This is a genomic window from Streptomyces sp. NPDC093018 (genome assembly GCF_040684035.1).
GTDB classification, from domain to species: Bacteria; Actinomycetota; Actinomycetes; order Streptomycetales; family Streptomycetaceae; genus Streptomyces; species Streptomyces murinus.
Window position 1 is genome coordinate 57,672 of record NZ_JBFBFF010000015.1, and the last position, 114,542, is coordinate 172,213.

Here is a 114,542-nt window from a genome sequence, read left to right on the forward strand (position 1 = left end):
GGCTGTGTCCTGGTCGAGGACGTCACGGTGCCGGTGTCGCTGCCGCCGTTCGACAACAGCTCGATGGACGGGTACGCGGTACGGGTCGCCGATGTCGCGGGCGCCAGCGAGGAGTTCCCGGCCGCCCTGGAGGTCGTCGGGGACGTCGCGGCCGGCGCGGACGACCCGGTGCGCGTCGGACCGGGCCAGGCCGCCCGCATCATGACCGGCGCCCCGCTGCCGCCCGGCGCCGAGGCCGTCGTCCCCGTCGAATGGACCGACGGGGGGCTCGGCGAGGGCCCGGCCGGCGGCATGCGGGCCCGCAGCCTGGCCCCCGAGGACGCCGAGGGCCAGGTGCGGGTGCACCGGCCCGTCGAGGCACGCGCGCATGTACGGGCCGAGGGCAGCGATGTGAAGGCGGGCGACCGCGCCCTCCAGGCCGGTGCGATCCTCGGGCCGCCGCAGATCGCGCTGCTCGCCGCGATCGGCCGGGGCACGGTGAAGGTGCGCCCGCGCCCGCGCGTGGTCGTCGTCTCCACCGGCAGCGAACTCGTCCAGCCCGGCGAGCAGCTGGGCCACGGCCGGATCTACGACTCCAACAGCTTCGCCCTCACCGCCGCCGCGCGGGACGCGGGCGCCATCGCCTACCGGGTGGGCGCCGTCGCCGACGACGCCGACACCCTGCGCTCGACCATCGAGGACCAGCTGATTCGCGCCGACCTGCTGGTCACCACGGGCGGGGTGAGCGTCGGGGCGTACGACGTGGTCAAGGAGGCGCTGGCGGACATCGGCGACGAGGACGTGCCGGGCAGCGGCATCGAGTTCCGCAAGCTGGCCATGCAGCCCGGCAAGCCCCAGGGCTTCGGCTCCATCGGCCCCGACCACACGCCGCTGCTCGCGCTGCCGGGCAACCCCGTGTCGTCGTACGTCTCCTTCGAGCTGTTCGTGCGCCCCGCGATCCGCGCTCTCATGGGCCTCACCGATCTGCACCGGCCGGTGGTGCGGGCCACGCTCACCGCCGACAAGGCGCTGCGCTCCCCGAAGGGCCGCCGGCAGTTCCTGCGGGGCCGGTACGCCGACGGGGAGGTCACCCCGGTCGGCGGCGCGGGCTCGCACCTGGTGGCGGCGCTGGCGCACGCGGACGCGCTGATCGTCGTACCCGAGGACATGGAGTCCGTCGAGCCCGGCACTGAGGTGGAGGTCGTACCGCTCGGCTGAGGCACGTCCGGGGCGGCTGCGCGAGGCTACTTGGCGGTACCGTGTCGCGCACAGCAGGCCCGCGCACCGCACGGCGCGGGCCCGGACCGGGAGCGCCGCACAGCATGACCGAACCGTCCCGGGGGCAGACCCCCGGATCCCCCGCCCAGGACCACCTCACGCACCTCGACGCGGCCGGCGCGGCCCGCATGGTCGACGTCTCCGGCAAGGACGTCACCGCGCGCACCGCACGCGCCGGCGGCCGCGTCCTGGTCTCGCCCCGCGTGATCGAACTGCTGCGCGGCGAGGGGGTGCCCAAGGGAGACGCGCTGGCCACCGCGCGGATCGCGGGCATCATGGGCGCCAAGCGCACCCCGGATCTGATCCCGCTCTGCCACCCGTTGTCGGTGTCGGGTGTGAAACTGGATCTGTCGGTCGCGGACGACGCCGTCGAGATCCTGGCCACCGTGAAGACCACGGACCGCACGGGCGTCGAGATGGAGGCCCTCACCGCGGTGACGGTCGCCGCGCTCACCGTGATCGACATGGTCAAGGCGGTCGACAAGGGAGCGGTCATCACGGACGTACGCGTGCTGGAGAAGACGGGCGGCAAGTCGGGCGACTGGAGCCGGGCATGAGCTACCGCGCCCTGGTGATCACCGCCTCCAACCGGGCCGCCGCAGGGGTCTACGAGGACCGGGGCGGCCCGCTGATCGCCGACGGCCTCACGCGTCTCGGCTTCGCCGTGGACGGCCCCCGGGTGGTGCCCGACGGGGAGCCGGTGGAGGCCGCCCTGCGCGAGGGCGTCGCCGCCGGGTACGACGCGATCGTCACCACCGGCGGCACCGGCCTCACCCCGACCGACCGCACCCCCGAGGCGACCCGCGCCGTCATCGACCACGAGGTGCCGGGCATCGCCGAGGCCGTCCGGGCGTTCGGGATGGCGAAGGTGCCGACCGCCGCGCTGTCCCGGGGGGTGGCCGGGGTCGCCGGCCGGACCCTGATCGTCAACCTGCCGGGGTCCACGGGCGGGGTGAAGGACGGACTGGCCGTCCTCGCGCCCCTGCTGGCCCACGCCGTCGACCAGCTCCGCGGCGGCGACCACGCCAGACCCAGCTCGGGGGGTGCGAACTGAACGGGTCGACCTGGCCGGTCGTGCTGGTGGACGGCGATGTCGTCCTGCGGCCGATAAAGCTGCGCGACCAGCGCGAGTGGCGCGAGGTGAACCGCCGCAACCGGGACTGGCTGCGCCCGTGGGAGGCCACGATCCCGCCGCCCACCCCGAGCGGCCCGGTCGCGCACCGGCCGACGTACCGGCAGATGGTCCGGCATCTGCGCCGCGAGGCGCACGCGGGCCGGATGCTGCCGTTCGTCATCGAGTACCAGGGGCGCCTGGTCGGGCAGTTGACGGTCGCCGGGATCACCTGGGGATCGATGTGCTCCGGGCACATCGGCTACTGGGTGGACGAGTCGGTGGCCGGGCGCGGGGTGATGCCGACGGCCGTCGCGCTGGTGGTGGACCACTGCTTCCGTACCGTCGGACTGCACCGCATCGAGGTGTGCATCCGCCCGGAGAACCGGCCCAGCCGCCGGGTGGTGGAGAAGCTCGGATTCCGTGAGGAGGGGCCCCGGCCGCGGTATCTGCACATCGACGGCGCCTGGCGCGACCATCTGGTCTTCGCGCTGACCGCCGAGGAGGTGCCGGACGGGCTGCTCGGACGGTGGCGGCGGGCGCGGTCGGCGGCGCAAGGACCGAGAAATTGAATATACGTTCGAAATTCTGATCCTAAGGGTCGCAAAAAATGCTGGAAATATCAGCCAGATCGTGCGACACACCGGCTCAATTGGCGGATCCCTTCGGTCAAACCCCTCTACCGTGTGAGGCGTGAGCAGCAGCGGCCTCATCTACGCAGTCATCGTCGGGGCCTGGGCCGCCTACTTGGTGCCGATGTGGCTCCGTAGGCAGGACGAGCTGAATGAAGCCCGTCCGACGGAACGCTTCAGCACCGCCATCCGGCTGCTTTCCGGACGGGCGGGGATGGAGCGCCGATACGCCAAGGACCTGCGGGCGCGCTCCACCGACGAGGGGGAGCAGGGCGCCGTCGATCCGGACGCCGTCACCGATTCGGTGGACGTCCGGGCCTTCGCCGTGCCCCCGACCCGCCGTCAGGTCCCGGTGGAGGGCGAGCCCGAGGCGTCCCGGAGCCCGGAACCCGACCGGGGCCACGCCCCCGCGGTCCCGGCACAGCAGCACGCACCGGCACCCCGACGCGCCCCCTCGGCACCTTCGGCACAGGCGGCCGCAGCGCGCGCCCGGCGCACGAAGGTGCTCGCGCGCCGTCGGCGCACCACCGTGCTGCTCTTCCTCGCCTTCACCGTCGGCGCGATCGTCGCCGCCGTCGGCGGCCTCGCCTTCCTGTGGGCGCCCGCCGCGCCCGCCGTGCTCCTCAGCGCGTACATCGGCTATCTGCGCACCCAGGAACGCCGCCGCTTCGCCTACCAGATGGACCGCCGCCGCGCCGAGGCCGCCGCCCAGCGACTGCGTGAGCGCCAGCCGCGCCGGCGCGCGACCCCGGAGGCCGCCCGCGCCGCCGACGAACCGGAGGAGGCCACAGGGACCGACACGGACCCCGGCCTCTCCACGCTCGCCGCCGACCGGCGCGCCCTGGTCGAGCAGACCGACCACGCCGAGTGGGTCGACCAGCAGCGCGAACGGCAGCGGCGGCCCGGACACGGCGACAGCTGGGACCCGGTGCCGGTGCCCCTGCCCACGTACGTGACCGCGCCGGTCGCGCCGCGCGCCACCTCCGGCGTCGACCTGGGCGCCCCGGACACCTGGAGCTCGGCACGGTCCAGCTCGGTCGCCCCGGAGGAGACGGGCCAGGCGCCCGCGGCCGAGGAGAGCGAGCAGTCGTCCGCCGCGGCGGACCGGCCGGCCGACGGCCGCGGCGACGCGCGCCGTGCCGCCTCCGCCCGCCGCTCCCGTGAGCGCGGCCGCACGCCGCTCTTCGACCAGTACGAGGACGGCGACCGTCCGCGCGCCGCCAACGAGTGACGGCCGTCCCCTCCGGAAGCCGCCCCTGACCAGTTCGGGAACGGATTTCCAAGCACCCCGATCAGGGTGCTAGAGTTTCACTCGTTGCAAGGGCCTGTGGCGCAGTCCGGTAGCGCACCTCGTTCGCATCGAGGGGGCCAGGGGTTCGAATCCCCTCAGGTCCACGCAGCTCAAAGCCCCGGTCGGGAAACCGACCGGGGCTTTGACATTTGTATTGCCGTTGCGCCGACCGCGCTGCCCCGGCGGGGCCTGCCCGGTGGCCGTGGCGGGGGCCTTCGCGTCCGTCGCTCCGGCCCCGCCGCGTCCAGGGCCCCGGCTACAGGTCCTTCGCGAAGCAGCGGCTCTCCTCGTGGAAGCGGTAGTAACCGAACTTCGGGCAGGGCGCGTAGCCGCTGGAGGTGTACAGGGCGATGGCCTCCGGCTGCTTGGTGCCCGTCTCCAGGACCATCCGCAGGCGTCCGGCTGCGCGGGCGTCCTCCTCCAGGGCGGTCAGGATCCGGCGGGCCAGACCCCGGCCGCGCACCTCCTCGATCACATACATGCGCTTCAGCTCGGCGTCACCGTCCGAGTAGCCCTCGTCGTTGCGCTCCTGGCTGCGCCAGCCGCCGGTGGCCACCGGGCGGTCGGACTCGTCGTACGCGATCAGGTACACGCCCCGGGGCGGGAGGAAGTCCTGCGGGGTGAGGAAGGTTTCATCGCCGTCGTCGCCGTAACGGAGGGCGTATTCGGCCTGCACCGCGTCGTTGAGCTTCATGGCGTCGGGGTGGTCGAAACCTACGCGGCGAATGTTCATCTGGGCATCGCGCTTCCGTGCGGGAGGGACCCCTCGCTCGTGAGGGCTTCGTCCAGTGTGCCGGTATCGTGCTGTGGTGCTGACTGTGACCTCGGTGAACGTGAATGGGCTGCGGGCCGCCGCCAAGAAGGGCTTCGTGCCGTGGCTGGCCGGGACGGAGGCGGACGTCGTCTGCCTCCAGGAGGTGCGCGCCGAACCGCACCAGCTGCCCGCGGAGGTGCGCGAACCCGAGGGCTGGCATGTGGTGCACGCCCCGGCGGCCGCCAAGGGGCGCGCGGGCGTCTCCCTGTACACCCGGCGCGAGCCCGACCGGGTGCGGATCGGCTTCGGGTCCGACGAGTTCGACGGCAGCGGGCGCTATGTCGAGGCCGAGCTGCCCGGTGTGACCGTCGCCTCCCTCTACCTCCCCTCCGGCGAGGTCGGCACCGAGCGGCAGGACGAGAAGATCCGCTTCATGGCGGAGTTTCTCGACCATCTCGCGGAACTGCGTGAACGCGCCGCCGCCGAGGGGCGCGAGGTGGTCGTCTGCGGCGACTGGAACATCGCCCACCGCGAGACCGACCTCAAGAACTGGCGCGGCAACACCAAGAACTCCGGCTTCCTCCCCGAGGAGCGTTCCTGGCTCGGCCGGGTCCTCGCCCCCGAGGAGGGCGGCTACGTCGATGTCGTACGGGCCCTGCATCCGGACGTCGACGGCCCGTACACCTGGTGGTCGTACCGGGGGCGGGCGTTCGACAACGACTCCGGATGGCGCATCGACTACCAGATGGCCACGCCGGGCCTCGCCGCGCGGGCCCTCAAGGCGCGGGTCGAGCGGGCGGCCTCGCACGCCGAGCGCTGGTCCGACCACGCGCCGGTGACCGTGACCTACGGCGCTTAGTCCCCTTCACCCGATTACTCCCCTTACTCCCCCTGCTCCTCTTACTGCCCCTACTCCTCTTTTACTCCCCCTACTCCTCTTTTTTGTTCAGCTGCCGGTCCATGGCCAGGGACAGCTCCGCCTCCACCACGCTGCGCGCCAGGGGGCGCAGCCGGTGCAGGTCCTCTTCCGGGGCGTGGCGCAGGATCAGGTCGGAGAAGAGGGTGGCCAGGGCCTCGGCGTGTTCGCGGACGCGGGCGCCGGCCGTCAGGACCTCCCCGAGCGGGATGCCCTCGCGGACCAGGGCCGAGGAGACGTCCAGCAGGCGCCGGCTGATGTGCACGATCTTGTCGCCGTCGGTGCCCAGATAGCCCAGCTCCATGGCCGCGGCCAGGTTCTCCGGGGTGACCTCGCCCTCGAAGCGGGCGGCCAGCTCCTCCGGGGTGAGGCGGATCGGCTCCTCCTCGGTGGGGGTGCCGACGCCGAGCAGGTCGGCGACGTCCCGGCCCTGGTCCAGGGCCTCGGCCAGCTCCGCGATGCCGGTCAGGGTGTGGCCGCGCTCCAGCAGGGCGCCGATGGTGCGCAGCCGGGCCAGGTGGTGGTCGTCGTACCAGGCGATACGGCCCTCGCGGCGGGGCGGCGGCAGCAGCTTGCGTTCGCGGTAGAAGCGCAGGGTGCGCACGGTGATGCCGGCCCGTCGCGCCAGCTCCTCCGTGCGGTACTCGCGCGGGCCCCGACGGGCTGCCTCCGGGTGTTCGGTGTCTGCTGCCACGCCCGAAGCCTATGGTGTACCGCCGGTAACTTTCCTTCCCGCGCCCCCTACCGCTCGGTACGGAGCTGCTCTACAGTCCCATCGTGCCAGTGTTCACTGGCAGCATTGACGGGCGGCATTTCAAGGCGAGGCGTGGAGGCTCCTGGATGGCCGAGCACGAGCATGTGAGGGTGGCGGTGATCGGGTCCGGCTTCGGCGGGCTGGGCGCCGCCGTGCGGCTGCGCCGCGAGGGGATCACCGACTTCGTCGTACTGGAACGGGCCGAGGACGTCGGCGGCACCTGGCGGGACAACAGCTACCCCGGGTGCGCCTGCGACGTGCCCTCCCATCTGTACTCCTTCTCCTTCGCGCCCAACCCCGAGTGGCCGCGCACCTTCTCCGGGCAGCGCCACATCCGCGCCTACCTGGAGCACGTCACCGATGTCTTCGGACTGCGCCCGCAGATCCGCTTCGGCGCCGAGGTCAAGCTGCTCAGCTGGGACCGGGAGAATCTGCGCTGGCACATCGAGACCACGCGCGGAGCGCTGACCGCCGATGTCGTCGTCTCCGCCACCGGACCGCTGTCCGACCCCAAGGTGCCCGACATCCCGGGCCTGGACTCCTTCCCCGGCAAGGTGTTCCACTCCGCCCGCTGGGACCACGACTACGATCTGCGCGGCAAGCGCGTGGCCATGGTCGGCACCGGCGCCTCCGCCATCCAGATCGTGCCCGCCATCCAGTCGCAGGTCGGCCGGCTCACCCTCTTCCAGCGCACCCCGCCCTGGGTGATGCCCCGGGTGGACCGCGCGATCAGCCCCGCCGAGCGCTGGCTGCACCGCGCCCTGCCGCTGACCACCCAGCTGCGCCGCGGCCTGCTGTGGGGCATCCGGGAGCTCCAGGTGCAGGCGTTCACCAAGCGCCCCGACGAACTCGGCCTGGTCGAGCAGCTCGCCAAGCGCAATATCGCCCGCGCGGTCAAGGACCCGGCCCTGCGCGCCCGGCTCACCCCCGACTACCGCATCGGCTGCAAGCGCATCCTGCTGTCCAACACCTACTACCCGGCGCTGGCCCGGCCCAATGTGGACGTCGTCGCGAGCGGGCTCAGCGAGGTGCGGGGCTCGACCCTGGTCGCCGCCGACGGCACCGAGGCCGAGGTCGACGCGATCGTCTTCGGCACGGGCTTCCACGTCACGGACATGCCGATCGCCGAGCGCGTGGTCGGCGCGGAGGGCATCACGCTCGCCGAGTCGTGGAAGGGCGGCATGCAGGCGCTGCGCGGCGCCACCGCCGCCGGGTTCCCCAACTTCATGACGGTCATCGGGCCCAACACCGGCCTCGGCAACTCCTCCATGATCCTCATGATCGAGTCCCAGCTGAACTACATGGCCGACTATCTGCGCCAGCTCGACGTCCTCGGCGGCCGCACCGCCCTCGACGCCCGGCCGGGCGCCGTCGCGGCCTGGAACCACAAGGTCCAGGAGCGCATGAAGCGGACCGTGTGGAACACCGGCGGCTGCACCAGCTGGTACCTCGACGCCAGCGGGCGCAACACCACCGTGTGGCCCGGCACGACGACCGAGTTCCGGCGCGCCACCCGGCAGGTGGACCTCGGGGAGTACGAGGTGATCCGCGGCGCCGGGACCCGGGGAGCCCCCGAGGGTGCGCAGGCCGCCAAGTCCCCTGAGAACGCGGAGGCTTCCCGCACCGACGAGGTCGCCGCATGAGCCGCCCCCGTGTCACCCACATGACCTCCGGCGCCTACGCCCCGCCCGCCCCGGCCCGGGAACTCACCGTCCCCTCCACCGACGGCGCGCGGCTGTACGTCGAGGTGCACGGGCCAACGGACGCGCCCGCCGTCGTCCTCTCCCACGGCTGGACCTGCTCGACCGCCTTCTGGGCGGCGCAGATCCGGGAACTGGCCGGGGACCACCGGGTGATCGTGTACGACCAGCGGGGGCACGGGCGCAGCCCCGCGAGCCCCGTGTGCACCACCCGCGCGCTCGCGGACGACCTGGAGGCGGTGCTCGCCGCGACGCTCGTGGACGGCGAACAGGCCCTGATCGCCGGGCACTCCATGGGCGGCATGACGATCATGGCGGCCGCCGAACGGCCCCGCTTCCGCGCCCACGCGGCCGCCGTCCTGCTGGCCAGCACCGGCAGTTCACGCCTGGTCGCCGAGGCCCGGGTGCTGCCGCTGCGCGAGGGGCCGCTGCGCACCCGGCTCAGCGCCGGCGTCCTCGGCTCGCGCGCCCCGCTCGGACCGGTCACCCCGCTCGCCAAGCGGATCCTCAAGTACGGCACGATGGGCGCCCGTTCGACACCGGAGATGGTGGAGGCGTGCGCGCGGATCGTGCACGGCTGCCCGACCGGCGCCCGGCACGCCTGGTCCCAGGTGCTCGCCTCGCTCGATCTCGACCACGGGGTACGGCGGCTGGACATGCCCACCGCGGTCCTGCACGGCACGGCCGACCGCCTCGTGCCCCCGGTGCACGCACACGCCCTGGTCGCCGAACTGCCGCGGTGCGCCGGACTCACCGAGCTGCCCGGCGCCGGCCATATGACCCCGGTCGAGGAGCCCGAGCGGGTCACGGGCCGGATCCGGGACCTCGTCAGCACGTATGTCACGGGGGCCGGCGAAGTCGCTCCCCAGCCGATCAAGGAGGGCGCATGAGCAGGGTCGATCTGGAGGGACAGGTCGCGGTCGTCACCGGAGCGGCGCGCGGCGTCGGCGAGTTGCTCGCCCGCAAGCTCTCCGCGCGCGGTGCGAAGGTGGCGCTGGTCGGGCTGGAGGAGGAGGCCCTGAAGGAGGTCTCCGGGCGGCTGCACAGCGAGAGCGCCCACTGGTACGCCGATGTCACCGACCACGAGGTGATGGCCCGGGTGGCGCGGGAGGTGAAGGAGCGGTTCGGGAAGGTCGACATCGTGGTCGCCAACGCCGGTGTGGCGACGGGCGGTCCGTTCATCGACTCCGACCCGGACGCCTGGCGGCGGGTGATCGAGGTCAACCTCATCGGCTCGGCGGTGACCGCCCGCGCGTTTTTGCCGGTGCTGGTCGAGAGCCGGGGCTATCTGCTCCAGATCGCCTCCCTCGCGGCGATCACCCCGGCGCCGATGATGACCGCGTACTGCGCCTCCAAGTCCGGGGTGGAGGCGTACGCGCACAGCCTGCGGGCCGAGGTCGGTTACCAGGGGGTGCGGGTCGGCGTCGGGTATCTGTCGTGGACCGACACCGACATGGTGCGCGGGGCCGATCAGGACGACGTCATGCGGGAGTTGCGGCAGCGGCTGCCGTGGCCGTCGAACAAGACGTATCCGCTGGGGCCCGCGGTGGACCGGATCGTCGCGGGCATCGAGCGGCGGTCCTCGCATGTGTACGCGCAGTGGTGGCTGCGGGGCATGCAGAGCGTGCGCGGGTATCTCCCGGGGCTCATCGGGTCGGTGGGGCAGCGGGAGATGAAGCGGTTCGGGCCGCGCCTCGAAGGGATGCGGTCCGGGCTGGTCGGCGCGGGCGGCGCGGCCGACGAGGCGGCGCGGGTCACGGAACGTAACTGATCCACATGCGGGGCGTGGTGGGCCGTGTGAATCTGGTCGTGGCCCCGCTGAGGGGCCGACCTCCCCACTCTCACTCACCACAGGAGTGAACCCATATGGGTACGAAGGACCAGCAGCACCAGGACCAGGGCCAGTGGCAGCAGAAGGGCAAGGGCAAGATGGACCAGGCGCGTGAGCGCGCCGGTCAGCCCGGCCGGCCGGGCCAGCCCCAGCGCGGCCAGAGTGGTCAGCAGGGCTCGCAGGGGCAGCAGCCCAGCCGTGGTCGTCAGGACATCGACGACACGGAGATGCAGGACCGGATGGACCACGACTACGACGCGTAGCCGCGGCGCTCGGCTTCGGCCGGGTATGCGGGGTGCCCTTCGCTTCGGAGGGCACCCCGCGTTCGGGTTTTGGGGTGGCTCCGTCGGGTGTTCGGGTGCGGGCGGGTCGTGGCTTGTCGCGCAGTTCCCCGCGCCCCTGGGTCGGGAAACGCGCCCCCGTCAGGAAGCCGGTCTCGGCGGCAGCTCCGGGCGGGAGCGGTTCGGGACGTCCGAGTAGTCCGGGGGGATCGCGGCCGGGTCGGATTCGAGGAGTTTCAGGGCGAGTTGGATCGCGTCGTCCATCTGGGCGTGCCGGCCCTCGGCCCAGTCCAGGGGGGTGCGGAGGATCTCCAGGTCGGGGGTGACGCCGCGGTTCTCGATGGACCAGCCGTAGGCGTCGAACCAGGCGGCGTTCATGGGCACGGTGATGACGGTGCCGTCGCCGAGCCGGTGGCGGCCGGTCATGCCGACGACCCCGCCCCAGGTGCGCTGCCCCACCACCGGTCCCAGCCCGAGGAGTTTGAACGCGGCCGTGATCATGTCGCCGTCGGAGGAGGTCGCCTCGTCGGCCAGCGCCACCACCGGGCCCCGGGGCGCGTTCGAGGTGTACGACACCGGCTGGGCGTCGCGCGTCAGGTCCCAGCCCAGGATGGTCCGGGTCAGCTTCTCGATGACCAGCTCGCTGATGTGGCCGCCCGCGTTGCCGCGCACATCCACGATCAGCGCGGGCCGGGACACCTCCAGGCGCAGATCGCGGTTGAACTGGGCCCAGCCCGAGCCGCCCATGTCGGGGATGTGCAGATAGCCGCACTTGCCGCCGCTCAACTCCCGTACCACGTCCCGGCGTTTGGCCACCCAGTGCTGGTAGCGCAGCGGCCGGTCGTCGATCAGCGGGACGACGGCGACCCGGCGGGGCGGTCCCGTGCCCTCGGCGGGGGTGAAGGTCAGCTCCACCGTCGTACCGCCCGCGCCGGCCAGCAGTGGGAAGGGGCCCGTGACGGGGTCGACCGGGCGGCCGTCGACATGGGTGAGGACCGCGCCCTCGCGGATGCCGGTACCGGCCAGGGGCGAGCGGGCCTTGGAGTCCGAGGAGTCGCCGGGCAGGATCCGCCGCAGGGTCCAGCCGCCTTCCCGGTGCACCAGATCGGCGCCGAGCAGGCCCTGCCAGCGCTGGTAGTGGGGCGGGCCCTCGTTGCGGCGGGCGGCGGTGACGTAGGCGTGGGAGGTGCCGAGTTCGCCGAGGACCTCGCGCAGCAGATCCGCGAACTCGTCGGGGGAGGCGACCCGTTCGACGAGCGGGCGGTACTGGTCGAGCACCGCGTCCCAGTCGATGCCGCTCATGCCCGGGTCCCAGAAGTAGGCGCGGATGAGCCGGCCCGCCTCGTCGTACGCCTGGCGCCACTCGGCGGGCGGGTCCACCTCGTGCAGGATGCGCCGCAGGTCGATCCAGACGGTGCTGTCGGCGTCCCCGACCTCGGTGGAGGGCACCGCGCGCAGCTCGCCCTCGTCCACCACGACCAGGCGGGTGCCGTCGCCGCTCATCGCGAACCAGTCGAGATGGCCGACGAGTTCGGACTTTTTCGCCTTGGTGATGTTGAAGTACTCCAGCGTGGGGCGGCCGCTGGTGTCGGCCGGGTTGGCGAAGGTCTCGCCGAGCGCGCCGGAGATCGGCCAGCGCAGCCAGACCAGCCCGCCGCCCGCGACCGGGCACAGCGAGGAGTACTTGGAGGCGATCACCGGGAACGGGGTGACCCGGCTGGCCAGGCCCTCCACCTCGACCAGCACCGTGCCCGCCTCCCCGGTCTCCTCGTCCTCCAGCGGGTCGAGCCCGCCCGCCGCCGGGCGCCCCTCGGGGTTCAGGGCGAACGGCGAGGGGGTCGCCGAGGACAGCGGGACCAGATACGGGCGGCTGCCGAGCGGGAAGGACAGGTCGCCGGTGTGGACGTCGTACACCGGGTCGAAGCCGCGCCAGGACAGGAAGGCGAGGTAGCGGCCGTCACGGGTGAAGACGGGGGTCTCGTCCTCGAAGCGGCCGTCGGTGACGTCCACGATCAGCCGGTCCTTGATGCGGGCCAGCTTGATCTGGCGCAGGGAGCGGCCGATGCCGGGGTGGGACCAGGTGAGCCAGCTGCCGTCGGGGGAGAAGGCGAGGTCGCGCACGGGGCCGTTGACGGAGCGGATCAGCTCGGTGACGGCGCCCTCCTTGGACTCCGCGCCGACCCCGGTGCCGGGCGACTCGGGGACTCCGGCGCCGGGCTCCTCGGGCACGTCGATCAGCAGCAGCCGGCCGTCGTGGGAGGCGACGGCCAGGCGCTCGCCGTCCGGGTCGGAGATCATCTCCAGGACCCGGCCGAGGGCGCCCTGTGCGAGCCTGCGGGGCGGGCGGTCGCCGGTGGCGCGGGGCAGCTGGGCGATCTCCACCGCGTCCTCGCCCTCGGCGTCGGTCACATAGGCCACCTGCCCCATGGAGCCCAGCATCTCCGGCAGCCGGACCCGGACGCCGGGGGTGTCCGCGATGGTGCGGGCGGGGCCGTCGCGGTGGGTGAGCCAGTACAGGCTCCCGCGCACCACGACCGCGCCGGCCCGGCCGGTCTCGTCCACGGAGATGCCGTCGACGTTCTGCGCGGCCGGCACCTGGTAGCGGCGGCGGCCCGCGGCGGGCCCGGCGAGGCGGACGTCGAGCTTGCGTGGGGTGCCCCGCGGCGAGAAGTCGTCCACGATCCACAGGTCGCCCGCGCACTGGTAGACCACCCGGGTGCCGTCGCTGGACGCGTGCCGGGCGTAGAAGGCGTCGTGGTCGGTGTGGCGGCGCAGATCGGTGCCGTCGTAGGCGCAGGAGTAGAGGTTGCCGACGCCCTCGTGGTCGGAGAGGAAGGCGATCCGCCCGGCGACGTACATGGGGTTGGCCAGATGCCCGTCGATGTCGGGCAGCAGGCGCTCGCCGTGCAGCCACAGCCGGCCCGTGGCGCCGCCCCGGTAGCGCTTCCAGGAGGCGGGTTCGTGCGGCGGGGTGCCGGTGAGCAGCAGTGTCCTGCGCTCGCCGTCGAGGTCGGCGACCTGGAGCTCGGTGACCGGGCCCCAGGGCAGCCGGCCGCCCGGGTCGCCGTCGGGGGTCACCTTGTAGGCCCAGGTGAAGTAGGAGAACGGCTGCCCGTGCGAGGCCACCGCCAGGATGTCGTCGTCCGGGGACCAGCCGCACACCTGGGTGTCGGTGCTGCCCCAGTACGTCAGCTGGCGCGCGGGTCCGCCGGTGACGTCCACCAGATGGATCTCGGGGACCAGGCTGCGCCAGCTCGTGTACGCGATCCGGCTCCCGTCGGGGGAGAAGCGCGGGTGCCCGGTCTTGGTGCGGTCAGCCGTCAGCCGCCAGGCGCGGCCGGGGGCGTCGAGGGGGGCCAGCCACAGGTCGTCCTCGGACACGAAGCACAGCAGATCGCCGCTGAGGTGGGGGAAGCGCAGATAGCTCACCCTCCCCATGCTTTTCCGCCCGCTGGGGGCGGGCAACTTATGTGCCGTTCTTATCCCTTCCTCACGTTCGTGATGGAGCCCACGTACGAAACGGTTTCGTTTCGTACGTGGGGAGGGGTATCTTCATGGACGTACGAAGTAGTCCCGGTGCGGAAGGGTGAGCGACATGACCGAGGCCGTCGCGGCTGCACGTCGCAGTCGTATCACCCCCGAGCGCGAGGCCGAGCTGTACGAGGCCGTGCTCGACCTGCTCCGGGAGGTCGGCTACGACGCCCTGACCATGGACGCCGTCGCCGCCCGCACCCGGTCCAGCAAGGCCACGCTCTACCGCCAGTGGGGCGGCAAGGCCGAACTGGTGGTCAAGGCGCTGCGGCACAACAAGCGCGGCCACATCGGAGACATCGACACCGGTTCCCTCCGGGGCGACCTGCACGCCCTCGTGGCGATGGAGGACGACTGCACCATGGAGCAGAACTCCGCCCTGATGCGGGGGATCGCCATGGCGATGCACCACAACGAGGATCTCCGCGAGGCCTTCCGTGCGCAGATCGTCGACGCGGAGATCGTCAACGGCCGGCAGATGCTCCAGCGGGCCGTCGACCGGGGCGAGGTCCGCCCGGACTGCCCGGCGATCGACTTCATGGTGCACATGATGGTCGGCGGCTTCGCCACCAGGACCCTCCTGGAGGACCAGCCGCCCACCCAGGACTTCCTCACCTCGTACATCGACGCCGTGGTCCTCCCCGCCCTCGGCGCCTGACCCTCCTCGCACACCTCCCCATCAAGCCCATCATCTGACGTCACCGCTCACGTCGTCGGGCTGATCACCCCTGCCCTGATGAACCCCACGACCTGACCGGGAGTACGCCTCCGTGGCCACATTCCTGTACCGAATCGGCCGGCTCGCCTTCCGGCGACGGCACTTCGTCGCCCTGATATGGGTCGCGCTGCTCACCCTCGCCGGGGTGGGCGCCGCCTCCGCGCCGCCCGCCGGCAACTCCTCCTTCTCGATCCCCGGCACCGAGGCCCAGAAGGCCTTCGACCTGCTGGAACAGCGCTTCCCCGGGATGAGCGCCGACGGCGCCACCGCACGGGTCGTCTTCAAGGCGCCGGCCGGCGAGAAGATGACCGACAAGCTCAACAAGGCCGCCGTCGACAAGACGGTGCGCGAGCTGGGCCACGGCTCCGAGGTCGCCTCGGTCGCCGACCCGTACACCGGGCACACCGTCAGCCGGGACGGCTCCATCGCCTACGCCTCGGTGAAGTACAAGGTCTCTGGCATGGAGCTGAAGGACTCTTCGCGCGACGCGCTGAAGGACGCCGCACAGCAGGCGCGGGACTCCGGGCTGACCGTCGAGATCGGCGGCGACGCGCTCACCGCGATGCCCGAGGAGGGCGCCGGTGAACTGATCGGCATCGGCATCGCCGCCGTCGTCCTCGTCATCACCTTCGGCTCGCTGCTCGCGGCCGGGCTGCCGCTGCTGACCGCGCTCATCGGCGTGGGCATCGGCGTCTCCTCCATCACCGCGCTGGCCTCCGCCCTCGACCTGGGCTCCACCACCTCCACCCTGGCGATGATGATCGGCCTCGCGGTCGGCATCGACTACGCCCTGTTCATCGTCTCCCGCTACCGCGCCGAACTCGCCGAGGGCCGCGAGCGCGAGGAGGCGGCGGGCCGCGCCGTCGGCACGGCGGGCTCCGCGGTGGTCTTCGCCGGTCTGACCGTCGTCATCGCGCTGGTCGGCCTGTCCGTCGTCAACATCCCGATGCTGACCAAGATGGGCATCGCGGCGGCGGGCACGGTCGCCATCGCCGTACTGATCGCGCTCACGATGATCCCCGCGCTGCTCGGCTACGCCGGCCGCAAGGTCAAGCCGGCCGGTGAGAAGAGCAAGCTGCTCGGCGGCGGGCGCCAGGCGAAGAAGCCGGGCCGCCCCAACATGGGCACCCGCTGGGCGAGTTTCGTCGTACGACGCCCCGTCGCGGTCCTCCTCCTCGGCGTGATCGGCCTCGGCGCCGCGGCCGTACCGGTCTCCTCCCTGGAACTGGGCCTGCCCGACGACGGCTCCCAGCCCACCTCCACCACCCAGCGCCGCGCCTACGACCTGCTGTCCGAGGGCTTCGGCGCGGGCTTCAACGGCCCCCTGATGGTCGTCGTCGACGCCAAGGGCAGCGCCCACCCCAAGACGGCCTTCAGCGAGGTCGGCAAGGAGATCAAGGGCCTCAAGGACGTCGTCGCGGTCACCCCGGCCACGCCCAACAAGGCGGGCGACACGGCGATCATCACGGTCGTCCCCAAGTCCAAGCCGTCCTCCAAGTCCACCGAGGACCTGGTGCACGCGATCCGCGACAAGGGCGCGGACATCACCGCGAAGACGGACGCCAAGCTCCTGGTGACCGGCTCGACGGCGATGAACATCGACGTCTCCCAGCGCCTGAACGACGCGCTGCTGCCCTACCTCGCGCTGGTGGTCGGCCTCGCCTTCCTCCTCCTGATCGTGGTCTTCCGCTCGGTCCTCGTCCCGCTGAAGGCGGCCCTCGGCTTCCTGCTCAGCGTGCTCGCGGCGCTCGGCGCGGTCGTCGCGGTCTTCCAGTGGGGCTGGCTGTCCGGCCTGATGAACGTCCAGCAGACCGGCCCGGTCATGTCGATGATGCCGATCTTCATGGTGGGCGTGGTGTTCGGGCTCGCGATGGACTACGAGGTCTTCCTCGTCACCCGGATGCGGGAGGCGTACGTCCACGGCGAGAAGCCGACCCAGGCCGTGGTGACCGGCTTCCGGCACGGCGCCCGCGTCGTGACCGCCGCCGCCGTCATCATGATCGCCGTCTTCTCCGGCTTCATCGGCTCCAGCGAGTCCATGGTCAAGATGATCGGCTTCGGCCTCGCCATCGCCGTCTTCTTCGACGCGTTCGTCGTCCGCATGGCGATCGTCCCGGCCGTCCTCGCCCTGCTGGGCAAGCGCGCCTGGTGGCTGCCGAAGTGGCTGGACCGGATCCTGCCCAACGTGGACGTCGAGGGCGAGGGCCTGCGCACCCTGGCCGCGGACGGCAAGGAGGACGAGCGGGAGCTGGTACGCGCCTGACGTACGGCTGCCGCCTGTGAACGGCCGGTGAGGGTGCCCGTGGGGACGGGGCTGCACCCTCACCGGCTTTTTCTTGTCCGGGGTCTGTCCCGTGCTGTCCTGGCTGTCGCGTGCGTTGTACGGGTACGGCGACGACGGGAGGTGGCACGTGAACGACGGTGTGGACGAGGCCGGTTGGGACGTCGAGCCCGGTGACGAGATCGAACCGGTGGTGCAGGCGGTGGGGCGGCTGCTGAGGGTGTGCCGGGAGGCGGCGGGGCTGCGCCCCGGTGAGCTGGCGGAAGTGCTCGGGTACGGCGAGGACCTGATCCGGAAGATCGAGCGGGGCCAGCGCATTCCACGCCCGGAGTTCCTGGACAAGGCCGACCATGTCCTGCACGCGAACGGCCATCTGCGGGCCTTCATGGAGGACATGAGACGGGCCCGGTACCCGAAGAAGGTACGCCGGCTGAAGGAGCTGGAGGACCGGGCCGTGGAGATGCTGCTGTACAGCAACCACAACATCCATGGGTTGTTGCAGACGGCCGAGTACATGACCGCGCTCTACGAGGTACGGCAGCCTCCGCTCGCGCGGGACGTCATCGAGCGGGAGGTCGCCGGGCGCACGGGACGCCAGTCGGTCTTCGGCCGGGAACCGGTTCCGTCGCTCAGCTTCATCCAGGAACAGGTCACGCTGGAGCGCCCGATCGGTGGGAAAATGGTGCTGCGTCATCAGCTTGAACACCTGCTGGAGATCAGCCAGTTGCGCAACGTCTCGATCCAGGTCATGCCTACCGAACGGGAGGACCACGCCGGGATGCACGGCCTGCTGGAGGTGCTGAAATTCGCCGACGGCACCGCGATCGGCCGTTCCGACGGAGCCTTCAACGGACGACCGGTCGAAAGTCCCCGAGACCTCCGGATCCTTGAGCTGCGCTATGGGATGATCCGCACGCAGGCGCTCCCGCCAAGGGAGTCACGGGCCTTCATCGAGCACGCGCTGGGGAGACTATGAGCACGCCGGAACTCCACTGGTTCAAGAGCAGCTACAGCAGCAGCAACGAGCCCGGCGACTGCGTCGAGGTGGCCACCACCCGCGCCACTATCCACATCCGCGACTCCAAGAGCCCGCACACCGCGCAGCTGACTGTGGCCTCTTCTGCCTGGACGAGTTTCCTCGCTCTGGTCGGCGAGCATCTTTAGGGCTATGAGCACTCCGGAACTCCACTGGTTCAAGAGCAGCTACAGCGACGGCAACGACCCCGGCGACTGCGTCGAGGTGGCCGCCACCCCCGCCACGGTCCACGTCCGTGACTCGAAGACCCCCCACACCGCGCACCTGACCGTCGCCCCCTCCGCCTGGGTGGATTTCGTCGCCCAGGTCGGTGGGCATCGCTAGGACCATGAGCACCGCGGAGCTGCACTGGTTCAAGAGCAGCTACAGCAGCAGCGGCGAACCCGGCGACTGCGTCGAGGTAGCTGTCACCCCCGCCATGGTGCACGTCCGCGACTCGAAGACTTCGGGCGTTGCACGGCTGACGGTCACCCCGGCCGCCTGGTCGGGTTTCCTGAAGTGCGCTGTCGCGACATCGTGACCTCGTGAGCGAGGGCGACCGCGAGATCGACGACCTCCAGGTGGAAGTGGCCGCTCTTCTGCTGGACTTCGTCTACGCGCCGCTGCTGGAGGACCAGCATGTACGCGGGGTGCTGCCCGCGCCATTGGGTGCCCCCGCGGTGCGGGTCGTCATCGGTGACAAGGGGGAGTGCGCGCCGGGCCGGCTCACCGCGTACGAGATCCCGCTTCGAGCCGGCGAGGAATGGCGGACAACCGACGCCGTGGACGACCCGCACTGCTGGTATCGGGTGGATGTCACCGACTGGTGAGCCACAGGCCCCGCCGAAGCGAAATCGGTCGCTCCGCACCCCGGTCGGCGCTAGCGTGCCCCGTATGACGACAGCCGCCACCGACGCCGACGGATCGGGAGCGCACCCGCGTTTCGCGCGAGCGCTGAAGGAGCTGGGCCTGGAGGAGGTGCTCGGGCGGGCCCGGAGGTTTCCCGAGGGGACCCGGACCGCCGTGGAGGCCGCCGCGGCCGTGGGGTGTGAACTCAGCCAGATCTGCAAGTCGTTGGTGTTCGCCGCCGACGGGGTGCCGGTGCTCGTGCTCATGGACGGGGCGTCCCGGGTGGACGTGGAGCGGGTCCGGGAAGAGCTCGGGGTCAAGAAGGTGGGGCGGGCCGACGCGCAGGCGGTGCGGGAGGTCACCGGCTACGCCATCGGGGGCGTGCCGCCCTTCGGGCACCGCAACAGCACCCGGGTGCTCGCCGACCGCTCACTGCTCGCGCACGACGTGGTGTGGGCCGCCGCGGGGACGCCGTACGCCGTCTTCCCGATCGAACCGAAGGAACTCGTCACCCACGCACAGGCCACCCTCGTGGATGTGCGCGAGCGGCCCGCCGACGGGGTGTGATCGCGCCGCGAGCGAGTCGTTTCCGTCAGCGCCGGCTGCAGCGGTCCCCTCAGGAGTGCTTCCCTGCCACCCTGGTGCGATGGCAAGCGAACTCCCGCCGGGGCGCCCTCCCCGAGTCCTCAACCCGCTGTGGATCATCGCGCTGTTCCTGGGGCTCTCGGAGACCACGGTGGGTATCGCCGCCGCTCAGTCGAGCGGCTGGGTGCAAGGGCTGCTCGCGGTGTTCGCGGTCTCGTTCCCCCTCCTGGTGTCCACCGTGTTCTTCCTGATCCTGTGGCAGCGGCCGGAGGTGCTCTACGCACCCGGGGACTTCCCCGAGCACGTCCCGATCAGCACCTACGTGGACGGCATGCGCCGGCGGGCCGCGCAGGATCCCGACATCATCCAGGCGGTCGTCAACGACACGCTGCGGGTGGTGCTGCCCGCGGCCCTGGAGAGTCCCTCGGACGCCTCCGACGTGCTGGAGGAGGCGATGGCCACGGCCGAACAGGCCCTCGCCGAGCGCGTTCTGACCGTCGACATCAGCCCCATCACGAAGGCCCCCGGAGACGCGTACCGCTGCACGGTCTTCAGCACGCAGACGGTGAGCGGCTTCCTCGACACCCTGTGGGCGGACGCCCTCGATGGCTTCGTCCGGCCGTTCAGATACGGCCGGGACTGGGTGCTGGTCGACCGGCAGAGCAAGCGGCAGCTCAGGGACCTGGGCTCCGACTGGGCCCGGAAGAACGGCATGGAGAGCGACGAGAGGCTCCTCAGCGGCGTGGGCATCACCCCCGCGTCCCACCTGGTCGCCGTGCGCCTGGACACCCCCCGACACCCCTTCCCGCACCCCACCGAACCCCGCGCGACCGCGCACAACTAGGCCTTGTTGATCCGCCAGGCGATCATGCCCGCCGCACCGGGCGTCCCCCGCACATCGACCTTGAGCGCGCCTTCGGCCGTCAAACGCTCGAAGACCACGGACCCGTCGCAGGGAACCGCCTTCTTCCCGCCCGCGCCGGCCGGCGCCACGACGAGCTCAGCGGCCCCCTTCCCGGCGCACACCACGGTCAGCTTGTAGGCCGCGCCGGGTGTGCACCCCGTCCGAGACGCGCTCGACGCCCGACTCGACCATGGAACCGCCGCCGTCACTCGCCGCGTCGAGCGCGGACTGCGCCTGCGCCGTGAGCTTGCTGTCGGCCTGGGCGCCGCCGCCACTGTGGTGGGTAGCCACAGGCGCGGGGTCGGTCTTCGCCGAGCAGGCGGTGAGCAGGAGCACCGGTATCACGGCGCCGACCAAGAGCCGCACCGGTCCGTGCCGTCGCATTCGTTCTCCGGTTCCCGCGGCGCCTCCCGTGGTACGGGAAGCTGGAGACGACACACTATGACTTCAGGGAGCGCCGTATGAGCGACAAGCCGATCGTCAGCGTCCTGGGCACCGGCATCATGGGCGCCGCCATGGCGCGCAATCTGTGCCGGGCGGGGCTGGAGGTGCGCGCCTGGAACCGTACCCGGGACAAGGCCGAGCCGCTGGCCGCCGACGGAGCCCGGATCGCCGACACCCCCGCCGAGGCCGTCGAGGGCGCCGATGTCGTCCTGACGATGCTCTACGACGGCAACACCGTCCTGGAGGTCATGCGCGAGGCCGCCCCCGCGCTGCGCCGCGGGGCCGTCTGGGCGCAGTCCACCACGGCCGGGTCCGAGCTGATCGGCGACCTGGCGGCCTTCGGCGACGAGCACGGCCTGCTCTTCTACGACGCCCCCGTGCTCGGCACCAAGGAGCCCGCCGAGGCCGGGAAGCTCACCGTGCTCGCCGCCGGGCCCGCGGAGGGGCGCGCGGCGGTCACGCCGGTGTTCGACGCGGTCGGCGCCAAGACCCTGTGGACCGGCGAGGACGGGGCCGAGGGCAGTGCCAGCCGGCTGAAGCTGGTCGCCAACAGCTGGGTGCTCGCCGTCACCGCGGCCACCGGCGAGACACTGGCCCTCGCCAAGGGCCTCGACGTCGACCCGCAGAAGTTCTTCGAGCTGATCGGCGGCGGCCCGCTCGACATGGGGTACCTGCGGGCCAAGTCCCAGGTGCTGCTGGAGGACAAGCTGACCCCGGCGTCGTTCGCGGTGACCACCGCCGAGAAGGACGCCCGGCTCATCGTGGCAGCGGGCAAGGGCAGCGGCGTACGCCTCGACGTGGCCGAGGCCACCGCCGAACGGTTCGCCCGCGCGGCCGCCCAGGGGCACGGCCAGGAGGACATGGCCGCCGCGTACTTCGCCAGCTTCGAGGAGTGAGGACGGGAACTGAGCCCGGCCGCCGAGATGACGTGCGCGGCGGCCGGGAGCACCCTGGAGACAGCCGGAAGGTGCGTTGCCCGGAGGTGGCCGACATGACGCAGACCATGCAGCAGACGCAGACCATGATGCACACCGCCGTCGGGTGGCATGTCGAGCTGGAGTTCGAGGAGGACGGTCAGCACACGCGCGCGGCGGCCCTGGTGCGGTTGCCCGACGGCAGCGAGGTGAGGGGGCACGGACACGCCAGCCGCCATCACATCGACAACGACCAGCCCAGGGTCGGCGAGGAGATCGCCGGGGCCCGCGCCCTCAACCAGATCGCCATGGAGCTGCTGAACAAGGCGCACATGGAGATCGACGCGGACTCGGGGCGTACCTCGCACCCGATCCACGTCTGAGCCCGCAGCCCGCAGCCCGCAGCCCCGAGCCCGCGACCCGAGCCCCGGGCCCGCGACCCGAGCCCCGAGCCCGGCCGGTTCACGCCCCCAGCGCCCCCAGCGCCACCTTCAGCGCCCGTACCAGCGCCTGCGCCCTCGGGTCCGCCGTCACGCTCTTGCGGAAGCCGTTGGTGACATAGCCGAACGCGACGCCCGACTCCGGGTCGGCGAAGGCGAGCGCGCCGCCGCGGCCCGGGTGCCCGAAGGAGCCGGGGGACAGGAGCGGGGACGCGCTGCCGTGCAGCATGTGGCCGAGGCCGAAGCGGGTGGCGACCACGAGCACCCGGTCGGGTCCCGCCGACTGCTCCGCACGGGCCAGCTCCACCGTCCCGGGCGTGAACAGCCGTACCCCGCCGTCCACTTCGCCGATCAGCGACGCGTAGACGCGGGCCAGTCCGTCGGCCGTCGCGATGCCGTTGGAGGCGGGCAGGGCGGCGGCGCGGTACGCGGGGTCGTTCTCGTCCGGGAGCGGGGTGATCGCGGCGAAGGCGCGCCGGGTGAGCGAGTCCGGGTCGGCGTAGGCCGCGGACACCGAGCGCTTGGGCCGCAGCTTCAGCGCGCCTGCCGACTGCGGCGCCTCGATGTCCCCGACCCGCCCGGCGCGCCCCTGCTCGGCCTCGGGCAGCCCGAGCCACAGGTCCGCGCCGACCGGCCCGGCGATCTCGTCGGCCAGCCACTCGCCCACCGGACGCCCGGTGACCCGCCGGACCAGCTCCCCGGTGAGCCAGCTGTACGTCTGCGCGTGGTACCCGTGGTCCGTGCCCGGCTCCCACACCGGGGCCTGGGCCGCGACGGCCGCCGCGCCGAGGTCCGGGTCGGCCGCCTCGGCCGGGGTCAGCGGGCGGTCCAGCACGGGCACACCCGCGCGGTGCGCGAGCAGATGGCGTACGAGGGTCCGCTCCTTGCCCGCCGCCTTGTACTCGGGCCAGTACGTGCCGACCGGCGCGTCCAGGTCCAGCTCCCCGCGCTGGTGCAGCAGCAGGAGCCCGGCGGCGACGACGCCCTTGGTGGCGGAGCGCACGATCTGGGCGGTGCCGGGCTCCCAGGGAGCCGTACCGTCCACGTCCTTGGTGCCCGCCCACAGGTCGACCACCTGCCGCCCGTCGCGGTACACGGCGACCGCCGCGCCGCGCTCCCCGAGCAGGGCGAAGTTCGCTGCGAACGCCTCCCTGACCGGCTCGAAGCCCTCGGCCACCGTGCCGTTCACGATCACGTCCCCGCCCTCCATGTCCCGCATTCCCTTCCGCTCGCCTGCGACAGTGGGTGCAACAGCGGGTGCGGGCCTGCGATTCCTCGGCGAGATCAGGCGTCCGTTTTCGTTGTCTTTGTCACCCGGGGCTCTGTCACCCGGGGCCCTGTCACGCGCGGGTCGAAGCCGAACGGCAGCTCCAGGCGGTGCGCCCGCATCAGCTCCTCGTCGGACAGCAGGTCCGCCGTCGGTCCGTCGGCCGCGATCACTCCGTCGCTGAGGATCAGCGAGCGCGGGCACAGCTCCAGCGCGTACGGCAGGTCGTGCGTGACCATCAGGACCGTGACGTCCAGCGAGCGCAGGATGTCGGCCAGCTCGCGGCGGGAGGCCGGGTCGAGGTTGGAGGAGGGTTCGTCCAGGACGAGGATCTCCGGCTCCATCGCCAGCACGGTCGCCACCGCGACGCGCCGCCGCTGCCCGAAGGAGAGATGGTGCGGGGGCCGGTCCGCGAAGTCCCCCATGCCGACCCGGTCCAGGGCGCCCCGTACGCGCTCCGCCAGGGCGGCCCCCTTGATCCCGGCCGCCGCCGGGCCGAACGCCACGTCCTCGCGCACCGTCGGCATGAACAACTGGTCGTCCGGGTCCTGGAAGACGATGCCGACCTTCTGCCGGATCGACGCCATGTGCCGTTTGCCGACGGGCAGTCCGGCCACCGTGACCGCTCCGGCGCCGCCGCCGAGGATGCCGTTGAGGTGCAGCACCAGGGTGGTCTTCCCGGCGCCGTTGGGGCCGAGCAGCGCGACCCGCTCGCCGCGTCCGATGGTGAAGTCGACGCCGAACAGGGCTTGATGGCCGTCGGGGTAGGCGAAGGCGAGACCGGAGACCTCCAGCGAGGCGGTGGCCGTACCGGTCGTACGGGCCGTACCGGTCGTACTGGTCGTACTCACAGGGTCCATCCCAACAGGCAGACGACGAGGGCCGAGCAGGGGAACGCGAGGGCGTGGCGCCACTGCGCGGGGGACGCGGTGGCCTCCTCGATGACCGGCATCGAACCGGCGTACCCCCGGCTCACCATGGCCAGATGCACGCGCTCCCCGCGCTCGTAGGAGCGGATGAACAGCGCCCCGGCGGACTTGGCGAGCACTCCCCAGTGCCGTACGCCCCGTGCCTCGAAGCCCCGGGAGGCGCGGGCGATCCGCATCCGGCGCATCTCGTCGGTGATCACATCGCCGTACCGGATCATGAAGGAGGCGATCTGCACCAGCAACGGCGGCAGCTTCAGCCGCTCAAGTCCCAGCAGGAGTTGGCGCAGTTCGGTGGTGGCCGCGAGGAGTACGGAGGCGGCGACGCCGAGGGTGCCCTTGGCGAGCACGTTCCAGGCGCCCCACAGCCCGTTGACGCTCAGCGAAAGGCCGAGCACCTGCACCCGCTCGCCCTCCGCGACGAACGGCATCAGCACCGCGAACGCCACGAAGGGCACCTCGATCAGCAGCCGCCGCAGCAGGAACCCGGCGGGCACCCGGGCGCCGCGCGCCACGGCCGCGAGCAGTACGGCGTACACCCCGAACGCCCACATCGCCTCGCGCGGGGTCGAGACCACGACCAGCACGAAGAGGAAGGCGGCCGCGAGCTTGGTGTGCGGCGGGAGCGCGTGCACGGGTGAGTCCGCGTGCCGGTAGAGGCGATGGGCGTGGCCCGCACCCATGTCAGAGACCGTGGCTCACGGGCGAGACATCGGTGCCGCGGCGCCTGCGCACCGCCCAGAACACCGCGCTGCCCGCGACCACCGTGACCCCGACCCCGATCACGCCCGCGAGCCCGCCGGACAGCCGCGCGTCGGAGACGTCCTTGACGCCGTAGTCGGCGAGCGGGGAACCGGCCGAGGCGTGCTCCTTGGCCCGGGTGTCGATCCCCTTGTCGTGCGCGACCTTCTCCAGGCCGTCGGGGCTCGCGGAGGCGTAGAAGCTGACGAATCCCGCGAGCACGAGGGAGGCGACGAGACCGGTCACCCACACCTTGCGCCGCGAGGCGGGCACCGCCGCGGGGGAGACGGGTGCGGCGGGCGCGTCGACCAGCTCGCCGTCCACCCGCAGCCGGAGCCGCTGCCGCAGCCCGCGCGCGCCGTGCACCAGGTCCGGGCGTACGGCGATCACGGCGCCGACCGTCAGCGCGGTGATGACCGCCTCGCCGATGCCGATCAGCACATGGACGCCGATCATGGCGGTGGCGACCTTGCCGATCGAGACGTCGGTGGTGCCGCCGATCGCGTAGATCAGGGTGAAGGCGCAGGCCGCGGCCGGCACGGAGACGAGCGCGGCGACGAAGGAGGCCACGGTCACCGAGCGGCGCCCCCGGGGCAGCACGGCGAGCAGGCCGCGGAAGACGGCGTACGACACCACGGTGGTGACCAGCGCCATGTCCGTGATGTTGACGCCGAGCGCGGTCAGGCCGCCGTCCGCGAACAGCACGCCCTGCATCAGCAGCACCACGGACACACAGAGCACACCGGTGTACGGGCCGACGAGTATCGCGGCCAGCGCCCCGCCCAGCAGATGGCCGCTGGTGCCGGCCGCGACGGGGAAGTTCAGCATCTGCACGGCGAATATGAAGGCGGCCACGAGACCTGCCAGCGGTGCGGTCTTCTCGTCCAGTTCCCGTCGGGCACCGCGCAGGCTCACCGCGAGGGCGCCGGCGGCGATCACCCCGGTGACGGCGGAGGTGGGGGCGTCGATGAATCCGTCAGGTACATGCACCGTTTGATTTTAGACGCTTGTTGCGAACCCTTTGCAAGTACTGGGTACTCGCCTCCTGCTCCGGGGGCGACTCGGGCGAAATGTGCGACATTGGAGAGGAAACGGTTGAAAGCGGATGAAGTGGCTTTCGTAGGGGTCACTCAGGGTGAAAGGGCGTTCCCATGTCTGTGATCGAGCAGTACGCGCGCGCCCATGTCGTCACGGACGCAGAGGACCCGGGAGCCGTCCCGGTACGACTGCGGTACGACCCCGAGGACGATCCGCGCTCGGTCCGGATCGATCTCCCCGGCGCCCATGAGTGGACCTTCTCCCGCTCCCTGCTGGAGCGCGGGCTGCGGGCACCGGCCGAGAGCGGCTCCGTACGGGTGTGGCCGTGCGGCCGGGTCCAGGCGGTCGTGGAGTTCCACTCCGACCACGGGGTCGATGTGCTCCAGTTCGACTCCAAGGCGCTGATCCGCTTCCTGCGCCGGACCTACACGGCCGTGCCCGTGCACAACTGACCGGTCCGGCCGGCTGCGCCGTCAGCCGCCCGCCGTCAGCCGCCCTTCTTGAGCAGGTCCGCCACGATCGGGCCCGCCGTGTCACCGCCGTGCCCACCGGCCTGCACCACGCCCGCGGCCACCAGGTCGCCCCGGTAGGCGGTGAACCAGCCGTTCGGCTTCTTCTGCCCGTCGACCTCGGCCGAGCCGGTCTTCGCGCCGTAGTCCGGGCCGAGGCCGGCCATCGCCTTGGCGGCGGTGCCGTAGTCGGCCGTGAACTTCATGACCTCCTTGAGCTGGGACCGCGTCTTCGCGGACATGGTGCGCGCGGCCGTCGCCAGGGTGCGGTGGTCCACATCGGGGGAGACCAGGTACGGCTGGCGGAAGCGGCCCGACTGCACGGTGGCCGCGACGGAGGCCATGTTCAGCGGGTTCATGCGCACCCCGCCCTGCCCGATCAGCGAGGCGCCCATCTGCGCGCCGCTCTGCACCGGGACGGAGCCGTCGAAGGTGGGCACGCCGATGGCCCAGTTGTCCATGCCGAGGCCGTAGACCTGCTGGGCCTCCTCGGTCAGATCGCTGTCGGAGAGCTTGGGCGCGAAGTTGATGAAGGCGTTGTTGCAGGAGGCACCGAAGGCGGTCTTGAAGGTGCCCTTCTTGATCTCGGAGTCGTCGTCGTTGTGGAACGTCCAGCCCGCGAGCTTGTACGTCTTGGGGCAGGGGTGCGAGGCGTCCGGGGTGATGAGCTTCTTCTCGAACAGCATGGTCGAGGTCACGATCTTCATCGTGGAGCCCGGCGCCAGCGAGCCCTGGAAGCCGACGTTGAAGCCGTGCTCGCTGTTGGCGACCGCGAGGATCTCGCCGGTGGAGGGCCGCAGGACGACCACGGAGGCGTGCTTCCGCTTGCCGACCTGCGCCTCGGCCTCCGCCTGGAGGGCCGGGCTCAGGGTCGTCTTCACGGTGCCCGGAGTGCCCTGGCTCAGCGTCACCAGCGTCTTGTCGGACAGCTTCGCCTTCTGCGACGCCTTGCCGCGCACCACACGCAGCTCCACGCCCGCCGTGCCGCCCGCCTTCTTGCCGTACTTCTCGCGCAGCCCGTCCAGCACGGTGCCGAGCGACGGGTACTTGGTGGCCGTCAGCTCGCCGCCGTCGCGGTCCAGTGCCTTGACGGGCGGGGTGCCGGCGTGACCGGTGACCAGCGTGTCGCCGTCCCGCAGATCCGGCTGGACGACCGCGGAGTGCCAGCCCACCAGCGGCTTGCCGTCGCTCGCCCGCCGTACCACGGTGAGCGAACTGCCGTACGCCAGCGGCCTGGAGACGCCCTTGTACGCCAGCGTCGCCTTGACGGAGAAGGGCACCTCGGCGCCCTTGGCGGTGCCCGGGGTGAGTGTGACGCCCGTGAGGTGGGCGTCCTTGCCGTAGCCGGTGAGCAGGGCGGTGGCGGCCGGGGCGTTGTCGGTGGCGGCCGCCGCGTCGGCGATCCGGCCCTGCTGCCAGGAGGTGAGGAAGGCGGTGGCGGCGGTGTGCACCTCGGCCGCGCTGAGGGGGCCGGTCTTGACCTGCTTGTGGTGCGCGGTGGCGCTCGTCTCACCGGCCGCCGAACCACCGTCGTACAGCGCGTAGGCGGTGAGTCCGGCGCCGCAGGCGACCAGGGCGATGACTCCGCCTATCACGCCGGGCGGCGCGGTGCGCCGTTCGGCGGCCCGTCTTCTCTTCCCCACAGCCTCTGTTCCTCCGCGCTTCCCAGGGTCCCCCGCCCCTCGACTCCCCAACGACGGCACTCACCCTAAAGTCCCGACCGGGGTGGGTGACGTCCCCGGTCATTCCGTAGCACGGTTGCGACAATCGGACCGGAAACTCAGCCCAGGAGAGTGCGGAACTGCTCGATGTTTCGGCGGCGCATGGTGAGAAAGGCGAGCCAGGAACCGTCGGCGTAGTGCACCCGGAAACGCGCCATCAGCTGGAGCCGGGGCCGCCGTTCGACCCGCGCCACCCACGCCCTGGGCACCTCCCACACCGGCGTGCCGTCCAACGGCTTCACCAGCCCCACCCGCTGGTCGGTGACGCGCAGCAGCAGCGCCCCGGACGTCCGCGGACACTGCGACGCGATGCCGCCCGCCATCCCGCCCTGCGCGCCGACCTGGCTCATCAGATCGTTCGCGAGCACACCACCGAGGTTCACACTGACGCCCTTGGCGCCGGCCGCGGGCACGACGGAGGCGTACGCCAGGAGCTGCTCCCCGGCCGCCAGCTGATTACGCACGGCACGCTCACGCAGTTCGGACATGCCCATGATCATAAATGGCCGCCCGCGAGTGCGTGCACCGCTCGGGAGCCGCATCAGGGGTTGTAGAGGCCGCCGTCCTCGCCCGGGTCGCCCGGGTGGTTGTGGCCCTGGGGCCGGCCCTGGTTGCGGGTGCCGGGCCGGTTGGTCTCCACGAAGCGGCAGGCGGCGAAGTGCACATCGCCCATGCCCCGGGTCAGGATGTCGCTGAGCCGCACATCTCCGTCGAACACGATGGAATGGCCCGCCAGTTGTGGATCGGTCAGCGAGACGACGCGAATGACGGCGGCGTTCTGCGTCCCGGGACGGAGCTCCACGTCGTAGCCGCCGGCCACCGGGGTGGCGATCGCGGGATCGCCCTGGATGGTGAGCCCGCTGGGATAGGAGATCGTGTAGTTCTGGAGGCTCCGCCCGCCCACCACGGTGCGCGAGGCGCCCCGGTGCCGGCCCTGCTCCACGTTGCCGCGCCGCTCCCGGCCGGCCTCCACGTCCCCGCCCAGATCGTCGGGGAGCACCATGCCGTGCTGGGTGTAGAAGTGCACCCGGGTGCCCGCGGGCACCCGGAAGTAGTCGTTCTGGGCGTGCCAGGCGCCGTGACCGCTGAGCACGAGCCCGTCCGCGCGTGCCGGTGCGGCGTCGTCGGCCGTCCAGTCGTCGTCCGGGTCCTGGTGGGCGATCAAGGGCCGGTTCTGCTCGACCGCGCGCTGCACGTACGGCGCGTCTTTCCCCGCGGCGCCCAGCATCCGTACGACCGCCGCGTTCCCGTGGGAGCGCTGGAGGGCGAGCAGCGGCGTGTCGGCGCCCGCCGGTCTGCGGGCCGCGGCGCGGGACGTCCCGGTACCGGTCTGTCTGGCGTGGTCCTGAGCGTGCATCATCCCTCCTCCGGTGCGAGGCATGGCCACTCCTTGGTACCGGCTCCCCGCACGGCGACACCAGGCACCGGCGGGCACCGTCGCTGCCTGAAAGCGCACGACACGGTGCCTCCCCGCGGATCCGTCGGGGCTACACCCAGGTATCCAGCCACATCCTCGCCCGCCAGCTGTCGATCGGGATCGCCGTGCCGGTGAACAGGGGCCAGAAGTAGATGAAGTTCCAGGCGATCAGCAGGACCAGGACGCCCGCCGAGGTGGCGCCGATCACGCGGCGGGTGTCGCTGGAGCCCGGTGGGCCGATGATCGCGCCGATCATCATGGCCACGGCCAGGCACAGGAACGGCACGAAGACGACCGCGTAGAAGAAGAAGATCGTCCGCTCCTGGTACAGGAACCAGGGCAGATAGCCGGCCGCGATCGCGCAGGCGATGGCGCCGGCCCGCCAGTCGCGGCGGAACGCCCAGCGCCACAGGATGTACACGATCGCGAAGCAGGCCGCCCACCACAGCAGCGGGGTGCCGAGGGCCAGCACCTCGCGGGCGCACTTCTGGCCCGCGTCCGCCGGGCAGCCGTCGGTGCCGGGGGAGGGGGACTCGTAGAAGTACGAGACCGGGCGGCCCAGCACCAGCCAGCTCCACGGGTTGGACTGGTAGGTGTGCGGGGAGTCCAGGTGCAGATGGAACTCGTACACCTCGTGCTCGTAGTGCCACAGGCTGCGCAGCCAGTCCGGCAGGAAGGACCAGGCGCCGCCCCGGCCGTCGGTGATCGCCCAGTTGCGGAAGTAACCGCCGCTGCCGTCCGTGGGCGAGAGGATCCAGCCCAGCCAGGACAGCAGGTAGACGGCGACGGCCACCGGGACCGTCGCCAGGAAGGTGATGCCGAGGTCGTGCTTCAGGACCGCGAGGCGCGGGTAGCGGGCGCCGGCCACCCTGCGCGCGCCGACGTCCCACAGCACCGCCATCACACAGAACGCGATCAGGATGTACAGGCCGTTCCACTTGGTGCCGATGGCCAGGCCCAGCATCAGCCCGGCCGCCCAGCGCCAGGGGCGCCACCCGAGCCGGACGGAGTCCGCGACCTGCGCGTTCGGGCGGACCAGGCCGTCAGGGCCGACGGGCAGGGCTGCGGCCAGTCTCGCCCGTGACCGGTCCCGGTCGATGAGCAGGCAGCCGAACGCGGCCACCACGAAGAACATCAGCACACCGTCGAGCAGCGAGGTGCGGCTCATCACGAAGTGCAGCCCGTCCACCGCGAGCAGGGCGCCCGCCAGACAGCCCAGGAACGTCGAGCGGAACATCCGGCGCCCGATCCGGCAGATCATCAGCACGCTCAGCGTGCCGAGCAGCGCGGTCATGAACCGCCAGCCGAACGGGTTGAACCCGAACATCAGCTCGCCGAGCCCGATCACGTACTTCCCGACCGGCGGATGCACCACGTACGCCGCGTCCGCCGGGATCGCGAGATGCCCGTGCGTCTGGAGGACCAGGTCGTTGGCGTTCTTGTCCCAGTTGACCTCGAAGCCGCGGTGGACCAGCGCCCACGCGTCCTTGGCGTAGTACGTCTCGTCGAATATCACCGCCCGCGGGCTGCCCAGGTTCCAGAACCGCAGCAGGCCCGCGACCAGCGTCACCAGCAGCGGCCCCACCCAGCCCGACCAGCGGTTGATCCGGTCGGCCAGCACGGGCGGGGCGCCGAGCGCCCGCCACAGCCGGGGACCGGGCTGCGGGTACGGCGGCACCAGCCGGTCCCGGACGTCGCCCTCGGGCGTGTCCTTCGCCGGCGCGTACCCGAACCGGCGCAGCCGCTGCTGCCACGGCGGCCGCCGGTCGTGCGGCGCCTGGCCCTGCCTCAGATCCATGGAGGACGCGGTACTGGTCACCGCGCCATCGTAGGGAACGGTGCTGTGCGAGTCCCGTGCATGCGCGGCGCGGGCCGCGAAGCGGTCGTTTTCCTCCGGCTCGCGGACCCCTGCGAGGATGGGGGTGTGACTGGAACCCTTGTCCTCGCAGGTACCCCCATCGGCGACATCGCGGACGCGCCGCCCCGGCTGGTGAAGGAGCTGGAGACCGCGGACGTCATCGCCGCCGAGGACACCCGGCGGCTGCGCCGGCTCACCCAGGCGCTCGGCGTCACACCGGGCGGCCGGGTGCTGTCGTACTTCGAGGGCAACGAGTCGGCGCGCACCCCCGAACTGGTCGAGGAGCTGGTCGGCGGGGCGCGGGTGCTGCTCGTCACGGACGCCGGCATGCCGTCGGTGTCCGACCCGGGGTACCGGCTGGTCGCGGCGGCCGTCGAGAAGGACATCCGGGTCACCGCCGTACCGGGGCCGTCCGCCGTGCTCACCGCGCTCGCCCTGTCCGGGCTGCCCGTGGACCGGTTCTGCTTCGAGGGCTTCCTGCCGCGCAAGGCGGGCGAACGGCTCTCCCGGCTGCGCGAGGTCGAGGGCGAGCGCCGCACGCTGGTCTATTTCGAGGCCCCGCACCGCCTCGACGACACCCTCGCCGCGATGGCCGAGGTCTTCGGCGCCGAGCGGCGGGCCGCGGTCTGCCGGGAGCTGACGAAGACGTACGAGGAGGTGCGCCGGGGTCCGCTGGCCGAGCTGGCGAGCTGGGCCGCGGAGGGGGTGCGCGGCGAGATCACGGTCGTGGTCGAGGGCGCGCCCGAGACCGGCCCGGAGGAGCTGGACGCGGCGGAACTGGTGCGCCGGGTGCGGGTGCGCGAGGAGGCCGGGGAACGGCGCAAGGAGGCGATCGCGGCGGTGGCGGTGGCGGCGGGGTTGCCGAAGAGGGTCGTGTTCGACGCCGTTGTGGCCGCGAAGCGCTCCGCTGGGTGAGGGCGGAGTTCCGACAGGGCCGTGGGGGTGCGATGCGGTGCGGGGTGCGGGTGCGTCGTGGCCGGTCGCGCAGTTCCCCGCGCCCCTTGCGCGGCGTCCGTCACACCCCCTCTGAGCAGGGATCTTCTCGGATGAGCGCGTCGGCCAATGGGCGGCAAAAGGCTGTCGCCGTTGGCAAAGCGCACAGGCGGTCCGAGGGGGCTTTTCGGCAAGGAAGACTCAAATCGGCTCCAACACTCGACAGCCCTGCTGCATTCGCGTCGGCGAAGGCGTCCACTGGTCGAAGGGACCCCGATCAGGGGTGCTCGTCCAGCGGAAACGAGGAGCTGGCATGAGTGAGATCGCAGGGCAGACCGGCCTCCGCGGTACGGCCACAGCCGTTGTTCACGAGTCGTATTCATTCGCCTGCATGCGCTGCGGGCACGGCTGGGAGCAGTCGTACGAGATAGAGCACCACACGGACGCCGACGGGCAGCAGTACGTGCGGTACGTGGCCGACGGGCACGTCGTGCCGTCGCCGCTGCGCAGCCCCAGCTGCCAGAACTGCGATGGCCACGTGCTGCGGATCATGCGCGCCGGACAGGTGTCGTCGGTACGGGGCACGGGCGCCGGGCGTGGCGCGCCGCTCGCCGGGCCGGTGGAGGTGCCGCAGGTGCCGGTCGCCGGTGAGGGCGCGGGGCCCGCGGCCGGGACGCCGCACCACTGGCATCTGTCGGACCTGCTGCACCCCTTCCAGCGCAAGGCGGGCTGAGCCCCCCCGGGCCTCGGGCGCCGGGCCCACCGGCCCCGGGTGACGGAGCCCGGGGCCGTGTCCCTTTCGTAGGATCGGGACATGCCTTCGAACGCCGGCCAGAACGGCTCCCCGGGCGACAAGAACGCGGCACCGCCGCCGCCCGCACCCCTGCGGGTGCCCGTCGCCGACTCCCACACCCACCTCGACATGCAGTCCGGCACCGTCGAGGAGGGCCTGGCGAAGGCCGCTTCGGTCGGGGTCACCACGGTCGTCCAGGTCGGCTGCGACATCGAGGGCTCCCGGTGGGCGGCGGAGACGGCGCGGACGTACGAGAACGTGCACGCCGCCGTCGCCCTGCACCCCAATGAGGCCCCGCGCATCGTCCACGGCGATCCCGACGGCTGGTCCCGCAAGGGGGCCAGGGAGCCGGGCGGGCAGGCCGGGCTGGACGAGGCGCTCGCCGAGATCGACCGGCTCGCCGCGCTGCCCCACGTCAGGGGCGTCGGCGAGACCGGCCTCGACTACTTCCGCACGGGCCCCGAGGGCAAGGAGGCCCAGGAGCGGTCCTTCCGCGCGCACATCGAGATCGCCAAGCGGCGCGGCAAGGCGCTCGTCATCCACGACCGCGAGGCGCACGCCGATGTGCTGCGCGTGCTCAAGGAGGAGGGCGCCCCCGAGCGCACCGTCTTCCACTGCTACTCCGGCGACGCCGAGATGGCGGAGATCTGCGCCCGCGAGGGCTACTTCATGTCCTTCGCGGGCAACGTCACCTTCAAGAACGCCCAGAATCTGCGCGACGCCCTCGCCGTCGCCCCGCTGGAACTGGTCCTCGTGGAGACCGACGCGCCCTTCCTCACCCCGGCGCCGTACCGCGGACGGCCCAACGCGCCGTACCTCGTTCCGGTCACCGTGCGCGCCATGGCCGCCGTACGCGGCATCGACGAAGACGCGCTGGCGACGGCCCTGAACACCAACACGGCCCGCGCCTTCGACTACCCGGCGTAGCCCCTCTTTCGTCGCGTTCCGTAGTCGCGTCGCTTTGGAGAGTGACCGAGGCTCCGCTAGGTTCTGCCCCCGATCCGGACCTTTCGGCCCCTGTGGAGCGTGTCGGCGTGAGCGGTAAACGGCGGTTGGAGACCTGCGCGTCGTCGGAGCGGCGCGGTGGCCGGCGTGCGCGCCGGCGCGGGGCGCGGGCGGCCGAACGGCCGGACTCCGTGGTGCGCCGGCTGCTGCCGCAGGCGCTGGTGGTGGCCTTCCTGGCCGGCGGCACCACCGCCTTCGTCGCGCAGGACCGGGCGATCCGGCTCGATGTCGACGGCCGGCCGCGGGCGCTGCACACCTTCGCCGACGACGTGCACGCGCTGCTCGCCGAGGAGGGCGTCCAGGTGGGCGAGCACGACCTGGTCGCGCCCGGCCCCGACACCCCGCTCGCGGGCGGCGACGCGATCGCGGTGCGCCACGGCCGTCCCGTGCGGCTCACCCTGGACGGCCGGCCGCACCAGGTGTGGACGACGGCGCGGACCGTGGACGGGGCGCTGCGGGAGCTGGGGGTGCGCGCGGAGGGCGCGTATCTGTCGGCCTCGCGCTCCCAGAGCATCGGCCGCGCCGGGCTCGCGCTCGATGTGCGCACCGAGCGGGCGGTCACGGTCATGGCCGACGGGCGGGCCCGCACCATCCGCACCAACGCGGCGACGGCCGGGGAGGCCGTCGAGGAGGCCGGGATCACCCTGGGCGCCGACGACACGCTCTCCGTCCCGGCCGACAGCTTCCCGCGCGACGGGCAGACCATCACCGTGCTGCGGGTGACCGGGGGGCGGGAGGTCCGCGAGGAGGAGATCCCGTTCCACACCGAGCGGACGTACGACCCCACGCTGCTCAAGGGCACCGAGGTCGTCGCCAGCCCCGGGCGCCCCGGGCTGCGGCGGATCACCTATCTGCTGCGCACGGTCAACGGGGTGCGCCAGGAGCCGCGCCGGGAGGGCACGGAAGTGGTGCGCAGGCCGCGGCGGCAGGTGGTGAAGGTCGGCACGAAGGCGGCGCCGCGCTCGGCCGCCGGGGTCGACGCGCTGAACTGGCACGGGCTCGCGGTGTGCGAGTCCGGCGGCGATCCGCACGCGGTGGACGCCTCGGGGACGTACGGGGGTCTGTATCAGTTCGACGCGCACACCTGGCACACGCTCGGGGGCACGGGGCTGCCCCAGGACGCCTCGGAGTCGGAGCAGACGTACCGGGCGAAGAAGCTGTACGCGCGGCGGGGCGAGAGCCCCTGGCCGCACTGCGGGGAGCGGCTGCACGGGTAGGTCCGGGGGCGCTTGTCAGGGGCGCCCACCGGCGCCCCGTACCCTTGTCCCGTGAGTAGCCCCGCCCCCGACGCCCTCCTCGGCCCCGCCGACATCCGCGAGCTCGCGACCGCGCTCGGTGTCCGCCCCACCAAGCAGCGCGGCCAGAACTTCGTGATCGACGCGAACACGGTCCGCCGTATCGTCCGCACCGCCGAGGTCCGCCCCGACGACACCGTCGTGGAGGTCGGTCCCGGGCTCGGCTCGCTCACCCTCGCGCTGCTGGAGGTCGCCGACCGCGTCACCGCCGTGGAGATCGACGACGTTCTCGCCGCCGCCCTCCCCGCGACCGTCGCCGCCCGGATGCCCGCCCGCGCCGACCGCTTCGCGCTGGTCCACTCCGACGCGATGGACGTCACCGAGCTGCCGGGCCCCGCCCCGACCGCGCTGGTCGCGAACCTGCCGTACAACGTCGCCGTCCCCGTGCTGCTGCACATGCTCGCCACCTTCCCGAGCATCGAGCGCACCCTGGTGATGGTGCAGGCCGAGGTCGCCGACCGCCTCGCCGCCGCACCCGGCTCGAAGGTGTACGGCGTCCCGTCCGTGAAGGCCAACTGGTACGCCGAGGTCAAGCGGGCCGGCGCCATCGGCCGCAATGTCTTCTGGCCCGCGCCGAACGTCGACAGCGGGCTCGTCTCCCTGGTGCGGCGCACCGAGCCGATCGCGACGACGGCCACGAAGCGGCAGGTCTTCGCGGTGGTGGACGCGGCCTTCGCGCAGCGCCGCAAGACCCTGCGGGCCGCGCTCGCCGGGTGGGCCGGTTCCGCGGCCGCCGCCGAGGCCGCCCTGGTCGCCGCCGGGATCTCCCCGCAGGCCCGCGGCGAGTCGCTGACGGTCGAGGAGTTCGCCCGCATCGCCGAGCACGCCCAGACCGGCGTCTGACGCCGGCCGCCCGCACAGCCCAAGGAGCGCAGTGAGCGTCACGGTCCGCGTCCCCGCCAAGGTCAACGTCCAGCTCGCGGTGGGCGCCGCCCGCCCCGACGGGTTCCACGACCTCGCCAATGTCTTCCTCGCCGTCGGCCTGTACGACGAGGTCACGGTCACCCCCGCCGACGAACTGCGCGTCACCTGCGCGGGCCCGGACGCCGCCCAGGTCCCCCTGGACCGCACCAACCTCGCCGCCCGCGCCGCCCTCGCGCTCGCCGCGCGCCGCGGCATCGAGCCGAACGTGCACCTCCACATCGACAAGGACATCCCCGTCGCCGGCGGCATGGCGGGCGGCAGCGCGGACGGCGCGGGCGCGCTGCTCGCCTGCGACCGGCTGTGGGGCACGGGCGCGTCACGGGCCGAACTCCTCGCGATCTGCGCCGAGTTGGGCAGCGATGTGCCGTTCAGCCTGGTCGGCGGTGCCGCGCTGGGCGTCGGCCGCGGGGAGCGGCTGACCAGCCTCGATGTCGGCGGTACGTTCCACTGGGTGTTCGCGATGGCCGAGCGCGGGCTGTCCACGCCGGCGGTCTTCCGCGAGTTCGACCGACTGGCCGAGGGCCGGGAGATCCCGGAGCCGGTGGCCTCGCAGGACTTGCTGGACGCCCTGGCCAAGGGCGACGCCGACGCGCTGGCGGCCGCCGTCACCAACGACCTCCAGCCGCCCGCCCTGTCCCTGTTCCCGCAGCTTGCGGCCACCCTGGCGGCGGGCCGCGCCGCGGGCGCCCTCGCCTCCCTGGTCTCCGGCTCGGGCCCGACGACGGCCTTCCTCACCCGGGACGCCGAGACGGCCCAGAAGGTCGCCGAAGCACTCTCCGCCTCCGGCACCTGCCGCACGGTACGGACGGCGGCGGGACCGGTGGCGGGGGCGACGGTTCTCTGAGCGGGGTCAGTACCGGTCGAAGGTGGTCAGGTCGATGTCGATGCCGTAGGGGACGGTGATCTTGACGTGGTCGTGGTAGATGCCGGTCAGGGCGTACGTGCCGGTGGCCTTGCCGAGTTCGTAGACCTGGACGACGGGGTGGTCGTCCTCGCCTGCCATGTCGACCAGCCAGAAGTTGGGGATACCTGCCGCGGCGTACTTGCGCGGCTTGGTGTCGCGGTCGCGGGACTCGGAGTCGGGTGAGACGACTTCGATGACGAGCAGGACGTCGGCCGCCTCGTAACGTGTCTGGTCATGGCTGGTAAGCGCGTCGGCGCGGGCCACGAAGACGTCCGGTTCCGGAGCGTTGCGCCGATCCAGTACCACTGTCATCTCAGCCGCCACCCTGAAATCGGGCGGCAGTGTGCTGCGCAGTCCGTTCGCCAGCAAATGGATCATGGCGAAGTGGAAATGGCGCTGCGGGCTCACGAAAACCAGGCTCCCGTCGATCAACTCGGTGTGCGGCGGGAGATCCGGCAGTGTGAACAGGTCATCCACGGTGTAGCCGTCGTGCGGCGGCACCGGCCAGTGGATCCGGTGCTCTGCGGACTCGGCGGTCATGGTTCCTCCCATGGACGGGATCCTGCTGCCTGCCCTCTACGGTAGCGGCCCGTTCCCGATCACGTCATCACAAAGAGTGACCATCCCCTCGCGCGTCACCCCCCACCCCCGAGGCCCTACGCTAGAAGGCTGACCCACGCGGCGGAGCCGCATGTCGATACCGCCCCGCGAGCAGGAGTGAAATGGCCGTCAACCTGGTCAATGTCGAGAACGTCAGCAAGGTGTACGGCACCCGTGCCCTGCTGGACGGCGTCTCGCTCGGTGTGTCGGAAGGGGACAGGATCGGGGTCGTCGGCCGCAACGGTGACGGGAAGACCACCCTGATCCGGATGCTGGCCAAGCTGGAGGACGCCGACACCGGCCGCGTCACCCACTCCGGCGGGCTGCGCCTCGGCGTGCTCACCCAGCACGACTCGCTCGACCCCGCCGCCACCGTCCGCCATGAGGTGATCGGCGACATGGCGGACCACGAGTGGGCGGGCAACGCCAAGGTCAGGGACGTACTGACCGGCCTGTTCGGCGGCCTGGACCTGCCGGGCTTCCCCAAGGGGCTCGACACGGTCATCGGCCCGCTGTCCGGTGGCGAGCGGCGCCGGATCGCGCTGGCCAAGCTGCTGATCGAGGAGCAGGACCTGCTCGTCCTGGACGAGCCCACCAACCACCTCGACGTCGAGGGCATCTCCTGGCTCGCCCGGCACCTCCAGAACCGCCGTTCGGCGCTCGTCTGCGTGACCCACGACCGCTGGTTCCTCGACCAGGTCTGCACCCGCATGTGGGACGTGCAGCGCGGTGATGTGTACGAGTACGAGGGCGGCTACTCCGACTACGTCTTCTCGCGTGCCGAACGCGAGCGCATCGCCGCCACCGAAGAGGCCAAGCGGCAGAACCTGATCCGCAAGGAGCTGGCCTGGCTGCGCCGCGGCGCGCCCGCCCGTACCTCCAAGCCCCGCTTCCGGGTGGAGGCCGCCAACGAGCTGATCGCGGACGTGCCGCCGCCCCGCGACAGCAGCGAGCTGATGAAGTTCGCCTCCTCCCGGCTCGGCAAGACCGTCTTCGACCTGGAGGACGTCACCGTCCAGGCCGGCCCGAAGGTGCTGCTCAAGCACGTCACCTGGCAGCTCGGCCCCGGCGACCGGATCGGCCTGGTCGGTGTGAACGGCGCGGGCAAGACCTCGCTGCTGCGCGCCATGGCCGAGGCCGCCCGCACCGAGGGCGAGACGCAGCCGGCCGGCGGCCGGGTCGCCGTCGGCCGGACGGTCAAGCTCGCCTACCTCTCCCAGGAGGTCGCCGAACTCGACCCCGCCTGCCGGGTCCTGGAGGCCGTGCAGCAGGTGCGCGAGCGCGTCGACCTCGGCAAGGGGCGCGAGATGACCGCGGGCCAGCTCTGCGAGACCTTCGGGTTCACCAAGGAGAAGCAGTGGACGCCGGTCGGCGACCTCTCCGGCGGTGAGCGCCGCCGTCTTCAGCTGCTGCGGCTGCTGATGGACGAGCCCAACGTCCTCTTCCTGGACGAGCCCACCAACGACCTCGACATCGAGACCCTCACCCAGCTGGAGGACGTCCTCGACGGCTGGCCCGGCTCGATGATCGTCATCTCCCACGACCGGTTCTTCGTGGAGCGCACCACGGACCGGGTGTTCGCCCTGCTCGGCGACGGCGCGCTGCGGATGCTGCCGCGCGGCATCGACGAGTACCTGGAGCGGCGCCTGCGCATGGAGGAGGCCGTCGCCGAGCGCAACGCCGCCGCGGCCCCCAAGCCGGCCACGCAGGAGAAGAGCGCCGCCGACCAGCGCGCCGCCAAGAAGGAACTCCAGAAGATCGAGCGGCAGTTGGACAAGGTCTCCGAGAAGGAGACCAAGCTGCACGCCCAGATCGCGGACAACGCGACGGACTTCGCGAAGGTGGCCGAACTGGACGCCCAGCTGCGGGAGCTGGCCGGCGAGCGCGAGGAGCTGGAGCTGCGCTGGCTGGAACTGGCGGAGGACGCGTAGCACTTCGCCGCCGCGAATCAGCCAGTGCGGCGAACGGCCCCTTCCCGGCGCACGACGGGTCGCGCGTGCGCCGCGTGAAGGGGGCGTGAAGGCGCGTAACGGAGGCATCACGGGCCGGTTCTCCCTTGGGAACAGGGCGGATCCGGCCCGCTGTGCTGTCCGTACCGGGTGATAGAAAGAGCCGTCTGAAAACTGTCTCCACAACGACCTTGGGTCCGTCAAGAACCTCAGGGCGTGGCTAAAAATCAGTGAACGAGGGGGAAGAGCGCTGATGACTCAGCCGCCCGACCAGTCGCCCAGCGGCGACTTCGGAGCACCGCAGGACCCGAGAGATCCCAGAGACCCCCGGGACCCGAGAGACTCGGGGAATCCGGGAAGTCCGGGAAGTCCGGGAAGTCCGGGAAGTCCGGGGAATCCGGGGAATCAGCCGCCGGTCCCGGCCCAGCCGCCGACGGCTCCCGCCGCCCCGGCCCAGCCGCCCGCCGCGCCCGCGACCCCGGTCGCCCCGCCGCCGACGGTCCTCTCCAAGCCGTCCGCGACCCCGGTCCCGCCCGCGCCCCAGGCCCAGCCCGGCCCGCCGCCGCAGCCGGGGCAGCCGCCCCAGCCCCCGCAGCAGCCGGCACCCGGCTACGGCTACCCGCAGCAGCCCGGCCCCTACGGTGCCCCCACGGCACCCGGAACCCCTGGCGCCCCCGGCCCCTACGGCACCCCTACGGCCCCCGGTCCTTACGGAGCCCCCGCGGCCCCCGGGGCCCCCGCCCCCTACGGCGCCCCCGGAGCCCCCGCCCCCTACGGCTACCCGCAGCAGTCCCAGCAGCCGGGCCCCTACGGGCAGCAGCCCCAGCCCGGTTACGGCTTCCCGCCGCAGCCGCCGTACCCCGGTGCCCCCGGCACCGCCCCCGGCGGACCCTTCCCGCCCCAGGGCGGCGGCAGCAAGAAGAAGACGGCGCTGATCGTGGGCGCCGCGGCGGCCGCGCTGCTCGTCATAGCCGGCACCGTCTACGCCGTCACCAGCGGCGGCGACGGCAAGAAGAAGCCCGTGGCCGAGCAGAGCGGCAGCGGCGCGCCGACCTCGTCCGGCGCCCCCTCGGCCTCCTCGTCCGCCACCGGCGGCGACGACCCCGAGGACCTCAACAAGGGCCGCGCGTCCGGCGAGGCGAAGGTGCTCTGGTACAAGTCGGCACCGGACGCCCCCGGCTCGGGCGCCGACGCCCCCGGCATGTGGGTCGCCGGGAACACCGTGGTGAAGGCGGCGTACAAGCAGGTCTTCGCCTACGACACCGGCAACGGCTCCTCCCCCTGGGGACCCGTCGCCTTCCCGCAGAAGATCTGCGCGGTCACCCCGCAGAAGTCGGACGACGGCAAGGTCGTCGTGGCGTACATGAACGGCGCGGGCGACAACGCCAAGTGCAACCAGCTCACCCAGCTCGACCTCGCCACCGGCAAGAAGGGCTGGAGTGCCCAGGTCGCCGACGGCGGGCTGTTCGACAGCGCGCTCAACGTCGAACTGAGCGTGGCGGGCAGCACGTTGATGGTGGGCCGCTCCGAGTCGGGCACCGCCTACGACATCGACAGCGGCAAGAAGCTGTACGACAAGAAGCGCTACGGCAACGCCTGCTTCCCCGCCGGGTACGCGGGCGGCGCCGGCCGGCTCGTCCAGGTGGCGTCCTGCGCGGCCTCGACCAGCACCGAGCACGACGAGCTCCAGGAACTCGACCCGGCCACCGGCAAGGTGAAGTGGACCCAGCCCCTCAAGAAGGGCTGGCAGGTCAGCCGGGTGTACTCGATGAACCCGCTGGTGGTCTATCTGACCAACGAGGACAAGAAGACGTGGAACATCTCCACCTTCACCTCGGACGGCAAGTTCCGCTCGCAGGTCAAGGTGGACGAGAAGTTCTCCCCGAGCTGCGGCTGGGCGATCCTGGAGCGCGACCTCCAGGGCTGCCAGGGCGTCGCGGCCGACGCCGACACGCTCTACCTGCCCACGTCCGCGACCTCCAGCGCCAACGAGATCGTCGCGATCAGCCTCTCCACCGGCACCGCGAAGTGGCGGGTCAAGTCCCCGGCGGACGAGCCGATGGCACCGATGAAGACCGAGGGCGGCAAGCTCATCGCGTATGTGCAGCCGTCGTACGACGCGGGCGGCCAGGTGGTCTCGATCCCGACCGCCGGCTCCACCCACACCCCGGTGAAGCTGCTCCAGAACCCGCAGGGCACCGCGCAGATCGAGGACACCTTCTACAACGGCGTCATCGACTGGGCCGACGGGCGCTTCATCATCTCGGCCGGCCGGCTGAACGGCAGCGACCAGTCGAAGGAGAAGCTGATCATGGCCTTCGGCAACTGAGCCCGGCCCGCTTCCCGCCTTCTCCCGTTCCGTCCGCCGTCCGGCCTTCCGAGTGTCACCGAGGTACCCGAGCCATGACCCAGCCGCCCCCGCCCCCGCCGAACCAGCCCCCGCAGCAGGGGGGTTTCGGCCCGCCGACCCCGCCGCAGCCGGCCCCGCCCACCGGGCCGCACTCGCTGGACAAGCAGCCCCCCGCGGGCCCGCCGGCCCCGCAGAGCGCCCCGACCCCGCCGCCCCCGCAGGGCGCCCCGGGCCAGCAGCCCCCGCCCCCGCCCCAGCAGACCCCGCCGCCCGGCCCCCCGCAGCAGCCGGCGCCCGGCTACGGCTACCCCCAGCAGCCGGGCCCCGGTTACGGCTACCCGCAGCCGACGCCCCCGGCCCCGCCGGCCGGCTACGGCTATCCCGCCGCGCCCCCGAACCCGTACGGCCAGCAACCCCCCGCCCCCTACGGGGCGCCGCAGCAGAACCCGTACGCCATGCCCACCCAGCCCATGCAGCAGTCCGGGCAGCCGGGCTACGGCTATCCGGGCCAGCCCCCGACCATGCCGATGCAGCAGCAGGGCGGCGGCGCCGGTGGCGGGCGGAACAACACCGCGCTGTACATCGTCATCGCGGCGGTCGTCGTGATCGCGCTGATCGTCGTCGGCGGCATCTGGTACGCGGGCTCCGGTGACGGCGGCACCAAGCAGGACACCGCGTCCTCCGGCGGCGGCAACGGCGGCGGCCAGGACAAGGGTTCCGGCGGTTCGACCGGCGGCAAGGAGAAGGTGCCGGCGAACCCGGCGGCCAAGGTCCTCTTCCAGGTCCCCTCGCCCTCCGTCAAGGACACGGTGAGCACCTCCGGCTCCTGGCTGACCGACAAGGTGTACGCCAAGACCGGCGTGGACGAGATCGTCGGCTACGACCCGGTCAAGGGCACCCAGCTGTGGACGGTCAAGCTGCCCGGCCCGGTCTGCGCGGCCAGCCGGCACATCACCGCCGACGACAAGACCGCGATCACGTACCAGCCGACGAACAAGAAGTACCAGGGCTGCTCCGACATCGCGGCGATCGACCTCGACGCGGGCAAGAAGCTGTGGACGAAGACCGTCAACGTCGGTGACTACCCGGTCAATTACCAGAACGTGACCGTCTCCCAGTACACCGTCGCGCTCGGCGACAGCAACGGCGGCGCGGCCTTCGACATCGACTCCGGCAAGCCGCTGTGGCAGCCGAAGCCGGGCGAGGACTGCTACGACTCGGGCTACGGCGGCGGCGCCAAGCTGGTCGCGGTGCGCAGCTGCGGCGACTCGGACAACACCCAGCTGTCCATCCAGACCATCGACCCGACATCGGGCAAGGTCCTCTCCGAGTACAAGATGGACCCGGGCATCGAGTACGCCTCGGTCGTCTCCACCGATCCGCTGGTGGTGGCCGCCGACGTCGGCGACAGCGCGGGCGACGGCAGCGGCATCTCGGACTACTTCTCCATCGACAACAAGACCGGCAAGCTGCTCGCCCGGATCTCCGCGCCCGGCAAGACCTACGGCGGCCGCTGCGACGGCATCACCCGGATCGAGGACTGCCACGAGGTCGTCGTCGGCGGCGGCAAGCTGTTCGTGCCGACCGAGGAGCACGACGGCAGCGGCACCTCCTACAGCACCACCAACGAGGTCGTCGCCTTCGACCTGGCCACCGGCAAGCCCACCGGCCAGCGCGCCGAGGCCGGGGACGGCTATCTGCTGTCGCCGCTGCGCATGGACGGCGACAACCTGATCGCCTACAAGAAGCCGCCGTACGACAAGGGCGGCCAGATCGTCAGCATCGACGGCTCCACCTTCAAGGAGACCAAGCTCCTGGAGAACCCCTCCACGGAGAGCGTCCGGCGCGCCGAGGGCAGCATGCTGCCGGACTACGCGGAGATCCTCTTCGCGAACGGCCGGCTGTACATGTCCGACGTCTTCGTCGACAAGGCGGACCCGAACGACGACAAGTCGTATCTGGTGCTGGCCTTCGGCACGGACGGCTGACCGCCGCCACACAATCACCCGAACGGGTGACTTGGTCAGCAGTGCCCCGGATGTCATCGGTCCGGGGCACTTCTGCTGTCCAGGGGCAGCGCGGCGTCGAACAAGCGTGTAGCTTCCGGGGGCATGCAAAGGGGCGGGGTGCCGGGGGGCCCTCTGTCCTTCGGGCCGGTGGGCGTCCATAGTGGGGCATCCAGGGGCGGGACTGGGGGGTTTCTCAATGGGAGTACGGCTCATGGTCGTGGACGACCATCGCCTGCTCGCGGAGGCACTGGCATCGGCGCTGAAACTGCGCGGGCACCGGGTGCTCGCCTCGGCCGCGCCCGCCGCGGGCGCCGCCGATCTGGTGATCGCGCGGGCGCCCGAGGTGTGCCTGCTGGGTACGGCCGCCCCGGCCGAGCCGGGCGCCTTCGACCCGGTGGCCAAGATCAAGCGGGAGCGGCCGCAGGTGGCGGTCGTGGTGCTGGGCCCGGTGCCCTCCCCGCGGGGGATCGCCGCGGCGTTCGCCGCCGGGGCGTCGGGGTACGTACGGCACGACGAGCGCATCGAGGGCGTGGAGCGAGCGATCCTGAAGGCGCGGGCGGGCGAGTCGGCGGTGGCCCCCGGCCTTCTCCAGGAGGCGTTCGAGGAGCTGCTGAACCCCGCCGCCCAGCCCGATGACGAGGCCCAGCGCCTGCTGGGCGTCCTGACCCCGCGCGAGGTCGAGGTCCTCGTCCGCGTCGCCGACGGCGAGGACACCCGGGTCATCGCCTCCGGCATGCACATAGCCCCGAGCACGGCCCGCACCCATGTGCAGCGGGTGCTGATGAAGCTGGGCGTGGGGTCACGTCTGGAGGCTGCGGCGCTGGCCGCGCGCACGGGCCTGCTGGACCGCGCGGCGGGGCCGGGAGCCTAGCTCCCGGCCCCGCCGCAGTTCCCCGCCAGGGGCGCGGGGAACTGCGCGATCAGCCACGACGCGGCCGCGGCCGGCAGACGGCCCGCACCCCCGACGGCGTCACTCCTCCCGCTGCTCCGGCGGAGCCGTCGGGCGCAACTTCAGCCAGACCAGGAAGAAGACGCCCAGCAGCAGCATCCCGATCCCGGTCCACAGGTTGATGTTGACCCCCTGCGCCTTGTCGATCGCGGACTGCGAGTCCGTGATGCCGGTGATGGTGACGATCACGCCGTAGACCACGAAGAGTCCGCCGATGATGCGCCGCAGATCGAAGATGCGGGACGCCGTCGCCGACTTGGTCTCCAGCTCGGTGACCTCGCGCGCGATCTCGCCCTCGGTGTAATGGTGTTCGGAGTTCTCGGACATGTTCCCTCGATCCTCCCGCGTCAGAACGAGAACGGGATGTAGCAGAGAGCGGCCAGCACGACCGCACCCCAGCCCAGCAGCGCCGGCTTGCGGTACCACGCGTCGTCACCGGGGGCCGGCGGCTCGGACATCCCCGGCGACCGGGTGCCGTAGACCAGGCCCTGGAGCTCCCGCGCGGGCTTCGGCTCGGTGAACAGCGTCACCAGGACCATCACGACCGCGCCGGCGAGGAACCCGGCGATCGCCGAGACGAAGTTGGCGCCCTGGTCGGAGGGGATGGAGATGATGCCCCTCTTGTAGAGCACGAAGTAGTTGACCATCGCGGTGACGGTGCCCGCGAGCAGGCCCCAGAAGCCGGACTTGACCGACGCCCGCTTCCAGAACATGCCGATGATGAAGACGACGAACATCGGCACGTTGAAGAAGGAGAACAGCGTCTGGAGGTAGGACATGATGTTCGAGAACGACGACGCGAGGAACGCCGTGCCGACGGAGGCGCAGACGCCGATCACGGTGATCCAGCGGCCGAACCGGACGTAGTACGCGTCCTCCCGCCCGCGCACCACGTACTTCGCCCAGATGTCCGTGGTGAACACGGTGTTGAAGGACGACACGTTGGCCGCCATGCCGGCCATGAACGCGGCGAGCAGACCGGTGACCGCGATGCCGAGCACACCGTTGGGCAGCAGCTCCTGCATCAGGTAGGGGATGGCGTCGTTGTACTGGAGGCCGGAGCCGCTGGTGCCGATGTTCGGCACGAGCGCGGCCGCGACCAGGCCCGGGATCATCACCAGGAAGACGATGAAGATCTTCGGGTACGCGGCGATCAGCGGTGTGCGCTGCCCCGCCGAGAGGTTCTTCGCGGACAGGGCGCGCTGGACCTCGGCGAAGTTGGTGGTCCAGTAGCCGAAGGAGAGCACGAAACCGAGGCCGAGCACGATCGTCAGCCAGTTCGCGCCGAGCGGGTTGGTGCTGCCGATCCCGGTGCCGCCCCACGCGGTGGTGAAGTTGTGCCCGTGGGTCTCGGCGAGCTTGTGGGTCAGTCCGCCCCAGCCGCCGACCTTGCGCAGCCCGAGGATGGTGATCGGGATGAGCGCGGCCAGGATCACGAAGAACTGGAGCACCTCGTTGTAGATCGCCGAGGACAGGCCGCCCAGGGTGATGTACGCGAGGACGAAGGCGCCGGCGACCACGATGGCCACCCACTGGGGCCAGCCCAGCAGGGCCTCGACCACGATCGCGAGGGCGTACAGGTTGACGCCGGCGATCAGGATCGCGGCGAAGGCGAACAGGATCGAACTGAGCAGATGGGCTGCCTTGTCGAAGCGCAGCAGCAGGAACTCGGGGACCGAGCGGACCTTGCTGCCGTAGTAGAAGGGCATCATCACCAGGCCGAGGAAGACCATGGCGGGGATGGCGCCGATCCAGTACCAGTGCACGGTGTAGGCGCCGTACTGGGCGCTGTTGGCGGCCATGCCGAGAATCTCGGTGGCCGCCAGGTTCGCCGAGATGAAGGCGAGGCCGGTGATCCAGGCGGGCAGCGAGCGTCCGGACAGGAAGAAGTCGAGGCTGGTCTTGACCGAGCGGCGAGCGGCGAAACCGATCCCGAGCACGACGACGAAGTAGATCGCCAGGATCGTGTAGTCCAGCCAGTTGGTCGGGAGCCGTAGCCCCGCCGCCGCCAGATACGTGTGCGCGTATGTGGGGGTTTGCATAAGAACTCGCTTCGTTGCGCGAACTGATCAGAGCGGAACCTACGCCTGTGCTTTTAGAAAATGAACACTTCTAATGGTGATCTTTGTTCGATTGTGATGATCTGATTCTGTGTCGGGTTGTGGTCTGTTATGTTTGATTCTGTTGAGAGGAGTCCGGCGTGAAGAAGACCCCGACCCTGCTGGCCGACGGTCGCGAGCTGATCTACTACGACCTGCGGGACGACACCGTGCGCGACGCCGTCGACCGCCGCCCGCTGGACCGTACGGCCACCACCTCCGAGATCCGCCGCGATCCGCTGCTCGGGGACCGGGTCGCCGTCGCCTCCCACCGGCAGGGCCGCACCTACCACCCGCCGGCCGACCAGTGCCCGCTGTGCCCGACCGAGGGCGAGCGGCTCAGCGAGATCCCGGACTCCTCGTACGACGTCGTCGTCTTCGAGAACCGCTTCCCCTCGCTCGCCGGTGACTCCGGCCGCTGCGAGGTCGTCTGCTTCACCTCCGACCACGACGCCTCCTTCGCCGATCTGACCCCCGAGCAGGGGCGCCTGGTGCTGGACGCGTGGACCGACCGCACGGCGGAGCTGTCGCAGCTGCCCTGTGTCGAGCAGGTGTTCTGCTTCGAGAACCGCGGCGCCGAGATCGGTGTGACCCTCGGTCACCCGCACGGACAGATCTACGCCTACCCCTTCACCACCCCGCGCACCGCGCTGATGCTCCGCTCGCTCGCCGACCACAAGGCGGCCCACGCGGGGGAGAACCTCTTCGACGCCGTCCTGGAGCGTGAACTCGCCGCCGAGCGGGTCGTCCTGGCGGGTGAACACTGGGTGGCCTTCGTGCCGTACGCGGCGCACTGGCCGTACGAGGTCCACCTGTACCCCAGGCGCCGCGTCCCCGATCTGCTCGCTCTGGACGAGGCGGCGCGCACAGAGTTCCCCCAGGTGTATCTGGAACTCTTGAGGCGCTTCGACCGGATCTTCGGGACCGGCGAGCCGCCGACGCCGTACATCTCCGCCTGGCACCAGGCGCCGTTCGGGGCGCTCACCGGCTTCGACGGGGTGACACGGGAGGACTTCGCGCTCCATCTGGAGCTTTTCACCATCCGCCGTACTTCCGGCAAGCTGAAGTTTCTCGCGGGTTCCGAGTCCGGCATGAGCGTGTTCATCAACGACGTGCCGCCGGAACGGGCGGCCGAGCGACTGCGAGAGGTAGCGACTTCATGAAGTACCTGGTGACGGGTGGCGCGGGATACGTCGGCAGCGTGGTGGCCCAGCATCTGCTGGAGGCCGGACACGAGGTCACCGTCCTCGACAACCTCTCCACCGGCTTCCGCGCGGGCGTCCCGGCCGGCGCCGCCTTCATCGAGGGCGACATCCGCGATGCCGCCAAGTGGCTCGACGCCTCGTACCACGGCGTGCTGCACTTCGCCGCGTTCTCCCAGGTCGGCGAGTCCGTGGTGAAGCCCGAGAAGTACTGGGACAACAACGTCGCAGGCACCCTCGCACTGCTCGGCGCGATGCGCGAGGCGGGTGTGCGCACCCTCGTCTTCTCCTCCACGGCCGCCACCTACGGCGAGCCCGAGCAGGTCCCGATCACCGAGAGCGCCCCGACCCGCCCGACCAACCCCTACGGGGCGTCCAAGCTCGCCGTCGACCACATGATCACCAGCGAGGCGAACGCCCACGGCCTCGCCGCGGTCTCGCTGCGCTACTTCAACGTGGCGGGCGCGTACGGCGCGTACGGCGAGCGCCATGACCCCGAGTCGCACCTCATCCCGCTCGTCCTCCAGGTCGCCCAGGGCCGCCGCGACGCCATCTCCGTCTACGGCGACGACTACCCGACGCCCGACGGCACCTGTGTCCGCGACTACATCCATGTGGCCGACCTCGCCGACGCGCACCTGCTGGCCCTGACGGCCGCACGCCCCGGCGAGCACCTGATCTGCAACCTCGGCAACGGCAACGGCTTCTCCGTCCGCGAGGTGATCGAGACCGTCCGCGAGGTCACCGGGCACCCGATCCCCGAGGTCGTCGCACCGCGCCGGGGCGGCGACCCGGCCGTCCTGGTCGCCGCCGCGGACACCGCCCGCGAGAAGCTGGGCTGGAACCCGACCCGCGCGGATCTCGCGGGCATCGTCGCGGACGCCTGGGAGTTCGCGCAGCAGCTGTCCAAGGAGGACTAGTGGGGGCACAGCAGGTCGCCGAGCGCTTCGCCGAGTTGTACGGAGCGCGGCCGCAGGGAGTGTGGGCGGCGCCGGGACGGGTCAACCTGATCGGCGAGCACACCGACTACAACGACGGCTTCGTCATGCCGTTCGCCCTGCCCCACCAGGCTCTCGCGGCGGTCTCCCGCCGGGACGACGGCCTGCTGCGCCTGCATTCGGCGGACATGGCAGGAGGCGTCGTGGAACTGCGCCTCGACGCGCTCGCGCCGGGCGGCGACCCCGCGTGGACGGCGTACCCGGCGGGCGTCGTCTGGGCCCTGCGCGAGGCGGGCCACCCGGTCACCGGCGCGGACATCCACCTCTCCTCGACCGTGCCCACCGGCGCAGGACTGTCCTCCTCCGCCGCCCTTGAGGTCGTGATCGCCCTCGCGCTGCGCGACCTGTACGGCCTCGACCTCGCCCGGTGGCAGCTCGCCCGGCTGTGCCAGCGCGCCGAGAACGTCTACGTCGGCGCGCCGACCGGGATCATGGACCAGACCGCGGCCGCGTGCTGCGAGCCGGGCCACGCGCTCTTCCTCGACACCCGCGACCTGTCCCAGCGGCAGATCCCCTTCGACCTCGCGGCCGAGGGCCTGTGCCTCCTCGTGGTCGACACCCAGGTCAAGCACGCGCACAGCGGCGGCGAGTACGGCAAGCGCCGGGCCGGCTGCGAGCAGGGCGCGGCCCTGCTCGGCGTCACCGCCCTGCGCGACATCGCCTACGCCGACCTGGACGCGGCGCTGGCCCGGCTGGGCGAGGAGGAGGAGATCCGCCGTCTGGTCCGCCATGTCGTCACGGAGGACGAGCGCGTCGAACGCACGGTCGCCCTGCTGCGCGCCGGGACCCCCCGGGCCATCGGCCCGATCCTCAGCGAGGGCCACGCCTCACTGCGCGACGACTTCCGCATCTCCTGCCCGGAACTGGACCTGGTCGTGGAAACGGCCCTTGCCCACGGCGCCCTGGGCGCCCGCATGACCGGCGGCGGCTTCGGCGGCTCGGCCATCGTCCTCACCGACACGGCCGACGTCCCCTCCCTGACCGAGTCCCTGGAAACGGCCTTCGGCGCAGCGCAGTTCAAGACTCCCCGGGTGTTCGAGGCGGTGCCGTCGGCGGGGGCGCGGCGGCTGGCCTGAGGGCCGTCCGCGTCGACCGGGAGGCGGAGCGGCGCGGCACCGTCACTGGACGACGAGATCGATGGGGTGGTGGGGGTCCCGCGGGCATACGGCGATGGTCAGCCGGCCGCGGCCGGGCGAGACGCCGGTCGGTACGTTGGGCCACCGGCCGCCTGCGTTCTGCCGGTCCTCATAGGGAATCCAGCTGGTCGTGCTGGGATCCCATTCCCGTTCGTCCGCGGTGAGCAGCGGGGATAGTTCCGCGCCGCAGGCGGAGCAGACCAGTGGCCGTGGTCCCGTGAGGGGCCAGGCCACGTACCCGCCCACTTTCCAGCCCGGGGCCGTCGACAGTTCCGAGACGTACCGGTCGCCCGCGGACTCCGGCCCTTCCCATGCGGCGATGCGCTCCTGCAGGGCGGGGTCGAGGCTCATGAAGTAAGGGTGTTCCACGACCACCTCGGGGTGCAGCACACAGGGAGAGGGCACGAGTTCCTCACGGCCGACGACCTCGGGCACCGGCTGTTCCGTGAGAAGTGTGCCGATGTCCTGGGAGTGCCGCCAGCGCAGGTGTACGCAGGGCTCGTGACGGGTCTCGCCGTGTCGTTCGAAGCCGCACCAGAACACCTGGAGCAGGTCGCCTTCGCCGGTGTCGGGCAGGCCGGGAACGTCGCGCCGGTACAGCTGGGCGACCGCGAGCATCGGGATGGGGTCCGTGTCGGAGAGCTGCGGAGCGTGCCGACCGCGTTTGAAACCGTCGATGATCTCGATCTCTTCGTCGGTCGGTCCGGGGTTCGGGGTACGGCCCCAGGCACGTTCCAGGATCTCCCTCGTACGCACCACGTCGCCGTAGCGGTAACCGCTGGAGCGCTTGTGCGGGACGGTACACATCGGCCAGGGATCGCCGATGGGCCACAGCAGAGGGCCGCCGACCGAACTGTCGTGAACGGCAGGCGTGCCACGTCGCGGATGCAGCCGAGTGGCGGTCCGGCGCACCCCGGCCAACTCGGGGAAGACTGTTTCGACATCGACGGGACGGGGTGGGGTGGTGCGGGGCATGGGCCGGGGCTCCCGGAGGGTCGGGCGGGTGAATCGGACGAGGCTGGGAAACCGGGGGACGGCCGGGTTCTAAATGTCCGGCGGCTTCCAGCCGGGTATGGCGGTGCGTACTCCGGCGGCAGGGTTGTCGAGCCAGCCTGTCAGCTGGAATCCCTTGTTGCCGTATGCGGAGTATTCGAGGCGAACGGGTATGGGGTTGGTCCCTTCGTAGATGGCCGTGACGTCGTACTGGACGACTTGATCCTTGTTTTTCACAGCCTTGAAGATCTCACCTTCGACCATGTCCCGTTGGTACGGGGTGTTGACGGGGTCCTGCGTTTGAGTCACCAGGTTGTGCTTCGCGTCGTGCCGTACGCCCGCGCCCCCGAGGCGGTCGGCGAGGAGATGACCGCGGGCCTCATTGAACGCATTCCCGTTTCCGCGCCAGCCAGGCGGCTTGCTTTGGCCCGCCGGTGAGCCGGACCCCAGCATCTCGGGCCGGATACACGCGGATACGCCGGTCGGCCGACCGAGATGATCCAGTGGCTTGTACCGGATACTGCCGTCCCATGCGTAGTGATCCTTGGTGCAGGGAGCGAGGCCGATGGGGTCGTAGAGGTCCAGGGGGTTGTCGACATAGGCCACCGGGTTGGGAGCCGGTAGAAGTCCCAGAGGGTCGGGGCTGACGTAACGGGCGGTTTCCGGGTCGTAGTGTCGGAAATAGTTGTAATAGAGGCCGGTTTCGGGATCGGCGTACTGGCCGGGACGGCGCAGCGGGGTGTGGGCTGTGGCGTCCGGGCTGATAGCGGTGGCGCCCCAGACGGTTGCGCGGGCGTGCCAGGCGAGGGTGCCGTTCGCATCGACGAGCTCGGTAGGGGTACCGACCAGGTCCGAGACGATGGCGAAGAAGCGGGAGTCGACTTCCTCGTCGTGCAGTGGCTTGCGCTCGTACTGGACCAGTGGCCGGAAACCGTCATGCTCCCAGGTGAGGGTGACGCCGGTAGTGGTGTCCGTCTGCTCGGCAAGGCGGGGGCCGTCCCAGGTGAAGCGCGTTTCCTCGATGACTCGGCCCGTATCGTGCAGGCGGTATTTGGCGGTGCGGCGGCCCAGCGGATCGTAACGGTAGTGCCAGGTGGCGCCGTCGGGCGTGGTGCAGGAGGTGAGACGGTTCTCTGCGTCCCAGGTGTAACGCCAGACGTCGGTCTTGCGGGACAGGCGCTTCTTCGTACGTTCGACGAGGCGTCCGGCATCGTCATAGCGGTAATAGGTGTGTCCGGCGCGGAGGAGACGTGTGCCGGTGTAGCCGCGCTTGCCGCGGGCGGTGATGTCCGCTGCGCGGTCCGACCAGTCGGCAGTGAGCTGGTTGCCGGACGCGTCGTATGTGTATGCCTCCGGTCCGTTGGGGCCCGAAGCCCCTACGGGACGGCCGACCGGGTCGAGGGAGTAGGTGGTGCCGCGACCGGTGACCTCTTCGTGGACCGCGGTGAGATGGTCGTCGGCCCGGTAGGCGAAGCTGCGCGCGCGGATCCGATGGCCGGTTTGTGCCGTGAGGCTCTGCCGGGCGAGCCGTCCTGAGACATCCCACTGCGAGTCGAGGAAGAGATGATCGCCTATGGCACGTTCGGTCTCACGCCCAAGGAGGTCATGGGTGAAGGTGAGGGTGTGCTGCTCGTCGACGGTAAGAGCCGTATGGTTGCCGACCTCGTCCCAGGCGCATGCGGTCCGCGCGCCAGTGGGGGTGGTCCGTGCGGTTCGGCGGCCGGCCGGGTCGTAACCGAAGGCGAGCAACCTGCCGTCGACGGTCTGGGCCAGCAGGCGGCCCGCCGCGTCATACGCGAACTGCATGCTGCATTCAGCGCTTTCAGCTGACAACAGACGGGACACGGCATCGTAGGAGAAGGTGGTCCGAGCCCCCTCTGCGATCTTTGCGCTGAGGCGGCCACCCTCGTCGAACTCGTAGCCGACGCTCTGCCCGGCCGCGTTGGTACGGGTGATGAGCTGTCCTGCGGAGTCGTAGGCACAGCGGCTTGTGCGTCCGTCGAAGTCGGTCTCGCCCAGCACACGGCCGACGGGATCGTATGTGTACGTCCAGGTAAGACCGGCCGGATTGACGACCTGGACGAGCCGTTGCTCGGTGTCATGGACAAAGGTGTGCGTGCGGCCGTCGGGGGTCGTACGCGAGGAGAGCAGGTCGAACGGACCGTAGGCACAGCTGGTGACGCCGCCGAGCGGGTCGGTGTGCTGGAGACAGTTGCCCTCGCCGTCCCATTCCCACCGCTCGCTGCTTCCGTCGGGTCCGGTGCGTATGAGAAGTCGCCCTTCGGCGTCCCAGACGTAGCGGGATGTCCGGCCGAGCGCGTCGGTAAGTTCCAGGGGCCGGCCGAGCGCATTGCGGCGGCACGTGGTGCGGGCCCCTCGGGCGTCCTCCACGGCGACGGGGAGACCGGCAGGGTCGGCTTCCAGGCTCAACGTCGCACCGAGCGGATCGGTGACGCTCTTCAGGGCGCCGGTGGGATGGTGGGTGAAACGGTGGACGGCGCTGTCAGGGCCGATGACCGCAGTGCGATTGCCCCGCCCGTCGTACTCCTGCCGGGTTTTGGAGCCGTCGGGAGCTGTCAAGGTGACGGGGAGCCGCAGGTCGTTGTAGGTAATGCGGGTGATGGTGCCATCGGGCGCGGTGACGGATGCCAGGTTGCCGGATTCATCCCAATCCCAGTGGGTCGTGCGTCCCAGTGGATCGGTGTGGGACAGCAGATGGTCGTGGTGGTCCCATCGTTGGGAGGCGGTGTGCCCCAGCGCATCGGTGATCGCAACGATCTGGCCGTACCGGTTGGCGCGGTAGACCGTGGCGTGTCCCAGCGAGTCGGTGTAGGTGACGGTGCTCGAACCGTCCTCGTCCGGATCGCCGTAATCGATCCGGGAGTTGAGGATTCCGTCCGTACCGCGTGTCTCCACTACGCGGCCAATGGAGTCGTACGCGTACGAGAACGCCGTGCCGTTGGAGTCCTGCCACCCGGTGATGCGGTGTGCGTCGTCGTAGGTGAAGTCGGTCGCGGCTCCGACGGCGTTACGTATCGTGATGAGGTCGCCGGCCCGGGCGTAGCGGAACGAACGGAGCCGGACCGGGTGGTCTCCTATGACGGTCAGTCCGGTGACGCGGTTCTGTTCGGCGTCGTGGTCGACACCGACTCGGTAGCCTCCGCTGTGCGTCACGGTGAGCGGGACATCGCGGTGGTCGCGCTCCACCGTTACGGTGTTTCCGTTGCGGTCCTCGACGGAGACCAACCACCACACGCCGACCCGCGCCGTGGCGGGCTCGAAGTGGCGTGTGAGGCCACTGTGCGGGTCCTGCACGGTCAGCACGTAGCTGCTGCCGCGCGTGACATAAGTGAGTGGCAGCTGGTCGCCTTCGGCGGGGCCGACCCGGTCGCCGGGCAGATCGGGCAGGCGGGGGTACGCCAGGGCCGAGCCGTCTTCCCGGTACCACCAGTAGCCGCCCAACGTGTCGTCTTTCTCCAGACGTTCATCGAGCGTGCAGGCCCAGGAGGGGCCGAACGAATGGCCGCCGGTGTACCCGGACAGGTGAGTGCGGCGCAGCAGCAACGGAAGAACGCCGGGCAGCGACACATCGGTCTGGGAGAGCACCATCTGGCCATTGGCCATGTCGATCGGATCGCCACACGTCGCCTTGGCCTCAAGAGCGCGGGCCTGCCGCGACAGTTTGGCCTCGTCGATCTTCAGGTCGTGATCCGATTTACGCGCGGATGCGAGAGGCCCTCTATGGCCTGAACCGTCACCTGAGTGACCGTTGCGTACGTGGATGCCGTTGACCCGGTCCCGGACGTCCAGGTCGATTCCCTTGTGCAGTCGGGAGGCAGCTCTCACCCGGTCCGGAAGAGTCTCGGTGACATGAGTGGTGATCTTTTTGAGGGCTTTTTCGGAGCCGTGCAGCGCGCCTTCCAGGACGGAGTCGAAGGCCTTGGTGAAGGGGGTCTTGCCTTTGGTGCGGCCGAAGGCCCCCCTGGCGCGATCGAGCGGGGTGGCGCTGTTTCGGTGGAGTTCGCTGCCATGAGCGGAGACCCTGCCGGCGCCGCTTTCGAACTCCTCATGGTCGATGAACAGGTCCGCATCGCCGGCACCGCCGCCCGCAGAGGCGAGGACGAAGCCGCCACCGGCACCGGTGCCGCCCGCCGAGGCCAGTTGCATGCCGCCGTGTCCGTGGCCGCGCCCGCCATGACCGCCCGTGCCAGTGCCACCTGGGTCGGGAGGCAGGGAGAAGGCGTCGTTCGCCAGGTTGAGGACCGCGTCCTCGACCATCGCCTCCAGCTTGGCATTGACCGGTGCGGTGACGCGGGCGAGCAGTTCGTCAACGATCCGGTCGGCAGCCTCGTCGAGAATGCGCTTGACCGCCTGCCGCATGGCCTGGGTCTCCGCCGCGCCGAGCACGGCGGACAGCCCGCCGGTGACGAACGAGAGGCCGACGGAGATGCCCACCGATCCCGCCATGAAGGCGAGTTCCGCCTCGGCCTTGGTCTTCATCCCGAAGACGATGTCCGCGACTATGTCGCACGCGTCGGCGAACAACCGCGCCAGTTCCGGGATCTTGTCGATGTGCCCCGCTTTGACCTGGGACCAGTGGGACTGCATCGAGTGGACGGCCCAGCCTCGTGAAGAGGCCAGGATGCGCTCCACCGCCTTGTGCGCGTCGGCCCCGTGGCCCTCGAACTTGTCGGCGAAATCCCGCATGGCACTTGCCATCTCGCGGTAGTTGTCCTCGTCGACGTTCGGGAAGTTGATGCCTATGAAATCCAGGATTTCGTCGAGCCATCCGGGCAGGACGTAGCCCATCCCCCGTTAACCACCTTCCCGTACCAGCCAGGCAACGCTTCACACTTGCGAGTGGATGGTAGCGAGGGTGGTTGACGCACAGTCAACTTTGAGCCCGCCCTTGTGGCGAGGTCGGGACGCCGAGCCGTTGCCGTACGGGCGCAGGTTCAGGAGCCCAGCCGCTTCACCAATGTGTACTCCGTGATCCCCGGCGGATAGTCGGGGATCTCGCACACCACCTCGTAGCCCTGTCTGCGGTAGAAGGCCGGGGCCTGGAAGTCCCAGGTCTCCAGGCGGGCGGCGGTGCAGGCGCGGTCGGTGCCGGCGAGGTGTTCGGCGCGGGCCAGGAGGTGGGAGCCGAGGCCCGTGCCGCGGTGGGCGGCGTCCACCCAGAGGTAGGTGACGTGCAGCCAGGCGGTCCAGGTGTGGCCCACCAGACCGCCCGCGAGAGCGCCGGCGGGATCGAGGGCCCAGACGTGCAGGGGGACTTCGCGTTCGGCGGGGGTGCCGCGCAGGGCCGCGAGGACCGGGGAGGCCGCCGTGTTGGTGTCCAGCAGCCGGTTGCGGAGCAGTTCCTGTCGTGCCTTGTCGACTTCCGCCTCGATACGAAACATGCGGCACACCATAAACGCGCCGGACGGCCAGTTCTGTAAATCTCCTTCCGCTGCGTGCCGGTATCCGTACGCTGAGATACCAGCGACCGGTTGGGGGCCGGTGCCGTTCAGGGGGTTCTGTGGTTCGTATCCGAGTCCTGGTCGTGGACGACCACCGCATCTTCGCCGAGTCGCTCGCCGCCGCCCTGGCCGCCGAGCCCGATGTCGAGGTCGCCGCCGCCGGCAGCGGCCCGGCCGCACTGCGCTGTCTGGAGCGGGCCGTCGCCGAGGGCCGCCGCTACGACGTCCTGCTCGTGGACGCCGATCTGGGCGGCAGGCCGACCGGTGGCCGCTCGCCGGTACCCGTGCGGGACGCGGAGGAAGAGGGGCTGGTCGACGGGCTCTCGCTGGTCGCGGGGGTGCGCGCCGCCCAGCCCGCCGTACGCACCGTGGTCCTCGCCGGGAAGGACGACCCGCGCCGCGCCGCCCTCGCGCTCGGCGCCGGTGCCTGCGGCTGGGTCGCCAAGGACTGCTCGCTGTCGCGGCTGCTCGCGGTGATCCGGGGCGTGCTGCGTGACGAGACGCATCTGCCGCCCGCCCTGCTGACCGGCGTGCTCAAGGAGCTGACCGCCGCGCGCAGACACCGCAGCGAGAGCGAACGCCTGGTGGAGTCCCTCACGCCGAGGGAGCGGGAGGTGCTGCGCTGCATGGTCGCGGGCCTGGGCCGCAAGGCCGTCGCCGAGCGGCTGTACCTCTCCCCGCACACCGTCCGCACCCATATGCAGAACGTCCTCGGCAAACTCGGCGTCCACTCCACCCTGGCCGCCGTCGCCCTCGCCCGCCGGGCCGGGGTGGGCCCGGTGGACCTAACCGGGAATGTTGTCGAACGGGGCGGTCAACTGGCGTAGCAGATCCGCCAGTTCCGCCCGCTGCGCCCGGGACAGCTCACCGAGGATGGCCCGCTCCTGCGCCAGCAGCCCCGCGAGGGACTGGTCGGCGCGGTCCCGGCCGGTGTCGGTCAGCCGCACCAGCACACCGCGCCGGTCGCTCGGGTCGGGGAGCCGCTCGACCAGGCCCTTCTTCGCCAGGCGGTCGATCCGGTTGGTCATGGTGCCGGAGGTGACCAGAGTCTGGGTCAGCAGCTGCCCGGGGGAGAGCTGGTACGGCGTGCCCGCGCGCCGCAGCGCGGTCAGCACGTCGAACTCCCAGGGCTCCAGCTGATGTTCCGCGAACGCGAGCCGACGGGCGCGGTCCAGGTGCCGGGCGAGCCGGCTCACCCGGCTGAGTACTTCCAGCGGCTCCACGTCGAGGTCCGGGCGCTCCCGGCGCCATGCTGCGACCAGCCGATCGACCTCGTCCTCCATGAGATCAGTGTAGTGGTTGTGTCGATGTGAAGTCTCTTGGAATCGAGTATCTTTTTCTAAAGTATCTTGACGTCGAGATATGTGGGGCGGGAAGGTGGACACCATGACGACACCGACCTGGGACCCCGGCCAGTACCTCCGGCACGCAGGCCACCGCGCCCGCCCCTTCGCCGACCTCCTCACCCGCGTCCCCGACCTGCCCGGCGCCCGGCCCCGCATCGCCGACCTCGGCTGCGGCCCCGGCAATGTCACCGCCGGCCTCGCCGGGCGCTGGCCCGCCGCGCACATCACCGGGTACGACAACTCGCCCGAGATGCTGGACGCGGCCCACACCGGGCACGAGGGCCCCACCCCCGGCGGCGGCCGGCTGGACTTCGCCCACGCCGACGCCCGCACCTGGGCGCCCGGGGAGACGTACGACCTGATCGTCTCCAACGCCGCCCTCCAGTGGGTGCCGGGGCACCTCGACCGGTTCGCCGACTGGATCGGGGCCCTCGCGCCCGGCGGGACCTTCGCCTTCCAGGTGCCGGACAACACCGACGCCCCGCAGCACGTCCTCATGCGCGAGCTGGCCGCCGCCCCGCGCTGGCGGGACCGGCTCGCCGGGGTGCTGCGCCGCACCGACTCCGTGCACACCCCCGGCACCTATCTGGACCGCCTCGCCCGCCTCGGCTGCGCCACCGACGTCTGGCGGACGACGTATCTGCACGTCCTGGAGGGCGAGGACCCGGTCCTGGACTGGGTGAAGGGCACCGGGCTGCGGCCCGTCCTGACCGTGCTCGCCGACGACCCCGAGGCCCGGGACGCGTTCCTCGCCGAATACCGCGATCTGCTCCGCGCGGCCTATCCGCGGGCGCCCTACGGCACCGTGCTGCCCTTCCGCCGCCTGTTCGCCGTCGCCGTGCAGGGGGCCTGACCATGCTGGTGGCCCTCGATCACATACAGCTCGCGGCGCCGCCCGGATCGGAGGACGCGCTGCGCTCGTACTACGTCGATGTCCTCGGCATGACCGAGGTCGCCAAGCCGCCGGTGCTCGCGGCCCGCGGCGGCTGCTGGTTCGAGGCCGGCCCGGTCCGCCTCCACCTCGGCATCGACCCCGCCTTCCACCCTCAGAAGAAGGCCCACCCGGGCCTCCGGGTCCGCGGCATCGAGTCCTACGCCACCCGGCTCACCACCCGCGGCGCGTCCGTGACCTGGGACGACAACCTCCCCGGCCATCTCCGCTTCTACTCCGAGGACCCGGTCGGCAACCGGCTGGAGTTCCTGGAACCGGTCAGGCGGTCCGGCCGAGGTGGGTAATCACCGCGCGGCCCGGTCCGTGGTGCCCGGCTCCTCGGTACTGCGGTAGGTCACCGGTGCAACCCCAGAATGCGCCGGACCTCCTCGTGCGGAACACCCTCGCCGAGCTTCCCCTCAGCCTTGCGCCGCCCGTACTCGGCCACCGCGAGGGCATCTTCGAGATCCTCGATCACGTGCGGCGAGCCAAGAAGCGCCGCCACGCGTCCGTCTTCAGTGAGGGTGATGGCCTCATGGCCCTGTGCCACGCGACGGACGAGGTCTTCGAGCTGCGATCCGAGTCATGTCGGCAGGATTCCGTACAGTGCCTGCCGAGCCCAGCAGTCTCCCCCCTTCCGGTGAACCTCAGCTCTTCCGGTGGCCTATCAGCCGCGGTCGCTGCTCCAGGCCGTCCAGGCCGTGCCAGGCCAGGTTCACCAGATGGGCCGCCACCTCCGCCTTCTTCGGGCGGCGGACGTCCAGCCACCACTGGCCGGTCAGGGCGACCATGCCGACCAGGGCCTGGGCGTAGAGGGGGGCGAGTTTGGGGTCGAAGCCGCGGGACTTGAACTCGCGGCCCAGGATGTCCTCCACCTGCGTGGCGATGTCGGAGATCAGCGACGCGAAGGACCCCGTCGACTGCGGGATCGGCGAATCGCGCACGAGGATACGGAAACCGTCCGTGTACTCCTCGATGTAGTCGAGCAGCGCGAACGCCGCCTGCTCGCACAGCTCACGCGGATGGCCGGCCGTCAGCGACCCGGTCACCATGTCGAGCAGGCGCCGCATCTCACGGTCGACCACCACCGCGTACAGCCCCTCCTTGCCGCCGAAGTGCTCGTACACCACCGGTTTGGAGACCCCGGCCTTCGCCGCGATCTCCTCCACCGAGGTGCCCTCGAACCCCTTCGCCGCGAAGAGCGTGCGACCGATCTCCAGCAACTGCTGGCGGCGCTCGGCACCGGTCATACGGGTCCGGCGGGTCCGCCGCTGCTTGTCTTTGTCAGTTCCTGGATTGCTGCTGGAATCGGTCGCCACGGCGTCAATCATGCCGCCTCGGCGGCCTCCTTCCGGCGCCGGGAGCCGCCATCCGCGTCGTTACGGCGCGAATCGATACGCGAGCGTGACGGCCAGCGCACGTCGTACGCCCAGCCCAGCCGCTCGAAGATCCGGATGAACCGGGCCGAGGAGTCGAGCTGCCCGCGCATCACCCCGTGCCGCGCCGACGTCGGGTCGGCGTGGTGCAGGTTGTGCCAGGACTCGCCGCAGGACAGCACCGCCAGCCACCACACATTGCCCGAACGGTCCCGCGACTTGAACGGCCGCTTGCCCACCGCGTGACAGATCGAGTTGATCGACCACGTCACATGATGCAGCAGCGCCACCCGCACGAGTGAACCCCAGAAGAACGCGGTGAACGCGCCCCACCAGGACATCGTCACCAGACCACCGATCAGCGCGGGCAGCAGCAGGGACAGCGCCGTCCACAGCACGAACTGCCGGGAGACCGCCCGCAGCGCCGGGTCCTTGATCAGATCCGGCGCGTACTTCTCCTGCGAGGTCTGCTCCTCATCGAACATCCAGCCGATATGCGCCCACCACAGCCCCTTGAGCAGCGCCGGAACCGTCTCGCCGTACTTCCACGGAGAGTGCGGATCGCCCTGAGCGTCGGAGAACTTGTGGTGCTTGCGGTGATCGGCCACCCAGCGCACCAGCGGCCCCTCCACCGCCAGCGACCCCATGATCGCCAGCGCGATCCGCAGCGGCCGCTTCGCCTTGAACGAACCGTGGGTGAAGTAGCGGTGGAAACCGATGGTGATGCCGTGGCAGCCCAGGTAGTAGAAGAACACCAGCAGGCCCACATCGAGCCAGCTCACCCCCCAGCCCCAGGCCAGCGGCACCGCGGCCACCAGCGCCAGGAACGGCACGGTGATGAACAGCAGCAGCGTGATCTGCTCGATCGACCGCTTCTTCTCACCGCCCAGCGTGGCCAGCGGAGGGGAGGTGTCGGTGGCCTTACGGGCTTCTTCGATCACATCGGAATGTGAGGTCATGCGCGTCCCCTGTGGGGTCGAGGGTCGGGGGTGGGTGTGCCGGGCCGGCGAAACCGGACGCGGGGAGTCCGTACGTCCCTACGGTTCCGTAACCTACGGCAACGTAAGTATGGCAGTGAGTCGAGCGGCGGCAAGAGCCCTGAGAGCCTGCGCGTCCCCATCGACACCTATCCTTGGAATCGGTCGGACAGCGCGGTCCGCTGAAGTTTCCTTCCCGGACGCTCCGGCCCGTATGCGGCACAGGCCGCGCGGCAGACGGCCGGGTACCTCCCCGAGACGCTTCAACACTGCAAGGAGCCGCACCTGTGAGCAGTGCCGACGACCAGACCACCACGACGAGCACCGAGCTGCGCGCCGACATCCGCCGCCTGGGTGATCTCCTCGGCGAGACCCTCGTACGGCAGGAAGGCCCCGAACTCCTCGAACTGGTCGAGAAGGTCCGCCGCCTCACCCGCGAGGACGGCGAAGCCGCCGCCGAGCTGCTGCGCGGCACCGAACTGGAGACCGCCGCCAAGCTCGTACGCGCCTTCTCCACCTATTTCCACCTCGCCAACATCACCGAACAGGTGCACCGAGGCCGCGAACTGCGCGCCAGGCGCGCCGCCGAGGGCGGCCTCATCGCCCGTACGGCCGACCGCCTCAAGGATGCCGACCCCGAACACCTGCGGTCCACCGTCCACCACCTCAATGTCCGGCCCGTCTTCACGGCGCACCCCACCGAGGCCGCCCGCCGGTCCGTCCTCAACAAGCTCCGGCGCATCGCGGCCCTCCTGGACACCCCCGTCCTGGACTCCGACCGCCGCCGCCACGACATCCGCCTCGCCGAGAACATCGACCTGGTGTGGCAGACCGACGAACTGCGCGTCGTCCGCCCCGAACCCGCCGACGAGGCCCGCAACGCCATCTACTACCTGGACGAACTGCACGCCGACGCCGTCGGCGACGTCCTGGAGGACCTCACCGCCGAACTGGAGCGCGTCGGCGTCCACCTGCCCGACGACACCCGCCCCCTCACCTTCGGCACCTGGATCGGCGGCGACCGCGACGGCAACCCCAACGTCACCCCCCAGGTCACCTGGGACGTCCTCATCCTCCAGCACGAACACGGCATCAACGACGCCCTGGAGATGATCGACGAACTGCGCGGACTCCTCTCCAACTCCATCCGCTACACCGGAGCCACCGAGGAACTCCTCGACTCCCTGCGCGCCGACCTCGACCGGCTGCCCGAGATCAGCCCCCGCTACAAGCGCCTCAACGCCGAGGAGCCCTACCGCCTCAAGGCCACCTGCATCCGGCAGAAGCTGGAGAACACCAAGCAGCGCCTCGCCAGGAGCACCGCCCACGAGGACGGCCGCGACTACCTCGGCACCGCCGAACTCCTCGCCGATCTGCGCCTCATCCAGGAATCCCTGCGCCGCCACCGCGGCGCCCTGTTCGCCGACGGCCGGCTCGCCCGCACCATCCGCACCCTCGCCGCCTTCGGCCTCCAGCTCGCCACCATGGACGTCCGCGAACACGCCGACGCCCACCACCACGCCCTCGGCCAGCTCTTCGACCGGCTCGGCGAGGAATCCTGGCGCTACGCCGACATGCCCCGCGAGTACCGCACCAAGCTCCTCGCCAAGGAACTACGCTCCCGCCGGCCGCTCGCCCCCAGCCCGGCCCCCGTCGACGCCGCCGGCGCCAAGACCCTCGGCGTCTTCGGCACCGTAAAGAAGGCCCTCGACGTCTTCGGACCCGAGGTCATCGAGTCCTACATCATCTCCATGTGCCAGGGCGCCGACGACGTCTTCGCCGCCGCCGTCCTCGCCCGCGAGGCCGGACTCATCGACCTGCACGCCGGCTGGGCCAAGATCGGCATCGTCCCCCTCCTGGAGACCACCGACGAACTGCGCGCCGCCGACACCATCCTGGAGGACATGCTCTCCGACCCGTCCTACCGGCGCCTGGTCGCGCTGCGCGGCGACGTCCAGGAGGTCATGCTCGGCTACTCCGACTCCTCCAAGTTCGGCGGCATCACCACCAGCCAGTGGGAGATCCACCGCGCCCAGCGCCGGCTGCGCGACGTCGCCCACCGCTACGGCGTGCGCCTGCGCCTCTTCCACGGCCGCGGCGGCACCGTCGGCCGCGGCGGCGGCCCCTCCCACGACGCCATCCTCGCCCAGCCCTGGGGCACCCTCGAAGGCGAGATCAAGGTCACCGAACAGGGCGAGGTCATCTCCGACAAGTACCTGATCCCGTCCCTGGCCCGGGAGAACCTGGAGCTGACGGTCGCCGCCACCCTCCAGGCCTCCGCCCTGCACACCGCGCCCCGCCAGTCCGACGAGGCACTCGCCCGCTGGGACGCGGCCATGGACGTCGTCTCCGACGCCGCCCACGCCGCCTACCGCGAGCTGGTCGAGGACCCCGACCTGCCGACGTACTTCCTCGCCTCCACACCGGTCGACCAGCTCGCCGACCTGCACCTGGGCTCACGGCCCTCCCGCCGCCCCGGCTCCGGCGTCTCCCTCGACGGACTGCGCGCCATCCCCTGGGTGTTCGGCTGGACCCAGTCCCGGCAGATCGTCCCCGGCTGGTTCGGCGTCGGCTCCGGCCTCAAGGCCCTGCGCGAGGCGGGCCTAGACGGCGTCCTCGACGAGATGCACGAACAGTGGCACTTCTTCCGCAACTTCGTCTCCAACGTCGAGATGACCCTCGCCAAGACCGACCTGCGGATCGCCCAGCACTACGTCGACACCCTCGTCCCCGACGAACTCAAGCACGTGTTCGACACCATCAAGGCCGAACACGAACTCACCGTCCGCGAGGTCCTGCGCATCACCGGCGGCGACGAACTCCTCGACGCCCAGCCCGTCCTCAAGCAGACCTTCACCATCCGCGACGCCTACCTGGACCCCATCTCCTACCTCCAGGTCGCCCTGCTCAAGCGCCAGCGCGACGAGGCCGCCACCGGCGGCGAACCCGACCCGCTGCTCTCCCGCGCCCTGCTCCTCACCGTCAACGGCGTGGCGGCGGGCCTGCGCAACACCGGCTGACCGACAGCCGCAAACAGAGGTGCCCCCGAGGTCGTACGACCCCGGGGGCACCCCCATGTCAAAGCCTCACTGCACCGCGATGAACGCCGCCGTCAGCAGACCCACGCCCGCGAGCCCCAGCCCCCACGCCACCCGCCGCAGCCGCATCCCGCCCGCGACCACCACCGAGGCCAGCAACAACGCGCCGCCCAGCGGCACCCAGGCGTACAGGATCCCCGCCGGACCCGAACGCAGCGCGTCCGAACCGCCCGGCTTCAGCACCACGTCGTACGTCCGCCCCTTGCGCACCGCGACCGCCTCCGCGATCTCCACCCGCGCACGGGCCCGCGCCCCCGCCGACGTCGGCGTGAACGCACCGCTGCACGTACCGTCCGCACACGCGGTCACCTTCACCGTGCCCTGCTCGCGGCCCTTGGTCAGCAGCACATGCTGGGCGTTCCCCCAGGAACCCCACACCCCCGCGAACACGATCAACGCGGCGATCGCGCCCATCGTCGCGACCCGCCCGAACCACAACGCGGACACGGACGCCTGACGGGCGGAACGGCTGGCGGTGGGGGACATGGCCGGGATCATTGGCCATACCCCTGCGACCGGTCAACTCGGCCCGGCGGCAAAGCCGTACAAGTCAGGAGTTGTACGTCCCCTGCGCCCGCTCCAGGCCCTCGGTCACCAGAGCCTCCACCGCGTCCGCCGCACGGTCCACGAAGTAGTCCAGCTCCTTGCGCTCACCGGACGAGAAGTCCTTCAGCACGAAGTCCGCCACCTGCATACGACCCGGCGGACGACCGATCCCGAACCGGACCCGGTGGTACTCCGCGCCCATCGCCTTCGTCATCGACTTCAGACCGTTGTGCCCGTTGTCACCGCCGCCCAGCTTCAGCCGCAGCGTGCCGTAGTCGATGTCCAGCTCGTCGTGCACGGCCACGATGTTCGCCACCGGCACCTTGTAGAAGTCCTTCAGCGCGTTCACCGGACCACCGGACAGATTCATGTACGACATCGGCTTCGCCAGGATCACCCGGCGACCGGCGGGACCCGCGGGACCGATCCGGCCCTCCAGGACCTGCGCCTGCGCCTTCCCCGCCCGCTTGAACTTTCCCCCGATCCGCTGCGCGAGCAGGTCCACCACCATGAAACCGACGTTGTGCCGGTTCATCGCGTACTCCGGCCCGGGATTCCCGAGCCCGACAACCAACCAGGGGTCATTGGCGGGGGTGGTCACGTCCATGTCTCCTTGATACGCGCCAGCCGCCGCTCCCCGCGAGGGAGAGCGGCGGCTGAACAGATGATGAGAGGGCGAGGATCAGGCCTCGGCAGCCTCGTCGGCCGCGGCCTCTTCGCCCTCGGTCTCCTCGGCCTGGGCCTGGAGAACCTGGAGAACGACGGCGTCCTCCTCGACGGCCAGCGAGACACCGCTGGGGAGCTTGATGTCCTTGGCGTGGATGGAGGCACCGGCCTCCAGGCCCTCCACGGAGACGGTGACCGACTCCGGGATGTGCGTGGCCTCGGCCTCGACCGGCAGCGCGGCCAGGACGTGCTCCAGCAGGTTGCCGCCCGGGGCCAGCTCGCCCTCGGTGTGCACCGGGATCTCGACGTTGACCTTCTCGCCGCGCTTGACCAGCAGCAGGTCGACGTGCTCCAGGAAGCCCTTCAGCGGGTCGCGCACGACCGACTTCGGGATCGCCAGCTCGTTGGACTTGCCGTCGATGTCCAGGGAGATCAGGACGTTCGGCGTACGCAGCGCCAGCAGCAGCTCGTGGCCCGGCAGGGTCAGGTGCACCGGGTCGGAACCGTGGCCGTACAGGACACCCGGAACCTTGTTCTCGCGGCGGATGCGGCGGGCCGCACCCTTGCCGAACTCGGTGCGGGACTCGGCGGCGATCTTCACCTCGGACATAGGGATCACTCCTCGTAGTACTAGGAACGGACGTGGTCACCCGGCCACGAACGGCCTGCTACGAAGAGCGCGTCGATAACGGACCGCCGTACGCACGCGTACGGCCTCCCTCGCCGAGCAACTCCAGAAGCTTACCCGGACCCGGAGGCCGTACCAAAAGGATCTTCAGCTAGCCGAGACGGCCGGCCTGAAGAAACCTCACTGCTCGTCGAAGAGGCTGGTCACCGAACCATCCTCGAACACCTCACGCACCGCACGCGCGATCGTCGGAGCGATCGACAGCACCGTGATCTTGTCCTGCTCACGGCCCAGCTCCGCCGGCGTCGGCAGCGTGTTCGTGAACACGAACTCGCTCACCCGGGAGTTCTTCAGCCGATCCGCCGCCGGACCCGACAGCACACCGTGCGTCGCCGTCACGATGACATCCTCCGCACCGTGCGCGAACAACGCGTCCGCGGCCGCGCAGATCGTGCCACCGGTGTCGATCATGTCGTCCACCAGCACACAGACCCGGCCCTTGACCTCACCCACGACCTCGTGGACGGTCACCTGGTTCGCCACGTCCTTGTCACGCCGCTTGTGCACGATCGCCAGCGGCGCGCCCAGCCGGTCGCACCAACGGTCCGCCACCCGCACCCGGCCCGCGTCCGGCGACACCACGGTCAGCTTGTTCCGGTCCACCTGCTCGCCCACGTAGTCCGCGAGCAGCGGCAGCGCGAAGAGGTGGTCCACCGGACCGTCGAAGAAGCCCTGGATCTGATCCGTGTGCAGATCCACGGTCAGAATCCGGTCGGCACCCGCCGTCTTCATCAGATCCGCGATCAGACGCGCCGAGATCGGTTCACGACCACGGTGCTTCTTGTCCTGACGGGCGTAACCGTAGAACGGCACGATCACCGTGATGGAGCGGGCCGACGCGCGCTTCAACGCGTCGATCATGATCAACTGCTCCATGATCCACTTGTTGATCGGAGCCGTGTGGCTCTGGATCAGGAAGCAGTCCGCACCACGGGCCGACTCCTGATAGCGGACGTAGATCTCACCGTTGGCGAAATCGAAGGCCTTCGTCGGGACGACCCCGACACCCAGCTGCTGGGCGACCTCCTCGGCAAGCTCGGGGTGGGCGCGGCCGGAGAAGAACATCATCTTCTTCTCGCCGGTCGTCTTGATCCCGGTCACAGCACTGTCTCCTCAGAGGTTGTCTCAACCCAGCCGACGTCTCGACCGGCCTCCCGTCCGAGCGTGAGAGGCCGAATCAGCTGGTAGGGGTGCGGGTGCACACGTGCGGATGTGCACTTATCACGGTACGCCGACTTTGACGCACTCGTTTCCGGTCAGTCCTCGTCACCGACCTGCCGGGAGGCATCCTCAGCAGCCTTCGCCGCCGCACTCCCCGGCCGCTTACGAGCCACCCAGCCCTCGATATTCCGCTGCTGACCACGGGCCACGGCCAGCGAACCGGGCGGCACATCCTTCGTGATCACGGACCCGGCGGCGGTGTACGCACCGTCCCCGACCGTGACAGGCGCCACAAACATGTTGTCCGAACCCGTACGGCAATGCGACCCGATCGTCGTGTGGTGCTTGTCCTGCCCGTCGTAATTGACGAACACACTCGCCGCACCGATATTCGTGTGCTCACCGATCGTCGCATCACCCACGTACGACAGATGCGGCACCTTCGTGCCCTCACCGATCCGCGCGTTCTTCGTCTCGACGTACGTCCCGATCTTGCCCTTCGCGCCGAGCCGCGTCCCCGGCCGCAGATACGCGTACGGCCCCACGCTCGCCCCCGCACCCACCACGGCCCCGTCCGACACGGTGTTGTCCACCCGCGCCCCCGCACCCACCTTGGTGTCCTTCAGCCGGCTGTTCGGACCGACCTCCGCGCCCTCCGCGAGATGCGTGGCACCGGACAGCTGCGTACCCGGATGCACCACCGCGTCCCGCTCGAACGTCACGGTCACATCCATCCACGTGGTCGCCGGATCCACCACGGTGACACCGTCCAGCATCGCCAGCGTCAGCAGCCGGTCGTTCAGGATCCGGCGCGCCTCCGCCAGCTGTACCCGGTTGTTGATCCCCGCGATCTCCCGGTGATCACCCGCCACCGACGCCCCGACCCGGTGCCCGGCCTCGCGCAGGATCCCCAGCACATCGGTCAGGTACTCCTCGCCCTGGCTGTTGTTCTTGCGCACCTTCGTCAGCGCGTCCGCCAGCAGCCGCCCGTCGAACGCGAACACCCCGCTGTTGATCTCCCGGATCGCCCGCTGCTCCGCGCTCGCGTCCTTGTGCTCCACGATCGCGGTCACCGCGCCCGACGCCTCGTCCCGCACGATCCGGCCGTACCCGGTGGCGTCCGGGACCTCGGCGGTCAGCACGGTCACGGCGTTGCCGTCGGCGTGATGGGTCCCGGCGAGGCCGCGCAGGGTCTCGGCGGTCAGCAGCGGGGTGTCGCCGCAGACCACGACGACGGTGCCGGTCACGGTCCCGCCCAGCTCCTCCAGGCCCATCCGTACGGCGTGTCCGGTGCCGTTCTGCTGCTCCTGCACGGCGGTGCGGACGGCCGGGTCGGTCTCCGTCAGATGCGCGGTGACCTGCTCACGGGCGTGGCCGACGACGACGACGAGGTTCTCGGGCTTCAACTCGCGGGCGGCGGCGAGCACATGGCCCACGAGGGAGCGGCCGCAGATCTGGTGCAGCACCTTGGGTGTGGCCGACTTCATACGGGTGCCCTCACCCGCTGCGAGAACGACGACGGCTGCCGGGCGGATGGCACTCACGGTTTGCCCTTCGGCTCTGAGGGTGGGGAACAGCCGCAGGATACCGGGGCGGGGTTTGGGAGATATGGGGGCGGGCCCTGAGGGGGCGTCGGCCGGTCAGGACCCGAACTGGGTATTTGCTCCCCCGCCAGGACTCGAACCCGGACAGATGGCACCAAAAGCCACAGTGCTGCCAATTACACCACGGGGGAACATATTCGATGAAACGGACATTTAGTCCGTCCGTCGAACGGCGCCTCCTACTATGCCGTACCAAGCGCCTTCCATGCGACGGTACAAGGTGGCGCTCTGCCTGACGTAGAGCACGAGGCAGCCACGGTAGTTGGCGCCCGTGTTCTTGCGGACCGTTCTGGGATTGTGCTTCTTCAGCGTGGCTCGGCTGAACTTGGACACATAGACGCCGACGACGTCGGCCCAGTACTTCTCGGCGGCTCGAACGTCTGCGGTTTCGTGAATGCAGACGCGCAGCTTGGGCTTGGAGCCTTCCGCCCAGTAGAGGGCGACGCCCGCGATGAAGAGTTCCCGGTCTGTCAGTTCGCCGATGGAGGCCGCCGCCTCCCGCTTGGTCCCGCCGCCCTCTCCTGCTCCTGGGACGCCCGCAGTCTCGCCAGCCCCGCGGCCCGCCCGCCGCAGCGCCACCGCCTGTTTCCGTAGGTCCTCGAAGCCGGCGTATTTGCCGTGGGTGTGTGCCATGGGCATACCGTCCAGGCGGAATGCGTGCTTCCGGGGTCGAACGGAACGAGTTCAGTAGTTCGAGTGATACCGGGAGGTTTCGATGTCGGTTGGTTACGGAGTGTGGTGTGTGGAGGTAGGTGAAAGTCACCGGAAAAGCCGCACGCGTCGCCCGTAGGCTGGACGCATGACCATGACGGGGGAAGAGCACACCAGGGGGCTGACCGGCCCTTGGTGGTGGCCACGCCGGCGCAGCGCGGTGTTCGACGGCGCGCTGGCGCTGGCGTCCGCGCTGGAGTGCGGCGCGGAGGGGATCGGTTTCGCCCGGGACGCGGGGATCCCGCTCTGGGCGGGTGTCCTGTTCGGCACGGTGGCCGGTGTCGTGCTGCTGGTGCGGCGCAAGTGGCCGGTCGCCGTGGTGCTGGTGGCGATCGCGGTGACCCCGGCGCAGATGGGTTTCCTGCTGGGCATCGTCGGCCTGTACACGCTGGCCGCGGCCGAGGTGCCGCGCCGGGTGATCGGGGCGCTGGCGGGGATGTCGCTGGTGGGCACGGCGGTGGTGACGTTCGTACGGGTGCGGCAGGACATGGCGCGGGGCGATCTGACGCTCGGTGACTGGTTCGTGCCGTTCGCCGCGGTGGCGACGGCGTTGGGGCTGACGGCTCCGCCGGTGCTGCTGGGGCTGTATGTGGGGGCGCGGCGGCGGTTGATGGAGAGTCTGCGGGAGCGGGCGGACAGTCTGGAGCGGGAGCTTCAGTTGCTCGCGGAGCGGGCCGAGGAGCGGGCCGAGTGGGCGCGTAACGAGGAGCGGACGCGGATCGCGCGGGAGATGCACGACGTGGTGGCGCACCGGGTGAGTCTGATGGTGGTGCACGCGGCGGCGTTGCAGGCGGTGGCCCGTAAGGATCCGGAGAAGGCGGTGCGCAATGCCGCGCTGGTGGGGGACATGGGCCGGCAGGCGTTGACGGAGCTGCGGGAGATGCTCGGGGTGCTGCGGGCGGGAGACGCGGGGGCGGGCGCGCGTGCCGTGGCGGTGCCGCTGGCGGCGGTGGGTGAGGCTGCCGCGGCGGCCGCGGCCGCTGCTTCGCGGGTGGTGGAGGAGGCCGGTGAGGGGCCCTGGCTGTCGGAGCTGGAGGAGTTGGTGGGGCAGTCCGCGGCGGCGGGGATGGTCGTGGAGCTGTCGGTGCAGGGGGAGGTGCGGTCGTATGCGGCGGAGGTGGAGCAGACGGCGTACCGGGTGGTGCAGGAGGCGCTGACGAACGTGCACAAGCATGCGGCGGGGGCGAAGACGCAGGTGCGGTTGGCGCATCGGGTGTCGGAGATCGCGATGCAGGTGGAGAACGGGCCGCCGTCGGAGCCGGGCTCGGCGTCGGCGGCGGGTCTGCCCTCGGGTGGCAATGGGCTGCTGGGGATGCGGGAGCGGGTCCTGGGGCTGGGCGGGGTGTTCGTGTCGGGTCCGACGGATGCGGGGGGTTTCCGGGTGTCGGCGGTGATTCCGGCGGCGTAGGGCGGGGTTTTTTGGGGGCTTCGGGTGTTCAGCCCGCGGTGAGCCGTACGGGTTCTATGCCGGTGATGAGGGCGGCCAGGGCGTGGTCGATGTCGGGGCCGAGGTACCAGTCGCCGGTGTGGTCGAGGCCGTAGACGCGGCCCTCGGTGTCGATGGCGAGGGCGGCGGCGGTGTCGGTCTCGGTGCCGAGGGGGCAGAGTTCGGTGCCGAGGGCGCGGCCGAGGTCGCCGAGGGTGCGGGCGAGGTGGCGGCCGTGCAGGGGGTCGAGGTGGAGGGTGGCGGGGGCGATCTGGCGTCCGCTGCCGCCGGGGGCGATGTGCAGGCCGCCGAATTCGGCCCAGGCTTCGACGGCGGCGGGGAAGACGGTGTGCCGGTGTCCGGCGGGTGAGGTGTGTTCGCGCAGGGTGTCGGCCCAGATCTCGGCCTGCTTTATGTCCCAGCGTCCGGGTTGCCAGCCGGCGGCGCGCAGGGCGGCGTCGACGGGGACGGGGAAGCGCGTGGTGGAGGTGCGGTCGGCGTGCATCTGCCCTTCGTTCGTCGTGCTCGTCCGTCGTGCCGACGGGGTGGTGCGGGGTGTCCGCGTGGTCAGTCGTTGGTGGTGGGGTCGACGACGCGGACGCCGAAGTGGGAGGTGAGGGCGCTGCATGCGCGGCAGGGGGTGGCGAAGCTGCCGTGCAGGGGGTCGCCGTCCTCGCGTATGCGGCGGGCGGTGAGTTTGGCGTGCTTGAGGGATTTGCGGGCCTCGCCGTTGGTCATGGGTCTGCGGGAGGCGCGTTTGCTGCGGGTGGCGTCGGCGGCGGCGAGGTGCCGGGAGATGAGGATGGTTTCGGCGCAGCGGCCGGTGAAGCGGTCGCGTTGGGCGCTGGGGAGGGTGTCCAGGAAGTCCTGGACGAGGGGGTGCAGGGTGGGGGGTTCCTCGCCGCGGGCGGCGGTGCCGGTGAGGGTGGTGCCGTGGACGGAGAGGGCGGCGGCGACGGTGGGCAGGATGCCGTCGCGGCGTTGTCGCAGGGTGGGTGCGGTGGGTGCCTCGGTGCCGCTCCAGTCGATGCGCGGGTCGCCGGCGCGCACGTCGGTACCTCCGGTCTGCAAGGTATTCATGTTGGCTTTCCCTCCCCGGGCTGTCCCCCGAAGGACACAGGGTGCCAAATGCCGTGGGTCGTGCGGAAGCTGGGGCGGTGCGACACGCCCGTGATGGGTGGGGTCGGTCACGGTGGGGTGACGGCTGGTCACGGAGGTGGGGTGGGGGTGGCGGGTGGTGGTTGTGGTGTGTGTCGCGGGGATGCGGTGGGCCGGTGACCGGGGTTCGGGTACCGCTTAGGCTGTCGGCATCCGCGATGGACACCGCCGTTCAGGCCTAAGAGAACGCCTCAGGGGGCAATCGCCATGACGACAGGTCGGCTCGGGCTGGGGACACCTCCCGGCCGCCAGGGGGGACAGGCCGTGCCGCCGAACGCGGCGTACTCGGGGCAGGTCGTGCATTTCCCGGATCCGGTGCGGGCGGCGCGTCACCCTGGTGGGGTGCGGGTCGATGAGCGGGGGTTTCCGGATTTCTCGCCGTATGCGCGGGTGGCGGTGGAGATCGCGGAGCCGCCGGAGGGTTTCGGTGTCGACGAGTTGCGGCTGACGGACTATGTGTCGGCGAACGCGGCGCTCGCGGCGGCGGGGCACGAGTGGTGGGACACGGTGCCGGATGTGGCGACGCCGCACGGATGGACGTGGCATCACGTGGCGGGTACGCGGCGCCTGGAGCTGGTTCCGGTCGATGTGAAGGCGTTGCTGCGGCATCACGGTGGGGTGGCGACGGCTCCGGTGGACCACGGCAAGCGGGGTACGCGGCCGTTGCAGGAGACGCGGCCCGCGCATTTCGGTCTGCCGAAGTCGGGTGTGGCGGTGACCGAGGCGCAAGTGCAGGGGGTCGAGGAGGATCTGGGGTACCGGTTGCCGGGTGCCTATCGTGACTTCCTGAAGGCGGCGGGTGGTTGTGCTCCGGTGGGTACGGCGTTGGTCGCCGAGCTGGGGTTGCTGCTGGACCAGCCGTTCTTCACGGTGCGGGACGAGGCCGCGGTCAATGACCTGGTCTATGTGAACAAGTGTCTGCGCGACCACCTGACGAAGGACTATCTCGGGGTGTCGTTCGTGCAGGGCGGGTTGCTCGCGGTGAAGGTGAAGGGCGAGCGGCTCGGTTCGGTGTGGTTCTGCGCGTACGACGATGTGCGGGACGTGGATCCGTCGTGGCCGCCGGCGGAGCGGGTGGAGCGTCTGCTGCTGCCGTGCGCTGATGACTTCGACGCGTTCCTGTCCCGGCTGGCGGGTAATCCGCCGGAGTTGGAGACGGTGGCGAATCTGATGGTGGACGGCGGTTTCGCGCGTGTCGTCCCGGTGTCTTCCGGCCCGGTGGGGGAGTGAGCTGGCGATGGTGACGTACGCGCAGGCGCAGGAGCGCGCCGAGGAGTGGATCAACGGCGATGTGCCCGCGTATCAGCACCGTGAGGTGCGGGTGCGGGAGTTCGAGCTGGGGTTCGTGGTGTGGGGCGAGGACCGGGCGGAGGGGCCGCGGTCGGACGCGGGTGCGCAGCGGCTGGTGATCGCCCGGGACAGTGGTGAGGCCACGTTGTGGCCGGCGTTGCCGGTGGGTGAGGTGATCCGCCGGTACGAGGAGGAGTACGGCCGTCCTGACGGGCCCCAGGAGTCGGCGCCGGCGCCGGTTGCGGCGCGGTTGGATCTGAATCAGACGTCGTTCCTGCTGACTCCTCCGGAGTGGTTGCAGGAGGCGGCGGACAAGATGGGGATAGGGGAGCGGCGGCAGCCGGCCACCGATTCCGGTGCCTCGCAGGGTGTTGGGGTCGAGGGTTCGGGTGCCTCGCAGGGGGCTGGGGTCGCGGGTTCCGGTGCCTCGGAGGGTGCCGGGGTGGCGGGTTCGGGTGCTTCGGAGAGTGCCGGGGTCTTGGCCGGGGGCGATCCGGCGCGGACGCAGGCCGGGCCTCCGTCGGCTCCCGCCGCCCCTGCGGTTCCTGCCCCTGTGGCTGCTCCCGTTCCGGCTGATGTGCCCGTCGGGGCGACCCCGTGGGCCGGTACGGACACGAACGGGGGCGCGGGTGAGGACGACGACCGTTCGGTGCCGTTGCCCGCGACGGTGTTCGCGCCGCCGCTGAGCGGTTTCGACGATGACGCGCCGCGGCCGCCGGTCTCGGTGCCGGACGCGAAGACGGCGCTGATGTCGGGCGGCAGCCAGTTGCCGCGTACGGCGGTCGCTCCGGCGCTGGATCTGCCGAACGCGCCGGGCGCGCCGGGTGGTTCGCCGGTTCCGGGTGGTGCGCCGGGCGCGCCGCTGGGGAGTACGCCGCCTCCGCCGCCGGTTCCGGGCGCTTCGGCGTATGGCTATCCGCAGGCCCCGGCAGGCCCTGGGACCCCTCCTCCGGGCAGCACGCCGCCGCCGGGTGCGCCGGTCCACGGGTATCCGCAGGGGCCTGGTGCGCCGGTGCCGCCGGGCAGCACGCCGCCACCGGCCGTTCCGCCGCAGGCTCCGGGTGGCCCGGGTGCTCCGGCCGCCGGTCCCGGTGCGGCCGAGCGCCCGCTCGCGCCGAACGCCGGGGACATCGCGGACGCCGCGACGAGCAAGGCCGCGCCGCCGCCGAAGAAGGCGCGCGGCGGGGTGGGTGTGCCGCCTCCGCCGCCGGGCGCCCCGGGTGCGCCGGGCGCGCGTCCGGGGAATGTGCCGCCGCCGCCCGCGCCGGGTGCGTCCTCGGGCGGGTATGTGCCGACGCGTCTCGTGTCCGCGATCGACCCGGAGGGCCTGGCGGGGCAGGACGGTACGGCGGGCGGTCCCGGCGGCGCACCGACTGCCCCCGAGCCGTCCACGACGCCCCCGGGCGAAGTGCATCACGCGGCCACGATGCTGGCCGGTCCCGCGCAGCTGGGTCCCGGCGTCCCGCAGCCTCCGGCGCCCCCGGGGATGCCGGGCGCGCCCGGTGCTCCGGGTGCCCCCGGGATGCCCCCCGTCCCCGGTGCGCCGCAGCCTCCCGCGGCTCCGGGTGTGCCCCCGGCTCCCGGTGCCCCGCAGCCTCCTGGCGCTCCCGGTGTGCCCGGTGCCCCCGCGGCGCCGGGTGCTCGTGGTGCCGTACACCAGGCGGAGACCATGCTGGCGGCGCCTCCCGTGGGCGGCCCCGGGATGCCGCCGCCCCCGCCGCCGGCCATGCCCGGAGCGCCCGGTATGCCTCCGGGTGTGCCCGGCACGCCGCCGCCGATGCCTCCCGCGCAGATGGCCGCCCCCGTGCCGGGGCAGCCCGCGGCGTACGGGTATCCGCAGGCCGGGCAGCCCACGGTGGGCCCGGGGTATCAGGCCGTGCTGCGGTACCGGGCGCAGGACGGTTCGGAGCAGCAGCTGATCCGGCGTTCGGCGCCGGGTACGCCGCATCCGGAGTGGCAGATCTTCCATGAGCTGCGGTCGATGAACGTGCCGCCGGACCAGGTGCTGGAGCTGCACACGGAGCTGGAGTCGTGCGAGCTGCCGGGTGCCTACTGTGCGCGGATGATCCGGGAGCAGTGGCCGCAGGCGCGGATCACGAGCATCGCGCCGTACGGCACCGACCATGCGAGCCGGCAGCAGGGGATGGGGCAACTGCTGGCTCATCAGGGTGAGTTGCATCAGGTGGCGGACGGTCCCGCGCGGCCCGCGCCGGTGCGTGCGCCGTTGCCGCCGGTGCAGGCCGCGCCGCCGGTGCCGCCGGAGGCCGCCGGGCAGGAGCTGGCGGCGGCGTTCGGGCCGGGAGTCTTCCGGTTCGAGCAGCAGGCGGTGTCCCGGCAGGGGGTGCCGCCGGTGGTGGCGCACACCCTGGTGGTGGCCGGACTGCCGGTGGACATGGGCCCGTTCTTCTGGGCGCAGGCGCAGCCGGGCCGGCCGGTGCCGACGCTGGCGGAGCTGGCGGCCGAGCGCGGGGTGGCACCCGCGGCGGACGCGGGGTCGTATCTGGTGATGGGTACGGACTTCGGCAAGGCGCTGTGTGTGCAGTACGGGACGGCGCACATCGTGGCCGTGCCGGTGGAGGCCGGTCCGGGTGGTGCGCCGGTGCCGCCGCAGTTCGTGAACTCCGGGCTGCCGGAGTTCGTGCGCTGCCTGGCGCTGCTGGGCCGGATGTGGCGGCTGCGGTACGGGCTGAACCAGGAGCAGGCGGGCCGTTGGACCGTCGACTTCCAGGCGCAGCTGGCCGCGTTGGACCCGGCGGCGCTGGGTTCGCCGGAGAGCTGGTGGTCGGTGCTGCTGGAGCAGATGTGGGACGGGCTGCTGTAGCCCGGCCCGCGGGAACACCCCGGGGGCCGGGAACACCCCGGGGCGGTGAACCGCGGCACTCCGCCCGTGACACGGCTGCGGAGTGTCGCGTTATGAACAGTTAAGCCCTATCCGTCACGATGTGCGCGAACTCTTGCTGTCGTGCCTGTCCGTCGGAGAGGGGTTCCCGAGGTGAGCTGCGCATGGATGCCGCCGGACGGCTTCGCGACCGGCCGGGGGCGCGGGTACCGCCCCGCGCAGGTCGACGCGTACCTGGAGGCGCTGTCCGGGGACCGGGACGCCGCGTGGGAGCGTGCCGCGCGGCTGACCGTGCTGGCCAAGGACATGGCGGCGGAGGCCGCGCGGCTGCGCGAGGTGGTCTCCCGGCTCCGGCCGCAGGAGTACGACACGCTCGACGACGGTGCCCGCCGGCTGTTCCGGCTCGCGCTGGAGGAGGCGCGGCAACTGCGGGAGCGTGCGCGGTGCGAGGCGCGCGAGCGGGTCGCGCGGGCGGCGGCGGACGCGGAGGGCGTGCGCTTGGCCGCGCAGGAGGACGCGGACGCGTTGCGCACGGAGGCCGACGAGCGCGCCCGCCAACTGCTGCTCGCCGCGCGGGCGGAGGCCGACGATCTCCGTGTCGGTGCGCGGCGCGCGGTGAAGGAGGGCCGCAAGGAGTCCCTGGAGGCGCTGCGCGAGGTACGGCGGCGCACCGCCGACCTGCTGGCCGAGCGGTCCCGGGAACAGGCCGAGCACTGGGCCGGTGAAGAGCGCGCGGAGTCCGGGGAGGCGGCGGCCCTGGACGCGCGCGAGGCCGCGCTGGTGGCCCGCGCGGAGGAGGAAGTGGCCGCCGCGGGGCGGGCCTTGGCGGCGGCGGAGGAGTACGGCCGCCGGTGCGAGGAGGAGGCGCACGCCCGCGCGGCCGCGATCGTCGCCGAGGCCCACGCGCGCGCCGACCGCATCGCCCACGAGACGGAGCGGGTGCTGCGCGAACACAGCGCGACCTGGGACGACGTGCAGGCGCACATGGACCATGTGCGCAGCAAGCTGACGGCGCTGACCGGTCAGGCGGTCGTGGAGTAGCGACGGCGGGCGGAGACGGACCCGGCCCGGGGGTGGAGACGAACCCTGAGAACGGGTCCACCCAGGGGTGGTGGTCCCCTAGGGGTCTCTCCGTACAACGGGTCGGGGAGGGCTCGTCCCGGCGGAGGACGAGCCGGGACAGGGGCGTTCCTTAGGCTGGCTTTACGCCGCTGGGGGGTGGCGGCCCGACCGGGGGGGGGTTTCCCCCTGCCGAAGAGGGGGCTCCGCACCAGCGCGCCGCACCCTCCCCGGACGCGAGACTCATCGATGTGGCCGGGACCACGCCCGACGCGGACAGCATCCGCGTACGGACGTGGCCGGAACCCGCATGCACCGGAGCACTGGAACACCGGGGCATCGCACACGCACCTGCCGACCGATATAGGAGACATACCGTGACATCGGCTGTGACCATTCCCAGGCACGGGGGCACTGGAGGGCTGACGGCCGTTGCCGCGCGGGCGCGGCAGGTCGTGAAGGCGTACGGATCCGGGGAGACCCGTGTCGTCGCCCTGGACCGCGTCGACGTGGACATCGCCAGGGGCCGGTTCACCGCGATCATGGGCCCCTCGGGGTCCGGCAAGTCCACGCTGATGCACTGCCTCGCGGGCCTGGACACCGTGACGAGCGGTCAGATCCATCTGGACGAGACCGAGATCACCGGCCTGAAGGACAAGAAGCTCACCCAGCTGCGCCGGGACCGGATCGGCTTCATCTTCCAGGCGTTCAACCTGCTGCCGACGCTGAACGCGCTGGAGAACATCACGCTGCCGATGGACATAGCCGGCCGCAAGCCCGACCGCGTCTGGCTGGACCGGGTCGTGGAGACCGTCGGCCTCGCCGGGCGGCTCAAGCACCGGCCGACCCAGCTGTCCGGCGGCCAGCAGCAGCGCGTCGCCGTGGCCCGCGCGCTCGCCGCCCGCCCGGAGATCATCTTCGGTGACGAGCCGACCGGAAACCTGGACTCGCGGGCGGGCGCCGAGGTGCTGGGCTTCCTGCGCCGCTCGGTGGACGAACTCGGCCAGACCATCGTCATGGTGACCCATGACCCGGTCGCCGCCTCGTACGCGGACCGGGTGCTGTATCTGGCCGACGGCCGGATCGTGGACGAGATGCACCAGCCGACGGCCGATCAGGTCCTGGACCGCATGAAGGACTTCGACGCCCGGGGACGTACGTCATGACCGTGCTCAGAACCTCGATGCGCAACTTCTTCGCGCACAAGGGCCGTATGGCGCTCTCGGCGGTCGCGGTCCTGCTGTCGGTCGCCTTCGTCTGCGGCACCCTGGTGTTCACGGACACCATGAACACCACCTTCGACAAGCTGTTCCAGGCGACCGCCTCGGACGTCACGGTCAGCGCCCAGGGCTCCTCCGACACCAGCCAGACCACCTCCCGCACCGGCAAGCCGCCGGTCATGCCGGCCTCCGTCGTCTCCACCGTCCGCGGGACACAGGGTGTGCGAGCGGCCGAGGGCACGGTGTTCTCCACCTCGGTGACCGTGATCGACGCCAAGAAGGACAAGCTGTCGCCGACCAGCGGCGCCCCGACCATCGTGGGCAGCTGGAACGGCAATGACGCCCGCACCATGGAGATCACCACCGGTACGGCCCCCAAGGGCCCCGACCAGGTGATGGTCGACAAGGACACCGCCGCCAAGCATCACCTGAAGCTGGGCGACGACATCGGCATGATCTCGGTCGTGGGCACGCACCACGCCCGTGTGTCCGGCATCGCCGCCTTCAAGGTGACCAACCCCGGCGCGGCCATCTTCTACCTGGACACCAGGACCGCCCAGCAGACCCTGATCGGGCGCACCGGTGTCTACACTGACGTCGATGTCACCGCCGCCAAGGGCGTGACGGACGACCAGCTCAAGAAGAACGTGACGGCCGCCCTCGGCCACGGCTACAAGGTGCGCACCGCCAAGGAGGTCGCCGACGCCAACCAGAAGAGCGTCGAGAGTTTCCTGAACGTCATGAAGTACGCGATGCTCGGCTTCGCCGGGATCGCCTTCCTGGTCGGCATCTTCCTGATCATCAACACCTTCTCCATGCTGGTCGCCCAGCGCACCCGCGAGATCGGATTGATGCGCGCCATCGGCTCCTCCCGCAAGCAGGTCAACCGCTCCGTGCTGATCGAGGCGCTGCTGCTCGGTGTGCTCGGCTCCGTGCTCGGCGTCGGCGCGGGTGTCGGCATCGCGGTCGGCCTGATGAAGCTCATGAGCGGCATGGGCATGGAGCTGTCCACGGACGATCTGACGATCGCCTGGACCACGCCCGCGCTCGGCCTGCTGCTGGGTGTCGTGGTCACCGTCCTCGCGGCCTATCTGCCCGCCCGCCGGGCCGGCAAGGTCTCCCCGATGGCCGCCCTGCGCGACTCCGGCGCCCCGAGCGACGCCAGGGCCGGTGCCGTGCGCGCCGTGCTCGGACTGGTGCTCACCGGCGCCGGCGGCTGGAGCCTGTACGCCGCCTCGGCCGCCGACAAGGCCACGTCCGGATCGAGCCTGCTGGGCATCGGCGTGCTGCTCACCCTGGTCGGCTTCGTGGTGATCGGCCCGCTGCTCGCCGGCGGTGTGGTCCGCGTCCTCGGCGCGATCATCCTGCGGGTCTTCGGCCCGGTCGGCCGGATGGCGGAGCGCAACGCGCTGCGCAACCCGCGCCGCACCGGTGCCACCGGCGCCGCCCTGATGATCGGCCTCGCCCTGGTGGCCTGCCTGTCGGTGGTCGGCTCCTCGATGGTGGCCTCGGCCACCGACCAGCTGGACAAGACCGTCGGCGCGGACTTCATCATCCAGGGCGACCAGGAGTTCGCCTTCGTCAAACCGCAGATGGTCCAGCAGATCAAGGCCACGCCCGGCCTCGAACGGGTCACCGAGTACAAGCTGCTCGACGCCACCCTGAGCACGCCCGACGGCAAGGTCTCCAAGAACGAGACGATCAACGCCGCCGACGCGACCTACGCGAAGGACCTGCGCACCAAGACGGTCGCCGGTGACCTCGCCGACGCCTACCGGCCCGACTCCATGTCCGTCTTCGAGGGCTTCGCCAAGGAGCACGGCATCACGCTCGGCTCCACGGTCACGGTCGGTTTCAAGGACGGCCGGGCCGCCAAGCTGACGGTCCGCGCCATCACCAGCGACGACGTCGTGATCGACAAGGGCGCGATGTACGCGTCCATCGCGACCGCCGCGAAGTACGTACCGGCGAGCAGGATGCCGCTGGACCAGCTGGTCTTCGCCACCGCCAAGGACGGGCAGCAGGCCGCCGCCTACGCCTCGCTGAAGCGGACGCTGCACGCCGACCCGGCGCTGACCGTGCGCGACCAGACCGACTACAAGAAGGTGCTCAAGGACCAGATAGGCCAGCTGCTCAACATGATCTACGGCCTGCTGGCCCTGGCGATCATCGTCGCGGTCCTCGGTGTGGTGAACACCCTGGCCCTGTCGGTGGTGGAGCGGACCCGGGAGATCGGCCTGATGCGGGCCATCGGCCTCTCCCGCCGCCAGCTGCGGCGCATGATCCGCCTGGAGTCCGTGGTGATCGCCGTCTTCGGCGCGCTGCTCGGCCTGGGCCTGGGCATGGGCTGGGGCGCGACCGCCCAGCGGCTCCTCGCCCTCCAGGGGCTGAACGTCCTGGACATTCCCTGGCCGACGATCATCGGCGTCTTCATCGGCTCCGCCTTCGTGGGCCTCTTCGCCGCCCTCGTCCCGGCCTTCCGCGCGGGCCGCATGAACATCCTGAACGCCATCGCCACGGACTAGCCGCCGCGGGCTCGGCCGACGACCACCGCATACGGGGGTTGCGGGGGGAGCACCCGGTACCGAGAAGTCTTGGGGGACTTCTCGGTACCGGGTTTTGCTGTCTTGTGCTTTTCGGCAAGTCCCGGGTGACGGTTTCGGGCTGGTGGGTGGGAAACGCGGTGCGGCAACGGCAGCGCAGGGTCACTTGTCCACAGGCTCCGACGGCCGAGCCGACGGCGTCGTACGCTGGACACCCCCGGTCGCGCCCCGCGCCGGGCTGCTTGCGTTGCCCACCCTGGACGGAAAGCCCCATGAGCCTGCACGGTCTGCTCGACGCCATCGTCAAGGACCCCGCCCTCGCGGAAGCGATCACGGCGGCCGCGGACGGCAACCGTATGCACGTCGACCTCGTCGGCCCCCCGGCCGCCCGCCCCTTCGCGATCGCCGGCCTCGCCCGCGAGTCCGGCCGTACGGTCCTCGCGGTCACCGCGACCGGCCGCGAGGCGGAGGACCTGACCGCGGCGCTGCGCTCGCTGCTGCCCGCCGAGGGCGTCGTGGAGTACCCCTCCTGGGAGACGCTGCCGCACGAACGCCTCAGCCCCCGCAGCGACACCGTCGGCCGGCGCCTGGCCGTGCTGCGCCGCCTCGCCCATCCCCGCGCGGACGACCCCGAGACCGGCCCGGTCTCCGTCGTCGTCGCGCCCGTGCGATCCGTGCTCCAGCCGCAGGTCAAGGGCCTCGGCGACCTGGAGCCCGTGGCCCTGCGCACCGGACAGAACGCCGATCTGAACGAGGTCGTCCAGGCCCTCGCGGCGGCGGCGTACGCGCGTGTGGAGCTGGTGGAGAAGCGCGGCGAGTTCGCGGTGCGCGGCGGCATCCTGGATGTGTTCCCGCCCACCGAGGAACACCCCCTGCGCATCGAGTTCTGGGGCGACGACGTCGAGGAGATCCGCTACTTCAAGGTCGCCGACCAGCGCTCCCTGGAAGTCGCCGAGCACGGACTGTGGGCGCCGCCCTGCCGCGAGCTGCTGCTCACCGACCAGGTGCGCGAGCGCGCGCGAGTGCTCGCCGAGGAGCACCCCGAGCTGGGCGAACTCCTGAACAAGATCGCCGAGGGCATCGCGGTCGAGGGCATGGAGTCCCTCGCCCCGGTCCTGGTCGACGACATGGAGCTGCTCCTGGACGTGCTGCCCCAGGGGTCGATGGCCGTGGTCTGCGACCCGGAGCGGGTCCGTACCCGCGCCGCCGACCTGGTGGCCACCAGCCAGGAGTTCCTCCAGGCGTCCTGGGCGGCCACCGCGGGCGGCGGGGAGGCACCGATCGACGTCGGCGCGGCCTCCCTGTGGTCCATCGCCGATGTCCGCGACCGGGCGCGCGAGCTGGACATGATGTGGTGGTCCGTCTCGCCCTTCGCCGCCGACGAGGAACTGGACGCGGGCACCCTGAAGCTGGGCATGCACGCGCCCGACACCTACCGCGGCGACACCGCCAGGGCGCTCGCCGACACCAAGGGCTGGCTCGCCGACGGCTGGCGCACGGTGTACGTGACCGAGGGCCACGGCCCGGCCTCCCGCACCGTCGAGGTGCTCGGCGGCGAGGGCATCGCCGCCCGGATGGACACCGACCTCGGCGAGCTGAGCCCCTCCGTCGTGCATGTCTCCTGCGGCTCGATCGAGTACGGCCTCGTGGACCCCGGGCTCAAGCTCGCCGTGCTCACCGAGACCGACCTGTCCGGGCAGCGCACCGCGAGCCGCGACGGCGCCCGGATGCCGGCCCGCCGCCGCAAGACCATCGACCCGCTCACCCTGGAGCCGGGCGACTACATCGTCCATGAACAGCACGGCGTGGGCCGCTACATCGAGATGGCGCAGCGCACCGTGCAGGGCGCCACCCGCGAGTACCTGGTCGTGGAGTACGCCCCCGCCAAGCGCGGCCAGCCGGGCGACCGCCTCTACATCCCCACCGACCAGCTGGAGCAGATCACCAAGTACGTCGGCGGCGAGGCGCCCACCCTGCACCGCCTGGGCGGCGCCGACTGGACGAAGACCAAGGCGCGCGTCAAGAAGGCCGTCAAGGAGATCGCGGCCGACCTGATCAAGCTCTACAGCGCCCGGATGGCCGCCCCCGGCCATGCCTTCGGCACCGACACGCCCTGGCAGCGCGAGCTGGAGGACGCCTTCCCCTACGCCGAGACCCCGGACCAGCTCACCACCATCGCCGAGGTCAAGGACGACATGGAGAAGTCGGTCCCCATGGACCGGCTGGTCTGCGGCGACGTCGGCTACGGAAAGACCGAGATCGCGGTGCGGGCCGCCTTCAAGGCCGTACAGGACGGCAAGCAGGTCGCGGTCCTGGTGCCGACGACGCTGCTGGTGCAGCAGCACTTCGGGACGTTCTCCGAGCGGTACGGACAGTTCCCGGTGAACGTGAAGGCGCTCTCCCGGTTCCAGACCGACACCGAGGCCAAGGCCGTCCTTGAAGGGCTGCGCGAGGGCGCGGTGGACGTCGTCATCGGCACCCACCGGCTGTTCTCCTCCGAGACCAAGTTCAAGGACCTGGGCCTGGTCATCGTGGACGAGGAGCAGCGCTTCGGCGTCGAGCACAAGGAGCAGCTGAAGAAGCTGCGCGCCAATGTGGACGTGCTCACCATGTCCGCCACCCCCATCCCGCGCACCCTGGAGATGGCGGTCACCGGCATCCGCGAGATGTCGACCATCACCACCCCGCCCGAGGAGCGCCACCCGGTGCTCACCTTCGTGGGGCCGTACGAGGAGAAGCAGATCGGCGCCGCCATCCGGCGTGAACTGCTGCGCGAGGGCCAGGTCTTCTACATCCACAACCGGGTCGAGTCCATCGACCGCGCGGCGGCCCGGCTGCGCGACATCGTGCCCGAGGCCCGTATCGCCACCGCGCACGGACAGATGTCGGAGGCGGCCCTGGAGCAGGTCGTGGTCGACTTCTGGGAGAAGAAGTTCGACGTGCTCGTCTCCACCACCATCGTGGAGTCCGGCATCGACATCTCCAACGCCAACACCCTGATCGTGGAGCGCGGCGACACCTTCGGCCTCTCCCAGCTGCATCAGCTGCGCGGCCGGGTCGGGCGTGGCCGCGAGCGCGGGTACGCGTACTTCCTGTACCCGCCGGAGAAGCCGCTCACCGAGACCGCCCACGAGCGGCTCGCGACCATCGCCCAGCACACCGAGATGGGCGCGGGCATGTACGTGGCCATGAAGGACCTGGAGATCCGCGGCGCCGGCAACCTGCTCGGCGGCGAGCAGTCCGGGCACATCGCGGGCGTCGGCTTCGACCTGTACATGCGCATGGTCGGCGAGGCGGTCTCGGACTACCGGCGGCAGCTGGAGACGGGGGAGATCGAGGAAGAGGCGCCGCTGGAGGTCAAGATCGAGCTGCCCGTCGACGCGCATGTCCCGCACGACTACGCGCCCGGCGAGCGGCTGCGCCTCCAGGCCTACCGCGCCATCGCCTCCGCCAACTCGGAGGAGGACATCAAGGGCGTCCGCGAGGAACTCACCGACCGCTACGGCAAGCTGCCCGAGCCGGTGGAGAACCTGCTGCTGGTGGCCGGGCTGCGGATGCTCGCGCGGGCCTGCGGGGTCGGCGAGATCGTCCTTCAGGGCACCAACATCCGCTTCGCGCCCGTCGAGCTGCGCGAGTCGCAGGAGCTGCGCCTCAAGCGGCTGTACCCCGGTACGGTCATCAAGCCGGCCGCGCACCAGGTGCTGGTGCCCCGCCCGAAGACCGCGAAGGTCGGCGGCAAGCCGCTGGTCGGGCGCGAACTGCTCGCCTGGGTCGGGGAGTTCCTGGCCTCGGTGCTGGGGTCCTGACCGCGATCCGACCCCGGGAGTGAGCCGGCGCACGGACGAACGGTCCGTGCGCCGTTCCGCGGCCGCCGTGTGCCCCACCTCACGCCCCGCTTGCCCCTGAATCCTCCCTTTGGGACCCATCTGACGCTCCGCAGCGGGCAGTTACCGTAAGGGGCGGAACGATCCGCCCCGCTTCCGAGGGCGGACCCACAGGGCGAGCAAGGGGGGCGTGGCATGACGCGTCTGAAGAGTGCGACGGTCTGTGCGGTGGTCGTACTGGCCGCCGCGACCGGCTGCAAGTCGGGCCAGGACAAGGGGGCTTCGGGCCCCGAACCGAAGAGCGGCGGCGGCGCCGTACTGACCGCCGCGAAGGCGCTGCCCGTCAAGGGCCGCGCCCCGAAGACCGGTTACTCCCGGGAGCGGTTCGGCAGCGCGTGGGCGGACACGGACTCCAACTCCTGCGACACCCGGGACGACATCCTCAAACGCGACCTGAAGGACGTGAAGTTCACCGGCGGCACCTGCAAGGTGACCTACGGGCTGCTGGACCCGGACCCGTACTCGGGCAAGGACATCACCTACCGGCGCGGCGCCAGCAAGGTCGACATCGACCATGTCGTCGCCCTCTCGGACGCCTGGCAGAAGGGCGCCAAGTACTGGGACGCCAACAAGCGGATCGCGCTGGCCAACGACCCGCTCAACCTCATCGCGGTCGACGCGAGCGCCAACCGCGGCAAGGGCGACGGCGACGCGGCCACCTGGCTGCCGCCGGACAAGGACTACCGCTGCTCGTACGTGGCGACGCAGGTGGCGGTGAAGAAGAAGTACGGCCTGTGGGTCACCTCCGGTGAGCAGGCGGCGATGGAGAAGGTCCTCACCGCCTGCCCGAACCAGAAGCTGCCCTCCGGCGGCAACCCGACCGAGGCCCCGGCCCGCTTCAAGGCCCGCTAGGCCCCCGGTCGAGGCGCACCCCGGCCGTCGGCGCACCGCCGCCGTCAGCGCACGCGCGGCGGCGGGGCCGGGCGGCCCGCCTTCTCCCAGCCGACGAAGGTATTGGTACGGGCGTGCACGAACGCCTTCACCGGATCGCCGGAGTACGTCCACGGCACGCTGCCGACGTACTCGCCGACCGCCCGGAACTGCTCCACCGCCTCCGCGTACCGCTTCTTCTCGAACAGCATCTTGGCCAGCAGATGCCGCACCAGCGGCAGCCGGTGGTGCCCGGCCGGGACCCGGGCCACGGCGTCCAGCGTGGCGTCGATGGCCGAGTCCGTGAACGGCTGGTCGTACACGGGCCCCTTGGCCTCCCGGCAGGCGTGCTCGAACAACGCGTACAGACGCAGTACGGGCAGCAGGCTGCCGGGCGGGGCGGCGGCCGCGGCCTGCTCGGCGAACGCGTACATCAGTTCGTGCGAGCCGCGCCACTTGGCGCACCAGTACTGGAGCGCGCTGACATGGGCGCCGAAGTGGTGCGGGTCGCGCGCGGTGATCTCGGCCCACAGGGCGCGGAAGTCGTCGTGCGCCCAGCCGAGTCCGAGGGCGATGGTGATCTGCGCGATCCAGGGGCAGGGGTCCTCGGGTGCCATCCGGGCGGCCTCACGGCAGGCGGGCAGCGCCTCGGCCAGCAGCCGGTGGAAGCCCTCGAACTGCTCGGAGGTGGTGTGCTTCGCCAGCTGCGCGCCGCGGACCTCGCCCGCGAGCGAGACGAGCGCGTCCGCGTGCACGAGCGCGGCGGACGGGTCGCCGGGGTACTCGGTGCGCCAGGCCGTCACCCAGGAGTCGTCCTTGACGGCGGCGTTGACCAGGATGCCGAGCCGGTACCAGCGCAGATCCCAGTCGCGGCCCGCGCCCGCGAGATAGCCGGCGGCCCGCCGCCAGTCACCGGCGAGCGCGGCCGCGGCCACCGCGTCGGCCTCGGGGTCGGGGCCCGCGTACCGCTTGTCGAGCTGTGCGGCGGGCACCAGGCCGTAGGCGGCCGCGTCGATGGTGACCGGTGCCTTGGCCTTCTCCTCGGCCTTCTGGGCGCGCGCCTTGCGGATGTTGCGCGGGATGGTGACGGCCGCGTAGGCGAGGACGCCGACGCCGGCTATGTCGATCAGGACGTTCATGAACGGGTCTTCCGGGTGATCGGGGCCGCCTGGGGGAGGCGGCGGGGGGAGAGCGGGGCGAGCGGCCGTCAGGCCGGGGTGTGGGGAGCCGGTCCGGTGCCGTCGAGCGGTCCGCGGGCGCCGCCGCGCAGCAGCAGGGTACGCAGGGGCGCAGTCACGGCCGGTTCGGCGACCGCCCGGTCCAGCGCCGCCGGCAGATCCTCGGTGAACCACGCGGGCGCCGTCTGCCGCACCGGCGGCCCCGCCCAGCACACCTCCCACCGGCACAGGCCCGTCTCCAGCGCGGCGCCCAGCGCCAGTTGGCGCAGGGCCGAGCGGAAGGCCGTGCGGGCGAACTCGCGCGCCGCGCGCCCGCTGCTGCGGGCGGCCCGCTCGGACCGCGGCAGCCGGGCGGCCAGCTCGTCCAGCAGGCCCCGGTCGAGCAGGTCGAGGAGGCGGTCCAGTGCGATGACGCCGGGGGCGGCCGGGGTGCCGGTCGGCTCGGCCATGGCCGCGAGCAGCGGTTCCGTCTCCCGTGCGGCGGTCTCCCGGCGTGCCCGCCACGGAAGTTCGGCCCAGGGGACCCGGTGTTTGGACAGTGCTTCCGTGCTCAGGGTGGCCTGTTCCAGGTCGGCCAGGAGCCGGTCCGGCGCCCGGAGCAGGTCGGTGGCCGGGCGCTCCAGGAGGGCGGGGGCGCGGCCGTCGTCGGGGAGCGACTCCAGCGCCCTGATCCGGTCGGCCGTGGGCGGGTGGGAGGCGTACGGTGACCGGTCCTCGCCGGGCTCCTCCGGCAGCGGTTCGCGCGCCAGTGCCGTCAGCTGCGCTCGGCGGGTGCCGTCCGCGAGCAGCAGGGCGAACCCGCCGTAGAACTGCCCCTCCGGGGGCAGCAGTCCGGCGTCCCAGCCCATCAGGGCGTAGTGGTTCAGATACAGCTCGTCGGCCGCTTCCAGCGCGGGGACGCGGCGCAGGGCGGCGGCCGTGGTGGCGGGGCCGGCGATCCGGGCGGCGACCAGGTCGGCCGCGTACTCCTGGCGGCGGCTGACCGCCTCGGTCAGGCGCAGGCACAGCTTGGTGTACGCGGTGAAGACGAGCGCCAGGTAGTGGTCGGGCCCTCGGGTACGGCCCCGCTTCAGGGGTGGCGGCCTGCCCTCCGCACGGCGCCGGGCGGCCTTCGCGGCGAACTCCGCCCGCTCCTCCGCCTCCTCGCGCGCGGCCCGCTCCCTCAATGTGCCGACGGTGTGCGCCAGCCGGCCGCGCAGCGCGGCCACCACATGGCCCAACCGGGTGTCGTGGTGGGCGTAATGGCCCAGCTCGTGCCCGAGCACGGCGTCCAGCTCGGCCTCGGGCAGGCCCAGCAGCAGGGCCACGCCGAGGAAGAGCCGCCGCTCGCCCGGGACAAGGCCCAGCCACCGGGCGTCCTCCCGCACCATGGCGACGGCACCTGGGACGATCCGTATCTCCGCGGGCGGCCGGGTGCCCACCCGCCCGGCCAGCCGCCGTACGTGCTCCCACAGCTCCGGCTGCTCCCGCGGCGTCAGTGAGAGACCCGGCGGCCCCTCCCGCCCCTCCTCGGGCCGCCGGCCGAGCGCGACGATCCGCAGCACGCACCAGGCGACGGCCAGCGAGCCGAGCCAGCCCTCGACGGTGACGACGGTGAACGTGCCCCGGGCCAGCACGACGTCCAGGGCCGCCACGGCGACGAGGAGCGCCAGGGCCAGCAGATAGAACCCGAGCAGCAGGCCGAGGGCGAGCGCGGCACGCAGGGAGGCTCCCGGCGCGCCCCGCCCCGCGGCTCGCCCCGTGGCCTGCCCGGCGGCTGCCGAACCGGCGGGGCGGAGAGGCATCGGCACCCTTCGCATCGGCGCCCTTCGCATCGGCACCCTTCCAGGGGACGGGACGGAGGACGGGGCGGGCGGGCTACTTCTTCAGACCGGCGAGGAGCGTCGTGGTCAGCTTCTTCGCGGAAGCCGCGCCGTTGTCGGTGCCCGCCGTGGACAGCACGGTGATCACGGAGGAGCCGGAGCGGGCCGCCACGAGGGTGGTGCCGTTCTGCCACTTCCCGCTCGTCAGCGTCATCGTGTACGCCTCGTCGCCGAGTCCGGCGGTGGCTTTGCCGGCGACCTTCACCTTGGCGTGCGCGTCGGTGTCCGTGAACGTGGCGCACTGGGTGGCGACGGCCGCGATCTGCTTCATCGCGTCCTTCGCCTGGGCGACCGGGAACTCGTCGATCTCCTGGGCGATCTCCTCGGTCTTCTGCGCGTTCACATAGTCGTTCTGCGCGAACGAGGAGCTGTTCTTGTAGCCGGTCACCTGGATCCAGGACGTGCTCTCCAGGCTGACGCAGTCCGGCTTCGTGGTCTTCCGGGCGGACGGGGAGAGCAGCTCGGCGCCGCTGTCGGCGGTGTTGTCGTCCTCGACGGTGTACCCGGCCGGGAAGGCGTCGGCGGGGGCCAGCAGCTTCTTCAGCTGCGTACCCGTGCGCAGACCGGCGTTCGGGTCCTTCGCCTCGGTGTGCTTCGCGCTCGGGGCGGAGGCGTCCGTGGAGCCGGTGGAGCAGGCGGTGAGGGCCAGGGGCAGGGCCGTGGCGACGGCGAGCAGCGTGGCGGCACGGGACGAGAGACGCATGACAGTCCTTCAGGGCTGGTGGAATACCGAACGGTTGAGCGTTCGCTGGGTCAATAACAGCAGAGCCTGTGAACCGAGTCAACATGGTTCACAGGGTTCCGCAATGAACACGCCGTGAATGAAGGGATCTTGTGTACGCCGGTATGCTCGGCACAAACGGGACGAGGGGAGCGGGGCCGGTGCAGGATCAGGCGACAGAGGTGACCGCGGCCGGTATCGCGCGGCTCGCCGGAGTGGGCCGGGCCGCCGTCAGCAACTGGCGCCGTCGGCACGCCGATTTCCCCAAGCCGGTCGGGGGCACCGAGACCAGCCCCTCCTTCGCGCTCGCCGAGGTCGAGACATGGCTGCGCAAGCAGGGGAAACTCGCCGAAGTCCCGTTGCGCGAAAAGGTCTGGCAGCAGCTCGCGGGGCATCCCGAGGGCCCGCTCACCGCGCTGGTGCACGCCGGGTGCGCGCTGCTGCTGATCCATGAGCGCTCCACCGTCTGGCTGGCGGCGAGCGCGGGTTCCGACGAGCGCCTGGCCCGGCTGCTGCCGGGAGCCCTGGCGCAGGTGCTGACCCCGCGGCTCGGGGAGCTGGCAGGGGTCCTGATGCCCGGGGTCGGGGCGCCGGGTGATGTGAACACGCCGAACGGCTCCCAGTCGACGGACAGGGGATCGACAGCCCCGGGTGTGAACACCGCGCCGACGTCCCTCGATGTGAACATCCCCGACTCCTCCGACGCCCCGGACGCCCCGCCCCCGCTCCTCCCCGACGCCCCGCCCCCGCTCCTCCCCTCCGTCCCCCTCCTGCGCGGCGCCGCCGAACTCGCCGCCGAGTCGGGGGCGCGGCAGGCGTTCGAGTTCCTGCTGGGCCGGCATCTGGACGCCAACCCCCGCCAGTACACGCTCACCCCGGCCGAACTCGCCGCCCTCATGGCCGACCTGGCCGGTCCGGCCCGCACCGCCCTGGACCCGGCCTGCGGCACCGGCGCCCTGCTGCGGGCCGTGGACACCCGCCCCGAGCAGTGGCTGCACGCCCAGGACAGTGCCCCCGACCTCGCCGCGCTCACCGCGCTACGGCTCGCGCTGCACTCGCGCGCCGGAGTGCGCGCCGCCGCCGGGGACGCCCTGCGCGCCGACGCCTTCCCGGAGCTGCGCGCCGACGTGGTGCTGTGCCACCCGCCGTTCAACGAACGCAACTGGGGCCACGACGAGCTCGCCTACGACCCCCGCTGGGAGTACGGCTTCCCGGCCCGCACCGAGTCCGAGCTGGCCTGGGTGCAGCACGCCCTGGCCCGGCTCACCGACGGCGGCACGGCCGTCCTGCTGATGCCCCCGGCCGCCGCCTCCCGCCGCTCCGGGCGCCGGATCCGCGCCGACCTGCTGCGCCGGGGCGCGCTGCGGGCGGTGCTCGCGCTCCCGGTCGGGGCGGCGCCGCCGTACAACATCCCGCTCCACGTCTGGGTGCTGCGCCGGCCCGAGCGGAATCCGGCCGCGCCCGAGGTGCTGCTCATGGATACCGGGCGGTTCGCCGGGGAGGGGCGCGGCGGCCCGGACTGGGCGGCGGTGCGCGAGGCCGTCCTGGACGCCTGGCGTGCCTTCACCCGCGCGGGACGGCTGGCGGAACGGCCGGGCCTCGCCCGTTCGGTGCCGGTCATCGAACTCCTCGACGACGACGTGGACCTGGCGCCCGCCCGCCATCTGCCGCCGCCCGCGGTGGCCGACGGCGCCGAGCAGCTCGCCGCGGTGCGCGAACGGCTCGGCGAGACCCTGCGCCTGACCACCGACCTCACCCCGCCGGCCGCCGACCCGGCCCCGCCCGTGCGCTGGCCGCTCACCACCATCGGCGAACTGGCGCGCGCCGGCGCCCTGGTGATGCGCACCGGCGGCAACGGCGGCCACGCGCGCCTGCCCGTGCTCACCGACACCGACGTCCTCACCGCGGCCGCGCCCTCGGGCACCCTGCCCGAGAGCGACGAGGAGGCCGTGCTGACCGAGCCGGGGGATGTCGTCGTACCGGTGCTCGGCGGCGGCTCCGTGGCGCGCGTGATCGAGGAGGCGACGGCGGGCGCCGCCCTGGGGCGCAACCTCGTCCTTCTGCGCCCCGATCCCACGGCGCTCGACCCCTGGTTCCTCGCCGGATTCCTGCGCGGCACCGCCAACAACCGGCAGGCCAGCAGCTACGCCTCCACCGCCACCCGCCTCGATGTGCGCCGCCTCCAGCTGCCCCGGCTGCCGCTGGCGGAACAGCGGCGCTACGGCGCCCGGTTCCACGCCCTGGACGAGTTCGAGCGGGCACTGCGGCACGCGAGCCGGCTCGGGGACCATCTGGTGCGCGGAATGTACGACGGCCTCACGGACGGCACCGTCGCCCCCGACTGATCCCTGACCGATCCTTTCCCTGACAACGGTTTGATACATCCCGGATGTGTTGTCGGTGCCGGGCCATATGCTCGATCCACACGCCAGTTCCAGGGACTTCGGGCAACAGGAGCAACCATGCACGGCCACGGCCACGGACAGCCGGCCAAGAGGCCGCCGCACCTCGCGGTGCTGGTCCTGCTGCGCGTGCTGTTCGTGGCGGCCGGATTCCTCAGCATCGGGTTCCTGGCCTGGGCGATGCTGCTGCGGCTGGCCGCCGTCACCCGCAGGCCCCTGGACTGGGGGCTGTTCGTGGCCGTGCTGTTCATCGACATCGCGAGCATCGTCCTGGTGGGCAACGACCCGTCCGAGGACGCGTCGGGCCCCGGCGGCACCCTCGGCATGTGCCTGGTGCTCGTCACACTGGTCTCCGCGACCACGTACTACCTCGTTGCGGAGATACGTCATTACGGGCGCCGCGGACGGGAGTTCGAGGCCCGTTCCGTACCGGCGTACGGCTACCCGGGCCCGGCGACCCCGGCGTACGCCACGCCCGTCGTACCCACCATGCCCGCCTCTCCCGTCATATCCGGCATGCCCACCCCGCCGCCGACGGCCCCGCACACCCCCGTGCCCGGCCCGCCGCCGGTCGTGCCGCCCCCGCACCGCCCCGCCCCCGCACGCATCGACCAGGTGCGGGCCGAGCTGGACGAACTCAGCGACTATCTGCGCAAGCACGACGGGCGGCACGACGGGCGGCACGACGGCCGGCGTGAGGACGGAAGCGGAAGGTGACCGTGGCGACAGGACGTCTCGTCGCCGGCCGCTACGAACTCTCCACCCTCATCGGCCAGGGTGGCATGGGCCAGGTGTGGACGGCGTACGACCAGCGGCTCGACCGGCGCGTGGCCGTGAAGCTGCTGCGCCCCGACAAGGTCGCGGGCCAGGAGGCCGACGAGCTGCGCCGCCGCTTCGAGCGCGAGTGCCGGGTGACCGCCCAGGTCGACCACCCCGGCCTGGTCACCGTGCACGACGCGGGCAGCGAGGGCGAGGAACTGTTCCTCGTCATGCAGTACGTGGACGGCGCCGACCTCGCCGACCACCTCGCCGAGCACGACCCCTACCCCTGGCCGTGGGCGGTCGCGGTGGCCGCGCAGCTGTGCGCCGTGCTCAGTGCCGTACACGCCGTGCCGATCGTCCACCGCGACCTCAAGCCGCGCAATGTCATGGTCAAGCAGGACGGCCTGGTCACCGTGCTCGACCTGGGCGTGGCCTCCGTCATGGACACCGACACCACCCGGCTCACCCACACCGGCTCCCCGATCGGCTCGCCCGCCTACATGGCGCCCGAGCAGGCGATGGGCGGCGCGGTCGGCCCGTACACCGACCTGTACGCGCTCGGGGTGCTGCTGCACGAACTGCTCAGCGGCGACGTGCCGTTCACCGGCGCCACCGCGCTCGGCGTGCTGCACCGGCACCTGTACGAGCCGCCGCTGCCCGTGCGCCGGATCCGCCCCGAGGTCCCGGAGGCACTGGAGAGCCTGGTGCTGCGCCTGCTCGCCAAGGACCCGCAGCACCGGCCGGCCTCCGCGCAGGAGGTGTACGAGCACCTGGCGCCACTGCTGCCCGCGCGCGGCATGCCCAACGGAGCGCCCCTGGACCCCACGCGCCCCTTCCTGCGTCCGCACGCCCCCTGGCCCGACCGCGCCCGCACCCCCGCGCCCCGGCCGGCCCCCGCCGCGCCCGCGGCCCCGGCCACCGGCAAGCCCGATGTCGCCGCCGCCGTCGACGAGGTCAAGCGCCTGCTGGGGGAGGGCCGGATCACCCAGGCCGTCGACATCCTGGGCGCGATCCTGCCCGCCGCGGCCGAACAGCACGGCGAGCACTCCCCGGTGGTGCGCACCCTGCGCAAGCAGTACGCGGCGACCCTCATGGACGACGGCCAGTACCGGCGCGCCCTGCCCGAACTGCGCCGCCTCGCCGACGAACGCGCCGCGGAGGCCGGCCAGGCCGATCCGGTGTCCCTGCGCTTCCGCTACGACGCCGCGCAATGCCTCGAACAGCTGGGCGAACCCGCGGCGGCGCTCGCCGAGTACCGCGCCCTGCTGCCGTACTACGAGAACCAGTACGTGTCCGGTGATCCGCAGCAGGCCCACGAGGTCCGCCGGCGCATCGGCCATCTGCTGCTCGCCCTCGGCGACCGGCCCGCCGCGCACGACACCCTCGCCCGCCTGGTGCTGGACGTGGAACGCCTCGGCGGCCCCGGCCACCCGATGGCCGTCGAGATCCGCCGCACCCTGCACTGGCTGGGCCAGGTACGCGGCTAGAGTCATCCGGCCACATCCGGCCACATCCGGCCACATCCGGCCATGCGTACGGACGGCGCACGGACGCCGCACAGGCATCGCGCAGGCATCGCACAGAGAACCAGCAGGGGTGGGCACCATGGCCGGACACCGGCAGTCCAAGAAGCGCAGACACATCACCTGGGCGGTGGCGGGCGCCGTCGTCGTCGCGGGGGCCGGCCTCGCCGCGCAGACCTCCATGGCCGCCACCACCTGGCCGGCCCAGAAGACCTTCACCGGGCGGGCGTTCGACACCTGCACCGCGCCCTCGTCGGCCACCATGAAGGCCTGGCACACCGGCTTCTACGGCGCCGCCGCTGTCTACGTGGGCGGCAAGAACCGCGGCTGCGCCCAGCCCAACCTCACCGCGTCCTGGGTGAAGTCCGTCAGCTCCCTCGGCTGGAAGCTCGTCCCGATCTACGTCGGCGCCCAGCCGCCCTGCCAGTCCGGCTCCAACCCGGAGAAGATGACCGCCTCCAACGCCGCGGCCCTCGGCACGCAGGACGCCAACGACGCCGTCGCCAAGGCCGCCGCCCTCGGCATGAAGGCGGGCAGCCCCGTCTACCTCGACATGGAGGGGTACGACACCGCGAACACGTCGTGCAACACCGCCGTACTGACGTATGTGCGCGCGTTCGACAAGCAGGTGCACGCCAAGACGTACCGGGCCGGGTTCTACGGCTTCACCAGCTCCAGCGCCAAGGCGATCGCCACCGCCTCCGACAAGACGGATCTGCCGGGCAACCTCTGGTACGCGCTGTACGACAAGCAGAACACCACGACCACGGACTGGCCGTGGGGCGCCAAGCAGTACACCGGGCACAGCCGCGGCCACCAGTACATGGTCAACAGCAAGGAGGCGCACGGCGGGGTCACGCTCACCGTGGACCGCGACGCGTGGGACGGGCCGGTCGCGATCACGGGCTGAGCGGCGAACTCGCGGGCGTGCGCCGGTGCCCGAAGTCGCGGTGAATCGTTGGTCGAATGGGTTGGCCGGAGCAGCGCCACTGCCTACCATCGATCACCGCAAGACTTTGTGCATCGCCGCACAATCTCCCCTTGGAGGTCTCCCTTGCACCGCCGCCGTCGCACCGCGCTCGTCCTCACCGCCGCGATCGCCGCAGCGGCCCCCCTGCTGACCGCCTGTGGAAGCGACGCGCATCCGGGCGCGGCCGCCGTCGTCGGCGGACAGCGGATCACCGTCGCGCAGCTGGAGAACCGGGTCGGCGAGGTCCGTGACGCCCAGCGGGCCGCGGTGCCCGACCAGGGCCAGTACCAGCAGGTGCTCGCCCAGACCAGCAGCCTCACCCGCGACACCCTGCACAACATGGTCCTGGACCAGGTGATCCACCGGGCCGCGCAGGACGAGGGCGTCTCGGTCACCCGCAAGGAGGTCCAGCAGCTGCGCGCGAGCCTGGAGCAGCAGGCGGGCGGCTCCAAGGGCCTCCAGACCACCTGGCTCCAGAAGTACGGCATCGCCCCCGCGCACCTGGACGAGAACCTGCGCCTCCAGCTGGAGGCGCAGAAGCTCGCGGCCCGGCTCGGCACCGACACCACCCAGCCCGCCTTCTGGAAGGCCCTGTCCAAGGCGTCCGGGGAACTGCACATCGACGTCAACCCGCGCTACGGCACCTGGGACGTGCAGAGGAGCAGCCGGGTGGACGCGAAGACGCCGTGGGTGCGGGAGGTCACGGCGGTGGCGGGCGGCGCGCCGGTCACGGCGTAGGCGATGGGCCAGGGACGGCGTAGGCGGCAGGCCGGGGATGGCGTAGGTCGTACGATCACACGACTCGGGTGCCCCTGTGGATAACCGGATCCGGTCGTCGCGGCGGTGGGTTACTTTCGGATCGTGAACGCATCCAGCCCCGCCGCCGGCCCCGGCCGCATCGTCCTCCTCACCACCAGCCACCGCGTCGCCCCCGGCCTGCTGTCCTGGCCCGCGTGGGAGGCGCTGCGCGCCGCGGACGCCGTGCTGTGCGCGGACGGCGCCCATCCGCAGCTGCCGTATCTGCGGGAGGCGGGTACAGAGGTGTCCGAGGCGGCGCCCACGGCGCAGGAGCTGATCGACGCCTGCGCCGGCGGACGCACGGTGGTGGTCGTGGCCACGGGCGAGGGAGAGCCCGCCCTCACCGACGGCCTGGCCCGGCTGGCCGGCTCCGGCCGGGTCCGCATGCCCGAGCTGGAGCTGCTGCCCGCCTCGTACGATCTGCCCGGCGCCCGGCTGCTCGACCTCGTCCAGGTCATGGACCGCATCCGCGTCGAATGCCCCTGGTCCTCCCGGCAGACCCACGAGGGCCTGGCCAAGTACGGCATCGAGGAGTCGTACGAACTGGTCGAGGCGATCGAGGCCGGTGACCGCGAGGAGCTGCGGGAGGAGCTGGGCGACGTCCTCCTCCAGGTCGTCTTCCACTCCCGGATCGCCGAGGAGCACCCCGAGACACCGTTCTCCATCGACGACGTGGCGGGCGGCATCGTCGCCAAGCTCATCCACCGCCACCCCCATGTCTTCGGCGACGCGGTGGCCGAGACCCCCGAGGACGTCAAGGCGCACTGGCTGCGCACCAAGGCCGAGGAGAAACGCCGCACCTCGGTCACCGAGGGCATCCCGCTCGGCCAGCCCGGCCTCGCCCTCGCCGCCAAACTCGCCTCCCGCGCCCGCGTCGCCGGCCTCGACGTCCCGCTCCCCGAGGGCGACGACATCGGCTACACCCTCCTCGCCCTCGCCGCCCGCGCCGAAGCCGCCGGCACCGACCCCGAGACCGCGCTGCGCGCCGCGGCCCGGACGTACCGGGACGCGATACGGAAGGCCGAGGGGTTGCCGGATACCGTCGAGGAGTGACCGACCAGCTTCCCCCCGACGACACCGTTCCCGCCGCTCCCGAGCTGTTCACCTGGGAGTTCGCCGCCGATCCCTACCCGGCGTACGCGTGGCTGCGTGAGCACGCGCCCGTGCGGCGGACCCGGTTGCCCAGCGGGGTGGAGGCATGGCTGGTCACCCGGTACGCGGATGCCCGGCAGGCGCTCGCGGACCAGCGGCTCAGCAAGAACCCGGCGCATCACGACGAGCCCGAGCACGCCAAGGGCAAGACCGGCATCCCCGGCGAGCGCAAGGCCGAGCTGATGACGCACCTGCTGAACATCGACCCGCCGGACCACACCCGGCTGCGCCGACTGGTCAGCAAGGCGTTCACGCCCCGCCGGGTCGCCGAGTTCGCGGACCGGGTGCAGGAGCTGACCGACGACCTCATCGACCGGTTCGCCGAGCGCGGCTCGGCCGACCTCATCCACGAGTTCGCCTTCCCGCTCCCCATCTACGCCATCTGCGACCTGCTCGGCGTCCCGCGCGAGGACCAGGACGACTTCCGGGACTGGGCGGGCATGATGATCCGGCACGGGGGAGGCCCCCGGGGCGGGGTCGCCCGGTCGGTGAAGAAGATGCGCGGCTACCTCGCCGAGCTGATCCACAAGAAGCGCGAGGCGCTGCCCGCCGAGCCCGCGCCCGGCGAGGACCTGATCTCCGGCCTCATCCGCGCCTCCGACCACGGCGAGCACCTCACCGAGAACGAGGCCGCGGCGATGGCCTTCATCCTGCTGTTCGCCGGCTTCGAGACCACCGTCAATCTGATCGGCAACGGCACCTACGCCCTGCTCACCCACCCCGAGCAGCGCCACCGCATGCAGGAGGCCCTCGCCCGCGGCGACGAGGAGCTGCTGGCGACCGGGGTGGAGGAGCTGCTGCGCTACGACGGCCCGGTGGAGCTGGCCACCTGGCGGTTCGCCACCGAACCGCTCACCATCGGCGGGCAGGAGATCGCGCCCGGCGACCCGGTGCTCGTCGTCCTGGCCGCCGCCGACCGGGACCCGGAGCGGTTCGAGGACCCGGACACCCTGGACCTCGGCCGACGGGACAACCAGCACCTCGGGTACGGACACGGCATCCACTACTGCCTGGGCGCCCCGCTCGCCCGTCTGGAGGGACAGACCGCGCTGGCCACCCTGCTGACCCGGCTGCCCGATCTGCGGCTCGCCGCAGAGCCGGACGAGCTGCGCTGGCGCGGCGGGCTCATCATGCGGGGTCTGCGCACCCTGCCGGTGGAGTTCACCCCGCCCGCTCAGTAGTCCAGGCCCGCGAACCAGTCGCCCCGGCCGCCCGGGGCCAGATCGAGCAGATGCCAGACGGGGTTGAGGAGATCGAGGCCGCGCTGGTCGATGTCCTCGGCCATCCGGGGGTGCGCGGAGTAGAAGTGCCGGACGGTGCCGTCCGCGCCCCGGGTGAGGACCGAGACGGTCGAGTCCTGGACGCCGTCCGCGTCCTCGCTGCCCAGGTCGTACTTGAAGGTGCTGTCCCCGGCGCTGAGCAAGCGCAGCCGGGACCAGCCGCGGGCGCGGGCGTGCCGGCGCAGCGCGGGCAGGTCGGCGGCGGCCACCACCACCAGGTCGGCGTTGCGCGCGACCTGGTGGGCGACGCCGTCGAAGCCGTCGATCCACAGGGTGCACATCGGGCAGGGATCGGTCTGCCGTTTGCCGTACATGAAGTGGTAGACGAGCAGCGCCCGCTCCGGGCCGCCGGTGAACAGCTCGCTCAGCCGGACCTCGCGCACGGGCGCGTCGCCCGCGTCCAGGTCGGCCGGTCCCTCCAGGAAGACATAGTCGTCGAGCTCGGCTCCCGGCGGCAGCGCCCGGCGCAGGGCCGCGACCCGTTCGCGCTCGCGCATCAGCTCGATCTCGGCGCGGCGCAGTTCCTCGCGGGCGGCGAGGTACTCCGCGGACTCGCCGTGCAACCGGGTGTGCCGCATCGTGTGTCCTCCTGGGTGAACAGCCCCCCGGAATCAGGTCGGTTCCATGGTTCCGGGAGCCCCGCGTCCCGAGGATGAGGCGCCGCCGTGCCCGACGGGTGAAACAGGACGTGACGGAGCGGAGGGGCAGACCTTCAATCCTGTGATCTTCGCGTTATCCGCGCGGCATGAACTTGTGACAAGTGATCGTGTGCGGCTACCTTCACCCCTCAGCGCGGCGACCCGGCACCATCCGCCGCGCCGGTCCCCGCCGTCGTACGAAAGGCTTCCGCATGATCTCCGGGAACGGTCGTCACCGCCGCCCCCGTCAGGCTCCGGCCCTCCTCGTCGCGGCCGGCGTGACCGGCTCCGCCATCGCCATCCCGCTGCTCGGCGCCGCCGGCGCCCACGCGGCCGACGGCACCACCTGGGACAAGGTCGCCAACTGCGAGAGCGGCGGCGCCTGGAGCGCCGACCCGGGCAACGGGTACTACGGCGGCCTCCAGATATCCCAGGACGACTGGGTCGCGTACGGCGGCACGCAGTACGCCTCCTCCGCCGACCAGGCCAGCCGCTCGCAGCAGATCGCCGTGGCCGAGAAGATCCTCAAGGACAAGGGCACCTCGCCCTGGGCCACCTGCGCCCTGCTGTCCGGACTGACCTCGAACTCCGGTTCCGTGAACGTCGATCCGGGCACCGGCGACGGCGACGGCGACCAGGGCGGCGCCGCGACCGACCCGTCCGGACTGCCCGACCCCTCCGCCCCGGCGGGCACGCAGGGCGGCGACCAGGACGGCACCGGCTCCGGCACCGGCACCGGTTCGGGCACCGGCACCGGTTCGGGCACCGGCTCAGGGAAGACCTCCACCGACCCCTCCTCCTCGCCGACCCAGGGCTCCGGCAAGCAGACCGGCAAGCACGCGAGCCCGAACCCGGGCAAGCACACCGGCAAGCCCGGGACCGGCACCTCCAGCCAGGACCCGGCCGACCCGTCCTCGTCCGACCCGTCCTCCTCCAACGCCTCCGTCCCGGCCACGCCGTCCGCGCCCGCCGACGGCTCCGCGACCCCCGCGCCGTCCACCGGCACCCCGGACAACCCCCGGCAGACCGTCGGCTCTTGGAACCTGGTCGACACCGGGGCCCTCACCGGCGGACGCCACCGCGGCGGCAACGCGGACGAAAGCACGGCAAACGGGCAGAACGACTCGAACTCCGGTCGGCACGCCTCCCGTGAGCCGGGCAGCTACACCGTTCGCGAGGGCGACTCGTTGAGCGCCATCGCCGACTCCCTTGACGTCGAAGGCGGATGGCACGCGCTCTACGCCGCGAACAAGAAGGTCGTGGGCGCCGACCCGAACCACATCACCGCCGGTCAGACCCTGAAAGTCAGTGACGAAACGGACGCGGACCAGGGCTAGTTGACGCCCCACTTGATCGCTAAATGTCCGATTTGGCGAAAGTGTGGGATGAGTCTCAGAAGCCCTGATCGTCTTTGAAATTCCGCGGATCACCTGGCTACGGTCAAGGCCGCTCGTCACCACGAGCCCCGGCGGCCGCAACGCCGAATCCTGCCAGCGGCTGCCCGGGAACAGTCGTCGCGTCAAGCGCCGCAGGCAGGAGCGGGGGACCCAAGGTAAGTGCCGGGCCCGGCAGTTGATGCCGGACCGGCTTGGGGTGAAGCCACGCCTCCATGAGGAGGGGTGGCCGGGCAACTCAACCGGCCCGAACCCGACAGCTCACCTCGCAGGCGTCGGTGAGGGGATCGTTCCATGCTGTTTTCCGGCAAGGGCAAGCACCGTCGTCCGTCCAAGGCCGTCCGCGTCGTCACGCTCGCCGGTGTCACCGGTGCCGCCGTGGCCGCGCCGCTGATGGCCACCGGCACCGCTTCCGCCGCCACCGCCTCCCAGTGGGACGCGGTCGCCCAGTGCGAGTCCGGCGGCAACTGGTCCATCAACACCGGCAACGGTTACTACGGCGGTCTCCAGTTCTCCGCCTCGACCTGGGCCGCGTACGGCGGCACCGCCTACGCGTCGACCGCCGACCAGGCCACCAAGTCGCAGCAGATAACCGTCGCCGAGAAGGTTCTCGCCGCGCAGGGCAAGGGCGCCTGGCCGGTCTGCGGCACGGGTCTGAGCAGCACCCCGTACAGCGGCTCCGCCTCGACGACCCCCTCGTCGTCGGGCAGCACCGCCACCCGCTCCACGGACGAGCAGGCCGCCACGCGCTCCACGCAGCGCACCACCCCGGCGCCGACCAAGTCCACGAGCACCTCCACCGGCTCGTCCACGGGCAAGAGCAAGACCGTCACCACCCCGACCGGCAAGAAGGTCAAGAAGGGCGACGGCGAGTACAAGGTGGTCAAGGGCGACACCCTCAGCTCCATCGCGGCCGAGCACCACGTGGCCGGCGGCTGGCAGAAGCTGTTCGACCTGAACAAGGACATCGTCGACAACGCCGACCTGATCTACCCGGGCCAGCAGCTCCACCTGAAGTAGCCCGACCCGGCCGCGGCCGCCACGGGCTCCGCTGCAGGGGCCCGTGTGCGGGCCCCCGTACGGCGCTCGTCCGGCGGCCCGGCCGCACGGACCCGCCGGGCAGCCGCTCCCCGGCACCTGGTCCGCCGGACCCCTCAAGAACGGCAGCCCCCGCCGCCGTACCCCCAGGGGCCGCCCCCCGAGGCCCCCCCAAGGGCCACCCTCAGGGGCCGCTCCCCAAGGACCCCCCTCCAAGGGTCACCCCAGAGGCCGCTCCCCAGGGTCACCCCCCAAGAACCACCGGGCCCACCCCCCCCAGGGCCCCACGGTTCCCCCAGGCCCCCCAAGGCCCCCCGTCCCCCAAACCCCCCACTCCGGCGCGTTTCCCCCGTTCGCGCCGGGGTGGGGTCTTGTGTTTTCCCGGACTTCAGTCAGCTCTCATCCGCGAACCCCTTTGTTCCGGTGGTGAACAATGGGTACCGTCTGCATGTCCCGGTCGCCCACCAGACGGTCGGTCGGTGGTCGGCGACCCCGGGACGGTTAGGCTCTAGTCGCAAGGCGCAGCCGTACGGCCGCCGCCCCGCACTTCCAGCGTCACATCCAAGAAGGAGATGCTCGTGCCGTCCATCGACGTCGTCGTAGCCCGGGAAATCCTGGACTCCCGAGGCAACCCCACGGTCGAGGTCGAGGTCGGCCTCGACGACGGCAGCACCGGTCGTGCCGCCGTCCCGTCCGGCGCCTCCACCGGCGCCTTCGAGGCCATCGAGCTGCGCGACGGTGACCCGAACCGCTACCTGGGCAAGGGTGTCGAGAAGGCCGTCCTCGCCGTCATCGAGCAGATCGGCCCGGAGCTGGTCGGCTACGACGCCACCGAGCAGCGCCTGATCGACCAGGCCATGTTCGACCTGGACGCCACCGACAACAAGGGCTCGCTGGGCGCCAACGCCATCCTCGGCGTCTCCCTGGCCGTCGCGCACGCCGCCTCCGAGGCGTCCGACCTGCCGCTCTTCCGCTACCTGGGCGGCCCCAACGCGCACCTGCTGCCGGTGCCGATGATGAACATCCTGAACGGCGGCTCGCACGCCGACTCCAACGTGGACATCCAGGAGTTCATGATCGCCCCGATCGGCGCGGAGTCCTTCTCCGAGGCGCTGCGCTGGGGTGCCGAGGTCTACCACACCCTCAAGAAGGTCCTGAAGAGCAAGGGCCTGGCCACCGGTCTCGGCGACGAGGGCGGCTTCGCCCCGAACCTCGGCTCCAACCGCGAGGCCCTCGACCTGATCCTTGAGGCCATCAAGGAAGCCGGCTACGCGCCCGGCGAGCAGATCGCCCTCGCTCTCGACGTCGCCGCCTCCGAGTTCTACAAGGACGGCAAGTACCTCTTCGAGGGCAAGGAGCGCTCCGCCGCCGAGATGACGGAGTACTACGAGGAGCTGGTGGCGGCCTACCCGCTGGTCTCCCTGGAGGACCCGCTGTTCGAGGACGACTGGAGCGGCTGGAAGGTCCTCACCGACCGCCTCGGCGACAAGGTCCAGATCGTCGGCGACGACCTGTTCGTCACCAACCCCGAGCGCCTGGCCCGCGGCATCGAGGAGGGCTCCGCCAACGCCCTGCTCGTCAAGGTCAACCAGATCGGTTCGCTGACCGAGACCCTGGACGCCGTCGAGCTGGCCCAGCGCAACGGCTTCAAGTGCATGATGTCCCACCGCTCCGGCGAGACCGAGGACGTCACCATCGCCGACCTGGCCGTCGCCACCAACTGCGGCCAGATCAAGACCGGCGCCCCGGCCCGCTCCGAGCGCGTCGCCAAGTACAACCAGCTGCTGCGCATCGAGGAGATCCTCGACGACGCCGCGGTGTACGCCGGCCGCAGCGCCTTCCCGCGGTTTCGCTCCGCGAACCAGTAAGTACAGCAAGGGCTGAGTCGCCGGCCCGCCCCGGGCCACCTCTTGGCCAGTCGTACGTACGTCCCCGTACCCGGTCCCGTACCGTGTCCGGGGACGTACGCACGTGTGCGACCGCCCGAGCAGGGCGTGAAAGGGGAGGCGGAGAGCCGACATGGCCGCAAGGGACCGGGACCGTTTCTCCACCGCGACCAGGCTGCGGCTGCTCGGCGAGCAGACGGCCGCCCGGGTCTACCGCTCGCAGACCAAGCGGCAGGCCCGCCGCTCCCGGCTGACCGGCCGCGCCGCGCTGCTCGCGCTGGTGCTGTGCTCGCTGGTGGTCGCGCTCGCCTACCCGATGCGGCAGTACGTCTCCCAGCGCGCCCAGATCTCCGACCTCCAGCGGCAGCAGACCGATGCCCGCAAGCGAGTCGAACAGCTGCGCGACCTCAAGGCGCGCTGGCAGGACGACGCCTATGCCGAGCAGCAGATCCGCAGACGTCTGCACTATGTGATGCCCGGCGAGACCGGGTACGTGGTGGTCGACCCGGGCGCGGCCCGGCAGTCCCGCACCGACCTCAAGGCCGCCCACCGGCCCTGGTACACGAACATCTGGGACGGGGTCGACAAGTCCGACGCCTCCGCCCAGTGACCGCCCCACCAGCGACCCGGCCCCGACCGGCTCCGGCCCCGACCAGCGACCCGGCCCCGGCCGGTGACCCACAGAAAGCAACTCTGAAAGCAGTCATGGAAACCCCTCCGCCGCCCACCCCGCGCACCGAGCCCACCGACGCGGACGTCGAGGCCTTCAAGCAGCAGCTCGGCCGCCCCCCGCGGGGCCTGCGCGCCATCGCGCACCGCTGCCCGTGCGGTCAGCCGGACGTCGTGGAGACGGCGCCGCGCCTGCCCGACGGCACCCCCTTCCCGACGCTGTACTACCTGACGTGCCCCAAGGCCGCCTCGGCCATCGGCACGCTGGAGGCCAACGGCGTCATGAAGGAGATGACCGAGCGCCTGCAGAGCGACCCGGAGCTGGCCGCCGCCTACCGGGCCGCGCACGAGGACTACATCCGGCGCCGGGACGAGATCGAGGTCCTGCAGGGCTTCCCGAGCGCGGGCGGCATGCCGGACCGGGTGAAGTGCCTGCACGTCCTGGTCGGCCACTCGCTGGCCGCGGGACCCGGCGTCAACCCGCTCGGCGACGAGGCGATCGCGATGCTGCCCGAGTGGTGGCGCAAGGGCGCGTGCGTGACGCTCGCGCAGGAGCCCGAGGGGGAGGCGCAGTGACCCGGGTCGCCGCGATCGACTGCGGTACGAACTCCATCCGGCTGCTGGTCGCGGACGCCGACCCGGCGACCGGCGAACTGGTCGACCTGGACCGCCGGATGACGATCGTGCGGCTCGGCCAGGGCGTCGACCGCACCGGCCGGCTCGCCCCCGAGGCGCTGGAGCGCACCTTCGCCGCGTGCCGCGAGTACGCCGGGATCATCAAGGAGCACGGCGCCGAGCGGCTGCGCTTCGTCGCCACCTCCGCCTCCCGGGACGCCGAGAACCGCGAGGACTTCGTGCGCGGTGTGCTGGACATCCTCGGGGTGGAGCCGGAGGTCATCACCGGCGACCAGGAGGCCGAGTTCTCCTTCACCGGCGCGACCCGGGAGCTCACCGGCCGTACGGATCTCGCCAGGCCCTATCTGGTGGTGGACATCGGCGGCGGCTCCACCGAGTTCGTCGTCGGCGACGAGAAGGTGCGCGCCGCGCGCTCCGTGGACGTCGGCTGCGTACGGATGACCGAACGGCATCTGGTGCACGGCGGCGAGGTCTCCGATCCGCCCACCGAGGAGCAGATCGCCGCGATCCGCGCCGACATCGAGGCCGCGCTGGACCTGGCCGAGCAGACCGTCCCGCTGCGCGAGGCACGCACCCTGGTCGGCCTCGCCGGCTCGGTCACCACGGTCTCCGCGATCGCCCAGGACCTGCCGGACTACGACTCCGCGCGCATCCACCACTCCCGCATCCCGCGCGCCCGCGTCCGCGAGATCACCGAGCACCTGCTGCACTCCACCCACGCCGAACGCGCCACCATCCCCTCCATGCACCCGGGCCGGGTCGACGTCATCGGCGCGGGCTCCCTGGTACTCCTCGCGATCATGGAGCGCACGGGCGCCGAGGAGGTCGTCGTCAGCGAGCACGACATCCTCGACGGCATCGCCTGGTCGGTGGCGTGACTCTCTTTTGTTACCGGTCAGTAGCATCCGGCTGAGCAGGTCGGATAACGTTTGAGCGTCTTCGAGGGGCCCCCAGGGGCCCCTCGTTCGCACCCCGGCGGAAACCTTCGTGAAGTTCTTCACAAGGAAATGGGTCCTGACTGCTTCCCGAAGGGGACCACTTGGCCCTTCCGGGGGGTCAAAACCCGTTTGAACATGTTCAGATGAGGCGTGCAAAGATGGCCGGAAGGAGGGGTTCCACGGGCCGCCCCGGAGTCTCTACGATCACCTCGAAGACCCGGACCAGCAGCTCACACGGCCTTGACAACGGTACGAACCGCCTCGCGGTTCCTCCTCGGCGACATGATCTGCGTCACGCGGGCCGCGGAGTTTAGCACAGCCCCTCCAGAACCTTGTGAAGGGGCGCACGAGCCACCCCCCTTGAGCGGGTGGATACTCGATGCCATGAGCACCACGGAGCGTCCCAGGATCCTCGTAGTAGGCGGTGGGTACGTAGGCCTGTACGCAGCTCGGCGCATTCTCAAGAAGATGCGCTACGGCGAGGCGACCGTCACGGTCGTCGACCCCCGGTCGTACATGACCTACCAGCCCTTCCTCCCCGAAGCCGCCGCCGGCAGCATCTCCCCTCGCCACGTCGTCGTCCCGCTGCGACGCGTGCTGCCGAAGGCGGAGATCCTCACCGGTCGGGTCACCACCATCGACCAGGACCGCAAGGTCGCCACGATCGCCCCCCTCGTGGGCGAGGCGTACGAGCTGCCGTTCGACTACCTGGTCATCGCCATGGGCGCGGTCTCCCGCACCTTCCCGATCCCCGGCCTCGCCGAGCAGGGCATCGGCATGAAGGGCATCGAGGAGTCCATCGGCCTGCGCAACCACGTCCTGGAGCAGCTGGACAAGGCTGACTCCACGACCGACGAGGAGATCCGCCGCAAGGCGCTCACCTTCGTCTTCATCGGCGGTGGCTTCGCGGGTGCGGAGACCATCGGCGAGGTCGAGGACATGGCCCGCGACGCCGCCAAGTACTACAAGAACGTCTCCCGCGAGGACATGCGGTTCGTCCTCGTGGACGCCGCGGACAAGATCCTTCCCGAGGTCGGCCCGAAGCTCGGCCAGTACGGCAAGGAGCACCTGGAGAGCCGGGGCGTGGAGATCTACCTCTCCACCTCCATGGACTCCTGCGTCGACGGCCACGTGGTCCTCAAGAACGGCCTTGAGGTCGACTCCAACACGATCGTGTGGACCGCCGGCGTCAAGCCGAACCCGGCCCTGTCCCGCTTCGGTCTGCCCCTCGGTCCGCGCGGCCACGTCGACTGCGAGCCCACGCTCCAGGTCAAGGGCACCGACTACATCTGGGCCGCGGGCGACAACGCCCAGGTCCCGGACCTCGTCGGCCGCAAGGCGGGCAACGAGAACGCCTGGTGCCCGCCGAACGCCCAGCACGCGCTGCGCCAGGCCAAGGTCCTCGGCGACAACGTGGTCTCCGGTATGCGGGGCTTCCCGCAGAAGGAGTACGAGCACGCCAACAAGGGTGCGGTCGCCGGTCTCGGCCTGCACAAGGGCGTGGCGATGATCGTCCTGGGCAAGACCAAGATCAAGCTCAAGGGCCGTCTCGCCTGGTACATGCACCGTGGCTACCACGGTCTGGCGATGCCGACCTGGAACCGCAAGATCCGCATCTTCGCCGACTGGACGCTGGGCATGTTCCTCAAGCGCGAGGTCGTGTCCCTGGGCGCGATGGAGAACCCCCGCGAGGAGTTCTACGAGGCCGCCAAGCCGGCTCCGGTCGCCGCCGCGAAGACCGAGGCCAAGGCTTCCTGACCCCAGGTCAGCCGCCGTTCGTCGTACGACCCGAAGGACCTCCCGCCATCCGTGGTGCGGGAGGTCCTTCGGCGTTCCCGGACGCCGCTCCGCCCTTCCCGGCCCACCCAGGTGGTCACTGCAACTATTTTGCCCAGTCGTAACTCCTTCGCGGGACTGTGCGGAAGGCTCCACGGTGTTTACGTGGTATCCGGCATCCGGGATCTCGTCTTGGAGGTGTGCGTCATGGCAGACGCCGCGTCGCGGCTGAGCAGTCTTGCCGAGCAGGTACTGGGGGCCCCGCTCCCGGTAAGGCTGCGGGCCTGGGACGGATCACAGGCCGGACCCCCGGGCGCCCCCACGCTCATCGTGCGCAACCGGCGCGCTCTGCGCCGCATTCTGTTCAAACCGGGGGAGTTGGGCCTGGCCCGCGCCTGGGTCTCCGGCGACCTGGCCATCGAGGGCGACCTGTACACGGCGCTGGACGCCATGTCGGGCCTGATCTGGGAGCGCGACGACGACGATCGCACGCTCCTCCAGGCGCTGCGCGATCCGGCCGTCCGGGCCGCGGGCCGCGAGCTGCTGAAGCTCGCCGGGCCGCCGCTGCCGCCCGCGCCGCCGCAGGAGGAGGTCCGCAGGAGCCGCCATCTGCACACCCGGCACAGCGACAGACGCGCCATCAGCCACCACTACGACGTCGGCAACGACTTCTACGAGCTCGTCCTCGGCCCCTCCATGGTGTACTCCTGCGCCTACTGGGAGTCCTTCGACAAGGACGCCACCCTGGAGGCCGCCCAGCGCGACAAGCTCGAACTGGTCTGCCGCAAGCTCGGCCTCCAGGAGGGCCAGCGGCTGCTGGACGTCGGCTGCGGCTGGGGTTCCATGGCCCTGCACGCGGCCCGTGAGCACGGCGTGAGCGTCGTCGGCGTCACCCTCTCCCAGGAACAGGCCGGCTACGCCCGCAAGCGCATCGCGGACGAGGGCCTGACCGACAAGGTGGAGATCAGGGTCCAGGACTACCGGGACGTCTCCGACGGCCCCTTCGACGCCATCTCCTCCATCGGCATGGCCGAGCACGTCGGCGCCGAACGCTACCTGGAGTACGCGCGCCGGCTGTACGGCCTGCTGAAGCCCGGTGGACGGCTGCTGAACCACCAGATCGCCCGCCGCCCGCAGACCGACGAATCGGCCTACAGCGTCGACGAGTTCATCGACGCCTATGTCTTCCCGGACGGCGAACTCGCCCCGATCGGCACCACCGTCACGCAGTTGGAGCGCGCCGGGTTCGAGGTGCGCGACGTGGAGGCGCTGCGCGAGCACTACGCCCGCACCCTGCGCGAGTGGGTGACCAACCTGGAGGCCGACTGGGACCGCGCGGTCCGGCTGACCAGCCCCGGCCGCGCGCGTGTGTGGCAGCTGTACATGGCCGCCTCCGCGCTCGCCTTCGAGCACAACCGCATCGGCATCAACCAGGTCCTCGCGGTCCGCACCCCGCCCTCGGGCGCCTCCGTACTGCCACCGCGCACCCGCACCTGGCAGGTTTGATCCCCGCGGTACGACGAAGGGGCCCCGCTCCGGTGACGGAACGGGGCCCCTTGCCGATGCCGGGCGCTACTCGGCCTTGATGGCCGTCAGCATGTTCAGCCTGGCCGCGCGGCGGGCCGGCCACAGGGCGGCCAGGATGCCGACCACGCCCGCCAGCGCCAGGAAGAGCACCAGCCGGCCCCAGGGCAGGACCAGTTCGTACGTGGGCATCTTGGTGCCGAGCAGCTCACCGGCCGCCCAGCCGAAGAACACGCCGAGACCGATGCCGAGCACACCGCCGAAGAGCGAGATCACCAGGGACTCCAGGCGGACCATCCGCTTGACCGACCGGCGGTCCAGGCCGATCGCGCGGAGCATGCCGATCTCCTGGGAGCGCTCGAACACCGACATCGCCAGGGTGTTGATGACGCCGAGGACCGCGACGATCACCGCCATGCCGAGCAGGCCGTAGACCATGTTCAGCATCATCGTGAACATCTGCGCGATGTCGTTGGAGATGTCCTTCTTGTCCTGGATCTTGATCGCCGGGTTGGTGCCCAGGGCGCTCGTCAGCCGGTCCTTGGTCGCGGTCGAGGCGCCGTTCGCCGTCTTGACCATGACCTGCATGTCGGTGGGCTTGGCCAGATGCGGGGTGAGCACCTTGTTGTCGAGCATGATGCCGCGGATCATGTCGTTGCCGTCGTAGATCCCGGCGACCGTCAGGGTCCGCGCCTTGCCGTCCTCGAAGTGGGCGGTGAAGTGCGAGCCGGTCTTCCAGCCGTACTCCTTGGCCCGGACCTTGTCCACGACGACGCGGTCGCCGCCGACCGTGAAGCTGCCCCGGTCGATCTTCAGGTCCGTCAGCTCGGCGATGGACGCGCCGTCGACACCGGTCACGTACTCGGTGACGCCGTCGATGCGGGTCTCGGCGTTGCGCAGCGGGCTGCTGGCGCTCACGCCGTCGGTGGCGGCGATCTTCTTCGCCACGTCCGGGGAGAGCGGCGAGCCGTTGGCCATGGAGACCACGTAGTCGGCGCGGATCGCGGAGGCGGCCATCTTGTCGATGGACGACTGGAGGCTGCCCGCCATCACCGTCATACCGGTGATCAGGGTCAGTCCGATCATCAGCGCGGAGGCGGTGGCGGCCGTACGGCGCGGGTTGCGCACCGAGTTCTGGCGGGCCAGCTTGCCCGAGACACCGAACGCGCGCAGCAGCGGGGCCACGGCCGCGATCAGCGGGCGGGACAGCAGCGGGGTCAGCACGAACACGCCGATGATCAGCAGGACGGCGCCGAGCCCCATCGGGGCCTCGCCGGAGGAGGAGTCCATCGAGGTGGCGGCGACGATCACCGCGGCACCGGCCGCCGTGAACAGCGCGCCGATCGTGTTGCGCAGCACCAGCGACTTGGTGGTCGCCGTGGCGTGCACGCTGTTCATCGCCGCCACCGGCGGGATCTTGGCGGCCCGGCGGCCGGGCAGCCAGGCGGCGAGCATGGTGATGAGGACGCCGACCGCGAGGGCGGCCACCACGGTCCCCGGGCTGATCACGAGCGGCCCGTCGGGCATGCTCGCGCCGAAGGAGCCCACCAGGGCGCGCAGGCCCGCGCCGATGCCGATACCGGCGGCCAGTCCGGCCACACCGGCGACCGCGCCGACCACGAACGCCTCGATCAGCACCGAGCGGGTGACCTGGCGGCGGGAGGCGCCGACCGCCCGCATCAGGGCCAGTTCCTTGGTGCGCTGGGCGACCAGCATGGTGAAGGTGTTGGCGATGATGAACGTGCCGACGAACAGGGCGATCCCGGCGAACACCAGCAGGCCCTGCTTCAGGCCGCTCATCGAGTCGGCGATCGTCTTCGCCTGGTCGTCGGCGAGCTGCCGGCCGGTGGTGGTCTTCACCTGGTGCGCGGGCAGCGCCGCGTCGAGCGCGTCCTTGAGCGCGGCCTGGCCGGTGCCCGGCTTCGCCTTGACGTCGATCTCGTCGTAGGTGCCGTGCTTGCCGAACAGCTTCTGCGCGGTCGGCGTGTCGAACAGCGCGAGGCTGCCGCCCGCGGTCACATTGCCGTCGTCGGTGGTGAAGATGCCGACGACGGTCGGGGTGAGCACGGGGCCGTCGACCGAGAGCCGTACGGTGTCGCCGACCTTGTAGCCGGCCCGCTGGGCGGTCTTGGCGTCGAGCAGCACCTCGTTCGCACCGTGCGGCGCGTGGCCGCTGGTCAGCGGGTACCGGGCGTCCTTGGTGCCCCAGTAGTTGCCGCCGGTGGACTGCCAGTTGCCGCCGGCGAGCTTGCCGTGCTTGTCGGCGACGGCGGTGAAGCCGCTGACGACCCCGGTGGCGGAGGCGGCGCCGGGCACCTCGGCGGCCTTGTCGAGCGTGGCCTGGGTGAGGTCCGCCAGCTTGCCGACCTTGTCGCCCTCGGAGTCCTGGTACTTCGGTACGACGGCGACGTCGACGTGATCGAAGCCCTTGGCGGAGCTGTTCTGGTAGGCGTCGGAGATGGTGTTGGTGAAGACGAGCGTCCCGGAGACGAAGGCCACGCCGAGCATGACGGCGAGCACCGTCATCAGCAGCCGGGCCTTGTGCGCGAGGACGTTGCGCAGGGCGGTGCGGAACATCAGCTGGTCCGGCCCTTCGCGTCGAACTGCTTCATGGTGTCGAGGACCGAGTCGGCGGTCGGGGCGTACAGCTCGTCCACGATCCGGCCGTCGGCCAGGAAGATCACGCGGTCCGCGTAGGCGGCGGCCACCGGGTCGTGGGTCACCATGACCACCGTCTGACCCAGCTCGCGCACGGAGTTGCGCAGGAAGCCGAGGACCTCGGCGCCGGAGCGCGAGTCGAGGTTTCCGGTCGGCTCGTCACCGAAGATGATCTCCGGCTTGGAGGCCAGGGCGCGGGCGACGGCGACGCGCTGCTGCTGGCCGCCGGACAGCTGGGACGGCCGGTGGCTCAGCCGCCCGGACAGGCCCACCATCGAGATGACCTGGTCCAGCCAGGCCTTGTCGGGCTTGCGCCCGGCTATGTCCATCGGGAGGGTGATGTTCTCCAGCGCGGTCAGGGTCGGCAGCAGGTTGAAGGCCTGGAAGATGAAGCCGATCTTGTCCCGGCGCAACTTGGTGAGCTGCTTGTCCTTCAGCGAGCCCAGCTCGGTGTCGCCGATGCGCACGGAGCCGGAGGAGAAGGAGTCGAGGCCGGCCACGCAGTGCATCAGGGTGGACTTGCCGGAACCCGAGGGGCCCATGATCGCGGTGAGCTCGGCCTGCCGGAAGTCGACGGAGACCCGGTCCAGGGCGACCACCCGGGTCTCACCCTGCCCGTAGATCTTCGACAGCTCCGTGGCGCGGGCGGCCACGGCGGTGGCCGTGCCTGCGGTGGGTGTGGTGGTCACGGGACGGTGCTCCTCGGAACGATAGGTCGTGGGGACTTCTCTATCGTCCCGGTGCCCGGGGCCCGGGAAGTCAGCCGCTGTTCCGGTTCCCGGGGGCGACTCGGGGCGGACCGGGCGGGTGCCGTGTCATACCTGGGGAGGACCCCGGTCCCTGAGGCCGGGCAGGGGACCCCGGCACCAAGAACAGGGGGAGCGCCCTTCTTCGGACGGTGAAATTCCGTCATTTCACATACAGGTGCACATGCGTCACGTCACGCTACTGGCAAGTGCGGATGGCGAGTTCCGTGGTCTGATGCACCCTCAGACGTCAATAAAATAAGACAACATCGGTCCGACGTTCCGCTGTTCGGGGGATGCGTCCCGATAGGCTCGGACCCTCGAAGCGGAGCCCATGGCCTGCCCGGATGGTGGAATGCAGACACGGCGAGCTTAAACCTCGCTGCCCCTTCGCGGGCGTGCCGGTTCAAGTCCGGCTCCGGGCACCACCCATCTTCCACGCGCTCGGTCAGGTAGCAAGTTCGTCATGGAAGGCGATCACCCATGGCCGGGACGCACTCCTCCGCGTAGCGTGTGGGTCGACACGGCACGGGAAAGATCCTCCTCAAGTACCACGATCGATCCTTTGCCAATCCATTACGCTTGAGCCAAGGCTGCGCGAGGCAGCCATGGAGGAGTGAGATGAGGAGCAGCAACCCGGTCTTCTCGCGACGGGGCTTCAGCCGCGACAACGGCTACGCCGGCTTCAACGCCGCACCACAGGCCGGGTACGCAGGCGGCAACCCGTACGCGCAGAACCCCTACGCGCAAGGTGGCCAGAACCCGTACGCGCAGCAGGGCGGCTACGGACAGCCCGGCGTCCAGTACGGCGCCCCGCCGCAGGCCCCGGCCACCACCGGCCGGATGACGATGGACGACGTCGTCGTCCGCTCGGCCCTGACGCTCGGTACGGTCGTCCTGGGCGCCGTCCTTGCCTGGGCCCTGCTGCCGGTCTCGGCCACGAGCTACGGCCTGGCCGTCGGTTCCGCCCTGGTCGCGTTCGTCCTGGCGATGGTCCAGAACTTCAAGCGCACCCCGGTGCCCGCGCTGATCCTCGGATACGCGGCCTTCGAGGGCGTGTTCCTCGGTGTCATCAGCGAGATGTACAACAGCCGCTGGCAGGGCGCCCCCTTCCAGGCGGTGCTCGGCACCATGGCCGTCACCGGCGCCACCCTCCTTGTCTACAAGGCCGGCTGGATCCGCGTCACCGCGCGCTACGCCCGCATCGGCATGGCCATCGCGATGGCCTTCGTGGCCGTCATGGTGGTCAATCTGCTGCTGGTCGTGTTCGGCGTCGCCGAGGACGGCGGCCTGCGCAGCTTCGGCCCGCTCG

The 114,542-nt window shown here is 71.4% G+C and carries 99 protein-coding genes, 3 tRNA genes and 1 riboswitch (2 of these 103 cut by a window edge); of the genes, 65 read left to right on the forward strand and 37 right to left on the reverse strand.

Annotated elements, in window-relative coordinates:
• From glp to AB0N90_RS28220, 6 genes are all read left to right on the forward strand, one after another.
• Positions 1–1,197, forward strand: partial view of a gephyrin-like molybdotransferase Glp gene (gene glp, locus AB0N90_RS28195; RefSeq protein ID WP_361674029.1) — the 3' portion only. 126 nt of this gene lie to the left of the window's left edge; only the last 1,197 of its 1,323 coding nucleotides appear in the window; the start codon falls outside the window, past its left edge; its stop codon occupies positions 1,195–1,197.
• A 104-nt stretch (positions 1,198–1,301) separates the two neighbouring features.
• The gene (moaC, locus tag AB0N90_RS28200; RefSeq protein WP_111586011.1) at positions 1,302–1,814 is read left to right on the forward strand and encodes a cyclic pyranopterin monophosphate synthase MoaC; all 513 of its coding nucleotides are present in this window, start codon (positions 1,302–1,304) and stop codon (positions 1,812–1,814) included.
• On the forward strand, positions 1,811–2,311 hold the full coding sequence (locus AB0N90_RS28205) for a MogA/MoaB family molybdenum cofactor biosynthesis protein (RefSeq protein ID WP_365201324.1): 501 nt from the start codon (positions 1,811–1,813) through the stop codon (positions 2,309–2,311). Before moaC ends, AB0N90_RS28205 begins: the two co-directional genes overlap by 4 nt.
• Before the next feature lie 20 nt (positions 2,312–2,331).
• Positions 2,332–2,940 carry a GNAT family protein gene (locus AB0N90_RS28210; protein WP_172636937.1) on the forward strand — a complete coding sequence of 203 codons (609 nt, stop codon included), beginning with the start codon at positions 2,332–2,334 and terminating at the stop codon, positions 2,938–2,940.
• 121 nt (positions 2,941–3,061) lie between these two features.
• Positions 3,062–4,231 carry a gephyrin-like molybdotransferase receptor GlpR gene (gene glpR, locus AB0N90_RS28215; protein WP_365201327.1) on the forward strand — a complete coding sequence of 390 codons (1,170 nt, stop codon included), beginning with the start codon at positions 3,062–3,064 and terminating at the stop codon, positions 4,229–4,231.
• Between the two features lie 90 nt (positions 4,232–4,321).
• Positions 4,322–4,395 (forward strand) — tRNA-Ala (locus AB0N90_RS28220).
• Positions 4,396–4,547: 152 nt separating this feature from the next.
• Here the strand turns inward: AB0N90_RS28220 and AB0N90_RS28225 are convergent.
• Positions 4,548–5,024 (reverse strand): GNAT family N-acetyltransferase, encoded by a 477-nt coding sequence (locus AB0N90_RS28225; RefSeq protein ID WP_361674023.1) that lies wholly within the window; start codon positions 5,022–5,024, stop codon positions 4,548–4,550.
• 85 nt (positions 5,025–5,109) lie between these two features.
• Here AB0N90_RS28225 and AB0N90_RS28230 point away from each other — a divergent pair, with 85 nt between their 5' ends.
• Positions 5,110–5,904 (forward strand): exodeoxyribonuclease III, encoded by a 795-nt coding sequence (locus AB0N90_RS28230; RefSeq protein WP_365201529.1) that lies wholly within the window; start codon positions 5,110–5,112, stop codon positions 5,902–5,904.
• Positions 5,905–5,974: 70 nt separating this feature from the next.
• Here the strand turns inward: AB0N90_RS28230 and AB0N90_RS28235 are convergent, their stop codons facing one another.
• Positions 5,975–6,655 carry a MerR family transcriptional regulator gene (locus AB0N90_RS28235; RefSeq protein ID WP_365201330.1) on the reverse strand — a complete coding sequence of 227 codons (681 nt, stop codon included), beginning with the start codon at positions 6,653–6,655 and terminating at the stop codon, positions 5,975–5,977.
• A 146-nt stretch (positions 6,656–6,801) separates the two neighbouring features.
• Here AB0N90_RS28235 and AB0N90_RS28240 point away from each other — a divergent pair, with 146 nt between their 5' ends.
• The 4 genes from AB0N90_RS28240 to AB0N90_RS28255 all read left to right on the forward strand — a co-directional run bounded on the left by AB0N90_RS28240 (position 6,802) and on the right by AB0N90_RS28255 (position 10,509).
• Positions 6,802–8,358: an NAD(P)/FAD-dependent oxidoreductase gene (locus tag AB0N90_RS28240; RefSeq protein WP_365201332.1), complete on the forward strand. Its 1,557-nt coding sequence runs from the start codon at positions 6,802–6,804 to the stop codon at positions 8,356–8,358.
• Positions 8,355–9,305 (forward strand): alpha/beta hydrolase, encoded by a 951-nt coding sequence (locus AB0N90_RS28245; RefSeq protein WP_365201334.1) that lies wholly within the window; start codon positions 8,355–8,357, stop codon positions 9,303–9,305. The genes AB0N90_RS28240 and AB0N90_RS28245 overlap by 4 nt, the downstream gene beginning before the upstream one ends.
• On the forward strand, positions 9,302–10,186 hold the full coding sequence (locus AB0N90_RS28250) for an SDR family oxidoreductase (RefSeq protein ID WP_085565156.1): 885 nt from the start codon (positions 9,302–9,304) through the stop codon (positions 10,184–10,186). The genes AB0N90_RS28245 and AB0N90_RS28250 overlap by 4 nt, the downstream gene beginning before the upstream one ends.
• A 95-nt stretch (positions 10,187–10,281) precedes the next feature.
• Positions 10,282–10,509 (forward strand): hypothetical protein, encoded by a 228-nt coding sequence (locus AB0N90_RS28255; protein ID WP_361674013.1) that lies wholly within the window; start codon positions 10,282–10,284, stop codon positions 10,507–10,509.
• A gap of 159 nt (positions 10,510–10,668) precedes the next feature.
• On the opposite strand, the gene AB0N90_RS28260 is transcribed toward AB0N90_RS28255, so the two are convergent.
• Positions 10,669–13,956 (reverse strand): S41 family peptidase, encoded by a 3,288-nt coding sequence (locus AB0N90_RS28260; protein ID WP_365201337.1) that lies wholly within the window; start codon positions 13,954–13,956, stop codon positions 10,669–10,671.
• Between the two features lie 166 nt (positions 13,957–14,122).
• Between AB0N90_RS28260 and AB0N90_RS28265 the strand changes: the two genes are divergently transcribed.
• From AB0N90_RS28265 to AB0N90_RS28305, 9 genes are all read left to right on the forward strand, one after another.
• Complete coding sequence (locus tag AB0N90_RS28265) at positions 14,123–14,716, forward strand: TetR/AcrR family transcriptional regulator (RefSeq protein ID WP_365201339.1); 594 nt, start codon at positions 14,123–14,125, stop codon at positions 14,714–14,716.
• A gap of 112 nt (positions 14,717–14,828) precedes the next feature.
• Positions 14,829–17,039, forward strand: a complete 2,211-nt coding sequence (locus tag AB0N90_RS28270; protein ID WP_365201342.1) for an MMPL family transporter — start codon at positions 14,829–14,831, stop codon at positions 17,037–17,039.
• 148 nt (positions 17,040–17,187) lie between these two features.
• On the forward strand, positions 17,188–18,033 hold the full coding sequence (locus AB0N90_RS28275; RefSeq protein WP_365201344.1) for a helix-turn-helix transcriptional regulator: 846 nt from the start codon (positions 17,188–17,190) through the stop codon (positions 18,031–18,033).
• Positions 18,030–18,221, forward strand: a complete 192-nt coding sequence (locus tag AB0N90_RS28280; protein WP_365201347.1) for a DUF397 domain-containing protein — start codon at positions 18,030–18,032, stop codon at positions 18,219–18,221. Before AB0N90_RS28275 ends, AB0N90_RS28280 begins: the two co-directional genes overlap by 4 nt.
• Positions 18,222–18,225: 4 nt before the next feature.
• The gene (locus tag AB0N90_RS28285; protein ID WP_365201350.1) at positions 18,226–18,417 is read left to right on the forward strand and encodes a DUF397 domain-containing protein; all 192 of its coding nucleotides are present in this window, start codon (positions 18,226–18,228) and stop codon (positions 18,415–18,417) included.
• A gap of 4 nt (positions 18,418–18,421) precedes the next feature.
• A complete protein-coding gene (locus tag AB0N90_RS28290) occupies positions 18,422–18,613 on the forward strand; it encodes a DUF397 domain-containing protein (protein WP_365201353.1) in 192 nt (63 codons plus the stop codon).
• Between the two features lie 4 nt (positions 18,614–18,617).
• Entirely contained in the window at positions 18,618–18,902 is a 285-nt protein-coding gene (locus AB0N90_RS28295; RefSeq protein ID WP_365201356.1) for a hypothetical protein, read from the forward strand.
• 64 nt (positions 18,903–18,966) lie between these two features.
• Positions 18,967–19,488 (forward strand): YbaK/EbsC family protein, encoded by a 522-nt coding sequence (locus AB0N90_RS28300; RefSeq protein ID WP_365201359.1) that lies wholly within the window; start codon positions 18,967–18,969, stop codon positions 19,486–19,488.
• Between the two features lie 79 nt (positions 19,489–19,567).
• Complete coding sequence (locus tag AB0N90_RS28305) at positions 19,568–20,350, forward strand: hypothetical protein (RefSeq protein ID WP_365201361.1); 783 nt, start codon at positions 19,568–19,570, stop codon at positions 20,348–20,350.
• Between the two features lie 156 nt (positions 20,351–20,506).
• Here AB0N90_RS28305 and AB0N90_RS28310 read toward each other — a convergent pair whose 3' ends face one another.
• Positions 20,507–20,794: a hypothetical protein gene (locus tag AB0N90_RS28310; RefSeq protein ID WP_365201364.1), complete on the reverse strand. Its 288-nt coding sequence runs from the start codon at positions 20,792–20,794 to the stop codon at positions 20,507–20,509.
• Between the two features lie 77 nt (positions 20,795–20,871).
• Here AB0N90_RS28310 and AB0N90_RS28315 point away from each other — a divergent pair, with 77 nt between their 5' ends.
• On the forward strand, positions 20,872–21,750 hold the full coding sequence (locus AB0N90_RS28315; protein ID WP_365201366.1) for an NAD(P)-dependent oxidoreductase: 879 nt from the start codon (positions 20,872–20,874) through the stop codon (positions 21,748–21,750).
• Positions 21,751–21,875: 125 nt separating this feature from the next.
• Positions 21,876–22,151 (forward strand): DUF1876 domain-containing protein, encoded by a 276-nt coding sequence (locus tag AB0N90_RS28320; RefSeq protein WP_145490874.1) that lies wholly within the window; start codon positions 21,876–21,878, stop codon positions 22,149–22,151.
• A gap of 79 nt (positions 22,152–22,230) precedes the next feature.
• Here the strand turns inward: AB0N90_RS28320 and AB0N90_RS28325 are convergent, their stop codons facing one another.
• From AB0N90_RS28325 to AB0N90_RS28340, 4 genes are all read right to left on the reverse strand, one after another.
• The gene (locus tag AB0N90_RS28325) at positions 22,231–23,418 is read right to left on the reverse strand and encodes a serine hydrolase domain-containing protein (protein ID WP_365201368.1); all 1,188 of its coding nucleotides are present in this window, start codon (positions 23,416–23,418) and stop codon (positions 22,231–22,233) included.
• 74 nt (positions 23,419–23,492) lie between these two features.
• Positions 23,493–24,326, reverse strand: a complete 834-nt coding sequence (locus AB0N90_RS28330) for an ABC transporter ATP-binding protein (RefSeq protein WP_365201370.1) — start codon at positions 24,324–24,326, stop codon at positions 23,493–23,495.
• A complete protein-coding gene (gene cbiQ / locus AB0N90_RS28335) occupies positions 24,323–25,084 on the reverse strand; it encodes a cobalt ECF transporter T component CbiQ (RefSeq protein WP_365201373.1) in 762 nt (253 codons plus the stop codon). The genes AB0N90_RS28330 and cbiQ overlap by 4 nt, the downstream gene beginning before the upstream one ends.
• Before the next feature lies 1 nt (position 25,085).
• Entirely contained in the window at positions 25,086–26,132 is a 1,047-nt protein-coding gene (locus AB0N90_RS28340) for an energy-coupling factor ABC transporter permease (protein WP_365201376.1), read from the reverse strand.
• A 161-nt stretch (positions 26,133–26,293) separates the two neighbouring features.
• Between AB0N90_RS28340 and AB0N90_RS28345 the strand changes: the two genes are divergently transcribed.
• Complete coding sequence (locus AB0N90_RS28345; RefSeq protein WP_361673983.1) at positions 26,294–26,632, forward strand: SsgA family sporulation/cell division regulator; 339 nt, start codon at positions 26,294–26,296, stop codon at positions 26,630–26,632.
• 35 nt (positions 26,633–26,667) lie between these two features.
• On the opposite strand, the gene AB0N90_RS28350 is transcribed toward AB0N90_RS28345, so the two are convergent.
• From AB0N90_RS28350 to AB0N90_RS28365, 4 genes are all read right to left on the reverse strand, one after another.
• Positions 26,668–28,332 carry a penicillin-binding transpeptidase domain-containing protein gene (locus AB0N90_RS28350; RefSeq protein ID WP_365201379.1) on the reverse strand — a complete coding sequence of 555 codons (1,665 nt, stop codon included), beginning with the start codon at positions 28,330–28,332 and terminating at the stop codon, positions 26,668–26,670.
• Between the two features lie 137 nt (positions 28,333–28,469).
• Positions 28,470–28,898, reverse strand: a complete 429-nt coding sequence (locus AB0N90_RS28355; RefSeq protein ID WP_365201382.1) for a hypothetical protein — start codon at positions 28,896–28,898, stop codon at positions 28,470–28,472.
• A gap of 53 nt (positions 28,899–28,951) precedes the next feature.
• Complete coding sequence (locus AB0N90_RS28360; protein WP_365201385.1) at positions 28,952–29,791, reverse strand: putative adhesin; 840 nt, start codon at positions 29,789–29,791, stop codon at positions 28,952–28,954.
• Between the two features lie 106 nt (positions 29,792–29,897).
• The gene (locus AB0N90_RS28365; RefSeq protein ID WP_365201388.1) at positions 29,898–31,646 is read right to left on the reverse strand and encodes a phospholipid carrier-dependent glycosyltransferase; all 1,749 of its coding nucleotides are present in this window, start codon (positions 31,644–31,646) and stop codon (positions 29,898–29,900) included.
• Between the two features lie 105 nt (positions 31,647–31,751).
• Here AB0N90_RS28365 and rsmI point away from each other — a divergent pair, with 105 nt between their 5' ends.
• The 6 genes from rsmI to AB0N90_RS28395 all read left to right on the forward strand — a co-directional run bounded on the left by rsmI (position 31,752) and on the right by AB0N90_RS28395 (position 37,479).
• Complete coding sequence (gene rsmI / locus AB0N90_RS28370) at positions 31,752–32,600, forward strand: 16S rRNA (cytidine(1402)-2'-O)-methyltransferase (RefSeq protein ID WP_365201391.1); 849 nt, start codon at positions 31,752–31,754, stop codon at positions 32,598–32,600.
• Between the two features lie 331 nt (positions 32,601–32,931).
• Positions 32,932–33,351 (forward strand): hypothetical protein, encoded by a 420-nt coding sequence (locus AB0N90_RS28375; protein WP_365201393.1) that lies wholly within the window; start codon positions 32,932–32,934, stop codon positions 33,349–33,351.
• Positions 33,352–33,432: 81 nt separating this feature from the next.
• On the forward strand, positions 33,433–34,338 hold the full coding sequence (locus tag AB0N90_RS28380) for a TatD family hydrolase (RefSeq protein WP_361673971.1): 906 nt from the start codon (positions 33,433–33,435) through the stop codon (positions 34,336–34,338).
• A gap of 107 nt (positions 34,339–34,445) precedes the next feature.
• Positions 34,446–35,633 (forward strand): ubiquitin-like domain-containing protein, encoded by a 1,188-nt coding sequence (locus AB0N90_RS28385; protein ID WP_361673969.1) that lies wholly within the window; start codon positions 34,446–34,448, stop codon positions 35,631–35,633.
• Positions 35,634–35,684: 51 nt separating this feature from the next.
• The gene (rsmA, locus tag AB0N90_RS28390; protein WP_365201396.1) at positions 35,685–36,554 is read left to right on the forward strand and encodes a 16S rRNA (adenine(1518)-N(6)/adenine(1519)-N(6))-dimethyltransferase RsmA; all 870 of its coding nucleotides are present in this window, start codon (positions 35,685–35,687) and stop codon (positions 36,552–36,554) included.
• Positions 36,555–36,585: 31 nt separating this feature from the next.
• Positions 36,586–37,479, forward strand: a complete 894-nt coding sequence (locus tag AB0N90_RS28395) for a 4-(cytidine 5'-diphospho)-2-C-methyl-D-erythritol kinase (protein ID WP_365201397.1) — start codon at positions 36,586–36,588, stop codon at positions 37,477–37,479.
• Between the two features lie 6 nt (positions 37,480–37,485).
• Here the strand turns inward: AB0N90_RS28395 and AB0N90_RS28400 are convergent, their stop codons facing one another.
• On the reverse strand, positions 37,486–38,091 hold the full coding sequence (locus AB0N90_RS28400) for a Uma2 family endonuclease (RefSeq protein ID WP_365201399.1): 606 nt from the start codon (positions 38,089–38,091) through the stop codon (positions 37,486–37,488).
• 170 nt (positions 38,092–38,261) lie between these two features.
• On the opposite strand from AB0N90_RS28400, the gene AB0N90_RS28405 reads away from it, so the two are divergent.
• The 4 genes from AB0N90_RS28405 (at position 38,262) to AB0N90_RS28420 (ending at position 45,318) form a co-directional block, all read left to right on the forward strand.
• Positions 38,262–40,070: an ABC-F family ATP-binding cassette domain-containing protein gene (locus AB0N90_RS28405; RefSeq protein WP_361673961.1), complete on the forward strand. Its 1,809-nt coding sequence runs from the start codon at positions 38,262–38,264 to the stop codon at positions 40,068–40,070.
• A gap of 271 nt (positions 40,071–40,341) precedes the next feature.
• Positions 40,342–42,417, forward strand: a complete 2,076-nt coding sequence (locus AB0N90_RS28410) for a PQQ-binding-like beta-propeller repeat protein (protein WP_365201402.1) — start codon at positions 40,342–40,344, stop codon at positions 42,415–42,417.
• Positions 42,418–42,491: 74 nt separating this feature from the next.
• Positions 42,492–44,426 (forward strand): PQQ-binding-like beta-propeller repeat protein, encoded by a 1,935-nt coding sequence (locus AB0N90_RS28415; protein WP_365201404.1) that lies wholly within the window; start codon positions 42,492–42,494, stop codon positions 44,424–44,426.
• Positions 44,427–44,643: 217 nt separating this feature from the next.
• Entirely contained in the window at positions 44,644–45,318 is a 675-nt protein-coding gene (locus AB0N90_RS28420) for a response regulator transcription factor (protein ID WP_136100891.1), read from the forward strand.
• Between the two features lie 99 nt (positions 45,319–45,417).
• Here the strand turns inward: AB0N90_RS28420 and AB0N90_RS28425 are convergent, their stop codons facing one another.
• A complete protein-coding gene (locus tag AB0N90_RS28425; protein WP_365201407.1) occupies positions 45,418–45,723 on the reverse strand; it encodes a hypothetical protein in 306 nt (101 codons plus the stop codon).
• A 20-nt stretch (positions 45,724–45,743) separates the two neighbouring features.
• Positions 45,744–47,438 (reverse strand): sodium:solute symporter family protein, encoded by a 1,695-nt coding sequence (locus AB0N90_RS28430; protein WP_365201409.1) that lies wholly within the window; start codon positions 47,436–47,438, stop codon positions 45,744–45,746.
• Positions 47,439–47,596: 158 nt separating this feature from the next.
• On the opposite strand from AB0N90_RS28430, the gene galT reads away from it, so the two are divergent.
• From galT to galK, 3 genes are read left to right on the forward strand one after another with little or no spacing between them, the layout of a single operon-like run.
• A complete protein-coding gene (gene galT, locus AB0N90_RS28435) occupies positions 47,597–48,658 on the forward strand; it encodes a galactose-1-phosphate uridylyltransferase (protein WP_085565125.1) in 1,062 nt (353 codons plus the stop codon).
• Positions 48,655–49,617 carry a UDP-glucose 4-epimerase GalE gene (galE, locus tag AB0N90_RS28440; protein ID WP_365201412.1) on the forward strand — a complete coding sequence of 321 codons (963 nt, stop codon included), beginning with the start codon at positions 48,655–48,657 and terminating at the stop codon, positions 49,615–49,617. Before galT ends, galE begins: the two co-directional genes overlap by 4 nt.
• Positions 49,617–50,771, forward strand: coding sequence for a galactokinase (gene galK, locus AB0N90_RS28445; RefSeq protein WP_365201413.1), 1,155 nt, complete (start codon positions 49,617–49,619; stop codon positions 50,769–50,771). Before galE ends, galK begins: the two co-directional genes overlap by 1 nt.
• A 42-nt stretch (positions 50,772–50,813) precedes the next feature.
• Here the strand turns inward: galK and AB0N90_RS28450 are convergent, their stop codons facing one another.
• The 3 genes from AB0N90_RS28450 to AB0N90_RS28460 form a co-directional block, all read right to left on the reverse strand.
• The gene (locus AB0N90_RS28450; RefSeq protein ID WP_361673948.1) at positions 50,814–51,638 is read right to left on the reverse strand and encodes a hypothetical protein; all 825 of its coding nucleotides are present in this window, start codon (positions 51,636–51,638) and stop codon (positions 50,814–50,816) included.
• Positions 51,639–51,875: 237 nt separating this feature from the next.
• Positions 51,876–56,633 (reverse strand): DUF6531 domain-containing protein, encoded by a 4,758-nt coding sequence (locus AB0N90_RS28455; protein WP_365201417.1) that lies wholly within the window; start codon positions 56,631–56,633, stop codon positions 51,876–51,878.
• Between the two features lie 146 nt (positions 56,634–56,779).
• Complete coding sequence (locus tag AB0N90_RS28460) at positions 56,780–57,226, reverse strand: N-acetyltransferase (RefSeq protein WP_365201418.1); 447 nt, start codon at positions 57,224–57,226, stop codon at positions 56,780–56,782.
• A gap of 119 nt (positions 57,227–57,345) precedes the next feature.
• Between AB0N90_RS28460 and AB0N90_RS28465 the strand changes: the two genes are divergently transcribed.
• Complete coding sequence (locus AB0N90_RS28465) at positions 57,346–58,113, forward strand: response regulator transcription factor (RefSeq protein ID WP_085565122.1); 768 nt, start codon at positions 57,346–57,348, stop codon at positions 58,111–58,113.
• Here AB0N90_RS28465 and tamR read toward each other — a convergent pair.
• Positions 58,072–58,569: a MarR family transcriptional regulator TamR gene (gene tamR, locus AB0N90_RS28470; RefSeq protein ID WP_361673942.1), complete on the reverse strand. Its 498-nt coding sequence runs from the start codon at positions 58,567–58,569 to the stop codon at positions 58,072–58,074. The genes AB0N90_RS28465 and tamR overlap by 42 nt on opposite strands.
• Before the next feature lie 103 nt (positions 58,570–58,672).
• Here tamR and AB0N90_RS28475 point away from each other — a divergent pair, with 103 nt between their 5' ends.
• Both AB0N90_RS28475 and AB0N90_RS28480 read left to right on the forward strand, forming a co-directional pair.
• A complete protein-coding gene (locus AB0N90_RS28475; RefSeq protein ID WP_365201420.1) occupies positions 58,673–59,485 on the forward strand; it encodes a trans-aconitate 2-methyltransferase in 813 nt (270 codons plus the stop codon).
• Positions 59,486–59,487: 2 nt separating this feature from the next.
• Entirely contained in the window at positions 59,488–59,868 is a 381-nt protein-coding gene (locus AB0N90_RS28480) for a glyoxalase (RefSeq protein ID WP_361673938.1), read from the forward strand.
• A 50-nt stretch (positions 59,869–59,918) separates the two neighbouring features.
• On the opposite strand, the gene AB0N90_RS28485 is transcribed toward AB0N90_RS28480, so the two are convergent.
• The 3 genes from AB0N90_RS28485 to AB0N90_RS28495 form a co-directional block, all read right to left on the reverse strand.
• Positions 59,919–60,113, reverse strand: coding sequence for a type II toxin-antitoxin system prevent-host-death family antitoxin (locus tag AB0N90_RS28485; protein ID WP_365201423.1), 195 nt, complete (start codon positions 60,111–60,113; stop codon positions 59,919–59,921).
• A 97-nt stretch (positions 60,114–60,210) separates the two neighbouring features.
• The gene (locus AB0N90_RS28490; RefSeq protein ID WP_111585970.1) at positions 60,211–60,894 is read right to left on the reverse strand and encodes a TetR/AcrR family transcriptional regulator; all 684 of its coding nucleotides are present in this window, start codon (positions 60,892–60,894) and stop codon (positions 60,211–60,213) included.
• Positions 60,891–61,898, reverse strand: coding sequence for a fatty acid desaturase (locus AB0N90_RS28495; protein ID WP_361673934.1), 1,008 nt, complete (start codon positions 61,896–61,898; stop codon positions 60,891–60,893). The genes AB0N90_RS28490 and AB0N90_RS28495 overlap by 4 nt, the downstream gene beginning before the upstream one ends.
• A 305-nt stretch (positions 61,899–62,203) precedes the next feature.
• Here AB0N90_RS28495 and ppc point away from each other — a divergent pair, with 305 nt between their 5' ends.
• The gene (gene ppc / locus AB0N90_RS28500; RefSeq protein ID WP_365201426.1) at positions 62,204–64,936 is read left to right on the forward strand and encodes a phosphoenolpyruvate carboxylase; all 2,733 of its coding nucleotides are present in this window, start codon (positions 62,204–62,206) and stop codon (positions 64,934–64,936) included.
• A gap of 66 nt (positions 64,937–65,002) precedes the next feature.
• Here the strand turns inward: ppc and AB0N90_RS28505 are convergent, their stop codons facing one another.
• From AB0N90_RS28505 to AB0N90_RS28535, 7 genes are all read right to left on the reverse strand, one after another.
• On the reverse strand, positions 65,003–65,512 hold the full coding sequence (locus AB0N90_RS28505) for a hypothetical protein (protein WP_365201428.1): 510 nt from the start codon (positions 65,510–65,512) through the stop codon (positions 65,003–65,005).
• A gap of 52 nt (positions 65,513–65,564) precedes the next feature.
• Positions 65,565–66,167, reverse strand: a complete 603-nt coding sequence (gene pth, locus AB0N90_RS28510) for an aminoacyl-tRNA hydrolase (protein WP_365201430.1) — start codon at positions 66,165–66,167, stop codon at positions 65,565–65,567.
• 75 nt (positions 66,168–66,242) lie between these two features.
• Positions 66,243–66,836, reverse strand: coding sequence for a 50S ribosomal protein L25/general stress protein Ctc (locus AB0N90_RS28515; RefSeq protein ID WP_361673926.1), 594 nt, complete (start codon positions 66,834–66,836; stop codon positions 66,243–66,245).
• Positions 66,837–67,034: 198 nt separating this feature from the next.
• Positions 67,035–68,015 carry a ribose-phosphate diphosphokinase gene (locus tag AB0N90_RS28520; protein ID WP_037653747.1) on the reverse strand — a complete coding sequence of 327 codons (981 nt, stop codon included), beginning with the start codon at positions 68,013–68,015 and terminating at the stop codon, positions 67,035–67,037.
• A gap of 155 nt (positions 68,016–68,170) precedes the next feature.
• Positions 68,171–69,619 (reverse strand): bifunctional UDP-N-acetylglucosamine diphosphorylase/glucosamine-1-phosphate N-acetyltransferase GlmU, encoded by a 1,449-nt coding sequence (glmU, locus tag AB0N90_RS28525; RefSeq protein ID WP_365201433.1) that lies wholly within the window; start codon positions 69,617–69,619, stop codon positions 68,171–68,173.
• Between the two features lie 119 nt (positions 69,620–69,738).
• Positions 69,739–69,810, reverse strand: a tRNA-Gln gene (locus tag AB0N90_RS28530).
• Positions 69,811–69,832: 22 nt separating this feature from the next.
• Entirely contained in the window at positions 69,833–70,312 is a 480-nt protein-coding gene (locus AB0N90_RS28535) for a hypothetical protein (protein WP_365201435.1), read from the reverse strand.
• A 166-nt stretch (positions 70,313–70,478) separates the two neighbouring features.
• Here AB0N90_RS28535 and AB0N90_RS28540 point away from each other — a divergent pair, with 166 nt between their 5' ends.
• A complete protein-coding gene (locus AB0N90_RS28540; RefSeq protein ID WP_365201436.1) occupies positions 70,479–71,798 on the forward strand; it encodes a histidine kinase in 1,320 nt (439 codons plus the stop codon).
• 28 nt (positions 71,799–71,826) lie between these two features.
• Here AB0N90_RS28540 and AB0N90_RS28545 read toward each other — a convergent pair whose 3' ends face one another.
• Positions 71,827–72,321, reverse strand: coding sequence for an SUKH-3 domain-containing protein (locus AB0N90_RS28545; protein ID WP_037653743.1), 495 nt, complete (start codon positions 72,319–72,321; stop codon positions 71,827–71,829).
• 62 nt (positions 72,322–72,383) lie between these two features.
• The gene (locus AB0N90_RS28550; protein ID WP_361673918.1) at positions 72,384–72,896 is read right to left on the reverse strand and encodes a YwqJ-related putative deaminase; all 513 of its coding nucleotides are present in this window, start codon (positions 72,894–72,896) and stop codon (positions 72,384–72,386) included.
• A 285-nt stretch (positions 72,897–73,181) separates the two neighbouring features.
• Here AB0N90_RS28550 and AB0N90_RS28555 point away from each other — a divergent pair, with 285 nt between their 5' ends.
• The 7 genes from AB0N90_RS28555 to AB0N90_RS28585 all read left to right on the forward strand — a co-directional run bounded on the left by AB0N90_RS28555 (position 73,182) and on the right by AB0N90_RS28585 (position 86,661).
• Positions 73,182–74,204, forward strand: coding sequence for an SMI1/KNR4 family protein (locus AB0N90_RS28555; RefSeq protein ID WP_361673916.1), 1,023 nt, complete (start codon positions 73,182–73,184; stop codon positions 74,202–74,204).
• A 7-nt stretch (positions 74,205–74,211) separates the two neighbouring features.
• Complete coding sequence (locus AB0N90_RS28560) at positions 74,212–77,085, forward strand: SUKH-4 family immunity protein (RefSeq protein ID WP_365201439.1); 2,874 nt, start codon at positions 74,212–74,214, stop codon at positions 77,083–77,085.
• 186 nt (positions 77,086–77,271) lie between these two features.
• Positions 77,272–78,144: a cellulose-binding protein gene (locus AB0N90_RS28565; protein WP_365201531.1), complete on the forward strand. Its 873-nt coding sequence runs from the start codon at positions 77,272–77,274 to the stop codon at positions 78,142–78,144.
• Positions 78,145–78,539: 395 nt separating this feature from the next.
• Positions 78,540–79,328 carry an ABC transporter ATP-binding protein gene (locus tag AB0N90_RS28570; protein ID WP_361673912.1) on the forward strand — a complete coding sequence of 263 codons (789 nt, stop codon included), beginning with the start codon at positions 78,540–78,542 and terminating at the stop codon, positions 79,326–79,328.
• On the forward strand, positions 79,325–81,907 hold the full coding sequence (locus AB0N90_RS28575) for an FtsX-like permease family protein (RefSeq protein WP_365201442.1): 2,583 nt from the start codon (positions 79,325–79,327) through the stop codon (positions 81,905–81,907). Before AB0N90_RS28570 ends, AB0N90_RS28575 begins: the two co-directional genes overlap by 4 nt.
• Before the next feature lie 290 nt (positions 81,908–82,197).
• On the forward strand, positions 82,198–85,731 hold the full coding sequence (gene mfd / locus AB0N90_RS28580; RefSeq protein WP_365201444.1) for a transcription-repair coupling factor: 3,534 nt from the start codon (positions 82,198–82,200) through the stop codon (positions 85,729–85,731).
• A gap of 213 nt (positions 85,732–85,944) precedes the next feature.
• A complete protein-coding gene (locus tag AB0N90_RS28585) occupies positions 85,945–86,661 on the forward strand; it encodes an HNH endonuclease family protein (RefSeq protein ID WP_361673904.1) in 717 nt (238 codons plus the stop codon).
• A 44-nt stretch (positions 86,662–86,705) separates the two neighbouring features.
• On the opposite strand, the gene AB0N90_RS28590 is transcribed toward AB0N90_RS28585, so the two are convergent.
• From AB0N90_RS28590 to AB0N90_RS28600, 3 genes are all read right to left on the reverse strand, one after another.
• Positions 86,706–87,818, reverse strand: coding sequence for a hypothetical protein (locus AB0N90_RS28590; protein ID WP_365201447.1), 1,113 nt, complete (start codon positions 87,816–87,818; stop codon positions 86,706–86,708).
• Positions 87,819–87,886: 68 nt separating this feature from the next.
• Positions 87,887–89,641 carry a M48 family metallopeptidase gene (locus AB0N90_RS28595; protein ID WP_365201449.1) on the reverse strand — a complete coding sequence of 585 codons (1,755 nt, stop codon included), beginning with the start codon at positions 89,639–89,641 and terminating at the stop codon, positions 87,887–87,889.
• Positions 89,642–89,714: 73 nt separating this feature from the next.
• Positions 89,715–90,422, reverse strand: coding sequence for a hypothetical protein (locus tag AB0N90_RS28600; protein WP_365201452.1), 708 nt, complete (start codon positions 90,420–90,422; stop codon positions 89,715–89,717).
• A 179-nt stretch (positions 90,423–90,601) separates the two neighbouring features.
• On the opposite strand from AB0N90_RS28600, the gene AB0N90_RS28605 reads away from it, so the two are divergent.
• The 7 genes from AB0N90_RS28605 to AB0N90_RS28635 all read left to right on the forward strand — a co-directional run bounded on the left by AB0N90_RS28605 (position 90,602) and on the right by AB0N90_RS28635 (position 99,228).
• Positions 90,602–92,785, forward strand: a complete 2,184-nt coding sequence (locus AB0N90_RS28605) for an N-6 DNA methylase (RefSeq protein ID WP_365201453.1) — start codon at positions 90,602–90,604, stop codon at positions 92,783–92,785.
• A 117-nt stretch (positions 92,786–92,902) separates the two neighbouring features.
• Entirely contained in the window at positions 92,903–93,559 is a 657-nt protein-coding gene (locus AB0N90_RS28610) for a hypothetical protein (RefSeq protein ID WP_365201455.1), read from the forward strand.
• Positions 93,556–95,091, forward strand: a complete 1,536-nt coding sequence (locus tag AB0N90_RS28615; RefSeq protein ID WP_365201458.1) for a serine/threonine-protein kinase — start codon at positions 93,556–93,558, stop codon at positions 95,089–95,091. Before AB0N90_RS28610 ends, AB0N90_RS28615 begins: the two co-directional genes overlap by 4 nt.
• Positions 95,092–95,209: 118 nt before the next feature.
• On the forward strand, positions 95,210–96,037 hold the full coding sequence (locus AB0N90_RS28620; RefSeq protein ID WP_365201460.1) for a glycoside hydrolase domain-containing protein: 828 nt from the start codon (positions 95,210–95,212) through the stop codon (positions 96,035–96,037).
• Between the two features lie 144 nt (positions 96,038–96,181).
• Positions 96,182–96,835: a SurA N-terminal domain-containing protein gene (locus tag AB0N90_RS28625; protein WP_365201463.1), complete on the forward strand. Its 654-nt coding sequence runs from the start codon at positions 96,182–96,184 to the stop codon at positions 96,833–96,835.
• Between the two features lie 123 nt (positions 96,836–96,958).
• Positions 96,959–97,948: a nucleoside triphosphate pyrophosphohydrolase gene (locus tag AB0N90_RS28630; protein WP_365201465.1), complete on the forward strand. Its 990-nt coding sequence runs from the start codon at positions 96,959–96,961 to the stop codon at positions 97,946–97,948.
• Positions 97,945–99,228, forward strand: coding sequence for a cytochrome P450 (locus AB0N90_RS28635; RefSeq protein ID WP_365201468.1), 1,284 nt, complete (start codon positions 97,945–97,947; stop codon positions 99,226–99,228). Before AB0N90_RS28630 ends, AB0N90_RS28635 begins: the two co-directional genes overlap by 4 nt.
• On the opposite strand, the gene AB0N90_RS28640 is transcribed toward AB0N90_RS28635, so the two are convergent.
• Positions 99,222–99,905, reverse strand: a complete 684-nt coding sequence (locus tag AB0N90_RS28640) for a DUF899 family protein (RefSeq protein WP_365201470.1) — start codon at positions 99,903–99,905, stop codon at positions 99,222–99,224. The genes AB0N90_RS28635 and AB0N90_RS28640 overlap by 7 nt on opposite strands.
• A gap of 272 nt (positions 99,906–100,177) precedes the next feature.
• Between AB0N90_RS28640 and AB0N90_RS28645 the strand changes: the two genes are divergently transcribed.
• The 8 genes from AB0N90_RS28645 to AB0N90_RS28680 all read left to right on the forward strand — a co-directional run bounded on the left by AB0N90_RS28645 (position 100,178) and on the right by AB0N90_RS28680 (position 109,808).
• Entirely contained in the window at positions 100,178–101,302 is a 1,125-nt protein-coding gene (locus AB0N90_RS28645; RefSeq protein WP_365201473.1) for a transglycosylase family protein, read from the forward strand.
• Between the two features lie 177 nt (positions 101,303–101,479).
• Positions 101,480–101,649, forward strand: a riboswitch (cyclic di-AMP (ydaO/yuaA leader).
• 4 nt (positions 101,650–101,653) lie between these two features.
• Positions 101,654–102,379 (forward strand): transglycosylase family protein, encoded by a 726-nt coding sequence (locus tag AB0N90_RS28650; RefSeq protein ID WP_361673878.1) that lies wholly within the window; start codon positions 101,654–101,656, stop codon positions 102,377–102,379.
• 590 nt (positions 102,380–102,969) lie between these two features.
• Positions 102,970–104,265 (forward strand): phosphopyruvate hydratase, encoded by a 1,296-nt coding sequence (gene eno, locus AB0N90_RS28655; protein WP_037653719.1) that lies wholly within the window; start codon positions 102,970–102,972, stop codon positions 104,263–104,265.
• 151 nt (positions 104,266–104,416) lie between these two features.
• The gene (locus AB0N90_RS28660) at positions 104,417–104,893 is read left to right on the forward strand and encodes a septum formation initiator family protein (RefSeq protein ID WP_365201477.1); all 477 of its coding nucleotides are present in this window, start codon (positions 104,417–104,419) and stop codon (positions 104,891–104,893) included.
• 95 nt (positions 104,894–104,988) lie between these two features.
• Complete coding sequence (locus AB0N90_RS28665) at positions 104,989–105,528, forward strand: DUF501 domain-containing protein (RefSeq protein WP_361673874.1); 540 nt, start codon at positions 104,989–104,991, stop codon at positions 105,526–105,528.
• Entirely contained in the window at positions 105,525–106,466 is a 942-nt protein-coding gene (locus AB0N90_RS28670) for a Ppx/GppA phosphatase family protein (protein ID WP_365201480.1), read from the forward strand. The genes AB0N90_RS28665 and AB0N90_RS28670 overlap by 4 nt, the downstream gene beginning before the upstream one ends.
• 444 nt (positions 106,467–106,910) lie before the next feature.
• Positions 106,911–108,284: an NAD(P)/FAD-dependent oxidoreductase gene (locus AB0N90_RS28675; RefSeq protein WP_078967253.1), complete on the forward strand. Its 1,374-nt coding sequence runs from the start codon at positions 106,911–106,913 to the stop codon at positions 108,282–108,284.
• Positions 108,285–108,509: 225 nt separating this feature from the next.
• Positions 108,510–109,808 carry a cyclopropane-fatty-acyl-phospholipid synthase family protein gene (locus AB0N90_RS28680; RefSeq protein ID WP_365201483.1) on the forward strand — a complete coding sequence of 433 codons (1,299 nt, stop codon included), beginning with the start codon at positions 108,510–108,512 and terminating at the stop codon, positions 109,806–109,808.
• Between the two features lie 66 nt (positions 109,809–109,874).
• On the opposite strand, the gene AB0N90_RS28685 is transcribed toward AB0N90_RS28680, so the two are convergent.
• The gene (locus AB0N90_RS28685) at positions 109,875–112,403 is read right to left on the reverse strand and encodes an FtsX-like permease family protein (protein WP_365201486.1); all 2,529 of its coding nucleotides are present in this window, start codon (positions 112,401–112,403) and stop codon (positions 109,875–109,877) included.
• Positions 112,403–113,173, reverse strand: a complete 771-nt coding sequence (locus AB0N90_RS28690; RefSeq protein WP_361673866.1) for an ABC transporter ATP-binding protein — start codon at positions 113,171–113,173, stop codon at positions 112,403–112,405. Before AB0N90_RS28690 ends, AB0N90_RS28685 begins: the two co-directional genes overlap by 1 nt.
• Before the next feature lie 398 nt (positions 113,174–113,571).
• Between AB0N90_RS28690 and AB0N90_RS28695 the strand changes: the two genes are divergently transcribed.
• Positions 113,572–113,658 (forward strand) — tRNA-Leu (locus tag AB0N90_RS28695).
• Between the two features lie 193 nt (positions 113,659–113,851).
• Positions 113,852–114,542 carry the 5' portion of a Bax inhibitor-1/YccA family protein gene (locus AB0N90_RS28700; protein WP_361673864.1) on the forward strand. The gene runs 197 nt beyond the window's last position, so only the first 691 of its 888 coding nucleotides appear in the window; the start codon lies at positions 113,852–113,854; its stop codon lies beyond the right edge, outside the window.

Coding starts and splice junctions, on each gene's coding strand:
- moaC (WP_111586011.1), top strand. CDS start 1,302: ATGACCGAACCGTCCCGGGGGCAGACCCCCGGATCCCCCGCCCAGGAC.
- AB0N90_RS28205 (WP_365201324.1), top strand. CDS start 1,811: ATGAGCTACCGCGCCCTGGTGATCACCGCCTCCAACCGGGCCGCCGCA.
- AB0N90_RS28225 (WP_361674023.1), bottom strand. CDS start 5,024: ATGAACATTCGCCGCGTAGGTTTCGACCACCCCGACGCCATGAAGCTC.
- AB0N90_RS28240 (WP_365201332.1), top strand. CDS start 6,802: ATGGCCGAGCACGAGCATGTGAGGGTGGCGGTGATCGGGTCCGGCTTC.
- AB0N90_RS28245 (WP_365201334.1), top strand. CDS start 8,355: ATGAGCCGCCCCCGTGTCACCCACATGACCTCCGGCGCCTACGCCCCG.
- AB0N90_RS28250 (WP_085565156.1), top strand. CDS start 9,302: ATGAGCAGGGTCGATCTGGAGGGACAGGTCGCGGTCGTCACCGGAGCG.
- AB0N90_RS28255 (WP_361674013.1), top strand. CDS start 10,282: ATGGGTACGAAGGACCAGCAGCACCAGGACCAGGGCCAGTGGCAGCAG.
- AB0N90_RS28265 (WP_365201339.1), top strand. CDS start 14,123: ATGACCGAGGCCGTCGCGGCTGCACGTCGCAGTCGTATCACCCCCGAG.
- AB0N90_RS28280 (WP_365201347.1), top strand. CDS start 18,030: ATGAGCACGCCGGAACTCCACTGGTTCAAGAGCAGCTACAGCAGCAGC.
- AB0N90_RS28285 (WP_365201350.1), top strand. CDS start 18,226: ATGAGCACTCCGGAACTCCACTGGTTCAAGAGCAGCTACAGCGACGGC.
- AB0N90_RS28290 (WP_365201353.1), top strand. CDS start 18,422: ATGAGCACCGCGGAGCTGCACTGGTTCAAGAGCAGCTACAGCAGCAGC.
- AB0N90_RS28300 (WP_365201359.1), top strand. CDS start 18,967: ATGACGACAGCCGCCACCGACGCCGACGGATCGGGAGCGCACCCGCGT.
- AB0N90_RS28305 (WP_365201361.1), top strand. CDS start 19,568: ATGGCAAGCGAACTCCCGCCGGGGCGCCCTCCCCGAGTCCTCAACCCG.
- AB0N90_RS28310 (WP_365201364.1), bottom strand. CDS start 20,794: ATGCGACGGCACGGACCGGTGCGGCTCTTGGTCGGCGCCGTGATACCG.
- AB0N90_RS28315 (WP_365201366.1), top strand. CDS start 20,872: ATGAGCGACAAGCCGATCGTCAGCGTCCTGGGCACCGGCATCATGGGC.
- AB0N90_RS28320 (WP_145490874.1), top strand. CDS start 21,876: ATGATGCACACCGCCGTCGGGTGGCATGTCGAGCTGGAGTTCGAGGAG.
- AB0N90_RS28325 (WP_365201368.1), bottom strand. CDS start 23,418: ATGGAGGGCGGGGACGTGATCGTGAACGGCACGGTGGCCGAGGGCTTC.
- cbiQ (WP_365201373.1), bottom strand. CDS start 25,084: ATGGGTGCGGGCCACGCCCATCGCCTCTACCGGCACGCGGACTCACCC.
- AB0N90_RS28345 (WP_361673983.1), top strand. CDS start 26,294: ATGTCTGTGATCGAGCAGTACGCGCGCGCCCATGTCGTCACGGACGCA.
- AB0N90_RS28355 (WP_365201382.1), bottom strand. CDS start 28,898: ATGTCCGAACTGCGTGAGCGTGCCGTGCGTAATCAGCTGGCGGCCGGG.
- AB0N90_RS28360 (WP_365201385.1), bottom strand. CDS start 29,791: ATGCCTCGCACCGGAGGAGGGATGATGCACGCTCAGGACCACGCCAGA.
- AB0N90_RS28375 (WP_365201393.1), top strand. CDS start 32,932: ATGAGTGAGATCGCAGGGCAGACCGGCCTCCGCGGTACGGCCACAGCC.
- AB0N90_RS28380 (WP_361673971.1), top strand. CDS start 33,433: ATGCCTTCGAACGCCGGCCAGAACGGCTCCCCGGGCGACAAGAACGCG.
- AB0N90_RS28400 (WP_365201399.1), bottom strand. CDS start 38,091: ATGGGAGGAACCATGACCGCCGAGTCCGCAGAGCACCGGATCCACTGG.
- AB0N90_RS28405 (WP_361673961.1), top strand. CDS start 38,262: ATGGCCGTCAACCTGGTCAATGTCGAGAACGTCAGCAAGGTGTACGGC.
- AB0N90_RS28410 (WP_365201402.1), top strand. CDS start 40,342: ATGACTCAGCCGCCCGACCAGTCGCCCAGCGGCGACTTCGGAGCACCG.
- AB0N90_RS28415 (WP_365201404.1), top strand. CDS start 42,492: ATGACCCAGCCGCCCCCGCCCCCGCCGAACCAGCCCCCGCAGCAGGGG.
- AB0N90_RS28420 (WP_136100891.1), top strand. CDS start 44,644: ATGGGAGTACGGCTCATGGTCGTGGACGACCATCGCCTGCTCGCGGAG.
- AB0N90_RS28425 (WP_365201407.1), bottom strand. CDS start 45,723: ATGTCCGAGAACTCCGAACACCATTACACCGAGGGCGAGATCGCGCGC.
- AB0N90_RS28430 (WP_365201409.1), bottom strand. CDS start 47,438: ATGCAAACCCCCACATACGCGCACACGTATCTGGCGGCGGCGGGGCTA.
- galE (WP_365201412.1), top strand. CDS start 48,655: ATGAAGTACCTGGTGACGGGTGGCGCGGGATACGTCGGCAGCGTGGTG.
- AB0N90_RS28450 (WP_361673948.1), bottom strand. CDS start 51,638: ATGTGTACCGTCCCGCACAAGCGCTCCAGCGGTTACCGCTACGGCGAC.
- AB0N90_RS28455 (WP_365201417.1), bottom strand. CDS start 56,633: ATGGGCTACGTCCTGCCCGGATGGCTCGACGAAATCCTGGATTTCATA.
- AB0N90_RS28460 (WP_365201418.1), bottom strand. CDS start 57,226: ATGTTTCGTATCGAGGCGGAAGTCGACAAGGCACGACAGGAACTGCTC.
- tamR (WP_361673942.1), bottom strand. CDS start 58,569: ATGGAGGACGAGGTCGATCGGCTGGTCGCAGCATGGCGCCGGGAGCGC.
- AB0N90_RS28475 (WP_365201420.1), top strand. CDS start 58,673: ATGACGACACCGACCTGGGACCCCGGCCAGTACCTCCGGCACGCAGGC.
- AB0N90_RS28480 (WP_361673938.1), top strand. CDS start 59,488: ATGCTGGTGGCCCTCGATCACATACAGCTCGCGGCGCCGCCCGGATCG.
- AB0N90_RS28490 (WP_111585970.1), bottom strand. CDS start 60,894: ATGATTGACGCCGTGGCGACCGATTCCAGCAGCAATCCAGGAACTGAC.
- AB0N90_RS28495 (WP_361673934.1), bottom strand. CDS start 61,898: ATGACCTCACATTCCGATGTGATCGAAGAAGCCCGTAAGGCCACCGAC.
- AB0N90_RS28505 (WP_365201428.1), bottom strand. CDS start 65,512: ATGATCCCGGCCATGTCCCCCACCGCCAGCCGTTCCGCCCGTCAGGCG.
- pth (WP_365201430.1), bottom strand. CDS start 66,167: ATGGACGTGACCACCCCCGCCAATGACCCCTGGTTGGTTGTCGGGCTC.
- AB0N90_RS28515 (WP_361673926.1), bottom strand. CDS start 66,836: ATGTCCGAGGTGAAGATCGCCGCCGAGTCCCGCACCGAGTTCGGCAAG.
- AB0N90_RS28535 (WP_365201435.1), bottom strand. CDS start 70,312: ATGGCACACACCCACGGCAAATACGCCGGCTTCGAGGACCTACGGAAA.
- AB0N90_RS28540 (WP_365201436.1), top strand. CDS start 70,479: ATGACCATGACGGGGGAAGAGCACACCAGGGGGCTGACCGGCCCTTGG.
- AB0N90_RS28545 (WP_037653743.1), bottom strand. CDS start 72,321: ATGCACGCCGACCGCACCTCCACCACGCGCTTCCCCGTCCCCGTCGAC.
- AB0N90_RS28550 (WP_361673918.1), bottom strand. CDS start 72,896: ATGAATACCTTGCAGACCGGAGGTACCGACGTGCGCGCCGGCGACCCG.
- AB0N90_RS28555 (WP_361673916.1), top strand. CDS start 73,182: ATGACGACAGGTCGGCTCGGGCTGGGGACACCTCCCGGCCGCCAGGGG.
- AB0N90_RS28560 (WP_365201439.1), top strand. CDS start 74,212: ATGGTGACGTACGCGCAGGCGCAGGAGCGCGCCGAGGAGTGGATCAAC.
- AB0N90_RS28565 (WP_365201531.1), top strand. CDS start 77,272: ATGCCGCCGGACGGCTTCGCGACCGGCCGGGGGCGCGGGTACCGCCCC.
- AB0N90_RS28575 (WP_365201442.1), top strand. CDS start 79,325: ATGACCGTGCTCAGAACCTCGATGCGCAACTTCTTCGCGCACAAGGGC.
- mfd (WP_365201444.1), top strand. CDS start 82,198: ATGAGCCTGCACGGTCTGCTCGACGCCATCGTCAAGGACCCCGCCCTC.
- AB0N90_RS28585 (WP_361673904.1), top strand. CDS start 85,945: ATGACGCGTCTGAAGAGTGCGACGGTCTGTGCGGTGGTCGTACTGGCC.
- AB0N90_RS28590 (WP_365201447.1), bottom strand. CDS start 87,818: ATGAACGTCCTGATCGACATAGCCGGCGTCGGCGTCCTCGCCTACGCG.
- AB0N90_RS28595 (WP_365201449.1), bottom strand. CDS start 89,641: ATGCCTCTCCGCCCCGCCGGTTCGGCAGCCGCCGGGCAGGCCACGGGG.
- AB0N90_RS28600 (WP_365201452.1), bottom strand. CDS start 90,422: ATGCGTCTCTCGTCCCGTGCCGCCACGCTGCTCGCCGTCGCCACGGCC.
- AB0N90_RS28610 (WP_365201455.1), top strand. CDS start 92,903: ATGCACGGCCACGGCCACGGACAGCCGGCCAAGAGGCCGCCGCACCTC.
- AB0N90_RS28620 (WP_365201460.1), top strand. CDS start 95,210: ATGGCCGGACACCGGCAGTCCAAGAAGCGCAGACACATCACCTGGGCG.
- AB0N90_RS28640 (WP_365201470.1), bottom strand. CDS start 99,905: ATGCGGCACACCCGGTTGCACGGCGAGTCCGCGGAGTACCTCGCCGCC.
- AB0N90_RS28645 (WP_365201473.1), top strand. CDS start 100,178: ATGATCTCCGGGAACGGTCGTCACCGCCGCCCCCGTCAGGCTCCGGCC.
- AB0N90_RS28650 (WP_361673878.1), top strand. CDS start 101,654: ATGCTGTTTTCCGGCAAGGGCAAGCACCGTCGTCCGTCCAAGGCCGTC.
- eno (WP_037653719.1), top strand. CDS start 102,970: ATGCTCGTGCCGTCCATCGACGTCGTCGTAGCCCGGGAAATCCTGGAC.
- AB0N90_RS28660 (WP_365201477.1), top strand. CDS start 104,417: ATGGCCGCAAGGGACCGGGACCGTTTCTCCACCGCGACCAGGCTGCGG.
- AB0N90_RS28665 (WP_361673874.1), top strand. CDS start 104,989: ATGGAAACCCCTCCGCCGCCCACCCCGCGCACCGAGCCCACCGACGCG.
- AB0N90_RS28675 (WP_078967253.1), top strand. CDS start 106,911: ATGAGCACCACGGAGCGTCCCAGGATCCTCGTAGTAGGCGGTGGGTAC.
- AB0N90_RS28680 (WP_365201483.1), top strand. CDS start 108,510: ATGGCAGACGCCGCGTCGCGGCTGAGCAGTCTTGCCGAGCAGGTACTG.
- AB0N90_RS28685 (WP_365201486.1), bottom strand. CDS start 112,403: ATGTTCCGCACCGCCCTGCGCAACGTCCTCGCGCACAAGGCCCGGCTG.